We start from the raw sequence: 113,934 nt of genomic DNA, 5'->3' as shown, positions 1-113,934 counted from the left end.
GAGCCGGCGCGGGACTGGTGTCGCGCGCTCAGCCCTGGCGCGCCTTGATCCGTGTCAGAAAGCGCGCGAGGTCGTCGGTGTGATGGCCGATATGGGGCGCATCGACCGGTGTGGGCGCGACATGGACGGTGCGCATCCCCATCGCGTGGGGCGCGGCGAGATTGCGCGGATCGTCCTCGAACATCGCGGCCTGACGGGGGCGGATGCCGGCTTTGCCGAACACGGTTTCAAAGGCGATGCGCTCGGGCTTCGGGCGGTAATTCGCGTTCTCGACGCCGTAGAGCCCGTCGAACAGCCCCGACAGGCCGCGCGCCTCGAGCACACGCGACGCGTAAGGGGCGGAGCCGTTGGTGAACACGATCTTGCGGCCGGGCAGATCGGCAATGGCGTCATGCAGCGCCGGATCCGGGGTCAGCGCGTCGAAGGAAATGTCATGGACTTCGGCCATGTAGGCCTCGGGGTCGATGTCATTCTCGGCCATCAGCCCGGCGAGGGTCGTGCCGTAAAGCTGCCAGTAGTGGCGGCGCAGCCGGTCGGCTTCGGTGCGGCCGACGCGGAGGGTGCGCATCACGTAATCGGTCATGCGCAGCTCGATCTGATCGAACAGGCGCACGCCCGGTGGGTAGAGCGTGTTGTCGAGGTCGAAGACCCAATCGGTCACATGTGCGAAATCTGGGGCCGGGTCGGCGGGGAAGGACGTGTCGGTCATGGTAACGATCTTACGCCCGGCACGAGGGCGCCACAACTGCCGCCTGCGCCGACATGCCGCGCTTGCCAGTCGGAGGCGGGGCGCCTATCGTCTGGTTTTCCGAGGGTTTTGCAAGGACAAGACATGCAGAAGGACGCCTATTCGATGATCCTCGACGCGATCGACGCGGGGGACTATCGCCCGGGTGACCGGCTGGTCGAATCCGAGCTGGCCGACCGTTTCGGCGTGTCGCGCACACCGATCCGCGAGGCGCTGCAGCGGCTGGAGACGCAAAGCATGTTGGCGCGTGACGGGCGCAGCCTGATCGTTGCCTCGCTCGATCACAACCAGCTGGCCGAGCTTTACGCGGTGCGTGCAGAGCTGGAGGCGCTGGCAGCGGCGCTCGCGGCGAAACATGCCGCGCCCGAGGAAGTGCGCGTCCTGCAGCAGCTGATCGACGAGGATTGGTCTCAGGAAAGCGACCCGGCGGCGCTGGCGCGGTCGAACAAGACGTTCCACCGGCAGATCCATCTGGCGTCGCACAACAGGTTTCTGGTGCAGCAGCTCGATTTGCTGCACCGCTCGATGGCGCTTCTCGCGACGACGTCGCTCGCGGCGAGCGGCCGGCCCGATGCGGCGCTGCGCGAGCATCAGGCGATCGTCGACGGAATCCGCAAGGGCGACCCCGAGGAGGCCTCGCGTGCGTTGCGGGCGCATATCTCGATGGCGTTCGAGACGCGGCTGCGCCTCGATGCGGCGAGCGGGCGCAAGGACCGGCCTTAAGGGGGCGGGGCCTCGGCCGCCGCGGCCGGGGGCAGGGGAGCGTCGAACAGACCGTGCGAGGTCTTGTCCCAGTAGAACGGGCGGGTGATGGTTTCATAAAGCGCCTTCCATCCGGCGAAAGTTCCTAGCGGGAAATACAGGTGCATCGTTGGCGTCCAGCGCAACAGGTGGCGGTGGTTCTCACCGCGCACCGCCCAGGCGGCGACGGCGATATTGAGCACCTCGCTCGCCATGAACAGCGCGGCGAGCACCATTACCCCCCAATGCGGCAACAGCGCCTGAACCGGATGGGGCAGGCCCATCAGCATGATCCAGCAGCTCCACAGCACCGGGGCGAGCAGGTATTGCGAATAGGAGGCCAGCAGCAGCGCCTGCACCGCGATGAACCGCTTCGTGCCGAGGTCGCGCCACAGCCCGACGGGATCGCGCATATGCACCGCCCAGGTCATCGCGAAGCCCTTGAGCCAGCGCGAGCGCTGCTTCACCCAGGGGAGGGGGCGGCAGTTCGCTTCCTCGCCGGTGACGGTGGGGATCAGTTCGGTCCGGTAGCCGCGCCGGGCGAGCCTCAGGCCGAGGTCGGCGTCCTCGGTCACGTTCCAGGCGTCCCAGGCGCCGAGGCGGTCGAGCACCGCGCGGCGGAAGAACAGCGTCGTGCCGCCGAGAGGCACCACCAGCCCGAGCCGCGCCAGTCCCGGCAAAAACACGCGAAACCACACCGCGTATTCGATGGTGAAGCAGCGCGCCAGCCAGTTGCTGCGCGGGTTGTAGAAGTCGAGAACGCCCTGCAGGCAGGCCACTTCGGGCGGTGCGGCGGCGAAGCGGGCGGCGACGACATGCAGCTGATCGGGCTCGGGGCAATCCTCGGCGTCATAGACCCCGACAATCGTGCCGCGGCAGAAATGCAGTGCGTAGTTCATCGCGCGCGGCTTGGTGCGCACCGGCCCGTCGGGCACCACGACGACTCGCATCCAGCGCGGCAGATCGGCGGCGGCAAGGGCCTCGCGGGTCAGGCTGTCGGCCTCCTCGACCACGAGAAGCACATCCAGAAGCTCGCGCGGGTAGGCCAGCGCCCCGAGGCGGGCAACCAGCCGCGCCGCGATATCGGCCTCGCGGTAAAGCGGCACGAGAAGCGAGATCATCGGCAGCCGGATCGGCGTCGCGGGCGTAGGATCGGGCAGGCCGCGGCGGTCGGCGGTGCCCCTCAGCCGGGTGCTCGCCCGCACTTCCGCCCAGGCGGTGCAGCCTTTCAGGACCATTGAGGCGATCAGCGTCAGCATCGTCCAGCCGAAGATCAGCCCGAACACCGACAACGGCGCCAGCACCAGACCGAGCGCGATCGCCGCGAGGGCGATGAGTGCCAGATCCGGTCCACGCAGCCCCCCCGCCCGGTCGTGCCGGCAGCTTTCCGCCGCGGGGACAGAGGCCTCCGCACGGCGGATCAGCGCGGTCTGGCGGCGCGCCAGCAGCGCGGCGTGGATCGCTGCCTCGGGGGCCAGAACCATCCGGCACGGGCCGAACCGCCGTATCAGATCGGGCGCGATGGCGGAGAATGTTTCGGGGCGTGCGGTGGCGATCAGGGTCTCTCCGGCCACGCGCCGCCAGGGCAGAACCCCTTCGCGCAGGCACATCTCTGCCCCCAGCCTGTCGATCAGCCGCGGGTCCGGCGCGTCCCGCGACAGATTGACGACGCAGGACGACCATTGCACCGCCAGCGCCGCCAGCAGGTCCGCCTCGCTCACCCAGCCGTGGGTCAGCAGGATATCGCCAAGGCGCACCTCCTCGCGCCCGCGCAGGGCGACCGCGCGCAGCAGATCGCCAGAGCTCACTGCCTTCGCATCGAGCAAAAGCTTGCCGAGCGGCACCCGCGCCGGACTCGAGGTCACCACCGCCCCTGCCGTTTGCGGAACGCTCCGCAATCGTGTCGCCTGTCGCACTGCTTCGCCCTCCCGCTGTGCAGCCCGGTTGCTGACAGGGTGCGGGCGGAGGATTAACATATGTTTAACGCACCACGGAAAACGGCGCCCCGGATCCGGGGCGCCGTTTGAAATCGCATGACTTTACGGTGTGTTAGCCGCGGCGGGCGCGGATCGCCTCGGCGAAACGGTCGAACAGGTAATAGCTGTCCTGCGGGCCCGGGCTCGCCTCGGGGTGATACTGCACCGAGAACACCGGGCGCCCCTCGATGGCGATACCGCAGTTCGAGCCGTCGAACAGCGAGACATGGGTTTCCTTCACGCCGGCGGGCAGGGTCTGGGCATCGACGGTGAAGCCGTGGTTCATCGAGGTGATCTCGACCTTGCCGGTGGTCAGATCCTTCACCGGGTGGTTCGCACCGTGATGGCCGTGGTTCATCTTGATGGTCTTCGCACCGAGCGCCAGCGCCAGCATCTGATGGCCGAGGCAGATGCCGAACACCGGCAGATCCTTTGCCAGCACGCCCTGGATCATCGGCACGGCATAGGTGCCGGTCGCGGCCGGATCGCCCGGGCCGTTCGACAGGAACACGCCCTCGGGGTTCAGCGCCAGAACGTCCTCGGCCGTGGCGGTCGCGGGCAGCACAGTCACTTCGCACCCTGCCGAGGCGAGGCAGCGCAGGATGTTGCGCTTCGCGCCGTAGTCGATGGCGACGACCTTCAGGCCGGGGCCTTCGCGGCGGCTGTAGCCCTCGGGCCAGGCCCACCGCTTCTCGTCCCACTTGTAGCTCTGGGCGCAGGTGACGTCCTTCGCGAGGTCGAGCCCGACGAGGCCCTTCCACTCGCGCGCCTGCTTCACCAGCGCCTCGACGTCGAAGTTGCCTTCGGGGTCATGGGCGATGGCGACATGGGGGGCGCCCTGCTGGCGGATGGCGCGCGTCAGCCGGCGCGTATCGACGCCGCCGACGCCGATCCGGCCATGTTTCGCGAGCCAGCCCGTCAGATCGTCGCGGGCGCGCCAGCTCGAGGGTTCCGTCGGGTCCCATTTGACGACGAGGCCGGCGGCCACCGGATCGGCGGTCTCCTCGTCCTCGGGGTTGGTGCCGACATTGCCGACATGGGGGAAGGTGAAGGTCACGACCTGGCCGGCATAGCTCGGATCGGTCATGATCTCCTGGTATCCGGTCATGGCGGTGTTGAACACCAGTTCGGCCACCGTCGTTCCGGTCGCGCCGAAGCCTCGTCCGTAGAACAACTGCCCGTCAGCAAGCGCAATGAGCGCGGTAGGCTTTTCCGATGACTGGTTGATTGCAGGCATGGCGCGACTCCCAGGGCAAAATCTGCTGGAAACTATGCAGGTCGAAGAGCCGGGTCAACCCCTTGCGTCAAAAGTTCTTACTTAATGAAATCAATAGGTTGGCATTGTTGTTTGTGAAAGCACTTCGCGCTATGGTGGTGCGTCCGGGCAAAGCCCCGCTGAAATTCGGAGTTACACCATGCAGATGCGTGAACGCCTTTCGCTTGCCCTGAAAGAGGCGATGAAGGCCAAGGACCGCGACCGGCTGTCGACGCTGCGGCTGATCAATGCCGCCATCAAGGACCGCGAGATCGCGCTTCGTGCCGAGGCCGATCCGATTGATCTGGGCGATGGCGAGATCCTCGCCATCCTCGGCAAGATGGTCAAGCAGCGTCAGGAATCGGCGCGCGCCTATGAAGAGGGCGGGCGCCTTGAGCTGGCCGAGAAGGAACTGGCCGAAATCAAGGTGATCGAGGAATTCCTCCCGCGTCAGCTGACCGGCGAGGAGGTCTCTGCGGCGATCGAGGCCGCTGTCGCCGAAACCGGTGCCGCCTCGATCCGGGACATGGGCAAGGTGATGGCGGTGCTCAAGACCCGTTATACCGGCCAGATGGATTTCGGCGCCGTCGGCCCGATCGTCAAGTCGAAGCTGGTCTGAGGTTCCGGGCGTGCTCGATGTCCGGCTCAAGGGGATCGGGGCGCGGCTGAGAGACCGGGCGCACCTCGCCTGGGGCGACGCGCTGGTCTGTGCGCTGGCGGTGGCGATTGCGTGGATGCTGGCGCGCGGACTGGCCGGGCACAGCCAGCCGATGTTCGCGGTGGTGGCCTCTGTGGTGTGCCTCGCGCCCGGGTTGCCGAACCACGGCAGGCAGGCGCTGGCGATGCTGTCGGGGGTGCTGACCGGCATCGCGATCGGTGAGGCGAGCCTGTTGATCCCGCTCGGCGACGATCCGGCGCTGAGCGTGCTCAGGCTGGCGGCGGTGACGTTTCTCGCGATCCTCGTCGCTTCGCTGTGGGGGCAGGGCGCGGTTGCCGCGATCCAGTCCGGGGTCTCGGCGCTGATGGTGCTGACCATGGGCGCGGTGACGGCGGGGCCGGAACGCATCCTTGATGTGCTGATCGGCACCGCGGTCGGGCTGAGTTTCAGTCAGATCCTGCTGACCCCCGATCCGATGAAGACGCTGGAGGGCTCGGCGCGCAAGTTTCTGGCCGAGCTCGGGCAGGGGATGCTGATCGCCGAGCGCGCGGTGCGCGAGCGCGATCCGAACCGCGCCCGGATCGCGGCGCGCCGTCTTGGCGCGGCGCGCGGGCGGCTGGTGGCCCTCGATGGCGGGATCAGTCTTGCGCGCGACAATGCGCGCTGGTCGCTGCGTGGGCTCAGTGCGGGGCCCGAGGTCTTGGCCGTTGCCGACCGTTACGACCGGCACGCGGCGCGGATCTATGCACAGGCGCTGATCCTCGGCGACGAACTTTACCATGCGCTGCGTGACGAGGCCCGGATTGGCCCGCCCGAGGGGCTGGCAGATCTGTTGCACCGGGTGGCGGCGGGGCTTGGCCGGCCCGGCGCCGGGGCCCAGCCTGCGGCGGAGGCCGCCCGGCTTCTGGCCGCCGTGCCCGCCGATGCACCGCACTGGCGCGCGGTGGTGGTGCAGGCGCTCGACCTTTCCGCGGGCGGGCAGGTGCTGCTGGCCTTGCCAGAACAGGGCGGAACCGGGCAGGGCGGGGTGCCACCGGCCGCGATGCGCTGAGGTCCCCGCGCCGCCCTTCGATCCTCGGGCATGAAAAAGGGCGGCCCCTAAGGGCCGCCCTGTGGCATCTTTGCGGGCGCCGCGATTACTTCGGCAGCTCGGCCTTGATGCCCTCGACATAGAAGTTCATGCCGGCGATCACGCCATCGTCCGGGGTCTCGCCGTCCTTGAGCCAGACCGAGCCGTCCTGCTTGTTCAGCGGGCCGGTGAACGGGTGGTAGCCCTTGGCGATCTTGTCCTTCAGCTCCAGCGCGCCGGCCTTCACGTCATCGGGCACCGCCGAGGTGATCTCGCCGATCTCCACCATGCCCGAGGCGATGCCGCCCCAGGTCGCGTCCGAGGCCCATTTGCCCTCGACCGCATCGGTGAAGCGCTTGGTGTAATAGGGCGTCCAGTTGTCGATGGTCGAGCCGATCCGCGGCTTCGGCGCGAAGGCCGACATGTCCGACGCCTGACCGAAGGTGTAGACGTTGCCCGCTTCCTGCGCCTTCGCCTGCGGCGCGGTCGAGTCGGTGTGCTGCATGATGACGTCGCAGCCCTCGGCGATCAGCGCGGCGGCGGCATCGGCCTCCTTCGCCGGGTCGAACCAGGTGTAGGCCCAGACCACCTTGATCTCGACATCCGGGTTGACCTTGCGCGCGGCGACGAAGGCCGAGTTGATGCCCTGCACGCATTCCGGGATCGGGAACGAGCCGATATAGCCGATCTTGTTCGACTTGGTCATCTTGCCGGCCAGATAGCCCTGGATCGCGCGGCCTTCGTAGAAACGCGCGTCATAGGTGCCGAGGTTGTCGGCGCGCTTGTAGCCGGTGGCGTGCTCGAACTTCACCTTGGGGAATTTCTTGGCGACGTTGACGACGGCATCCATGTAGCCGAACGAGGTCGCGAAGATCAGCTGGTTGCCCTGCAGCGCCAGCTGGGTCAGCGCGCGTTCGGCGTCGGGGCCTTCGGGGACGCTTTCCATGTAGGTGGTCTTGACCTTGCCGCCGAGCGCCTTCTCGGCGGCCTGACGGGCCTGATCGTGCTGGAACGACCAGCCCATGTCGCCGACCGGGCCGACATAGATGAAGCCGACCTTCATCGGCTCGGCGGCGCGGAGCGGCAGGCCGGCGGTGGCGGCGACGGCGGTCGCGGCGGTGGTGGTCAGAAAGGATCTGCGGTTCATCGGAAGCTCCCTTGGATGGAAACGGTTGAAAGGCACCGGGGCGGTCTTGCCCCGGCGCGGGATTGCGCCTCAGTTCGAGGCATGGAACGACCGGCCGAGCGCGGCGGGGGCCGCCTGCGCGCCGTGCCGGTGCAAGGCCGACAGCACCACCAGCACCACGATGGTCAGCACATAGGGTGCCATCGTCAGCAGATGCACCGGGATCGCGTAGCCCGCCGCCTGAAGCTGCAGTTGCAGCGCGGTGATGCCGCCGAACAGATAGGCGCCGATCAGCACCCGCCCGGCGCGCCAGCTTGCGAAGACGACGATGGCAAGCGCGATCCAGCCGGCGCCGGCGGTCATCCCCTCGGTCCATTGCGGCACGCGGATCAGGCTGAGATAGGCCCCGCCCAGCCCCGCCAGCGCCCCGCCGAAGGCCAGCGCGGCGAAGCGCACCGCGATCACCCGATAGCCGAGCGCATGGGCCGCGTCGTGGTTTTCGCCCACAGCGCGCAGGATCAGCCCGGCACGGCTGTATTTCAGCATGCCCCAGACCGCCGCGACCAGCGCGAGCGACAGATAAACCACCCAGTCATGCGAGAACAGGATCCGGCCGAGCATGGGAATATCGCTCAGCGGGCCGAACGGCACCTTGCCGGTGGGCGGCGGGCGCACGCCCTCGAAGGGCTTGCCCACAAGCGCCGAGAGGCCGAGCCCGAACAGCGTCAGCGCAAGGCCGGTCGCGGTCTGGTTCGACAGGAACACCTGCGTGAGAAGCGCGAAGAGCGCGGCCATCGCGGCGCCCGCCAGCGCGCCGCCCGCGAATCCCAGAACCGGGCTGCCGGTGGTCACCGCGGCGGCGAAGCCCGCGACGGCGCCGACGATCATCATCCCCTCGACGCCGAGGTTCAGCACGCCCGACTTCTCCGCCACCAGTTCGCCCGTCGCCGCCAGCAGAACCGGCGTCGAGGCCACCATCAGCATCGAGATCAGCGTGACGACATCAATACCGCCGACGATCATGCGCGAGCCCCCCCGAGGCGGACACGGTAATTGGTAAGCAGGTCGAACCCCAGAAGAAAGAACAGCAGCATCCCCTGGAATACCTGAATCGCGGCGGACGGCAGGTTCAGCATCATCTGCGCCATGTCGCCGCCGATGTAGGTCAGCGCCATGAGCAGCCCGGCAAGCAGGATGCCCACCGGATGCAGCCGGCCGAGGAAGGCGACGATGATCGCGGTGAAGCCATAGCCCGCGTTGAACCCGTCGGTGATCTGCCCAGAGGGGCCCGAAACCTCGAACATCCCGGCAAGCCCCGCCAGCGCCCCCGACAGGCCGAGGCAGAACACCACCAGCCGCGCGGGCACGACGCCCGCGAAGCGTGCGGCCCGCGGCGCCTCGCCGGCGACGCGAATTCGGAACCCCATGATATGGCGCTGCATCAGAACGTAGATCGCTATGACCGCGACCAGCGCCGCCAGCACCCCCCAATGTGCCCCGGTGCCGGGGATCAGCTCTTCATTGAAGGCCGAGGGGTATTGTTGCAGGTTGCGCGAGCCGGGGAATCCCATGCCCTGCGGGTTCTTCATCGGCCCGAAGGCCATGTAGGCCAGCAGGTTCTGCGCCACATAGACCAGCATCAGCGACACGAGAATCTCGTTGGTGCCGAACCACACCTTCAGCAGCGCCGGGATCATCCCCCAGAGGAAACCGCCGATCGCCCCCGCGATCACCATCGCCGGGAACAGCCAGGGACTTTCCGCCGGATAGACGGCGAGCGCCAGGCCCGCGCCGCAGATCGCGCCCATGATATACTGGCCTTCGGCGCCGATGTTCCAGATCCCGGCCCTGAACCCCACCGCGAGGCCCGAGGCGATCAGGATCAGCGGCCCCGCCTTCACCAGAAGCTGGCCGCGGAAGTAATCGGCATTGTCGCCGAACAGCGGTTCCCAGAAGATCGTGCGGATCGCCTCGACGGGCGGCTTTCCGAGCAGCGCGAACAGCAGCCCGCCCGCGATCATCGTTGCCACCACCGCAAGGATCGGCGTCGTCCAGGACCAGAATTTCGACGGCGTCGGGCGCCGGATCAGCCGGATCATGCGAGTGCCTCCGGCTGAATCTCGATCTGCGCCTCGGTCATGCCCTGCGCGCCGCCCAGCATCAGCCCGATCTCGTCGAGGCTCAGCCCCTCGACCGGGCGCGGTGCGCTGAGCCGCCCTTCGTAGAGCGCGCAGAAATTGTCAGCGATTTCCATCAGTTCGTCGAGGTCTTGCGAGATCACGATGACCCCCGCGCCGCGCGCGGCCAGGTCGATGAGCGCCTGCCGGATCGAGGCGGCGGCGGCCGCATCCACCCCCCAGGTCGGCTGGTTGACGATCAGCACGTCGGGCGCTTGCAGCACCTCGCGGCCGATCACGTATTTCTGCAGGTTCCCACCCGAGAGCGCGCGCGCCGCCACATGGGGCCCGGGCGTGCGCACGTCAAAGGCGCGGATGATCTCCTCGGCGAAGGCGCGGGCCGCGCCCATGTCGATGAAACCTTTCTTCGTCAGCGGCTTGCGGATCGTTCCGGTGAGGAGGGTGTTCTCGGTCAGGCTCATCGCCGGCACCGCGGCATGGCCGAGGCGTTCCTCGGGCGCCGACAGAAGCCCGCGCGCGCGCCGCTCGTTCGGGCCCAGATGCGAGGCTTCCTCGCCCTTCAGGATCACCGTCTCGTCGGCCGAGGGCACCTCGCCCGACAGCGTGGCGAGCAGCTCTTCCTGACCGTTGCCGGCGACGCCCCCGATGCCGAGGATCTCGCCCGCGCGCAGCGTCAGATCGACATGTTTCAGCGCCGGTCCGAATTGCGACATCGGCGGCAGCGACAGATCCTTGACCACCAGAACCGGCGCGCCCGGGGTGCGCCCGCCGCGGCGGGTCTCGGCGAAGGTGCCGCCGACCATCATTTCGGCCAGTTCGCGCGCGGTCTTGTCGCGCGGGATGCACGAGCCCACGACCTTGCCGCCGCGCAGGATCGTCGCGCCATCGCACAGCGCGCGGATCTCCTCGAGCTTGTGGCTGATGTAAAGGATCGCCGTCCCCTCGGAGGACAGCTTGCGCAGGGTGCGAAACAGGATCTCGACCTCCTGCGGCGTCAGCACCGAGGTGGGCTCGTCCATGATCAGAAGTTTCGGGTCCTGCAACAGGCAGCGCACGATCTCGACGCGCTGACGCTCGCCCGCCGACAGATCGCCGACCAGGCGGTCTGGATCGAGCGGCAGCCCGTAGGCATGGGAAATCTCGCGGATCCGCGCCGCCAGATCGCGCATCGGCGGCGGGTTCTCCATGCCGAGGGCGACGTTCTCGGCGACGTTCAGCGCCTCGAACAACGAGAAGTGCTGAAACACCATCGCCACGCCCGTGGCGCGCGCGGCGCGCGGTTCGGCGGGCGTGTAGGGTGCGCCGCGGAATTCCATCGTGCCGGCATCGGGCTTCACCAGCCCGTAGATCATCTTGACGAGGGTCGACTTGCCCGCGCCATTCTCGCCAAGCAGCGCATGGACCTCGCCCGGCGCGACCGAGAACCCCACGCCGTCATTGGCGACCACACCCGGATAGGCCTTGGTCAGCCCGTCGATTTTCAGCAAAGTTCCCGTCACGCAGTGCGTCCTTCCCCTGTCGTGGCCGTCCCGGCGCTGGTCTCGCACAGCTCTCTCAGTAGACCGGCAGCGACGGAAATCGCAATGGCCTGCGGTGCTTTTCCAAGCGTCGGATCGCCTATCGGACAGGCAATGCGTGAAATCAGGGCGTCGGAATGACCCAAAGCCCCGAGGCGCGATCGGAATCGTGCCCATTTCGTGGCCGATCCGATCAATCCGCAGGCGGCGAATCCATGATTCAGAAGCCGGTGACACAGCTCGAAATCGAGCGCATGGGAGAAGGTGACGATCAGATGGCGCGCGTCCGGGGGCGCGAGCGTCACCAGATCGGCGGGGTTTTCGGCGATCAGCGTTTCGACATTTTCGGCGACGGTCTCGGGGAAGCGGTCCTCTCCGGTATCGGCCCAGCTCAGCCGCAGACCGGGCAGCGGGGCTAGGACCGAGACCAGCGCCCGCCCGACATGGCCCGCGCCCCAGATCCACAGGGGCAGCGGCGGGGGGGCGACGGCCTCGATCAGCCAGCCCTCGATCAGCAGCTTCGGCGCCTCGCCGCGGTCGCGGGCGCGCCCGAGCGCGCGACGCACGGCAAGCGGCATCTCGGTATGGGCCGCACCGAACGGTCGGGCGTGCCAGCGGCCTTCCGGGGCGACCGGGGCGGTGACGGGCTCATAGGCCAGAACCACCGCGCCGCCGCAGCATTGCCCGAGGTCGGGGCCGAGCGCCATGCGCCCGAGTTCCGGCCGGATCACCGCGCGGGCGCGCGCGATGGCATCGAATTCGAGGCGGCCGCCGCCGATGGTGCCCTCGCTTCGCCCGTCGGGCCAGACCAGCATCTCGGCCCCCGGTTCGCGCGGCGTCGATCCCTTCACCTCGGCCACCACGACCCGCACGAAGGGGCCGCGGGCGAGGGCGCGATTGAGGCGGTCGGGATCGAAGCTCATGCGCCCACCCCTTCCGGCTCGGTGCCACGGGCACGGGCGACGGCGGCGAGGACCGCCTCGGCCGTCGCGGGCGCGCGCAGCGCGGGCCAGTGCGGCCCGCAGGCGGCGCAGGCATCGCCAAGTGCCAGAAACGCCGAAATGCCGAGCATGAACGGCGGCTCCCCCACCGCCTTCGAGCGGAAGATCGTCTCTTCGCGGTTCGGCTCGTCCCAGAGTGCGACGTTGAACACCCGCGGCCGGTCCGAGCAGGCCGGGATCTTGTAGGTCGAGGGGGCGTGCGTGCTCAGCCGCCCCTTCGCGTCCCAGACCAGTTCCTCGGTGGTCAGCCAGCCCGCGCCCTGGATATAACCGCCCTCGATCTGGCCGATGTCGATGGCGGGGTTCAGCGAATTGCCGGCGTCGTGCAGGATGTCGGTGCGCAGGATGCGGTTCTCGCCGGTCAGGGTGTCGATCGCCACCTCGGTCACCGCGGCGCCATAGGCGAAGTAATAAAACGGCCGGCCGCGTCCGGCGACCCGGTCCCAGCTGATCTTCGGCGTGGCGTAATGGCCCGTCGCCGACAGCGAGACCCGCGCGCCATGGGCGGCGGTCGCAACCTCGGCGAAGCTGCGGGTGGCGGCGGGGGTGCGCACGGTGCCATCTTCGAACAAGACCTCGGCCACGGTGCAGCCGTCTTTCGCGGCGAGGAAATCGGCGATGCGGTCGCGCACCGTCTCGCAGGCGGCCTTCACCGCCATGCCGTTCATATCCGCGCCCGAGGACGCCGCCGTGGCCGAGGTATTCGGCACTTTCGAGGTATCGGTCGCGGTGATGCGCACCGCGTCCGGGTCGATGCCGAACACCCGCGCCGCCACCTGACAGCATTTGCGGTGCAGGCCCTGTCCCATCTCGGTTCCGCCGTGATTGAGCTGCACCGAGCCGTCTGTGTAGACATGCACGAGCGCGCCCGCCTGATTGAGATGGGTCAGCGTGAAGGAGATGCCGAATTTCACCGGGCTGATCGCGATGCCGCGCTTGAGGGTGCGGCTGTGCGCGTTCCACTCGGCGATGGCGGCCTTGCGGGCGGCGAAATCGCTGCTTTCCTCCAGTGCCGGCATCAGCCGGTCGAGGACGAAATCGCCCACCTCCTGCCCGTAATGGGTGGCGGCGAAGGGCGCCTGCGACGGGTAGAAATTGCGCCGGCGCAGCTCTTCGGCGGGCAGGCCCATGACATGGGCGAGGTGTTCCACTGCATATTCGACGCCCAGCATCCCCTGCGGCCCGCCGAAGCCGCGATAGGCGGTGTTCGACTGGGTATTGGTGCGCAGCCGCCGGCTTTCGATGCGGATCGCGGGGATGCGGTAAGCGTTGTCGGAATGCAGCATCGCGCGGTCGCACACCGGCAGGCTGAGGTCGGGCGACCAGCCGCAGCGCGCCAGATGCACGAACTCGGCCCCGAGGATCCGCCCCCCGGCATCCGCGCCGATGCGGTAGCGGATGCGGAAATCGTGGCGCTTGCCGGTGATGGTCATGTCGTCGTCGCGGTCATAGCGCATCTTGCAGCTGCGCCCGGTCAGTTGCGCCGCGACCGCGCAGGCGATGGCCAGATGGTTGCCCTGCGATTCCTTGCCGCCGAAACCGCCGCCCATGCGCCGCATCTCGACCCGCACGTCATGAAGCGCGAGGCCCGTCGCCTCGGCCACCTTGTGCTGGATCTCGCTCGGGTGTTGGGTGGAGCATTGCACCATCACGCCCTGATCGAGCGGATGGGCGACGGCGGCCTGACCTTCGAGGTAGAAATGTTCCTGCCCGCCGATCTCGCACCAGCCTTCGGCGATATGCGTGGCGGATGCGAGCGCTGCCGCCGCGTCGCCCTCGGACCAGACGACCGGGCCGCCTTCGAACATCGAACCGGCCGCGTCGGCCTCGTCGATGGTCAGAAACGCGGGGAGGGGGGTGAGGCGCATCTTCGCGCGGCGCGCGGCGATGCGGGCGGCGCGGTGCGAGGAGGCGATCACCAGAAACACCGGCTGGCCGACGTAATGCACCTCATCCGTCGCAAGCAGCGGTTCCGGGATCGGCGCGGGCGAGGCATCGTTCGCGAAGGGCAGATCGGCGGCGCAGAGCACCTTCACCACGCCGGGCGACGCGCGCACCGGACCGAGGTCGAGCGCGTCGATCCGCGCATGGGCCTCGGGCGAAAGGCCGAAAGCCAGATGCAGCGTGCCCACGGGCGTCGGGATGTCGTCGGTGTAGCGCGCCTTGCCGGTGACATGCAGCAGTGCGGAGTCATGCGGCAGGGGCAGGCCGGGGGGTGTCAGATCGCTGCTCATGCCTGCACCTCCGGCACCTCGATGGGGGCGATGTCGAGGACCGAGACCGCCTCGCCCGAGCGCTCGCGCAGGTAGCGCAGCGCCATCGCCTGCGCCGCCTGCATCCGGTAGCGGGCCGAGGCGCGCATGTCGCTGAGCGGGCTGAAGTCCTGTTCGAGCACGGGGAGCGCCGCCGCGATGGCCGCTTCGGTGAAGGGCTGGCCAATGAGCGCGGCCTCGAAGCGGCGGGCGCGCGCCGGGATCGCCGCCATGCCGCCGAAGGCGATGCGGGCCTGGGTGACGGTGCCGTCCTCGATGCCGAGGTTGAAACAGCCGCAGACCGCCGAGATGTCCTGATCGAAGCGTTTCGACAGTTTGTAGCACGCAAGGCCCGGGGCCGATTTCGGCAGGTCGAGACTTTCGACGAATTCGCCGGGGCGGCGATCCTGCTTGCGGTAATCGAGAAAGAAATCTTCAAGCGGCATCTGGCGCCGTTCCGCGCCGCGGCGCAGCGTCAGCCGCGCGCCCATCGCGATCAGCGCCGGTGCCCCGTCGCCGATGGGCGAGCCGTTCGCGATATTGCCGCCGATGGTGGCGGAGTGGCGCACCTGCTCGGAAGCGAAACGGCGCAGCAGCGCGGCGAGCGCGGGATGCGAGGCCCCGGCCCAGTCCTTCAGCCGCGCGATGGTGACGCCCGCGCCGATGCGAAAGCCGGTGTCGGTCTCCTCGATCCGCTGCATGTCGGTGCAGCCGCCGAGGAAGACGGGGGTCTCGATCTCGCGCAGTTGCTTCGTCACCCAAAGTGCCACATCGGTCGCGCCGGCGATCAGCGTGGCCTCGGGGTGGGTGAGGTAATAGTCCGCCAGTGCGTCGGCGCTGTCCGGGGCGAAGAGGGGGGCTGTCTGCCCCCCGCCGGCTGCGCCGGCCCCCCCCGAGGATATTTTCGGAAAGCCGAAAGCGGCATCGGCGCGCATCCACTCGGGCACAGGCGCCGGGCGGGCGGTTTCTGCGGCGCGGACGATGGGCGCGTAGCCGGTGCAGCGGCACAGATTGCCCGCGAGCACGTCATCGTCCGCCGTGTCGCCGTTCAGATGCGCGACGGCAAGCGAGACCACGATGCCCGGCGTGCAAAAGCCGCACTGGCTGCCGTGGCAGCCGATCATCGCCTGTTGCACCGGGTGAAGCTCGCCGCCGGGGCCGGAGATCCCCTCGACGGTGCGCAGCGCCTTGCCGGCGATCTGCGGCATCATCAGGATGCAGGCGTTGACGGCGCGGCTGCCCGCCGCGTCGCTCAGCATCACCGTGCAGGCGCCGCAATCTCCCTCGTTGCAGCCTTCCTTGGTGCCGGCGAGCCCCTCGGCGCGCAGCCAGTCGAGAACGCTTTCGGTCGGGCGGTCGATCTGGGCCGTCCGGGTTTCTCCGTTCAGAAGAAACGAAATCTCCATGGGTCTTGTCCGCCGCGATACCGGTTCCCCCGAGAGCCCCGCCCGATGCGGCGTAGGAGGGGGCCCGTTCCGATGAGCAAAGCGAAGCGCCGCGGTCTTGGCAAGGGGGCGCAGGGCGGGATGGCTGATTTTTGGACATCTGCTCAAAAAACCGGCTCTGGGCAGGGGCTTTCGTTCCGGCGCGGGGGCGGGTAGCCTCGCGCCATGGCCGATCCGCGATTCATTCACCTGCGCATTCATTCCGAGTATTCGCTGCTTGAGGGCGCGATACACGGCAAGCAGGTCATCAAGCTCTGCGCCAAGGCGGGGATGCCCGCGGCCGCGCTGACCGACACCAACGTGATGTTCGGCTGTTTCGAATTTTCGAGCTACGGCACCGAGGCGGGGTTGCAGCCCATCGTGGGCGTGCAGCTGTCGCTGACGGTCGAGGAGGGGCGCCCCGGCGAGAAGCCGAAGCAGCCCGCCCCGGTGGTGCTGCTGGCGCAGAACGAGACCGGCTACATGAACCTCATGGCGCTCTCGACCTGCATGTATGTCGACAATCGCGGCATGATCCCGCAGGTCAGCCTTGAGCAGCTTCAGGCCCATTCCGAGGGGCTGATCTGTCTGACGGGCGGTGCCGACGGTCCGGTCGGACGGCTGATCCAGGCGCATCAGATGCCCAAGGCGCAGGCTTATCTGGAGCGTCTGGCCGCGATCTTTCCGGATCGGCTGTATGTCGAGTTGCAGCGCCATCCCGGCGAGGGCGGTCATCTGCCCGAACCCGAGCGCATGACCGAACGCCCGTTCATCGAGATGGCCTATGACATGGCCCTGCCGCTGGTGGCGACGAACGAGGTGTTCTTCGCCACCCCCGACATGTTCGAGGCCCACGATGCCATGCTGTGCATCGCCGAGGGCGCCTATGTCGACCAGCAGGAGCCGCGCCGGCGCGTCACGCCGCAGCATTACTTCAAGTCCGAAGCCGAGATGGTCGCGCTGTTCGCCGATCTGCCGGAGGCGTGCGAGAACACCGTCGAGATCGCGCGGCGCTGCGCCTTCGTGGTCTACAAGCACAAGCCCCTGCTGCCGAAATTCGCCGATGACGAGATGGAGGAGCTGCGCGCCCAGGCATGGGACGGTCTGCGCCGGCGTCTGGCGGTGATCCCGCTCGCCGCGCCGGTCGAGGAATACGAGGCGCGGCTGAAGTTCGAGCTGAGCATCATTGAGCAGATGGGCTTTCCGGGCTACTTCCTGATCGTCGCCGACTTCATCAAATGGGCGAAGGCGCATGACATTCCGGTCGGGCCGGGGCGGGGCTCGGGCGCGGGCTCGCTCGTCGCCTATTCGCTGACCATCACCGACCTCGACCCGATCCGGTTCTCGCTGCTGTTCGAGCGCTTCCTGAACCCCGAACGCGTCAACATGCCCGACTTCGACGTCGACTTCTGCATGGACCGGCGCGAAGAGGTGATCAAATACGTCCAGCACCGTTACGGCGCGGACAAGGTGGGACAGATCTCGGCCTTCGGTGCGCTGCTGTCGAAGGTGGCGGTGCGCGACGTGGGCCGCGTGCTGCAGATGTCCTACGGGCAGGTCGACAAGCTGGCGAAGCTGATCCCGCTCGAAGGCGTCAAACCCGTCAGCATCGAGAAGGCCCTGGCCGACGAACCGCGGCTGCGCGAGGCCGCCAAGGAAGAGGTGGTCGGTCGACTTCTGACCTATGCCCAGAAGATCGAAGGCAATCTGCGCAACGCCTCGACCCACGCCGCGGGCGTGGTGATCGGGGATCGGCCGCTCGATCAGCTGACGCCGCTCTATCAGGATCCGCGCTCGGACTGGCCGGCGACGCAATACAACATGAAATGGGTCGAGAAGACCGGCCTGATCAAATACGACTTCCTCGGCCTGAAGACGCTGACGGTCATCCAGAACGCGGTCAATCTGGTGCTGAAATCGGGCCGGCCGCTGCATGTCGATGCGGCGGGCAACACGCTTTACGAACCCGCCAAGGGCGCCGAGAACGACATCGGCAACATCCCGATCGACGACAAAAAGACCTACGAACTTTACGCCCGCGCCCATACCGTCGCGGTGTTCCAGGTCGAATCGACGGGCATGATGGACGCGCTGCGGCGCATGAAGCCGACCTGCATCGAGGATATCGTCGCCCTCGTCGCGCTGTACCGTCCGGGCCCGATGGAGAACATCCCGGTCTATTGCGAGGTGAAGCACGGGATGCGGCCCCTGGAGTCGCTGCACCCGACCATCGACCCGATCCTGAAAGAGACGCAGGGCATCATCGTCTATCAGGAACAGGTGATGCAGATCGCCCAGGTGATGGCGGGCTATTCGCTCGGCGGGGCGGACCTTCTGCGCCGCGCGATGGGCAAGAAGATCCCCGAGGAAATGGCCAAGGAACGGCCGAAGTTCATCGAGGGCGCGAAGGCCACCCATGGCATCGACGCGAAGAAATCCGGCGAGGTCTTCGACCTTTTGGAGAAATTCGCGAACTACGGCTTCAACAAGTCGCACGCCGCCGCCTATGCCATCGTCTCTTATCAGACCGCCTGGCTGAAGGCGAACCACCCGGTCGAGTTCATGGCCGGCGTGATGAACTGCGATATGCACCTGACCGACAAGCTCGCCAATTACATGGGCGAGGTGCGCCGGGCGCTGCATATCGAGGTGGTGCCGCCTTGCGTGAACCGCTCGCTCGCGACCTTCGACGTGGTGGATCAGCAGCTGGTCTATGCGCTCGGCGCGCTGAAGAACGTCGGCCCCGAGGCGATGAACATCATCGTCGAGGCTCGCGGCGGAGCGTGGAAGGAAGGCCGGCCGTTCACCGATCTGTTCGACTTCGCCCGCCGCGTCGACATGAAGCGGATCGGCAAGCGACCTCTGGAGATGATGGCGCGGGCCGGCGCCTTCGATCAGCTCGATCCGAACCGCAAGCGGGTGTTCGACAGCCTCGAGGGGCTGATCGCCTGGTCCGCCGCGGTGATCGAGCAGCGCAGCTCCGCCCAGGTTTCGCTCTTCGGTGACGGCGGCGACGATCTGCCGCCGCCGCGGCTGGCCGATACCGACGACTGGCTGCCCGCCGAGCGTCTGGCCGAAGAGCACAAGGCCATCGGTTTCTACCTCTCGGGCCATCCGCTCGACGATTACCTGCCGGCGCTGAGACGCAAGAAGGTGCTGACCTATGCCGAGCTGTGCGACAAGGCCCAGAACGGTCCGTTCATCGGCAAGATCGCCGGTCAGGTCGCCGCCCGGCAAGAGCGCAAATCGGCCAAGGGCAACCGCTTCGCCTTCGTCTCGATGTCGGATCCGACGGGGCCGTTCGAGGTGACGGTGTTCTCCGATACGCTGGAGGCGACGCGGCAGTTCCTCGAACCCGGCCTCGGGGTCATCCTGACGGTCAAGGTCGATGTCGAGGGCGAGACGGTCAAGATGCTGGCCCAGGGCGCGCAGCCGATTGACTCGGTGGTCTCCGATGCGGATGGCAGCACGGGGCTCCTGATCCATGTCGAGGTGCCCGAGGCCGTCAGCTCGGTCGCCGCTCTGCTCGCGCGCATCCGCGACGAGGGGCGGGTGAAGGCGCAGGGCCCGGTCGTGTTCTCGATCGACGATCCGGCATCGGGTAACCGCTACCGGGTGCGTGCCGGCGCTGAATTTCCGATCAATCCGCAGGTCAAAGGGGCGATCCGCTCGTTGCGTGGCGTCGCGCTGGTCGAGGAAATCTGACGCGGGGCGCGGTTCCCGCCCCGGTAGCGCCGCGCGGGCCGGAAAAGGTGCGAGGCCTTTCCCTTTCATCTTTCCAAAAATATCCCGGGGGTGAGGGCCGAAGGCCCGAGGGGGCAGAGCCCCCTCTTTGCTCTTCGGGACGGTTCTTCTGACACCGCGTGCAAAGGGGGCTCTGCCCCCTCCCGGCTTCGCCGGTTCACCCCCGGGATATTTGGGGCGAATCGAAAGCCAGAGGAATTCTTCCGGGCCGGGGGCAGAGCTTTCTGCCTCAGCCCTCGATCACATCGCCATTGTCGGGGCCATTGTCGGGAGTGCCCTTCGCGGGCTTGCTCGCGGCTTTCTTTGCCGTGGTTTTCGGTGCGGTCGCTTTTTTCGCGGCGGGTTTCTTCGTGGCAGCTTTCTTTGCCGGAGGCTTCTTCGTCGCGGTCTTGGGGGCCGCCGCCTTCTTCGCAGCCGGCTTGCGGGTGCTCTTCTTGCCGGCCTTGGCGGCGATCAGCGGCAGCGCTTCCTCGAGCGTCACTGCCTCCGGGTCCATTTCCTTCGGCAAGGTGGCGTTGATCTTGCCCCATTTGACGTAAGGCCCGTAGCGGCCGGGCATCACCTGCACCGGGCCGCCGTCCGGATGCTCGCCCAGCTCTTTCAGCGGTTTCGCCGCCGCACCGCGACCGGGGCCGCGGGCGAGCTTCTGCGCCAGCACCTCGACCGCGCGGTTCATGCCGATCTCGAACACCTCGTCGACCGAGGCGAGGTTCGCATAGGTGCTGTTGTGCTTCACGTAAGGGCCGAAGCGGCCGATGCTCGTCTCGACCGGGGTGCCGTCCTCGGGGTGCATGCCGATCTGGCGCGGCAGGTTCAAAAGCGCCAGCGCCTTTTCAAGGTCGACCGTTTCGGGCGGCCAGGCCTTCGGGATCGAGGCGCGCGGCGGTTTCGGCATGTCCTCGGTCGGTTCGCCCTTCTGGACATAGGGACCGAAGCGGCCGACACGCAGCGTCACGTCGAGCCCCTCGTCCTGACCGAGCACCTTGCCGTCGAGCGCCGAGGCCTCTTCCCCCTCGGGCGAGGAGATCGGCCGGGTGTAACGGCATTCGGGATAATTGCCGCAGCCGATGAAAGCGCCGCCCGAGCGCGCGGTCTTCAGATGCAGCCGGCCCTGATGGCACACCGGGCAGATCCGCGGGTCCGATCCGTCGGCGCGCGGCGGATAGAGATGCGGCGCCAGAACTTCGTCGATCTTGTCGAGCACGTCGGAGATCCGCAGCTCCGACGTTTCGCCGAGGGCTTCCGAGAACGCGCGCCAGAACCGGGCGAGCACATCCTTGTAATCGCGGCTGCCGGCCGAGATGTCGTCGAGCTGCTCCTCGAGATCGGCGGTGAAATCGTATTCGACGTAGCGGCGGAAGTAGTTGCTGAGGAAGGCGGTGACCAGACGGCCGGTGTCTTCCGGGATCAGCCGGTTCTTGTCTTTCCTCACATAGCCGCGGTCGACGATCGTGGTCAGGATCGAGGCATAGGTCGAGGGCCGGCCGATGCCGAGCTCTTCCATGCGCTTGACCAGCGTCGCCTCGGTGTAGCGCGGCGGCGGCTGGGTGAAATGCTGTTCGGGCTCGATGGTCTTCTTCTGCGCGGGCTCGCCCTGCATCAGCTGCGGCAGGCGCGCGCCATCGTCGTCATCGTCGTCGTCGCGGCCCTGATCGTAGACCTTGAGGAAACCGTCGAAGGTGATGACCTGGCCGGTGGCGCGCAGCTCCACCTGCATGTCCTTCGAGGCGATGTCGACCGTGGTGCGTTCCATCACCGCGCCGGCCATCTGGCTGGCGATGGTGCGCTTCCAGATCAGCTCGTAAAGCCGTGCCTGATCGTCCGACACCTTCAGCCGGTCGGGCGACAGGCTCATATCGGTCGGGCGGATACATTCGTGCGCTTCCTGCGCGTTCTTCGCCTTGTTCTTGTAGATCCGCGGGCTTGCGGGAACGTAACGGTCGCCGAACCGGCTGGCGATTTCCGAGCGGGCGGCGGCGATGGCCTCGGGGGCCATGTCGATGCCGTCGGTCCGCATGTAGGTGATGTAGCCCGCTTCGTAGAGGCGCTGCGCCGCCTGCATCGTCGCCTTGGCGCCCATGCCGTATTTGCGGCTGGCCTCCTGCTGCAGGGTCGAGGTCATGAACGGCGGGTAGGGGTTGCGGGTGGCGGGCTTCGCCTCGACCGATTTCACCGTCAGATCGCGCGAGGTGACGGCCTGCACCGCCATCTCGGCGTCCGTCGCGGTGGCGATGTCGAACTTGTCGAGCTTGCGCCCGCCCAGAACCGTCAGACGGGCGGTGTATTCCTGCCCGCGCGGGCTGACCAGAACGGCGCTGACCGTCCAGTATTCACGGGCGTGGAATGCCTCGATTTCCATCTCGCGCTCGACCACCAGTCGCAGGCAGACCGACTGCACCCGCCCGGCGGAGCGCGCGCCCGGCAGCTTGCGCCATAGCACCGGCGACAGGTTGAAGCCGACGAGATAATCCAGCGCGCGGCGCGCCAGATAGGCATCGACCAGTGCCTCGTCGACCTGACGGGGATGCTTCATCGCCTCGGTGATCGCCGATTTGGTGATCGCGTTGAAGGTGACGCGGCTGACCTTCTTCGATTTGATCTTCGAGGCCAGCGCCTGTTCCAGATGCCACGAGATCGCCTCTCCCTCGCGATCGGGGTCGGTGGCGAGGATCAGTTCGTCATCGCTCGCCAGCGCGTCGGAGATCGCCTTGAGGTGCTTTTTCGAGTCGGGAGAGACCTCCCATTTCATGTCGAAATCGTGGTCGGTATCGACGGAACCGTCCTTGGCGGGCAGGTCGCGGACATGGCCGAAGGAGGCCAGCACCGTGTAATTGCTGCCCAGATACTTGTTGATCGTCTTGGCCTTTGCGGGGGATTCGACAACGACGACGGCCATGACTTCCTCATCCGATACTGCATTCAGCGCCTTGGGGGCGGAAAATGCGGGCGTTGGGGGGAGAATGTCAATGTCGCTCGGCCGGCAGGTGCAAACCGGCACGGAAAAAACCGTGGCAGTTCGGGCCGTCGGACGGGCGAATCGGCTCCCTCATATGCGGCACAGGTATCCGCCGGGGCGCCGGCTGACCAGCCCCTCGATTTCCAGAGGCACCAGAGCGCAGGCGAAACTTGAGGCATCCGTGCCCAGATCGCGCAACAAATCCTCCTCCTGCACGGGCGCGGTGCCAAGGGCCGCCAGGATCCGCCCGGCAAGATCCGGGGCTTGCGCCGGGGGCGGCGCCTCGGGCAGCGGGGGCAGGGGATCGGGGCGCGCATCCAGCCCCAGATGCTCGGCCACGTCGGCCGCATCGCGCACCAGAACCGCGCCGTCGCGCAGGAGCGCGTTGCAGCCCCCCGCGCGCGGATCGAGCGGATGTCCCGGCACCGCCAACACCTCGCGCCCGTAGTCGAGCGCGATCCGCGCCGTGCCGATGCTGCCCGACCGCGTCGCCGCCTCGACGACAAGAACCGCCTGAGCCAGCCCGGCGATGATACGGTTGCGCTGCGGGAAATGCTGGGCGCGCGGCGCGAAACCGGGGGGCAGTTCGGCCAGCCGCAGCCCGGTTTCGGCGATCTGGCGGGCGAGGGCGGCGTTCTCGGCCGGATAGATCACGTCGATGCCGCCGGCCTGCACGGCGATGGTTCCGGTGGTCAGTGCCGCCTCATGCGCCGCGGCGTCGATCCCGCGTGCGAGGCCCGAGACCACGACCAGCCCCGCTTCTCCGAGATCGGCTGCCAGCCGCCGTGCCATGCGCTGGCCGAGCGACGAGGCAGAGCGCGCCCCCACCACCGCGATCGCCGGCCGGTGCAACAACGTCCTGTCGCCAAGTGCCCACAGCACCGGCGGCGCATCGGCAAACTCCGAGAGCGCCTCGGGGTAGTCGGGCCCGCCATGACACAGCAGCCGCCCCCCGGCCCGGTGCCCGGCCGCGAGCTCGGCCCGGGCCACACCTTCGGGGCAGGGGGTGTAATCGCTCATCCCCGCCGCGCGTGCTATCGCGGGCAGCTCCGCCAGCGCCGCGCGACACGATCCGTGCTCGGCCCGCAGCCGGTGAAACGTCGTCGCCCCCACCCGTCGCGAGCGTACGAGCCGCAGCACGTCAAGCGCTTCTTCCTCCTGCCCGCCACGGGGCAAGACGGCAGACAGCATCCCCGGCATCGTTCCCCTCCGTCTCGTTTTTCGCCCTTCCGTCATGGCAGCCGAAGGTTAACAACCCGTTTACAGCTTCCGCTTCGGTCTGTTCCGGGCCCCGGCCCCGGCGGGCTTTCGTGCAACGGTACGGCAGACTCGTGCCGGCCGGGCTTGACCGCAGCTGCGCGAGAACGGCACTTATCAGGATCGGATGTTCGTCCGGGTAAGTTTTCGCTCCGGCATCAGGCCGGATCAGCTGATCGAGGGTCATCGTGTTTGTCCTGCCGTTTTCCCAACGGGTGCCGCTTTCGTTCCGGTCCCCGGTTTCGCTTCGGACGGTGAGTGCCACCGTTCTCGTCTGTGCCCTGCTCGCGGGTTGCGGACAGAAACCGGCCGCAACCGCACCCGCCCCGGTGGTGCCGCCCGAATATCAGGCGCGGCAGGACGGAGAGCACCTCCTGCCCGCGGTCAGCCCGAAATACCTCAACGAACGCAACACGCGTCGCTGGGTCGATTACACCGGTCCCGAGGAACCGGGGACCATCGTCGTCGACCCCTATGCCCGCGTGCTCTATCACGTGATGGAGCCGGGCCGGGCGATGCGTTTCGGTGTCGCCGTGGGCAAGGCGGGCAAGGGGTTCTCGGGCGATGCCGTGATCTCGCGCAAGCAGGAATATCCTTACTGGACCCCCACCGCGAACATGGTGCGCACCGATCCCGATCTTTACGGCCCGCTCGCGGGCGGTCTCGCGGGCGGTCTCGACAACCCGCTCGGGGCGCGCGCGCTCTATCTCTACAAGAACGGCAAGGATACCTATTACCGCATTCACGGCACGATGGATCCGTCCTCGATCGGCAAGGCCACCTCTGCGGGGTGCATCCGGCTGTTCAACCAGGACATCCTCGACGTGTTCGACGAGGCTCCGCTCGGCACGAAGGTGCATGTGCGCTCGCGCGCTGAAAGCCTTGCCATCGAAGGGCCGATGGTCGAGCTTCACACCGGCTATGTCGTCTCGGCTTCCGACACTCAGGCGATCCAGGCCGACGAGGCCGCCTGGCAGGCCGGTCAGATCGTCGATCCGACCCTCGCCGAGGCCCAGCAGCACGCCGCGGCCGTCGCCTCGGCCGAGAATCGCGGGCGCGGCGGCTCGGGCATCGTCGCCCCGCCGGTGATCGTGCAACAGCCCGGTGCGTCGCAACCCATCGTCGCCGATCCCGCCTCGAACCCCTCCTCGGCCTGGAGCGCGGTGCAGTAAGCCCGGAGCTGAAACCGGCAAAAAGGCAAAGGGCGCTCCGGTCCCTTGCCTTTCATCTTTCCGAAAATATCCCGGGGGTGAGGGCCGCAGGCCCGAGGGGGCAGAGCCCCCTCACCGCCCCCTGCAGGGCAGAGCCCTTTCAGGGCTTCCAGTGCACCGCGGTCACGTCATTCGCCGGGGTCGGCGCGTTCAGCCACAGCCCTTCGAGGCGCGCATCCGCCACCCCGGTCTTCGCCAGCTGGAACAGATAGGCGTTGACGTAATCTTTGGCGATCATCTCCTGCGCCTCGCCCTCGATCTCGCTGCGTTCGGCCGGATCGACGGTGCGGTCGAGCTTCGCCATCAGCTCCTGAAACGGCTTGCTGTCATAACCGAAGTAATACTCCGGCCGGGCATAGATGTTGATGTCGGCGGGCTCGGTATGGCTGACGATGGTCAGATCGAAATCGTGGCGCTTGAACACCTGATCGAGCCATTGCGCCCATTCGAGATTGGTGATCTCGGTCCTGATCCCGACGGCGGCGAGTTCCGCCGCGACGATCTCGCCGCCGCGGCGGGCATAGACCGGCGGCGGCAGTGCCAGACGCAGCGTCAGATCCTTCACCCCCGCCTCGGCCAGCAGCGCCTTTGACTTCGCCGGATCGTAGGCCGACAGCGCCGTCAGGTCGCGATAGGCCGGGTTATGCGGCGCGAAATGCGTGCCGATCGGCGTGCCATAGCCGAACATCGCGCCGTCGATCACCTCCTGCCGGTCGATGGCATGGGCGATCGCCTCGCGCACGCGGATGTCGTTCAGCGGCGGGTTGCGGTTGTTCATCGCGAGGATCGTTTCGCCCTCGGTGGTGCCGACCATCACCCTGAACCGCGGATCGGCCTTGAACTGGTCGAGCGTCTCGGGCGCCGGGAAGTTCGGGAAGGCGTCGACATCGCCTGCCATCACCGCCGCGAAGGCCGCTGTCGGGTCCGAGATGAACCTGAACGTCGCGGTCTTCAGCGCGGGCTTCTCGCCCCAGTAGCCGGGATAGGCGCTCAGCGTCACGTGATCGCCCTTCACCCAGTCGGCGAAGGCGAAGGGGCCGGTGCCGACGGGATGGGTGGCCTCGCTCGCCACGCTTTCCGGCGCGACGATCACCGCATCGCCCCAGGCCATCTTGAACGGGAAGGCCCCGTCCGGGGCGTCAAGCGTCACCTTCACCGTCAGCGGATCGACGACATCGACGGCGTTAATGCCGCGAAACAGCGCCTTCTGGGCATTGGCGCTGTCGGCCGCCCGCGCCCGGTCGAGGCTGAATTTCACGTCCGAGGCATCGAAGGCGGTGCCATCCTGAAACGTCACGCCAGAGTGCAGATGAAAGGTGTAGACGGTCCCGTCCGCCGAGACGTCCCAGCTTTTGGCGAGGTCGGGTTCGATCTGCCCCTCCGGACCGAACCGGGTCAGGCCTTCGAATACGTTGGCATAGACCACCTCGTCGATGGCTGCGGCGGCGCCGGCCGTCGGGTCGAGGTTCGGCGGCTCCAGCACCATGCCGAGGGTGATCGAGTCGGGCGGTGCAGCGAGCGCAGGCGCCGCCGAGATCAGCAACAGCGCGAGGGCAGGGAACAGACGAAAGGGCATTCGGGGCCTCCGGACGGGCAACAGGACAATCGGTGCATGATTGTCCGCCGGGAGGGGCGCGATCAAGGGCTTTACATAAAAGCCGCTCCCGGACGTCCCGTTCTTCCGCTGCCCCCCGGGAGCGCATTGCCGCGTTTGCATTGCGGGGGCCGGGGCGCTATGCCTTGCGCGGGTTTGAGGGCGCGAGGGGGCAGGCCAGCCGTGTCCGCCGCCCGCGAGGGGGAGAAGAGGGAAACCACGATGACACAGGTCGTTCGTGCCGCCGCGGCGCTTGCCGACAAGGTTGAGGGCTGGAAACGCTCGGGAATGCGGGTCGGCGTCGTGCCGACGATGGGGGCGCTTCACGACGGGCATCTGAGCCTGCTGCGCACCGCGCGCCGCCACTGCGACCGGGTGATCGTGACGATCTTCGTCAACCCGCTGCAATTCGACCGTGCCGACGATCTGGAGAAATATCCGCGCGACGAAGCCCGCGATCTGGCGCTGCTCGAGGCCGAGCGTGCCGATGTGCTGTTCGCCCCGGGCGTCGGCGACGTCTATCCCGACGGCTTTTCCACCCGTGTCAGCGTCGCCGGCATCTCAGAGGAGCTCGAAGGTGCGTTCCGTCCGGGCCATTTCGACGGCATGACCACGGTGGTGACCAAGATCCTCGGCATGGCTCAGGCCGGCTGGGCGTTCTTCGGCGAGAAGGACTGGCAGCAGTTGCAGATCGTGCGCCGGCTGGTGACCGATCTCAACCTGCCGGTGCGGGTGACGGGCTGTCCGACGGTGCGCGAGCCCGACGGTCTGGCGCTGTCGTCGCGCAACGCCCGCCTCACGCCCGAGGCGCGCCGCATCGCGCCGGCGCTCTATCAGGTGATGCAGCAGACCGCGCAGGGGCTGCGCGCCGGCCGCGATCCCGTGCGCGAGCTCGATGACGCCCGCAGCCGGCTGATCGAGGAAGGCTTCGCCTCCCTCGATTATCTCGAACTGCGCCATGCCGAGACGCTGCGCCCGCTTGCCGATCCGGCCGATCCCGCGCGGCTGCTGGCTGCGGCCTGGCTCGGCGGCGTGCGGCTGATCGACAATATCGCGATCTGAAGCGGGAGCGGGCCTTTGGCCACAGGGCTTTCGCCCCACGCCCGCGCAGGCTATCACTGATGCGAAAGGGGCCGCATCCCCCGCGCGCCCGAAGGAGGTTCCGTGATCGAGGCAATCCCGCTGAGCATTCTCGGCCTGTTCACCCTGACCCTGGTGTTCGGTTTCGTGCGGCTTTACCTGCTGTGGCGCCGGCGCGAGGCGCTGATCGCCGCCTGGCGCAGGGAAACCGGTGCGGCGCCCGACGCGCGCCCGGAAGAGACGCTGATCGAGACCCGCCTTGCGCCTTACCAGCGCCGCCTGACCTTGCGCCTGATCGGGCTGATCTACGGCCTGCCGATCCTTTACGTGGGCGGCATGATCCTTTTCCTGAACCGGGGCTGAGCCGATGCGTTACGTCAAATGGAGCTTCCTGACCCTTCTCGTGCTGCTGGTGGCGGGGTTTTTGCATTACACCTTGCCGCGCCATGACGTGGTGCGCATCGTCGGCACCTATCAGCAGCGCGTCGACCTGAACGGCTGGACGAATATCTTCTGGTCGGGATCGAGCAAGACGCAGCAGGCCTCGCAGGGCACGCGCGACGTGCAGTTCATCCAAGCGGTGCGCCCCGACGGCAAGCCCGTGGTCTACCGCAACGAGGATACCGGCTGGGGCTGGCCGCCCTATTTCAAGTTCGACACCGCGACCTTGCAGACCCGCGCCGACGATCTGAAATCCACCGCCGAGACGCCGAAATGGGTGGTGGTGACGCGCTATGGCTGGCGCAATCAGATCTGGTCGATCTTCCCGAACGCGCTGTCGGTGCGCCCGGTCGACGGCCCCGACGTGACGGTGATCCCCTGGGCGACCATCGTGTTCTTCGTCGTGCTGATCGTGATCGCGCTGTTCCTGCGCACGCTGTGGAAGCTGTTCGAGGCGCGCATCATCGCCCCCTTCGTCGCCCGCTGGCGCCCGAAGGACTGAGCGCCTCCCCGAACGCAAAAACCCCGCCAGTGGCGGGGTTTTTCATCGGTCCGAAGACCAGATCCGCAAAACGCGGATCAGGCGTTCGCGGCGCGGATCTGGTCGGCCTTCGCCTTGTCATAGGTGACGCCCTTGTCGTCGAACAGCTTGTCGAGCTCGCCCGAGAGCGTCATCTCGGTCACGATATCGCAGCCGCCGACGAATTCGCCCTTCACGTAAAGCTGCGGGATGGTCGGCCAGTCGGAGAATTCCTTGATCCCCTGACGCACCATCTCGTCGGCCAGAACGTCGACGTCCTTGTAGTCGACGCCCATGAAGTTCAGCACGCCCGCAACGCGCGCCGAGAAACCGCAGCGCGGCATTTCCTTGGTGCCCTTCATGAAGAGCACGACGTCATTCGCGGCGACGTCTTCCTTGATCTGATCGAGTGCGCTCATCTGCGTCACATCCTCTTTGTGGTCGCGCCGGGCACAGGCGTCCGGGCGCGGAATGTCGTCAACTCCGGCCAGCCGGCTTTCAGGCCGGCGCCTTGGTGGTCAGCGCGAGCGCATGAAGCGGCGCGTTCGGCCCGTCCATCGCGCCCTTGAGCGCGGCGAAGACGGCGCGTTGCTGCTGCACCCGGTTCAGGCCTGCGAAAGAGGCGTCGATCACCTCGGCCGCCCAGTGATTGCCGTCGCCGGCCAGGTCGGTGATGGTGATCCTGGCGTCGGGAAATCCGTCGCGGATCAGGGCTTCGATGTCCTTGGCTTCCATCGGCATGGCGCTCTCCTCGTCTCTGGTCTCAATCTAGGCCGCGGGGCCGGGCGCGACAAGAGGCCGCGGCCGCTTCCGCCGGCCGCCGAACCCGTCTCGCGGCAAGTCCTCGCGGGCCTTGCCCCTTTCGATTCGCCAAAAATATCCCGGGGGTGAAGGGCCGAAGGCCCGAGGGGGCAGAGCCCCCTCACTTAACCTTCTGCGGGGGGCAGAGCCCCCTCTCTTTGTTATCCGGCGGGGCAGAGCTTTCGCTCTCCCCCGTCCGTCTCACTCGCCGATCGCCCTGGCGAAGGCGGTGCGGTAAAGTGCCGACAGCTCCGCCATCGGCGCGCTGTCGCCGCCGAAGCTCACCGTCTTGCCACCGAAGGCACCGACGCGCGCCACGGGCACGCCCGCTGCTGCCGCCGCCGCCTCGAGTGCCGTGGCGCCCGCCGCGTCGCAGGCAACGAGGTAGCGCGCCTGATCCTCGCCGAACAGCGTCGCGATGTCGGCCGCGTCCAGCGTCACGCCCAGACCCGCCGCCTCGGCCATCTCGAAGGCCGCGAGCGCGAGCCCGCCGTCTGCCAGATCGCTCGCCGCCTTCAGCAGCTTGCGGTTGGCGCGCAGGAACTCGCCGTTGCGGCGCTCAGCTGCCAGATCGACCTCGGGCGCATCGCCCGCGACGATGCCGAAGGCCTCCGCCGCCAGCGCCGACTGGCCCATGTGGCCCTCGGTCTCGCCGATCAGCAGCGCGATGTCGCCCGCCTCGGGCAGACCGGCGATCAGATCGTCGACATGCGCGACCAGCCCGACCGCACCGATCGTCGGCGTCGGCAGGATGCCCGAACCGTCGGTCTCGTTGTACAGCGAGACGTTGCCCGACACGATCGGCATGTCGAGCGCGATGCACGCCGCCGAGATGCCTTTGATGCTGCCGACGAACTGACCCATGATCTCGGGCTTCTCGGGGTTGCCGAAGTTCATGTTGTCGGTCGTCGCCAGCGGCAGAGCGCCCGCGGCGGTCAGGTTGCGATAGGCCTCGGCCACCGCCTGCGCGCCGCCGCGATAGGGGTTCGCCTTGACGTAGCGCGGCGTCACGTCCGAGGTGAACGCGAGCGCCTTGTCGGTGCCATGCACCCGGATCACGCCCGCGCCCAGACCCGGACGGCGCACGGTATCGGCCATGACCTGCGTGTCATACTGCTCGAACACCCAGTCCTTCGCGGCATAGTTCGGCGAGCCGATCAGCGCCTTCAGCGCCGCGACGGGCCCGATGGCGGGCAGCGCGGGCATCGGCTCAGGGGCCGGCGTCTCGATCCACGGGCGGTCGTATTCCGGCGCGGAGGAAGACAGCTTAGACAGCGGCAGATCCGCCTTCACCTCGTTGCCGTGCAGGATCAGGAAGCGGTCCTCGGCGATGGTCTCGCCGACCACCGCGAAATCGAGATCCCATTTCTCGAAGATCGCGCGGGCCTCGTCCTGCTTGTCGGGATGCAGAACCATCAGCATACGTTCCTGCGATTCCGACAACATCATCTCGTAGGCGGTCATCGCGGTCTCGCGCTGCGGCACCTGATCGAGAACCAGTTTGATGCCCAGACCGCCCTTGTCGCCCATCTCGACGGCCGAGCAGGTCAGACCCGCCGCGCCCATGTCCTGGATCGAGATCACCGCATCGGTCTGCATCAGCTCGAGGCAGGCCTCCATCAGCTTCTTCTCGGTGAAGGGGTCGCCGACCTGAACGGTGGGACGCTTCTCCTCGATGGTGTCGTCGAATTCGGCCGAGGCCATGGTGGCGCCGCCCACGCCATCGCGGCCGGTCTTCGCGCCGACATAGACCACCGGCATCCCGACGCCCGAGGCCGCGCAATAGAAGATGCGGTCGGTGTCCGCGATGCCCGCGGCGAAGGCGTTGACCAGACAGTTGCCGTCATAGCTCGCATCGAAGCGGACCTCGCCGCCGACGTTCGGCACGCCGAAGCAGTTGCCGTAATGGCCGATGCCGTCGACCACGCCCTTGACCAGCTGCGCGGTCTTCGGGTGCTTCGTGGTGCCGAAGGACAGGCTGTCCATCGCCGCGACCGGGCGCGCGCCCATGGTGAACACGTCGCGCAGGATGCCGCCCACGCCGGTCGCCGCGCCCTGCTTGGGCTCGATATAGCTCGGGTGGTTGTGGCTCTCCATCTTGAAGATCACCGCCTGGCCGTCGCCGATGTCGACGACGCCGGCGTTCTCGCCCGGACCGCAGATGACCTGCGGGCCCTCGGTCGGCAGGGTGCGCAGCCATTTCTTCGACGACTTGTAAGAGCAATGCTCGTTCCACATCGCCGAGAAGATGCCCAGCTCGGTGAAGGTGGGTTCGCGACCGATGATGGTCAGGATGCTCTGGTATTCGTCGGGTTTCAGACCATGCGCGGCAATGACGTCTGGGGTGATCTGCGGCTCGGTCATCGGATCCTCCGGGGCGGTAGGGCGTTTGCCTCCCTTTAGGCCAAAGGGGGCTGCGGGGAAAGGGGGCAGAGCGGGCAAAACCGCGTGCCGTGGCGCGGGTGTCGCGTCGGGCCGGGCGGCCTGTGGGCAGGCCGGCGGCACGGCGCGCTTGACGGCACGCTTGACGGGGCGGGGCGGGGCTGGCAGGGTCTCCATATGACCCTGAACGCCCGCCTCAATCGGACCCAACGAAATCGCCTGACGGCGGTGGCTTCGGTCCGTGGCGCGGCCGGAGGGCAGTCCGGGGTCTGAGCCCCGCTTTCCCTCTCTGTCTTGCCCATCCGAACCCCGCCGGCCCTGCCCGCGGGGTATTTTCATGTCTCATGGAGTTTTCACGATGTTCGATCCGTCTCTTTTCGTCCGCTCTGCCCTGATCGGCATGGCCATCGCCGCCCCCGTGGGGCCGATGAGCGTGCTGTGCATGAAGACAACGCTGACCCGCGGCGCCCGCCACGGCATGGCGATCGGCGCGGGGATCGCGCTCGGCGACGGGATCTATGCCGCGGTCGCGGCGCTCGGTCTGGCGGGGCTGTCGGGGTTCATGCTGGCGCATCAGCAACCGCTGCATCTGGCGGCGGGGCTGTTTTTGCTGTGGCTGGGGCTGAAGGCGCTGATGCGGCGCGATCCGGGGGCGGATGCGCCGGCCGCGCTGGCACCGCGCAACCCGCTGCGCGATCTGGCGGCGGCGGTGCTGCTGACGCTGACCAACCCGCCGACGATCATCATGTTCTCGGCCGTGTTCGCGGCGCTGACACCCGCGGCCGGGTTCCGGCTGGCCGAGGCGCTGTCGACCGTGGCCGGCGTGGTGGCGGGCTCGCTGATCTGGTGGGCGATGGTGGTTGGCGTGACATCCACCCTGCGCGGCGTTCTGGGGCCGCGGCTCCGGCTGTGGATCGACCGTGTATCGGGGCTGGCGCTCGCCGGTCTCGGTCTGGTCGAGGTCGGCCGGGGACTGAAGGGCTGAAAAAACCGTTCGGGCAAAAAAAAGGCCGAGACAAAGCTCGGCCGTAGTCCAACAGGGAGGTAGAAACCGACGAGAGTTTCCTCAGACCGCCGATCTCTGCGCCTGAAATATGAGCAGTTTGGAAACTTGGCAAGGGCTTTTGCCATTCGGTAAAAACATTCCCGCCATGCGTTGCGGGAATGCCACCACGGTCATGTCACTGCGGATCGGGTTCCGCCACCGCTTCGGCGCCGCTCTGGATCTTGCGATAGGCGAGGATCTCTTCCTGGATGAACTCGCGGAAAGCGGTGACCCGGCGCGACTGGCGCAGCTCCTCGGGATAGGCGAGGAACACCGGCACCTCGACCGACTCGATCTCGGGGAGCACACGTTCGACATGCGGACGGTCCGCGATGATGTAATCGGGCAGCACGCCGACGCCGACATGATTGAGCACGCTTTGCAGCACGCCGAAGTAATTGTTCACCGTCAGTTTGGAATGCATGTGCTGGGCGAGCAGCATCTGCACCAGCTCTGCCCCCGCGGCGACCTGCGGCGCATGGGCGTTCTGGCAGATCAGCCGGTGGTTGCGCATATCCTCCAGACGCTCGGGCCGACCGGCCTTGTCGAGATATTCGGTCGTCGCATACAACCGCATCCGGATGTTCAGGAGCCGCTTGCGCACCAGATCGGCCTGGCTCGGCTCTTTCATGCGGATCGCGACATCGGCCTCGCGCATCGGCAGATCGAGCACGCGCTCTTCCAGCATCAGGTCGATCTTCAGATCGGGATAGCGGTCGTAAAGCTTCGCCAGCCGCGGCGCCAGCCACAGGCTGCCGAAACCGACGGTGGCGGTGACGCGCAGCTCGCCCATCACCTCTTCCTCGGAATCGCGGATCCTCGCCGCCGCGGTATCGAGCCGCTTGGCCATCATCGAGGTCGCCTCGAACAACAGCTCGCCCTGTTCGGTCAGGATCAGGCCGCGGGCATGGCGGTGAAACAGCGTCGTGCCGAGCGATTCCTCCAGCGCGCGAATCTGACGAGACACCGCCGATTGCGACAGCCGCAACGCGTCACCCGCATGGGTCAGAGATCCGGCATCCGCCACCGCGTGGAAGATGCGCAACTTGTCCCAATCCATGCCCGGCATATGCGCTCCGATCAAAGCTGTTCTGCGTTTCGGTGAATATAGGAATTTTGCAATGTTCACAAATGGCTTTCGGCGCGGGACGAAGGAGCGTCTCTTTGTCGCGGATTTCGCGATATGTGGAATATATCGTCGCGAATACCGGCATAATTAAAGAAATCTTGCATGATGCGCCGATGAAATCCGCGTGTTTCGCAGAAATTTCGCATTTCCTTCGGCGACGGTGACGCATAGAACGGCCGGAACGCGCCGTAACGGCGCATCGGACAGGGAAGCGGCACATGGCGGTGGGCGTTTTTGACAGCGGGCTCGGCGGGTTGACGGTGCTCGAGGCGGTGGCGAAGCGGCTGCCGCAGGTGGATTTCGTCTATCTGGGCGACAATGCCCATGCGCCTTACGGTGTGCGCTCGGCTGACGACATCTTCGATCTGACCTGCCGCGGCGTCGAACGGCTCTGGGCCGAGGGGTGCGACCTGGTGATCCTGGCGTGCAATACCGCTTCGGCGGCGGCGCTGAAGCGGATGCAGGAGACCTGGATCCCCGCCGACAAGCGCGTCCTCGGGGTGTTCGTGCCGATGATCGAGGCGCTGACCGAACGCAAATGGGGCGACAACACCCCGCCGCGCGAGGTGGCGGTGAAACACGTGGCGCTGTTCGCCACCCCGGCGACCGTCGCGACCCGGGCGTTCCAGCGCGAACTCGCCTTCCGCGCCATCGGCGTCGACGTCGAGGCCCAGCCCTGCGGTGGCGTCGTCGACGCGATCGAGGCGGGCGACGAAACCCTCGCCGAGGCGCTGGTGAAGTCCCATGTCGAGGCGCTGAAGCGCCGGATGCCGCATCCCGAGGCAGCGATCCTCGGCTGCACGCATTACCCGCTGATGCAGGCGGCATTCCAGAAGGCGCTCGGCCCTGAGGTCAAAGTCTACAGCCAGCCTGCTCTGGTGGCTTCGAGCCTTGACGACTATCTGAAGCGCCGGCCGGAGTTTCTGGGAGCAGGCAGCGTGTCGAAGTTCCTGACCACGGGCGACCCGGAATCGGTGTCGGTCCATGCGACGCAGTTCCTGCGCCACGGCGTGCGCTTCGAGGCCGCCTGAACGCGCTTGCCGGACCGGGCAGGGGGCTCTGCCCCCTCTTTGGCTGACGCCAAATTCACCCCCGGGATATTTGTGGAAAGATGAAAGCAAAAGAGCACTCCCGCTTTCGATTCGCCGCAAATATCCCGGGGGTGAGGGCCGCAGGCCCGAGGGGGCAGAGCCCCCTGTCTTCGCATTTTCACAAGTGCAGCGTCTCAGTCAAAGCGGTTCGGACCGGGCGTGCCGCGCTGGCACATGAAGACCAGGAGGGCAAGTCCGTAGACCAGGATCGCGGCGGCGAAAACAGCGACGATCGCCCCGGACTGCCCCTTCACGGCCGAAAGGCCGATCGCTGCGCCACCGATGACGGCGGCGAGCCACCAACCGCCAAGCCACCAGCCGCTGCGGTCGGTATCGTGCAGACGCCGGACGGTGACGGCAACGTTGGGCAGAAATGTCGCCACAGCGAACAGCATGTAGGCAGCGCTGGAATTGTGTGCCAGCCCCTTGTCCAGCAATCCCGCGACGAAGCTTCCGAGAACTATGAACAGATAGAAGTACCAGTATTCCGAACGGCTGGCCCGGCCTCGGAAAGTCGCGTAACGGCGCAGACATTGAGAGATTGCCTCGCCGAAGCCGAGGGCCGGCGCCGGACCCGTTCCTGTGCGGCTGGCATAGGCAACCGCCGGCTGACGAGGCGGGGCGGGCGGTGTTTGCCCGAACGCCAGGTGGCCGCGCGCGGGTTCCCACCCGGTCATCCCCTCGCGCCAGACGAGAGTGTCCGGCCGGATCATTCCGGTGCGGATGAAGGCTGCGATCTCCGTCTCGGGGACGGGCCCCCGACTGTCGCCACCCACCGCATAATACCATTCCGTCATCGAATCCCTGCCCCCCATCAAATACGGCACCGTTCAAACGTCTTGCGCCCGAAGTTATGCTGAGGCATTGCACGAGGGCAAGTCGCGGGAGAAATGCCATGACGCAGAACGTCGCCATCCTCGGGGCCTCGGGCTATACCGGAGCCGAACTCGTCCGTCTCATCGCCACGCATCCCTCGATGCGGATTGTCGCGCTCTCGGGCGACCGAAAGGCCGGAATGCGCATGGGCGAGGTGTTTCCGCATCTGCGCCATCTCGATCTGCCGGTGCTGCAAAAAATCGAGGACATCGACTTCTCGGCCGTCGATCTGGCGTTCTGCGCACTGCCGCACGGCACCTCGCAGCCGGTGATCCGCGATCTGCCGTCGGATCTGAAGATCGTCGATCTCTCGGCCGATTTCCGGCTGCGCGATCCGGCGGAATACGAGAAATGGTATGGCAAGCCGCATGTCGCGCTGGAGCTGCAAAAGCAGGCGGTCTACGGCCTGACCGAGTTCTACCGCGACGAGATCCGCTCGGCGCGGCTGTGCGCGGGCACGGGCTGCAACGCGGCAACCGGGCAATATGCGCTGCGCCCGCTGATCGAGGCGGGGGTGATCGACCTCGACGACATCATCATCGACGTGAAGGCCGGGGTGTCGGGGGCGGGGCGCTCGCTCAAGGAAAACCTGCTTCATGCCGAGCTGTCGGGCGGCACGATGCCCTATTCGGCGGGTGGCAAGCACCGCCATCTGGGCGAGTTCGATCAGGAATTCTCGAAGCTCGCCGGGCGTGACGTGCGGGTGATGTTCACCCCGCATCTGATGCCGTTCAACCGCGGCATCCTTGCGACGGTCTATGTCAAGGGCGATGCGGCCGCGGTGCACGAGGCGCTGGCCGCGCGTTATGCCGACGAGGTGTTCCTCGAGGTTCTGCCCTTCGGTCAGGTGGCCTCGACGCGCTCGATCGCCGGGTCGAACTACGTTCATGTCGGTGTCGTCGCCGACCGGATCGCCGGTCGCGCCACGGTGACGGTCGCGCTCGACAATCTGTGCAAGGGCTCCTCGGGGCAGGCGATGCAGAACGCGAACCTGATGCTCGGGCTCGAGGAAACTGCGGGGCTGATGCTGGCCCCGGTGTTCCCCTGATCGACAGGCCCCGGCGATGCGCCTGAAGAAGGCCCGCCGGGTCCGCCTTCTGCTGTTTGCCGCGCTGTCTCTGGCGCTTGCGACCGGGCTGATGGGCTATGCGCTGCGCGACGGGATCGAGTATTACCGCACCCCGTCGCAGGTGCTGTCCGATATTCCCTCATCCAGTGAAGTCTTCCGCCTCGGCGGTCTGGTCGAGCGCGGCAGCCTTGTCCGGTCGCCGGGCGGCGAGATCCGCTTTCGCGTGACCGATGGCGCGGCCTCGATCCCGGTCCAGTTCTCGGGCATTCCTCCGGATCTGTTCGGCGAGGGGCGCGGCGTTATCGCCAAGGGCCGGATCGCGGCGGGCGAATTCATGGCGAGCGAGATCCTCGCGAAGCATGATGAGACTTACGTTCCGCGCGCACTCGCCGGCTCTGCACCTTCGGGGCAGGGCACCCGCTGAGACGAAGAAAGGGGGCTGTCTGCCCCCTCTTGGCCTGCGGCCAATTCACCCCCGAGGATATTTTTGGAAAGCCGAAAGCAAAAGTGCCGGCCTTTCCCTTTTCGGCTTTCCCTAAATATCCCGGGGGAGGCTGCCGCAGGCAGCCCGGGGGCAGAGCCCCCGGCGACCTCTGGGCCTCAGCTGCGCACGCCGGAGAAGCGCTTCTGCCATTCCTCGCGTTCCTCGTCCGCGATCTTGCGGAACAGGACCTCGGGGGTTTCGAAGGCATGGCCCGCGGGCAGATGGGTCAGTGCGGCACGGATGTCCGTGGGCCAGCTGCGATCCTCGGTCTTCAGCGCGGCGAGGATCAGGCCGGCCGCGTCCGGGATGAACGGTTCCGACAGGATCGCGTAAAGCCGCATCAGGTTGAGCGCGAGGCGGGTTTGCGCCGCGGCCTGCGCCGGGTCGGTCTTGAACACCGTCCAGGGTCCGACGGATTGCAGATATTCGTTGCCGGCCACCCAGATCGCGCGCAGCTCGGTCGCGGCCTTGCGCACTTCCTTAGCTTCCATGAAGCTCTCATAGGCGGCGAGGCGCGTGCTCAGCTCCGCGATCAGCGCGTCCTCGCGCTCGCCCCAGCTGCCGCCCTCGGGCAGCGCTTCGCCGAACTTCGAGCGGCAGAACTTGGTGATGCGCGAGACGAAGTTGCCCAGCACATCGGCCAGATCCTTGTTCACCGAGGTCTGGAAATTCTCCCAGGTGAATTCGCTGTCCGAGCTTTCCGGCGCATGGCTGAGCAGCCACCACCGCCAGTAATCCGCCGGCAGGATCGACAGCGCCTGATCCATGAACACGCCGCGGCCCTGCGAGGTCGAGAACTGGCCACCGTCATAGTTGAGGTAGTTGAACGACTTGATGTAGTCGACCATCTTCCATTGTTCGCCGCCGGCGCGGTTCACGCCGATCAGCGTCGCCGGGAAGGACAGGGTGTGGAACGGCACGTTGTCCTTGCCCATGAACTCGGTATAGGTCACGTCCTCCGCGCCCTTGTCGGTGCGCCACCAGCGCTGCCAGGCGCTGTCGTCGAGCCCGTTCGCATCGGCCCATTCCGCCGTCGCTCCGATATATTCGATGGGTGCATCGAACCAGACGTAGAACACCTTGCCTTCCATGCCGGTCCAGGGCGCGCCCTCGAACTGCGCGGGAACGCCCCAGTAGAGATCGCGGGTGATGCCGCGGTCCTGCAGCCCGTCGCCGTCGTCGAGCCATTTCAGCGCGATCGAGGTGGTCAGCACCGGCCAGTCGGCCTTCGACTTGATCCAGGTGCGGATATCCTCGCGCAGCGTCTTCTGGCGCAGGAACAGATGCTTCGTCTCGCGCAGCTCGAGATTGGTCGAGCCCGACACCGCCGAGCGCGGGTTGATCAGATCGGTCGGGTCGAGCTGCTTGGTGCAGTTCTCGCACTGATCGCCGCGGGCCTTCTCGTAGCCGCAGTTCGGGCAGGTGCCCTCGATGTAGCGGTCGGGCAGGAAGCGGCCGTCGTCGACCGAGTAGAACAGCTTCTCGGATTTCTCCTCGATCAGCCCCTGTTCGCCGAGCACGCGGGCGAAATACTGCGTCAGCACGGTATTGCGATCCGACGACGAGCGGCCGAAGTGATCGAAGGACAGCCGGAAGCCGCGGGCGATCTCGGCCTGGGTCTCGTGCATCTCGCGGCAGTAGTCCTCGACCGGCTTGCCGGCCTTGGCGGCGGCAAGCTCCGCCGGGGTGCCGTGCTCGTCGGTGGCGCAGATGAACATCACCTCATGGCCGCGCGCCCGCATGTAGCGTGCGAACAGATCGGACGGCAGCTGGCTGCCGACGAGGTTGCCCAGATGCTTGATGCCGTTGATGTAGGGGATCGCCGAGGTGATGAGGTGCCGCGCCATGTCCATGCTCCGGTCAGTTTGCGCCGAGGTCTACAGGGCTTTGCCCGACAGGGCCAGAGCCAAGAAATCCGGCGATGGAAAAGGGGCGGCCGGATGTCCCGCCGCCCCCGTTGCCGCCATAAGGCGGGCTCAGTTCTCGCTGGCTTCGGCCGTTTCCGGCGCTTCGTCCTCGACCTCGGCGGTCTTCACCGGCTTCGAGGGGCGGAACGGGCGCAGGATGAAATCGGGCACGTGATCGCCCATGCCGACGACCGCCGGGCCATCGTCACGGTCGCGGCCGCGGCGGCGATCCTCGCGCCGCGGCGCGGGCTTCGGCGCCTCGGGCAGCGGGATCGGCGCCTCGACGGTCTCTTCGATCTCGATCACCGGCATCGCGTCTGCAGCCTTCTCGGCGGGTTTCTCGACCGCCTTGTCGGCGACCTTCGGCTGCGCCTCGCGACGCGGCTTCTCGGCACGCTTCTCGCTGCGCTCGGGGCGGTCCTTGTCGCGACCGCGGCCGCCGCGCGTGCGGCTGCGACGGCCGTCGCGCTCTTCATACTGGCGCGGTTCCTCATGGGCGGCCTCGGAGAGCGCGAAGCCCTCGGGCGCCGCGGCGCGCGGAATGTCCATCTTCACCAGCGCCTGGATCTGCGACAGATATTTCTCGTCCGCGGGGGTCGCGATCGAATAGGCGGTGCCCAGACGACCGGCACGGCCGGTGCGGCCGATGCGGTGAATGTAATCCTCGGCATGGCTCGGCAGGTCGTAGTTGAACACATGGCTGACCTGCGGAATGTCGAGCCCGCGCGCGGCGACGTCCGACGCCACCAGCAGCTGCAGCTTGCCCTCGCGGAACGCATCGAGCGTCGCCATGCGCTGGCGCTGTTCCAGATCGCCGTGGATCGGCGCGGCGTCGAAACCATGCGCCTTCAGCGACTTCGCCACGATATCGACATCGGTCTTGCGGTTGCAGAAGATGATCGCGTTGGTGCAGGCCTCGCCCTCGCCCCTGATGAGGGCGCGCAGGAGTTCGCGCTTGGTCTTCGCGGTCTGATCCTTGCGCGGCGGGGTGATCTCGACCAGCTTCTGGGTGATGGTCTCCGAGGCGGTGGCCTGACGGGTCACCTCGATGCGCACCGGCGACTGCAGGAAGGTATTGGTGATCCGCTCGATCTCGGGCGCCATGGTGGCCGAGAAGAACAGCGTCTGACGGGTGAACGGGGTCAGCTGGAAGATCCGCTCGATATCCGGGATGAAGCCCATGTCGAGCATCCGGTCCGCCTCGTCGACGACCATGATCTGCACGCCGTTCAGCAGCAGCTTGCCGCGCTCGAAATGGTCGAGCAGCCGGCCCGGCGTCGCGATCAGCACATCGACGCCGCGGTCGATCAGCTTTTCCTGCTCGCCGAAGGACACGCCGCCGATCAGCAGCGCCTTGGTCAGCTTGGTATGCTTGGCATAGAGGTCGAAGTTCTCGGCGACCTGCGCCGCCAGTTCGCGCGTCGGCGCCAGCACCAGCGACCGCGGCATCCGTGCCCGCGCCCGGCCATGCGCCAGCCGGGTCAGCATCGGCAGCGTGTAGGAAGCGGTCTTGCCCGTTCCGGTCTGGGCGATGCCCAGCACGTCCTTGCCCTCGATCGCGGGCGGGATCGCGCCGGCCTGGATCGGCGTCGGGGCCTCGTAGCCCGCTTCGACGACGGCCTTCAGGATGTTCGGATCTAGGTTGAGGTCGGTGAACTTGGTCATTTGCGTCCTTGAAAACTGCGCAGCGCTCTGGCCGCGCAAGTGGGGGGACGCAAAAATCCGGGCGTCCCGGGCGAATTGCCGCCGGGTTGCGGCGCGAGTCCCCTACTGCAAAACGGTAAAAAGGTCAACAAAGCTGAGCGAACCAGCGCTGTCCTCCCGCTTCTCCTTTCGGCTTTCCATAAATATCCCGGGGGTGAATTCGCGGCGCCTCCGTCAGGAGGGGCCGCGAAGAGGGGGCAGCGCCCCCCTCGCGCCCGCAGCGCAGCCGCCGCGCGCAGGGATGGCGCAGCCCACCCGAAAGCGGCTTCCGGTTGACGTTCCGGTGCCGCTCTGGCAGGGGTGAGGCAACAGAGGAACGCTGAAAATGAACCTGTTTGCCGATATGCGCGCGGTCGTGCTGACCGCTCTGGATCAGATGGTGGCCGAGGGCGTCCTGCCTTCCGGGCTCGATTATGCCAACGTGACGGTCGAACCGCCGCGCGACGCGGCCCACGGCGACATGGCGACCAATGCCGCGATGGTGCTCGCGAAACCCGCCGGATCGAAGCCGCGCGACATTGCCGATGCGCTCGCCGCCCGGCTGACCGCCGATCCGCGCGTCGCCGCAGCCGAGGTCGCCGGCCCCGGCTTTCTCAACCTGCGCCTCAATGTCTCGGTCTGGGCCGATGTCACCCGCGCCGCGCTGAGCGAAGGGGCGGATTACGGCCGCTCCACCCTCGGCGCGAAGGAACGGGTCAATGTCGAATTCGTCTCGGCCAACCCGACCGGGCCGATGCACGTCGGCCATACCCGCGGCGCGGTGTTCGGCGATGCGCTGGCGGCTCTGCTCGATTTCGCGGGCTACGATGTCACGCGCGAATATTACATCAACGACGGCGGTGCGCAGGTCAACGTGCTCGCTCGTTCGGCGTTTGAACGCTACCGCGAGGCGAACGGCCTCGATCCGGATATCCGCGAGGGGCTCTATCCCGGCGACTATCTGATCCCGGTCGGCGAGGCACTGAAGGCGAAATACGGCGACAGCCTGATCGGCAAGCCGGAATCCGTCTGGCTCGACGAGGTGAAGGACTTCGCCGTCGCCGAGATGCTGAAGATGATCCGCGGCGACCTTGCGGCGCTGAACGTCCACATGGACGTGTTCTATTCCGAGAAGTCGCTCTACGGCACGGGCCAGATCGAGGCCGCGATCAAGCGTCTGTCTGACCTCGGGCTGATCTACCGCGGTGTTCTGGAACCGCCGAAGGGCAAGCTGCCCGAGGACTGGGAAGAGCGCGAACAGCTCCTGTTCCGTTCGACCGCCTATGGCGATGACGTCGACCGCCCGATCCAGAAGTCGGACGGTTCCTGGACCTATTTCGCCCCCGACATCGCCTATCACTGGACCAAGATCGAACGCGGTTTCCACAAGCTGATCGACGTCTTCGGCGCCGATCACGGCGGCTATGTGAAGCGGATGAAGGCCGCGGTCGCGGCGCTGTCGCAGAACTCGGTCGATCTCGACATCAAGCTGATCCAGCTGGTGCGCCTGTTCAAGAACGGCGAGCCCTTCAAGATGTCGAAGCGCGCCGGCACCTTCGTCACCCTGCGCGACGTGGTCGAGCAGGCCGGCGCCGACGTGACCCGTTTCCATCTGCTGACCCGCAAGAACGATGCGGCGCTGGATTTCGACTTTGACAAGGTGCTCGAACAGTCGAAGGACAACCCGGTGTTCTACGTCCAGTATGCTCATGCCCGCGTCGCCTCGGTGCTGCGCAAGGCGCGCGATCTGGGCTTCGACGTGTCGGACGCGGCGCTGATCGGGGCGGATCTGTCGGGCAACACCCATGAGGCAGAGCTGACCCTTGCGCGCAAGATCGCCGAATGGCCGCGCCTCGTCGAGATCGCCGCCCGCGCGAACGAGCCGCATCGCATCGCCTTCTTCCTCTACGAGATCGCCTCGGATCTTCATGCGCTGTGGAACCGTGGCAACGACGAGACGCAGCTGCGTTTCGTGCAGGAAGGCGACGCCGCCGCCTCGCAGGCGAAAATCGCGCTCGCCCGGGCCTGTGCCGTTGTCATTTCCACGGGTCTTGGTATTCTCGGCGTCACCCCTGCCGAAGAGATGCGCTGAAGCGCGCCGCGGCCGGGTGAGGCACAGGCAGTAACCCTCCGGTCGCGCCCTCGCGCGCTGCCGGACCGCGCGAGGGCGGGCATGGCGAGTTTCTATGACAACCGCGACGAGGGCGGCCCTGACGACGCGCCCGCGCCGCGTCCGCCGCGCGAGGCGGTTTCCGCTTTCGTATCGAAATGGCTGCGCAATGCCGGTGCGATCACCTCGGTCGTGCTGATTCTGGGCGTCGTGGTCTGGAGTTATCGCCTGGCAGAGCGTGACATGGCCGGTCTGCCGGTGCTGCGCGCGACCGACGGTCCGGCGCGGATCGCGCCCGACGATCCGGGCGGTGACATGGCGCAGCATGTCGGCCTCGCGGTGAACGAGGTCGCGGGCGGCAAGATCGCCACGGAAGCGCCGTCGCGCGTGTATCTGGCCCAGCCCCCCGAGGAACTGACCGAGGACGACACGGCGATGCTCGGTGTCAAGAGTATCCCCCAGGTGCAGCGGCCGCAGCCCGTGCTTCTCGAAGAGGCGAGCCCGGCGAATGAGCCCACCGCGAATGTGCCGCAGTCGACGGCGATTGCGCTCGACGACGATCCGGCCTCCGATGCCGAGCCTGCCGCTGCGCCGCCGGCCCGTCCGGGCGAGCCCGTCGCCGTGGTCAGCAAGCCCGATCAACCCTATCAGATCTCGGCCAATGCGCCGGACGACCGGATCCCGGCTTCGGTCCCGGGGGTGAAATCCTCGCCCCGTCCGGGGGCGCGTCCCGTCGATGTGGTGCCGCCGGCCCCTGCCGCCGCCGCGTCGGCAGCCAGGCCCTCCGACAAGCCCACCGACAAGCCTGCCGCGGAACCGCCGGCTCCGGCGAAACCCGCGCCGGTCGTCGAACTCGATCCCGCGAAGGTCGCTGCGGGCACGCGGGTGGTGCAGCTCGGTGCCTTCGACAACGCCGAGGATGCCCGCACCGAATGGGACCGGCTGACGAAGAAATTCGCCCCGCAGATGCAGGGCAAGCAGCGGCTGATTCAGCCCACGACCACCGGCGATCGCACTTACTACCGGCTGCGCGCTGCGGGCTATGCCGACCTCGACGAGGCGCGCCGGTTCTGCGCCGCGCTGGTCGCGGGCAAGGCGAACTGCATTCCGACCCTGGTGCAATGACGGATGGCTTACGCGACGATCCTCGGCTGTGCCGGCCTGACGCTCTCGGCTGACGAACGCGCTCTCTTCCGCGCGGCCGATCCCTGGGGTTTCATCCTCTTCGCGCGCAATGTCGATACGCCCGATCAGCTGCGGCGCCTGACGGACGCGCTGCGCGAGACGGTCGGCCGCGAGGCCGCGATCCTCGTCGATCAGGAGGGCGGCCGGGTGCAGCGCCTGCGCCCGCCCTACTGGCGCGACTGGCCGGCGCCGCTCGATCAGGCGGAAACCGCGCGCGATCCGGTGCGCAGTTTCCGGCTGCGCGCGCGGCTGATGGCCGACGAGCTGCGCGCCGTCGGCATCGACGCGAATTGCGCGCCCTGCTGCGATCTGGCGACGCCCGAAACCCATCCGTTCCTGCGCAACCGCTGCATGGGCAGCGACGTGGCCAGCGTTGTCGCGAATGCCCGCGCCACGGCCGAAGGGTTCCTCGCTGGCGGCGTGCTGCCGATCGTCAAGCACATGCCGGGCCACGGCCGGGCGGTGTCGGACAGCCACAAGGAAACCCCCGAGGTCGCCACCCCCGCGGCCGAGCTGCGCGCGACCGATTTCGCGGTGTTCCGCGCGCTCGCGGACCTGCCCCTCGGCATGACCAGCCATGTCCGCTACACCGCCTTCGACGAGGCGCCGGCGACGCAATCGCCGCGCATGATCGGCCTGATCCGCGACGAGATCGGCTTCGACGGTCTGCTGATGAGCGACGATATCGACATGCAGGCGCTGTCCGGCACCCCGGCGGAACGCGCCGCGCTCAGCATCAATGCCGGCTGCGATCTGGTCCTGCATTGCAACGGCGACATCCCGGCGATGGAGGCGAGCACCTCTGCCGCCGGCCCGCTGACCGCGGCGGCCGAGGCGCGCTCGGCCCGTGCCCTCGCGTTCCGCCATGCCCCCGATGCGGTTGACATCGCAGCCCTCAGCGCCGAACTTGATGCCCTGTTGACGGGCGGCAAGGTGCATGGCTGACGAAACCCACCTGTTCGAAGCGACGAGCGTGTCCGAGCGGCTGGCCGCCGAGGCGCTGATCGTCGATGTCGACGGGTTCGAAGGGCCGCTCGACCTGCTGCTGACGCTCGCACGCACCCAGAAGGTCGATCTGCGCAAGATCTCGGTGCTGCATCTGGCCGAGCAATATCTGGTCTTCGTCGAGCGCGCCAAGGCGCTCAGGATCGAGCTCGCCGCCGATTATCTGGTGATGGCGGCCTGGCTCGCCTTCCTGAAATCGCGCCTGCTGCTGCCCCCCGACCCCGAAGCCGAGGGCCCCTCGGCCGAGGATCTGGCGGCGCATCTGGCATTTCAGCTCGAACGTCTGCAGGCGATGCGCGAGGCCGCGGCCAGCCTGATGGCGCGCGATCAGCTCGGTCGCGAGTTCTTCGCGCGCGGCGAGCCGCAGGGCATCGCCCGCGTGCGCCGCACCGAATGGCGGGCGACGCTGCTCGATCTGATGCAGGCCTATGCCCGCATCCGCACCCGCGACGAGTTCCGCCCCTATGCGTTCGACCGCAAGGATGTCTATACGCTTGAACAGGCGCTCGACCGGCTGCGCACGATGATCGGCTTCTCGGGCGAGTGGAACGAGCTTTCGGCCTATCTGCCCGAGGACTGGACCGCCGATCCCGCGCGCTGGCGTTCGGCCACGGCGGCGACCTTCCTCGCCTCGCTCGAACTCGCCAAGCAGGGTCAGATCGAGATCCGCCAGCGCGAGAATTTCGCCCCCATCGCGATCCGCGCCCGAACCGAACCGAGGGACCGATGACCGACGATGCCCCGCTTTTCCCGGTGCCGCCTCTGGCGGAGCAGGAACGCATGGTCGAGGCGATGCTCTTCGCCTCCGCAGCCCCCCTCAGCCTGCGCGATATGGAGCGCCGGATGCCGCGCGGCTGCGATCCGGCCGAGGCATTGATGCTGTTGCGCCGCCGCTACGAGGGCAGGGGGGTGCATGTCACCCGCGTGGGCGATGCCTGGGCGATCCGCACCGCGCCCGACCTCGGCCATCTGATGAGCCATGAGACGCTCGAGCAGAAGAAGCTGTCGCGCGCCGCGGTGGAAACCCTGGCGATCATCGCCTATCATCAACCGGTCACCCGCGCCGAGATCGAGGAAATCCGCGGCGTCGCGGTGTCGCGCGGCACCATAGACCAGCTGCTGGAACTCGAATGGATCCGGCTCGGGCGGCGGCGGATGACGCCGGGGCGGCCGGTGACCTTCGTGGTGACGGAGGGCTTCCTCGACCACTTCGGGCTCGAGACCGCGCGCGATCTGCCGGGGCTGCGGGAACTGCGCGCGGCGGGGCTGCTCGATTCGAAACCGCTTCCCGGAACCCCGGGCCCCGAGGATGAAGAGGACGAGGAAGACGATATCCCCGTCGGCCAGAGCGAACTGTTCGAGGACTGACCCCCTCCGGAAAGGAGACAGCGATGAACCTCAATCAGATCATCAACCTGCTGATGAGACTGTTCGGCCGGCGCCTGCTGAACGGCGCCATATTCCGGGGAATCGAGCTCGCTGCCCGCAAGGGCAAGCCGGCCGAACAGATGACCGAAGCCGAGCGCAGGGCCGCCGGCACCATGAGGCAGGCGGTCAAACGGGTTCAGGACGCGATGCGCATCACCCGCCGGTTCTGATCCGCCGGTTCAGGGGGCTCATTCGCCATGGCGAGGGCCTGTCACCGTCCTCGCATGCCAGGCGCGCGCCGGCGATGACAGACAAGGCGCATCCTTGCGCTTTCGATTCGCCGCAAATATCCCGGGGGTGAGGGCCGAAGGCCCGAGGGGGCAGAGCCCCCTTTCTTTTACGTCTTGGCGGGGCAGAGCCCCCTTTTTCGCACGGCCCCCGGCCGCGCTCACTCGGTGCGGAAATTCTTGGCGAGTTTCAGCCCCTGGCCCTGATAGTTCGACGCGATCCCCGCGCCATAAAGCCGATCGGGCCGCGCGGCCATCCGCTCGTACAGCAGCCGCCCGACCACCTGACCGTGTTCCAGCACGAAGGGCGCCTCGTGGCAGCGCACTTCCAGCACGCCGCGAGACCCCGCGCCCCCCGCCGTCCCATGGCCGAAGCCCGGATCGAAGAAGCCCGCGTAATGCACCCGGAACTCGCCCACCATGGCGATATAGGGCGCCATCTCGGCGGCGTAATCCGGAGGGATCGTCACCGCCTCGCGCGAGACGAGAATATAGAACGCGCCGGGATCGAGGATGATCCGCCCCTCGCGGGTGCGCAGCTCCTCCCAGAAATCGCGCGCCCGGTAATGGCCGATCTTCTCGAGGTCGATCACTCCGGTATGCGGTTTGGCACGGTAACCCACCAGATCGCCCGCCGCCGGATTCAGATCGACCGAGAAGCCAAGCCCGTCGTCGATCAGTGCTTCGCCCGACACAAGGGGCTCGCGCGCGTTCAGCGCGCTCAGCTCGGCATCGCTCAGCACCGCATCGCCGCGCCGGAACCGGATCTGATTGAGCCGCATCCCCGGCCGCACCAGAACCGAGAAACTGCGCGGGCAGATCTCGGCGTAAAGCGGGCCGGTGTAGCCCGCGGGCACATGGTCGAACTCGGTGCCGCCGTCGATGATCACGCGGGTCAGCAGATCGAGGCGCCCGGTGGAGCTTTTGGCATTGGCGACGGCGCTGACGTCCTCGGGCAGCGCGAGCGATTCCATCAGCGGCACCAGATAGACGCAGCCCTTTTCCAGAACCGCGCCGCCCTTCAGATCCATCCGGTGCATCCCGAAATCGTCGAGCTTGTCAGCCACCCGCGTCGCCTTGCCGGCAAGGAACGAGGCCCGCACCCGATAGGCCACGTCGCCAAGCCGCAGATCGAGGCTCGCGGGCTGGATCTGCGCTTCGCCGACCGGGACCGGGGCCAGGATCTCGCCGCGGGCGATCATCGCGCGCAGGGCAGAATCGGGGAGGATGCCGGGCGTCATGCTGTGCCTTTCCCGAAGGGGTGACGTCGAAGGGGCCGAAATACCAGAACGCCCACCCGCAAGGGGTGGGCGTTTCTCGTGTTGGTCGGGCCGGAGAGATTCGAACTCTCGACCTTCCGCCCCCCAGACGGACGCGCTAACCAGACTGCGCCACGGCCCGACGAGGGGCATATAGAGGCATCCGGGGGCCGGGTGCAAGCGTCAAAACGCACTTTTTCCGGGCGCCGTTTCGGGACCGGTTTCCACCCCCGCATCAGAGGCTTCCGCAAGCCGCCGGGCCAGCGCGACGAGGCGAACCCGCACCATGCCGAGGGTCGCGCGGTCCTCGCCGCTCAGCCCCGTTCCACTCAGCCGGCGCAGCGCCCGGGCGGTGGCAAACCCCTCGGCCGGGGCGGGCAGAGGGGAACGGTCGGGCACGATTTCCGTGCCTTCCGTCATTTCCCCGATTTCCCCGGCGATCTCCACGACCTCGGTGCGCAGAAGGTCCGTGCCGTTTCCGTCATCCGGACCTGTCCGTGCGACGCTCGTGCGCTCCGAATAGATCAGAACCTTGCGCCAGCCCGTCGCACCGGTTTCCGGGGGCGCAGAGGCTGCGGCACCGTCGTCGCTGCCAGAGGCAGCCTGCGCGCCATCGGCCGTCACGGCATCCGTCCCATCGGCGCGGGAGGGCTCTTCCGGCGTCAGAGGCGCTTCCGCGCGGACCGTCTCCGGAGACGCAACCCGCCCGTGCGGCCCGCTTTGCGGCTCCGATCCGGGGCCGTCAACGGCAGGGCCAAGCCCTTGCACCCCCTCCGCCAGTGCCGCTGCCGGGGCATCGGTGTCCGTGCCGGCATCGCTCTGCGGTGGGGGGCGGAGGGCAGAGGCCTCCGATCCGTGCCCGGCTTCGGACAGGGGTGTCGGGCGCTCCGCAGGCGCAACCGCCGCCGGGGCGGGGGGCTCGTCCTCCGGCGCGGCGAACAGCCGGCTGGTGTCGGCAAAGCCCATCACATGGCTGACGCCCTTGTCCTTCAGCAGCTTCTGCACATCGCGGATCGACAGGCCTTCGCCATGCAGAAGATGCTTCAGCCCGCCCAGAAGCGCCACGTCGGCCGGGCGGAAATAGCGCCTCCCGCCCGCCCGTTTCACCGGCCGCAGCTGCGAGAAGCGCGTCTCCCAGAACCGGATCACATGAGCAGGGGTTTCCAGAAGCTCTGCGACCTCGGAAATGGTGCGGAAGGCATCGGCGGATTTTGTCATCGGCGGCCTCCTGTCCGGGCCGTCGCGATCAGTTCGCGTTGCCGTCGGCGACGCGGTCCTTCATCAGATGCGAGGGGCGGAACGACAGCACGCGGCGCGGGCTGATCGGAACCTCTTCGCCGGTCTTCGGATTGCGGCCCATGCGCGAGTTCTTCTCGCGCACCGAGAAGGTGCCGAAGGACGAGATCTTCACCGTCTCGCCGGCCACCAGCGCATCCGAGATGTGCTGCAGCACGCTCTCGACCAGCTTGGCCGATTCGTTGCGGGACAGGCCAACCTCGCGGAACACGGCCTCGCTCAGGTCCATGCGGGTCAGGGTCTTGTCGGACATGCCATCCTCCGGGATCGTTTGGGCCACGATGTGCGCATTGGTTCCTCGAGTCAATATCGGCAGCGGGGGCGGATCGTCAGCAAAGGGGCTGACGGGCCCCGGCGACCGTTACCAGCGCAGGACGACCGATCCCCAGGCCAGACCGCCGCCGATCGCCTCGGTCACCAGCAGGTCGCCTTCCTTGATCTGGCCGCGTTCGGCCCCGATCGACAGCGCCAGCGGAATCGAGGCGGCCGAGGTATTGCCGTGATCCTGCACCGTCAGCACGACGCGTTCGAGCGGCAGCTGCATCCGTTCCGCGGTGGCGGTGATGATGCGCAGATTGGCCTGATGCGGCACCAGCCAGTCGACATCCGAGCCGCTCAGCCCGACCTTTTCGAGCGCGGTATGCGCGGTCTCGGCAAGCTTGGTCACCGCGTGCTTGAACACGGCATTGCCCTGCATCCGCAGATGGCCAGCCTGACCGTTGGTCGAGACCCCTCCGTCGACATACAGAAGTTCGCGGTAGCGGCCGTCGGAATGCAGATCGGTCGACAGCACGCCGCGGTCGTCGGTGGTGCCGGTGCCGGTCGCCGCTTCCAGAATCAGCGCGCCGGCGCCGTCGCCGAACAGCACGCAGGTGCCGCGGTCGGTCCAGTCCATGATGCGCGAGAAGGTCTCGGCGCCGATCACCAGAACGCATTTGGCCTGGCCCGAGACGATCAGCCCGTTCGCGTTCGCCAGGGCATAGACAAAGCCCGCGCAGACCGCCTGAATGTCATAGGCGAAGCCCTGACGCATGTTCAGACCGGCCTGAACCATCGTCGCGACCGAGGGGAAGGTGTAGTCGGGCGTCGAGGTGGCGACGACGATGGCGTCGATCTGATCGACACTCATTCCGGCGTTTTCCAGCGCCTGTTCGGCCGCCTTGATCGCCAGCTGCGAGGTGGTCTCGCCCTCGGCGGCGAAATGACGCCGCTCGATGCCGGTGCGCGACCGGATCCATTCGTCCGAAGTGTCGAGGGTCGCCTCGAATTCCTTGTTCTCGACGACGCGCGACGGCAGGTAATGGCCGACGCCCCGAACCACGGATCTGATGTTCATTTTGCGGACTCGTTGCTGGCCTCTTCCGAGGGGGCATCCTGCCCTGCCGGAGCGGCGGAGGCAACCCGGGCCGCCATCCGCTCCAGGAAACCGGAACGGGCAAGACGTGCCGCGAGGTCGATTGCGGCGGCGATGCCGGTGGCATCCGCTCCGCCGTGCGATTTTACCACGGTGCCATTGAGCCCGAGGAAGACCCCGCCGTTCGCACGGCGCGGGTCGATCTTGTCTTTCAGCCGCTTCAGCGCCGACATCGCCAGAAGCGCGCCGAGCTTCGCGAGCCAGGTCGAGGTCAGCGCCTCCTTCATCAGCCGCGACGCCATCTTCGCGGTGCCCTCGCCGGTCTTCAGCGCGACATTGCCGGTGAAACCGTCGGTGACGATGACGTCGACGCGCTCGGCCGGCAGGTCGTTGCCCTCGACGAAGCCGACGAAAGCGAACCCGCCACGGGCCTGGGCACCGGTCATCAGCTCATGGGCGAGGCGAAGTTCCGCAGTGCCCTTGTGCTCTTCGGTGCCGACGTTCAACAGGCCGACGCGCGGCGTTTCTAGGCCGAGAGCGTAATGCGCATAGGCCGCACCCATGATGCCATAGGTCAGCAGATCGTGGGCGTCGGCGCGCACATCGGCGCCCATGTCGAGCATGACGTTCCAGCCGCCCGGATTGAACGACGGCCACAGCGAGGCGATCGCCGGCCGGTTGACGCCCGGCAGCTTGCGCAGCCGCAGCATCGACACCGCCATCAGCGCGCCGGTGTTGCCGCAGGAAACGGCGACCGCCGCTTCCCGGTTGCGCACCGCATCGACCGCCGACCACATCGAGGTGTCGGAGCCATGCCGCATCACCTGCGACGGCTTGTCGTTCATGGTGACGACGGCCTCGGCGTGGCGCAGGCTGCAAATGTCCGAAAGACCGCGTGCGGCGATCAGCGGGGCCACTTCGGCCTGACGGCCATGCACCAGAAAGCGCAGGGCCGGATTGGCCGCATGGGCCAGCGCGATGCCGTCGAGCACAGCAGCAGGGCCGCGGTCGCCGCCCATCGCGTCGATAGAGATGAGATTCGTATCGGTCATAGAGACGACAGCGGCGCCGGACGGATCCGGCGCCCTGGCCACCCGGGGGTGGCCCTGCAATCGTGCAGCGTCCGCCGGATCCTGGGCCTGCATCTGCTCCTGTTCAGGTGGCATCACGAAGAGGCGTCAGGCGGCGAGCGATTTACGCAGCGTCGTCGTCGATGTCGGTCTCGGCGGTCTGGGCGACCACTTCGCGGCCGTCATAGTGACCGCAGGCGCCGCAAACGTGGTGCGGGCGCTTCAGTTCGCCGCAGTTCGGGCATTCTGCCGGGTTACCGGCGACAAGGGCATCATGCGCACGGCGCATGTTGCGACGGGAGCGCGTAACTCGGTTTTGCGGGACAGCCATTGTGTCAACCTCGGTGTTCGGGGGCCCGGAGCCCGTTGAGGGGCCGGGAGGCCCTGATTCTTCTGGATCTCGTCACGGCTGCCAGGATGGCTGACCGGGTGCGAACCCAACCTGTGAATGAGGCCGGGAACATACTGTGTTTCCGGCTCGTTGCAAGTGCTTTCTCGCGCCGGTTTCGTGCGTGGTGGCACGAAGGACGCGAAATGCCCGCTTGTTCTGCGCGCAGCCGCGCGGTGAGGGCCTAGTCTTCGGTCTTGCGGCCGAGCAGCTTGCCCAGATCGGCGAAGGGGCGGCGGGTGTCGTCCGCGGTCGGGCCTTCCCCGTTCGCGGCGGGCAGCTCGGCGCCTTCGGCCCGGGGATAAAGCGGCAGCGCCAGCTCCAGCGTTTCCAGCGCGACGGCCGCGAGGTCGATCACCGGCGGCAGGCGTTCGAGGCTGTCGTCCTCGGGGATCTCGACCTCGGTGCCCTCGGGTTCGGGCAGGTCGGCGACGTAGCGGCGCACGACGGGTTCGGTGAGGGCGGTGGTGACCGGTGCAAGGGTGACGACGCAGGCCTGCACGACCACCGCCCCGAACTCGGCCTCGAGCTTCCAGTCGGTGCGCCCGAGGGGGGTCATCGTGCCTTTCAGGTGCAGGCTGTCGAGCGCCTCGATCCCGGCCCAGGCGGCGATGCGCGCGCGGGTCTCCGCATCGGGGGAGATGTCGAAGCGCGTCGGCTTGCGGCTTGCGAGCTCTGCGGGGCGCAGCGTGCTCGACCAGGGCAGGGGGGCGGTGGGGCCCGCATCGGAGCGGGGATCGGAATTGTTCATCGGTGGGCCTCGGGGAAAGGACGGGACGGCGGGCGGAGCGGGCGGCGAATGGCCGGTGCGGTGGAACCGGCCCCCGCATCGCGCTTGAGGGCCGCTGCCGCATGTTGTAATCGGGATAAAAGGCCGCGGGCCGCGAGGCAAGAGGGGGATGCGAGTGAAGTCCGGAACCATGACGCGGCAGGGCGCGAAGGCGCTGGTGCTGGTGGCGGCAATCGCGCTGGCAGGCTGTCAGCCGCTTTACGAGAATCATGGTTACGTGCCCCCCGCGGACCAGCTGGCCGGCGTGCAGGTCGGCAAGACCACGCGTGACGAGCTGGATGGCATGATCGGCCGGCCGTCGTCGAGCGGCGTTCTCGCCGGCTCGGGGTGGTATTACGTGCAGTCGCGCTGGCGCACGTATGGCGCTTTCGCTCCGAAGGAGGTCGACCGGCAGGTTGTCGCGATCAGCTTCGACGGCAAGGGCGTGGTGTCGGACGTGGCACGCTACGGGCTCGATCACGGCGAGGTGGTCACCTTGTCGCGGCGCGTGACCGAATCGAACATCAAGGGCATCGGCATCGTGCGTCAGCTGATGGGCAGCTTCGGCCGGATCTCTCCGGATCAGGCGCTCGGACATAACGATAAGTAAGCCGGGGACAAGCAAGCCGGGCGGGCGCTCTCGCCCGCCGCGTTCCTCGCGGGTCGCGGCGGGGCTTCCTCGGCGGGCGCAGATCGGCTAGCCTGACTTCGGGCCAGACGGCAGGAGTGCGCGACGGATGCAACCGCTTTCCACGGGCCGCTACAGGGTGCGCCTTGCTCAGTCGGAGCGCGATCTCGCTGCGGCGCAGGCGCTGCGCGGACGGGTATTCCGCACCGGTGCCGCCACGGACCGCGACGATTTCGATGCGATCTGCCGGCACGTTCTGGTCGAGGACGGGCAGGATCGTCTGATGTGCTGTTTCCGGCTGCTGCCGCTGCCGGGTGGTGCCGCGATCGGCACCAGCTATTCCGCCCAGTTCTACGATCTTGCCGCGCTGAGCGCTTTCGCTGCGCCGATGATCGAGGTCGGCCGGTTCTGCCTGGCGCCCGGCTGTCACGATCCGGATGTGCTGCGGCTGGCGTGGGGGGCGCTTGCCTCCGAGGTGGCGGCACAGGATGCGGGAATGCTGTTCGGCTGCTCGTCGTTTCACGGACTGGACTGGCGCGCCTATGCCGATTGCTTCGCGGCGCTGGCCGGCCGGCATCTAGCGCCGGAGCGGTGGCGGCCGCAGGCGAAGGCACCGCAGCTGGTGCACTATGCTCAGGCGCTCGCAGGACAGATACCCGATCTGCGCCGGGCCCAGCTGACCATGCCGCCCTTGCTGCGCAGTTATCTGGCGATGGGCGGCTGGGTCAGCGATCACGCCGTGGTCGATGAGGATCTGGGCACGCTTCATGTGTTCACCGGGCTGGAGATTGCGGCGATTCCGCCGGCGCGCGCGCGGGTGCTGCGGATGGGAGCGGTTCCTGTATCGGGCGCGGGTTCCGCGGGTGCTGGCCCCATTGACGTTTGCGGGGCGCGCCTGTAGCCCGCTGGACATGGCACGCGCACCCCTTTTGCAACTCTCCGGCATTTCCCTGACCTTCGGCGGCGATCCGCTGTTCGAGGGTCTCGATCTCGTTGTCCAGCAGGGCGACCGGGTGGCCCTCGTCGGGCGCAACGGCTCCGGCAAATCGACGCTGATGAAGATCATGGCCGGGATGATCGAGCCCGACCGCGGGGCGCGCGTGGTGCCGGCGGGCACGACCGTCGGCTACATGGAACAGGAGCCCGATCTGTCGGGCTTCGCCACGCTCGGCGATTTCGCGGCCTCGGGCCTGTCCGAGGAAGATCATTACAAGGTCGATGTGGTGGCCGAGGGGCTGAAGTTCCGCCCCGACACCCCGGTCGAAACCGCCTCGGGCGGCGAGCGGCGGCGCGCGGCGCTGGCGAAGCTCTTGGCCGAGGCGCCCGATCTGATGCTGCTCGACGAGCCGACGAACCATCTGGATATCGAGGCCATCGCCTGGCTTGAGGATACCCTGCACGACACCCGCAACGCCTTCGTGGTGATCTCGCATGACCGGGCGTTTTTGCGCAATCTGACGCGGGCGACGCTGTGGGTGGACCGCGGCCAGGTCCGCCGGCAGGAGCGCGGCTTCGAGGCGTTCGAGGACTGGCGCGAACAGACCTGGGCCGAGGAAGACGAGGCCCGCCACAAGCTCGACCGCAAGATCAAGGCCGAGGCGCGTTGGGCGGTCGAGGGGATCTCGGCGCGGCGCAAGCGCAACATGGGCCGGGTCCGCGCGTTGCAGGATCTGCGCGCCGAACGCGCCGGGCAGATCCGCCGTCAGGGTGTGGCGGCGATGGAGATGGACGCCGGTCCGCAGTCCGGCCGCCGGGTGATCGAGGCGAAGGGCCTGACCAAGCGGTTCGGCGCCAAGACCATCGTCGAGAATTTCAACCTGCGGGTGATGCGCGGCGACCGGGTGGCCTTCGTCGGGCCGAACGGCGTGGGCAAGACGACGCTTCTGAAGATGCTGACCGGCGAGATTGCGCCCGACGCGGGCGAGGTGAAGCTCGGCACCAATCTGGAGATGGCGGTGTTCGATCAGGCGCGCGCCACGCTGGATTTCAACATGACGCTGTGGGACGGGCTGGTGAACGACCCGTCGATGAAGGTCATGGGGCAGGCCGATCAGGTGATGGTGCGGGGGCAACCGCGCCATGTGGTGGGCTATCTGAAGGACTTCCTGTTCGACGAATCGCAGGCCCGTGCGCCGATCGGTGCGCTGTCGGGCGGCGAACGCGCGCGGCTGCTGCTTGCGAAGATCATGGCGAAGCCCTCGAACCTGCTGATCCTCGACGAACCGACCAACGATCTGGATGTCGAGACGCTCGATCTGTTGCAAGACATTCTGGGCGAGTATGACGGCACCGTGCTGCTGGTCAGCCATGACCGCGATTTCATCGACCGGGTGGCAAGCACCACCATCGCGATGGAAGGCGACGGGCGCGCCACGGTCTATGCCGGCGGCTGGAGCGATTATCAGGCGCAGAAGGCGCTTGCCGCCCCCGTGGCGGCCGCTGCTGCGGCGAAGCCGGCGGCCAGGGCCGCCCCGGCCGAGGCGAAGCCCGCCCCTGAACCCGCCCGCAAATCCGGCCTCAGCTTCACCGAGAAGCACCGGCTGGAGGCGCTTCCGGGCATCATCGAGAAGCTCGAATTCGAGATCGGCAAGCTGAGCGAGCTGCTCGGCGATCCCGAACTGTTCACCCGCGAGCCGGTGAAATTCGCCAAGGCCACCCAGATGCTGAGCGAGCGCCAGACCGCCCTTGCAGCGGCCGAGGAAGAGTGGCTCGACCTCGAGGAGCGGGCGGGCGCCTGAGCGGTCCGGTTCCGCTTCGCCCCGCCTTTGCACGCAGGGCGAACGGACGCTTCGCGCCCTATATTCCGCTTGACTCCGGGGGGCTCCTCGCCGATACACCGCGAGCCCGGCGGAGGACTGCCTTTCGCGGGGGAATCTTTATCAACTCCGCCCCGGATCCGGGGCGCGCTGCCCGAAGGCGGGAAACCGTTAAACCCGGAACGCCTGTTTCGACAGGCCGGAAGGTGCCGCAGGGCGCGGCTGTATCGAAGGAAAGACCCATGTTCGCGGTCCTCAAGACTGGCGGCAAGCAATACAAGGTTCAGGCGGGCGACGTGCTCCGCGTGGAACTGATCGCTGCCGTTGCTGGTGAAAAAGTCCAGTTCAACGAAATTCTGATGGTCGGTGGCGAAACCCTGACCGTTGGCGCCCCGACGGTTGCGGGCGCGGCGGTCGTGGCGGAAGTCATGGACGTCATCAAGGCCGACAAGGTCATCACCTACCACAAGCGCCGCCGCAAGCATTCGTCGCAGCGCACCCGTGGCCACCGTCAGAAGCTGACGCTGGTTCGCGTGACTGAGGTTCTCGCCTCGGGCGCCGAAGCCTCGGGCGTGAAGGAAGCCGTCGGAACCGCTGCCGCGCGCGTCACCGCGCACGAAGCGAAGTAAGAGGAGACCGGAACAATGGCTCACAAAAAAGCAGGCGGTTCGTCCCGCAACGGCCGCGACTCCGCTGGCCGTCGCCTTGGCGTCAAGCTCTACGGTGGCGAAGCGGCCCGTCCGGGCAACATCATCGTGCGTCAGCGCGGCACCCAGTGGTGGCCGGCCGCGGGCGTCATGATGGGCAAGGATCACACCATTTTCGCCGTCGTCGATGGCAAGGTGACCTTCCACAAAGGCCTCAAAGGCCGCACCTTCATCTCGGTCCTCCCTGTTGCGGAGGCGGCCGAGTAAGCCGACCCGTTACACGGTATCGTATCAGGGGGATCGGCTGTCAGGCCGGTCCCCTTTTTTCTTGCGCAAACGCTGCGGGCGGGCGCGAGGGGGCCGGGAACGAACAGGATTTTCGGTGCTTTGCGGGGGAATTTCGCCTTCCGGCCCGTCGTCTTTAGGATGTCATCAACGGGTGTCATCCAGACTGCGGATCCGGGCGCAGACCCCGCGCCGGTGCCGGCGTTTCGAGGAGGAACGCAGATGTATCAGGAACCCATCACCGCCCAGCCCGTCATCGAGACGGAACGTTTCACCCTGCGCCCGCTGCGCAAGTCGGACGCCGGTCTGATCGCCATGTACACCGCTGACCGTCGCGTCGCCGAGGGCACCCGCGCGATCCCGCATCCGCTGCCTCCGGGCGCGACCGAGGGCTATGTCGCCCGCGCCATGGCCGACAACCGGGCGGAGGATGTCTGGGCGATCGACGGTTCGGCCCGGGGACTGGCCGAGGTGCTGGGCGTGGTCTCTCTGACCCGGATCGAGGACGATCAGTCCGAGGTCGGGTTCTGGGTTGGTGCAGGGTTCTGGAACACCGGCTTCGCGTCCGAGGCGGTGAATGGCATCGTCTCGGCGAATCCGCATCGCTCGCGCACCCTGTTCGCCGAGGTGTTTCAGGACAATCCGGGCTCTGCCCGGGTGCTGACCAATGCGGGCTTCGCTTATCTGGGCGATTCTGAAAGCTGGTCGGTGGCGCGCAATGCGCGGGTGCCGACCTGGACCTATCTGCGCAACATGGGCTGAGGGGCGGGGCTGTCCGGGCTTCGGACCGGCTTCGGGGAGGGCCAACCCTCCCCGATCCCCACCCGCCGGGAGGGCGACCCCTCCCGGACCACCCATCCCGCGCTTGATCTGTGGCGCGGTGCAGCGTATGCCGGCGCCTTGCAAACCAAGGACTCCGACGATGAAATTCCTCGATCTCGCCAAGGTCTACATCCGCTCCGGCGCCGGTGGCGGCGGCTGTGTCTCGTTCCGCCGCGAGAAGTTCATCGAGTTCGGCGGACCTGACGGCGGCGACGGCGGCAAGGGCGGCTCGGTCTGGGCCGAGGCGGTCGAGGGGCTGAACACCCTCATCGACTTCCGCTATCAGCAGCACTTCTTCGCCCAGAACGGCCAGCACGGCATGGGCAGCCAGCGCACCGGCGCGGATGGCGACGACATCGTGCTGAAAGTGCCCGTCGGCACCGAGATCATCGACGAGGATGAGGAAACCATCGTCGCCGATCTGACCAAACCGGGCGACCGGGTGCTGCTTGCCAAGGGCGGCAACGGCGGCTGGGGCAACCTGCAGTTCAAATCGGCGACGAACCGCGCCCCCTCGCGCGCCAATTCCGGGCAGCCGGGGGTCGAGCGCACGCTGTGGCTGCGGCTGAAGCTGATCGCCGATGCCGGGCTTCTGGGCCTGCCGAATGCCGGCAAGTCGACCTTCCTCGCCGCGGTGTCGAACGCCCGGCCGAAGATCGCGGATTATCCGTTCACCACGCTGGTGCCGAACCTCGGCGTCGTCGGGGTCGATGGCAAGGAATTCGTCATCGCCGATATTCCCGGTCTGATCGAGGGTGCCTCTGAGGGCAGGGGGCTGGGTGATCAGTTCCTCAGCCATGTCGAGCGCTGTTCGGTGCTGCTGCATCTGGTCGATGGCACCTCCTCGACCATCACCAAGGATTACCGCACCATCATCGGCGAGCTGGAGGCCTATTCGCCCGAACTCGCCGCGAAGCCGCGGATCACCGTGCTGAACAAGATCGACGCACTCGATCCGAAGACCCTGTCGGGGCGGAAACGCTCGCTCGAGAAGGCCTGCGGCCAGCCGGTCATGCTGATGTCGGGCGTCTCGAAGAAGGGCGTGACCGATGTGCTGCGCGCGCTTTGGGCCGAGATCAGCGGCGGCGAGGACGAAGGCGAGAAGGCGACGGCATGGCATCCCTGAGCGAGGGTTCCGCGCGTCCTGACATCCGGCCGGATATCAGGACGGCGCGGCGGCTGGTGATCAAGATCGGCTCGGCGCTGCTGGTCGGGCCGGAGGGTCTGCGCGAGGACTGGGTGCGCGCGCTCGCCCGCGACGTGGCCGAGGCGCGTCGCGCTGGAACGGATGTGGTGATCGTGTCCTCGGGTTCGATCGCGCTCGGGCGGCGGGTGCTCGGTCTGCCGGCGGGCGCCTTGCCGCTGGAGCAGAGCCAGGCAGCGGCGGCAGTCGGCCAGATCCGTCTGGCGCGCGCCTATGAAGAGGTGCTCGATCCGCTCGGCGTGACCACGGCGCAGGTTCTGGTGACGCTGGAGGACACGGACGACCGGCGCCGCTATCTGAATTCGCGTGCGACGCTCTCGACGCTTCTGGGCCTCGGCGTGGTGCCCATCGTGAACGAGAACGACACCGTCGCGACGGACGAGATCCGCTTCGGCGACAACGACCGGCTGGCCGCGCAGATCGCGGTAACGGTGGGCGCCGATCAGCTGGTGCTGCTGTCGGATGTCGACGGGTTTTATTCCGCGAATCCGAAGGAAGATCCTTCGGCAGTGCGCTTCGAGACGGTCGAACACATCACCCCCGAGATCGAGGCGATGGCCGGCGATCCGATTTCCGGCCTGTCGAAGGGCGGGATGAAGACCAAGCTGCTCGCGGCGAAGACCGCTGTGGCGGGCGGTTGCGCCATGGCGATCATGGAGGGCTTCGTGTCCCGTCCGCTGAGCGCGCTGGCCGAGGGTGCGAACTGCACCTGGTTCCTGCCTGAGGGTGACCCTCAGGCGGCGCGCAAACGCTGGATCGCTGCGATGAAGCCGCGCGGCGAGCTTCGCATCGACGCCGGCGCGATCGAGGCACTCGAACACGGCAAGTCTTTGCTGCCCGCCGGCGTGACCCGCATCGTCGGCCATTTCGGCCGGGGCGAGCCGGTGAGCATCATCGGCCCCGATGGCGCCTCGCATGGCAAGGGGCTGGTGCGCTACACCGCCGAGGAAGCGCGCAAGATCGCCGGGCACCGCTCGCGCGAGATCGAGGAGATCCTCGGTTATCCGGGGCGCGCGGCGCTGGTGCACCGCGACGACATGGTCATCGACTGAGATCGCTGTCGCAAGGAGGGGGCCAGCCCCCTCTTTTGCGCTGACGCGCAAAATTCACCCCTGGGATATTTATGGAAAGCCGAAAGACGAAGCGCTCTGCTTTTCGGCTTTCCATAAATATCCCGGGGGAGTCCGGCGCAGCCGGACGGGGGCAGAGCCCCCGCCTTGTTTCCGTCAGGCTTCCGAGGCTTCGGTTTCGAGCTTCTCGGCCTTTTCTTCGACCAGGCGCACGATCTCGTCGATCATCTGTTCGTTCGACATCTTGTGGCTCGCCTTGCCGGCCATGTAGATCATGCCCGCGCCATTGCCGCCGCCGGTGAAGCCGATATCGGTCATCAGCGCTTCGCCCGGGCCGTTCACCACGCAGCCGATGATCGACAGGCTCATCGGCGTCTTGATGTGTTCGAGGCGCTTTTCCAGGATCTCCACCGTCTTGATGACGTTGAAACCCTGACGCGCGCAGGACGGGCAGGAGATGATCTGCACGCCGCGGGTGCGCAGGCCGAGCGATTTCAGGATCTCGTAGCCGACCTTGACCTCTTCGACGGGATCGGCCGACAGGCTGACGCGGATCGTGTCGCCGATGCCCATCCACAGCAGATTGCCCAGACCGATGGCCGATTTCACCGTGCCGGTGAGCATCCCGCCCGCCTCGGTGATGCCCAGATGGATCGGGGCGTCCGTCGCTTCGGCGAGCGCCTGATAGGCTGCCGCGGCGAGGAACACGTCCGAGGCCTTGCAGCTGATCTTGTACTCGTGGAAGTCGTTGTCCTCGAGGATGCGGATATGGTCGAGACCGGATTCCACCATCGCCTCGGGGCAGGGCTCGCCGTATTTCTCAAGGAGGTGCTTCTCGAGCGAACCGGCGTTGACGCCGATGCGGATCGAGCAGCCGTGGTCCTTCGCGGCCTTGATGACCTCGCGCACGCGGCTGGCGTCGCCGATGTTGCCGGGGTTGATGCGCAGGCAGGCGGCGCCGGCCTCTGCGGCCTCGATGGCGCGCTTGTAGTGGAAATGGATGTCGGCGACGATCGGCACCGGGCTTTCGCGGCAGATCTCCTTCAGGGCGCGGGTGGCGTCCTCGTCGGGGGCCGAGACGCGCACGATGTCGGCGCCGACTTCGGCCGCACGGATCACCTGATCGAGCGTGCCCTTCACGTCCGAGGTGAGCGTATTCGTCATCGTCTGCACCGAGATCGGCGCATCGCCGCCCACCGGCACGTTGCCCACCATGATCTGGCGCGACTTGCGGCGTTCGATCGAACGCCAGGGACGAACGGGATTGAGCGACATGGCCTAGCCTCCGGTTATGCCGGTTTCAAATAGGACAGCCGCTGCCCGAGGGCAACGGCTGCGCGATTTTCGTGATCCGGCTGTCATGGTCCCGGGGGCAGGGGGTCAGTCCCCGGACGCCCCGTTTGCCGGCTGCGTCACGGCACTGGCATCGGCGACCGCGACCATCTTCGCCAGATCGCCATCGGCCGAGACATTTGCAACGGCAAATTTCTCGTTGATCGATTCGGGCGAGAGCACGATGTTCTTGGCCACCTCGCCGCGTTTGCCGACCGGGCCATGCGCCACGCCGTTGACCGCGAAATAGACCGCGCCCGATTCGCCGGTTCGCAGGACCGGCGGCTCGGCCATCTTCGGCACGGTGTAACGCTCGCCCGCGTCCATCACCTTTTCCAGAAGCGTGCTGCCATCGGCCGACTTGATCCGAACCCAGGACGGCCGCACCGCCAGAATTTCGAGTTCCGGCGCGGCAGCGGTGCCGCTGGTGCGCAGGACCGGCGCGGCGGTGCCGTCGGCGGGTGTCGCGGCGGCAAGCTGCGTCGTTCCGGCCGGGGCAGGGGCCGCCGGATCCGGCGACTGACCGGCCAGAAGCCCGGTCTGCGCCGGGTCGATCGAGGCGATCGGGCTGTCGCGCGACACCATCACCGGCGCGTCGAGGCTTTGCGGGCGATAGATCCGCCCGGCGGTATCGACGCTCGGGGTGTCGGGGAGGGTATCGGCCGCCGCGGTCTGCACGGTTTCATGCGCGGGAACGGCAACCGGGTCCAGATCTGCACTGACGCCCGGGGCCTGATCGACCGGCGACAGCTGAACGCGCTGCACTTCTTTCAGCACGGACCAGCCGGCGTAACCGATACCGCCGACCAGCGCCGCCAGAACCAGAACCGAACCCACGGCGCGCAGCTCGATCTTAGACCAGAACCCTTCCGGACGCGGAATGAACGGCGTGGTGGGATTGGTGAGCGCGTTGCCCATGTTGGTCGCACCGGCCTGGGCCGGAGCCCCGGTGACGGTGGCTCGCGGGGTGCGCGCCGCCGGAACCAGCCCGGCATGAGCGCTGTGATAGCCTGTTTCGATACAGAACCGCTCGAACGCCCAGTCCGGATCGAGGCCGAGGTAGCGCGCATAGGAGCGCACATAGCCCGGCAGGAACGACTGGGTGTCAAAAGCCGCCAGATCGCCGCTTTCGATGGCCGCGATGTAGGCAGCCTTGATGCGCAGCTCGCGCTGCACATCGAGCAGGGATTTCGAGAGCGTGGCGCGCTCGCCGCGCATCATGTCGCCCAGTTTGAGCTCGAAATCGTCGAAGCCTTTCAGCTTGTCCTCTTCCATCGCCGAAGGAGACCCCTTCCGCCCGATCATTTGCCTGTCCTGCCTTCGAGAAATGCGAGGTTGTCGATTCGGTCGCGGCGCACCGCGATCCTTGGGCGTTACGTATCACAAGCCAGAGAGCGGTGCACTCGCTGAAAATGGCTCAGGCGCTTTTCTCGGCACGATTCAGCGCGCAGCGCGACCACAGGCTGTCGATGGCTTTCACCAGCCTGTCGATCTCTGCCGCGTCATGCACGGGCGAAGGGGTGAAGCGCAGACGCTCCGTCCCGCGCGGCACGGTCGGGTAGTTGACGGGCTGGACATAGATCGAGAACTCCTCGAGCAGCCGGTCCGACAGCAACTTGGTGTGCACCGGGTTGCCGATCATCAGCGGCACGATATGGGTGCCGTTGTCGACGAAGGGCAGGCCGAGCGCCTTGAACCTGGTCTTCAGGATCGCCGCATGGGACTGCTGCGCGGCGCGCAGTTTCACGCCTTCCGGCCCCTTCAGATAGCGGATCGAGGCCGCGGCACCGGCCGCCACCGCCGGCGGCAGCGAGGTGGTGAAGATGAAACCCGGCGCATAGGAGCGCAGCGCATCCACCATCTTCGCCGAGGCCGCGACATAGCCGCCGAACACGCCGAAGGCCTTGCCGAGCGTGCCGTTGATCATGTCGATGCGGCCCGTCTCGCCAAGCTTCTCCGACACGCCGCCGCCATGGGCGCCATACATGCCGACCGCATGGACTTCGTCGAGATAGGTCAGCGCGTTGAATTCCTGGGCCAGATCGCAGATCGCGCTGATCTTGCCGAAATCGCCGTCCATCGAATAGACCGACTCGAAGGCGATCAGCTTCGGCGTCTCGGGCGCGTCGGCAGCCAGCAGTTCGCGCAGATGCGCGATGTCGTTGTGCCGGAAGATCCGCTTCTCGCCCGGCAGGCGGCGGATCCCCTCGATCATCGAATTGTGGTTCAGCTCGTCCGAATAGATGATGAGCCCGGGGAACAGCCGGCGCAGCGTGCTCAGCGAGGTGTCATTCGCCACATAGGCCGAGGAGAACACCAGCGCCGCTTCCTTGCGGTGCAGGCTCGCGAGTTCGCTTTCCAGCGCGTGGTGATAGACCGTGTGGCCCGAGATGTTGCGCGTGCCGCCCGAACCGGCACCCACCGTGTCCAGCGCCTCGTTCATCGCCGCCAGCACGACCGGGTTCTGCCCCATGCCGAGATAATCGTTGCCGCACCAGACGGTGATTTCCTTCTTCGACCCGTCGGGGCAGGCCCAGATCGCCTTGGGGAACTGGCCGCGCTCGCGCTCGATCTCGATGAAGGTTCGATAACGCCCCTCCTCGTGCAGCTTGTCCAGAGCCTGATCGAGAGCGTTTTCGTAATTCATTTCCATTGTCCTAGCTGTCCGCGGGTGTGCACGCCGTCGCGAGGAAGGCCTTAGCGGCCCATAACACGGTGGCCATTGATAAAGATCAAATGACGGGAGGGGGAGTGAAAAAATGTCCCGCGCCTGTTTATTTGATCGCGGCCCGGGGCCGGCCCCCGGGGCTGGGGGCGCGGTCTCTGGACAGTGCGCGCCCGGGTGCTAGTCTGCGCCGCAAAAAGGAGATGCCGATGTCCATCGAAGCCGTCCTCAACCGGATCGACGAGAACCTGCCCGCCGCGACAGAGCGCCTGATGACGCTGCTGCGCATTCCGTCCATCTCGACCGACCCCGCCTACAAGGCCGATTGCGAGAAAGCTGCCGACTGGCTGGTGGCCGAGCTGACCGATCTGGGCTTCAAGGCCGAGAAACGCCCCGCTCCGGGCCATCCCTTCGTGGTTGCGCGCCATGAAGGGCCCGGCCCGAACCTGCTGTTCTACGGCCATTACGACGTGCAGCCGGTCGACCCGCTGACCCTGTGGGACCGCCCGCCCTTCGAACCCGCGATCGAGCAGACCGCGAATGGCGAGGTGATCCGCGGTCGCGGCTCGTCGGACGACAAGGGCCAGCTGATGACCTTCCTCGAGGCCTGCCGCGCCTGGAAAGAGGTCAACGGCACGCTGCCGGGCAATCTGACGATCTTCTTCGAGGGCGAGGAAGAGTCGGGTTCGCCCTCGCTCATCCCGTTCATGCACGCCAATCACGACGAGCTCGCCTGCGATCTGGCGCTGATCTGCGACACCTCGATGGTCTCGCCCGGCGTGCCCTCGATCGCGGGCCAGCTGCGCGGGATGCTGAAGGAAGAATTTACCCTGCACGGGCCGCGCATCGACCTGCATTCAGGCCATTACGGCGGGCCGGCGCTGAACCCGCTGCGCGAGCTGTCGAAGATCATCGCGAGCTTCCACGACGACACCGGCCGCGTCGCCATCGAGGGGTTCTACGACGGCGTCCACGAGGTGACGGCCGAGCAGAAGCGCCAATGGGCGAATTGCGGCTTCGACGAGAAGGCCTATCTCGGCCATGCCGGGATGACGGTCGCGCATGGCGAACAGGGCTACAGCGCGCTCGAACAGCAATGGGCGCGCCCGACGCTGGAGATCAACGGGCTGTGGGGTGGCTATCAGGGCACCGGCTCGAAGACGGTGATCCCGGCCGAGGCGCATGTGAAGATCACCTGCCGGCTGGTCGGAGACATGGATCCTGCCGATCTGCGCCGCAAGCTGCGCGCCCATGTCGAGGCACGCCTTCCGGTCGATGCGCGCGTCAGCTGGGACACCGATCTCGACGGCGCGCCGGCCGCGGTGATGGATACCTCGCGCCCGGAATACGAGGCGGCGCGTCAGGCGCTCAGCGACGAATGGAACCGCGAGGCGGTGATCGTCGGCATGGGCGGCTCGATCCCGATCGCCTATTACTTCAAGTCGATCCTCGGGATGGACGCGCTGCTCGTGGGCTATGCCAATGACGACGACGCGATCCACAGCCCGAACGAGAAATATGACGTGAAGAGCTTCCACAAGGGCGCGCGCTCCTGGGCGCGCATCCTCGACCGCATCGCCGGCTGAGCCGCACTGCTGCGAAAAAAACTGAAAGGCGGAGAGGGTCCCCTCTCCGCCTTTTTCATGTCGTATCGCGCGGAGGGCAGGGCGGTCCATCGCGGGGACAGCTCACACCCGCATCGCTTCTCCGGGCGACAGCGCCCGCTCGTGACAAGCGGATCGCCTCCATCCCCCGAGACCCTCACGCCCGGCCTCCGGGTGCGGCGCCCTTCCATTCATCTTTCCGAAAATATCCCGGGGGAGGCCGGCCGTCAGGCCGGACGGGGGCAGAGCCCCCTCTTGCTTTCCCCACCCGAAACCGATCGCTCAGCCGCGCGCGGCCGAGACGATCTGCTGCATCTGCGCCATCGGCGCATAGCCGCGCAGCATCCCGTTGCCGATCACGAAGCCCGGCGTGCCCGAGACGTTCAGCGTCTGCGCCAGATCCATGTTGGCCTGCAGCACCGCCGTCACCTCGGGCCCCCCCATCCGCTTCGTGATGGCATCGGCGTCGAGGCCCTGCGCCTTCGCCAGCGCCTTCAGGCTGTCGGGCGTGATATCGCCGCGCTGCGTCATCAGCGCCTCGTGCACCTTGGCATAGGCCGCATCGCCTGCCAGCTGCCGCACCGCGACCGCGAACCGCGCGCCAAGCTCCGACTGCGGCCCGAGGATCGGGAATTCCTTCACCACATAGCGGATCTTGCCGTCGCTCTTCAGCAGCTGGGCGACGTCCGGATAGGCCTTCTTGCAGTAGCCGCAGCGGTAATCCATGAATTCGACCATGGTCACGTCGCCATCCGGGTTGCCGCCCACCCAGTCGTCGGGCGAGCGGAAGATCGCATCGGCATTCTGCGCGATCAGAGCGGCGTCGGTCTGGGCGGCCTGCGCCTGCTGACGCGCCTCGAGCGAGTTGATCGCATCGACCAGCACCTCGGGATGCTGCATCAGATAATCGCGCACGGCGGCACCGAAGGCAGCCTTCTCGCTGTCGGTCATGTTCGACAGATCGAGTGCCGGCGCGGCAACGGGGGCAAGCAGCGCGCCCGAAAGCGCAAGGGCGGCAAGAACGGAACGCTTCATCGCGGGGAAATTCCTTTGCGGATCGCGCCGTTGCGGCGCGCGAGAGAGGGCATGGTGTCGCGCCGATGGCGCTGAAAGCGGCGGCTCGCGCCTGCGACGGGGCGGGGCGCGGGCGTCCGCACCACACTGGCCAATCGCGCGCCCGAGCGCAAGCGGCGCCGGCAGCAGCGCGGCCCAAACCCGCATCGGGCCGCCACGTCCGGCATTGACCCGCGGCGCCGTCGCCCCTATCGCCGGGGGCAACAAGGCGAAACGGAGGTTCCCATGCGCTTGTCGTCCCGTGGTCAGGTCGATCCCTTCATCGTGATGGACGTCATGGAGGCCGCGCGCGCCGCCGAGGAAGCCGGCCGCCGGATCATCCACATGGAGGTGGGCCAGCCCTCGACCCCCGCCCCGGCGCTGGCGCGGGCGGCGCTCGAACGCTCGCTCGACGATCCGCTGGGCTACACCGTCGGCCTCGGCCTGCCGGAGCTGCGCCGCGGCATCGCGGGGCTTTACAAACGCTGGTATGGCGTCGAACTCGATCCCGAGCGGGTGGTGGTCACGGCCGGTTCCTCGGGCGCTTTCGTGCTCGCCTTCTCGGCGCTGTTCGACGCGGGCGACAAGGTGGCCCTCGGCGAGCCGGGCTATCCGAGCTATCGGCAGATCCTGCGCGCCATGTCGGTCACCCCGGTCGCCATGCCGACGAGCGCCGAAAACCGCTTCCAGCCGGTGCCGTCCGATATTCCGGACGGCGTGCAGGGCATGATCGTCGCCTCGCCGGGCAATCCCTCGGGCACCATGCTCGGGCGCGAAGACCTCGGTGCGCTGATCCGGGCGGCTGCCGAGCGCGACATCTCCTTCGTCTCGGACGAGATCTATCACGGGTTGCAATACGGCGCCCCCGCGGTCTCGGCGCTGGAAATCTCGGACGATGTTTACGTCATTAACTCGTTCTCGAAGTATTTCTCGATGACCGGCTGGCGGATCGGCTGGATGGTGGTGCCCGAGGCCCATGTCCGCACCGTCGAGCGGCTGGCACAGAACCTGTTCATCTGCCCGACGCATGCCAGCCAGGTCGCGGCGCTGGCCGCCCTCGACGCCACCGAGGAATGCGAGGCCAACCGCGCCGTCTATACCGAGAACCGCCGCCTGATGCTCGAAGGTCTGCCGGCCGCGGGCTTCACCAAGATCGCGCCGCCCGACGGGGCGTTCTACGTCTATGCCGATGTCTCGGATCTGACCTCGGACAGCGGCGCCTTCGCGCGCGAGATCCTCGACAAGGCCGGGGTGGCGGTGACGCCGGGTCTCGATTTCGATCCGGTGCGCGGCGGGACGACGCTGCGCTTCTCCTATGCCGCCTCGACCCCCGAGATCGCCGAGGCGATTGAGCGGCTGAAGGCCTTCATGGCGGCGCGCTGATCCGGAACAGGGCAGGGGGCGGCCCGACGCCTCCCCCGCCGAAACGCTTTCGCCGTGCAAGGCGGTTTTGCCGGCGGCAAGCCTGCGCTATCATCGCCCGAACACCCGCCTTTGGCGGGGCAGGCGCCGGGAACCACCCGGCCGGGACAGAGCGGAGCAGGCATGAACCTTCTGAGCAGAACGATCGCCCGGCTGTGGCTGGCGCTGACCCTTGCCCTCGCGGTCCTGGGCGCTGCGGGGCCGGCGGCCGCGGACTCGCAACTCTCTGCACTCGCCCGCATCGACCCGGGCTCGAGCGCGATTCTCGCGAATTCCGAGGGCACGCGCATCACCCTCGGCCTCAGCCAGCCGGTGCCGTTCCGCGCCTATATGCTCGACGATCCGCGCCGTCTGGTGGTCGATTTCCGCGAGGTCGATTTCTCCGGTCTCACGCCCGAGGCGATGCTGGCCACGCAGGGGCAGGGGACGATGATCCGCGATTTGCGCTGGGGCCGGTTCCGGCCCGGCTGGTCGCGCATGGTGGCAGAGCTGTCGGCGCCCGCCGCGATCCTGACTGCGGTCGAGGATACCGGCGACGACCCTCATGTCGAAATCCGTCTGGTGCGCTCCACGCCCGCGGCCTTTGCCGCGAAGGCGGGGGCGCCGTCCTCGGCGCTGTGGGATCTGCCCCAGCCCGCCCAGACCGCCGCGCCGCACCGCCGTCAGGACGGGGGGGAGCCGCTGCGCGTCGTGCTCGACCCGGGCCACGGCGGCATCGACCCGGGCGCCGAGATCGACGGGTTGCAGGAAAAGGTGCTGACCCTGACCTTCGCGCGCGAGCTGAAGGAACAGATGACCCGCGCCGGCATGTCGGTCACCATGACCCGCACCGAGGACGTGTTCGTCCCGCTCGAAGACCGCATCACCATCGCGCGCAACGCCGGCGCCGATCTGTTCATCGCCCTTCATGCCGATATCCTGTCCGAGGGGCAGGCGAGCGGCGCGACGATCTATCAGCTGGATGAAAAGTCCGAGGACGAGGCCTCGCGCAAGCTCGCCGAGCGTCACGACCGTGACGATCTGCTCGCAGGCGTGGATCTTGCCGGCCATGACGATGGCGTCGCGGGCGTGCTGATGGATCTCGCGCGCACCGAGACGCAGCCGCGCTCGGTCCGGCTCGCTCAGGTGCTGGCCGGTGCGATCCGCGGTGCCAACCTGCCGATGCACCGCCATCCGGTGCAGAAGGCGGATTTCTCGGTGCTGAAGGCACCCGATATTCCCTCGGTTCTGGTCGAGCTCGGCTTCCTGTCCTCGCCCGACGATCGGCGCCGGCTGCTCGATGACGGCTGGCGACGGCAGATGGCGGGGGCGATCACGCAAGGCGTGCTGAACTGGGCCAAGGCCGACGCGGCCGAGGCCCGGCTGTTGCGCAGATAGCTGCCGTCGCCCGGGCCGTTTCGTGCCGGTCTGACGCCGAGTTGCTTTGACCGCGCCGCCTGTGCAGGGTATAGGGCGAAAATCCCGGCCAGCGTCTGCCGGGCCGGCCCGGGCCTGTGCGGCGGGCCTGCGCATTGGGGGTGACGTTTGATCCGTTTTCTGTTCTCGACGATCGGGGGGCTGTTCTCCTGGATCGTGACCGGGGTGGTTTTCGCCGGGCTCATCGCGGGCTGCGTGTTCTGGATCTATTCGCGCGATCTGCCGAGCTACGAGATGCTCGAGCAATACACGCCGAAGACGATCTCGCGCGTCTATTCCGGCGAGGGCCGGCTGATCGACGAATTCGCCGATGAGCGCCGCATCTTCGTGCCCATCGACGCCGTGCCGCCGATCGTGAAACAGGCTTTCGTTTCGGCCGAGGACCAGAATTTCTATTCCCACAAGGGTTACGATCTGCAGGGCATCGCTTCGGCGCTGCTGACCTGGGGGCGGTCGGGCTTCCACGACCTGCGCGGCGGCTCGACGATCACCCAGCAGGTGACGAAGAACCTGCTGCTCGACGGCTCGCGCTCGATCGAGCGCAAGGTGAAGGAAGTGATCCTTGCCTCGCGCATCGAACATGTGATGTCGAAGGACCAGATCCTCGAGATCTATCTGAACGAGATCTTCCTCGGTGCGAACAGCTATGGCGTGGCCGCCGCGGCGCAGACCTATTTCAACAAGACGCTGGCGCAGCTGACCCCGGGCGAGGCGGCCTATCTGGCGGCGCTGCCGAAGAAACCTTCCGAACTGAACCCGGTGCGCAACTATCAGACCGCGATCGACCGGCGCAATTACGTGCTGCGCCGTCTCTACGAGGACGGCCACATCGACGAGGCCACGCTGAAGGCCGAGCAGGCAGCGCCGCTGAAGACGGTGCAGAACGGCGACTTCCAGCCGTTCCGCGCCACGCTGCCGCCGCGCGATTACTTCACCGACGAGATCCGCCGCCAGCTGTCGCGCAGCTTCGGCCAGGCCGAGTTCTTCGGCGGCGGCCTGACGATCCGGGCGACCATCGACCCGGACATGCAGTCGGTCGCGGCGAAGGCGCTGCAGGACGGGCTGGAGAAATACGACCGCGGCCTAGGTATCTGGCGCGGCACCGGCGCGACGATCCCGGCCGCGAAGCTCGGCACGGAACAGTCCTGGCGCGACGCGCTCGACGACGTGCCGACCGACAAGGCGCCGCGCGACGTGGCGGGCTGGTTCCCGGCGGTGGTGCTGTCGCTCAATGACAAGGCGGCGCAGGTCGGCGTGATGGATCATCCGGGCACCGGCACGGTTCCGGTCGCGGACATGACCTGGGCGCGCAAGGACGGGCGCGGCACGGCACGGGCGCGCAAGCCCTCGGATCTGCTCGCGGTGGGCGATGTGGTCGAGGTCAAGCAGGTGGACGATCACTGGTCGCTGCGTCAGGTGCCGCAGGTCGAGGGCTCGTTCATGGCGATGGACGTGAACACCGGCCGCGTCATCGCGATGCAGGGCGGGTTCAGCTACCAGTCCTCGGTGTTCAACCGTGCAACCCAGGCCTGGCGCCAGCCCGGCTCGAACTTCAAGCCCTTCGTCTATGCCGCCGCGCTCGACAGCGGTTACACCCCGGAAACCGTCGTCGTCGACGCGCCGATCGAGGTGAACACGCCGCAGGGCCTGTGGCGGCCGAAGAACTCGGAGAACAAGTATTACGGCCCCGTGCCGCTGCGCATCGGTCTCGAACAGTCGCGCAACCTGATGACGGTGCGCGTGGCGCAGGACATCGGCATGGATACCGTGGCGAAATACGCCGAGCGGTTCGGCGTCTACGACCCGATGCAGCCCTATCTGGCAAACGCCCTCGGTTCGCAGGAAACGACGATGTTCAACCTCGTCGCGGCCTATGCGATGTTCGCCAACGGCGGTCAGCGGGTAGAGCCGACGCTGGTCGACCGGGTTCAGGACCGCTGGGGCCGCACGATCTACCGTCACGATCAGCGCGATTGCGAGGATTGCAAGCAGCAGAACATCGCCAAGGGCCTCGGCCCGCGCGTGGTGGCCGAGCGCGAGCAGGTCATCGACCCGATCACCGCCTATCAGGTGGTCTCGCTGATGCAGGGCGTGATGCAGCGCGGCACCGGGCACGGGATTTCGCTGCCGGTGCCGGTGGCGGGCAAGACCGGCACGACGAACGACGCCAAGGACGTGTGGTTCACCGGCTATACCTCGAACCTCGTGGCGAGCTGCCACATCGGCTATGACCAGCCCAAGACGCTCGGCCGCTCGGCTTATGGCGCGACGCTGTGCGGGCCGGTGTTCCAGCAGTTCATGACCCAGGCGGTCAAGGTCTATGGCGGCAGTGCCTTCAAGGTGCCGCCGGGGGGCTACTGGGCGAAGTTCGACCGCTACTCGGGCACGCGTCTGTCCGACGATGCCTCGGGCGACAACGTGCAGGCCGAATATCTGCGCCCGGGTCAGGAGCGTCACAACGACGGCGAGATCGTCGATGGCGGCTTCGCGATGGGGCAGAACCTGCCGCTGTTCCAGCAGGGCGAGACGGATCAGGGCGACGCCGAGGTCACCACCTCCACCGGCGAGACCAAGGTGATCCCGAAGAAGGCCGATTACGGCACGCTCAGCTCGGGCGGGCTTTACTGAGGACTGAGGACCGGGGGGGGGAGGGGCGATGGCGCCGGGCTTGCCCGCGCCGCCCCGAGCCTGTATCACGCGGCCCTGAAGACATTGAAGGTTGGGAAAGACATGCGCGCCGAAACGCAGAACATCGTGGACGCGATCCGCAAGACGCTGAAGCTGCTGGGGCAGCGCATGGACTGGGAGACGGCGCCGCATCGCCTTGAGGAGTTCAACGCGCTGATCGAGGACGGCGATCTGTGGTCGGATCCGGCGCGCGCGCAGAAGCTGATGCGCGACCGTCAGGTGCTGCTCGATCAGGTCGAGACCTATCGTCTGATCGACCGCGAGCTGACCGACAACGTGGATCTGATCGAGCTTGGCGAGGCGGAGAACGACCCCGACCTGATCGCCGAGGCCGAGAAGAGCCTCAAGGAGCTGAAGGTCACCGCCGATCAGAAGGAGCTGGAAGCGCTTCTCGACGGCGAGGCGGACGGCAACGACACCTTCCTCGAGGTCAACTCGGGTGCGGGCGGCACGGAAAGCTGTGACTGGGCCTCGATGCTGGCGCGGATGTATGTCCGCTGGGCCGAGAAGAAGGGCTACAAGGTCGAACTGCAATCCGAGACCCCCGGTGACGAGGCGGGCATCAAGTCGGTGTCCTACAAGATCTCGGGCAAGAACGCCTATGGCTGGCTGAAGTCGGAATCGGGCGTGCATCGTCTGGTGCGGATCTCGCCTTACGACTCGGCGGCGCGGCGGCATACCTCTTTCAGCTCGGTCTGGGTCTATCCGGTGGTCGACGACAACATCGACATCACGATCAACCCGAACGACATCCGCATCGACACCTATCGTTCGACCGGCGCCGGCGGGCAACACGTCAACACCACCGACTCGGCGGTGCGGATCACCCACTTCCCGACCGGCATCGTGACGACCTCCTCGATGAAGTCGCAGCACCAGAACCGCGAGGCGGCGATGAACGCGCTGAAGGCGCGGCTCTATCAGCTGGAACTCGACAAGCGCAACGCGGCGATCACCGCGCAGCATGACGCCAAGGGAGAGGCCGCCTGGGGCAACCAGATCCGGTCCTACGTGTTGCAGCCCTACCAGATGGTGAAGGATCTGCGAACCGGCTACGAAACATCGGACACGCAGGGCGTGCTCGATGGCGACCTTGACGGGTTCATGGCGGCGACGCTGGCCCTTGGCGCGGCCGGCAAGAGCCGCACCGACGCGCAGGCGGACTGAGGCGATGGCGGCGCGGGTCTATATCACCGGCGCCGCGGGTTCGGGGACCTCGTTTCTGGGGCAGGCTCTGGCCGAAAAGCTCGGCGTGCCGCATCTCGACACCGACGATTTCTTCTGGTCGCCGAGCGATCCCCCCTATACCGAGCAACGCCCCCTTGAGGAGCGTCTGGCGCTGATCGCGGCCGAGCAGCTGGCCCAGGGGCCTCAGGGCGGCTGGGTGCTGTCGGGTGCGGCCGATGGCTGGGGGGACGTGGTGATCGACGGCGCGCAGCTGATCGTCTTTCTGAGAACGCCGACGCCGGTGCGTCTGGCCCGTATCCGCCGCCGCGAAGGGGCCAAGTTCGGCGACAGGATCAAGCCGGACGGCGACATGTATGCCAATCACAAGGAATTCCTGAACTGGGCGGCGTCCTACGACGATCCGTATTTCCGTGGCCGCAGTCTGCAGCGGCACCTCGACTGGCTGAGCGGCCGGGCCGAGCCGGTGCTGGAGCTTGCCGGCACTCAGCCGCTTGAAAAGCTGCTGGCCGCCTGTCTGGACGCGCTCGGGCCGCAGTAAGGCCGGGGCGCGGTCATGCCGGGGTGGAACGGTCTTCCCGCCACGGCTGCTTTCCGGCCTGCAGGGCCGCAGCAGGATCGCCGCATTTTCGGAGGGAAAAGGTGAGAGGCTGGACAGCGACCCAAGCGGGGCTCGTTGCGGCTGCTTCCTTCCGGACCTGACCGGGTTGGCGAGGCGCTCGCCCGCGCCAACCTCTCGCTGGCCGATATAGAGAGCGCGCCGGACGATTGCAAGGCGGGATTGGTGGGGGGGCCGGGGATCGGCTTACAGTGTCATGCGCAGTTTCAGAAAGCCCTGCGCGGTCAGCCCGATCTCCTCGAGGCGTGCGCCCTCGGCTTCATGCAGCCGGCCGCGCGCCGCGGGGGCGGTGTCGAAGGTGACGGTGGCGCCGGGCAGGGGGGTGAAGCGCCAGTTGTGCCGCGCGCGCGGCCGGAACCCGCCGTGGGCCTCGGCGTGCTGCAGCACCAGATCGCGCAGGTTCGCCTCGTCGCCGAACAGGATGGGCGACGCCGCGACGCGGGGGAAGCCCCCGGCGCCCGAGCTGCGATAGGTGTTGGTCGCGACGATGAAACGCTGTCCGGGCGTGACTGGCTGGCCGGCATGGCACAGCGCCCGGATACGCCGCGCCCCCGGATCGGCGAGACATCCGCCCGGGGTGAAACGGGCCGGCTGAGTCAGGTCGATTTCGTAGCTGAGCCCCGAGATGGTGTCGAAATTGTAGCACGGGAACGCCGGGTTCATCAGCGTGGCATCCGTTGCGCCGGGTGCGATGCGCAGAAATGCCCCCGCTGCGTGTTCGAGCCAGTCGGCGAGTTCCTCTCCGGTCACGCACAGCGCGCTTGCGAGGTTCGGATAGCCATAGAGGTCGATCACGTCGCGCATGGTGACGGGGCCGGCCGGAATGTCGACGTAATGGCGTGGCCCGCCCCTGCCGCCGGCCTTGCTGGGGGCGACGGCGGAGAGCAGCGGCAGCTCGCCTTCGGCGGTGCCGGCGAGGCGGGCGCGGATGAACCCGGCCTGCACATCGGCCACCACATCGAGCGCTGCGCAGGGCGCGACGGTGGCAAAGAAGCTGGTCAGCGGCCGGTCGGTGCGACCGATGACCCGCGACAGCCGGTCGATCATCTCGTTATGCGCAGGGGTCGCGAGCGTGACGACGCGCGGATGCTCGCGCACCACCGAGACGAGGCTTTGCGGCCCGGTCCGGCGCGCCACCGGGCGCAGTCCCGCTTGGCTTTCCGACGGCCGCCAGCGTCCGTCCCCGTCGCGGCGCAACACCAGGTCGATGACACCGAGATGCGATCCCCACCGGCCCGGCAATACCGCCGGGCGGCCGTTCAGCAGCCCGCGTCCGGCGTCGATCCCGCAGGCCAGATCGGCAGGGCTGTCGGGGGCGTTCGGCGTGGGAAAGGGCATGTGGCTGTGCCCGCAGATCAGCGCGTCGATCCCCTCGACCGCGGCCAGCGCGAGGGCGAGGTTCTCGGAGGGCATCGCCCCCTCCGGGCGGAGCGGCTCGATCCCGGTATGGGCGAGCGCGATCACGATGTCGGCGCCGGCCGCACGCAGCTGCGGCACGATGAGTTGCGCTGCCTCGGCCATCCCGCGCGCGCCGAGACGGTCGGCGAGGCGCGGCCGGTCGCCCTCGGTCGCCTCGGGCGGCAGCAATCCGATGATCCCGATGCGCAATCCGTGCCGCTGCCCGTCGCGGGCGCGGAAGCTGCGCTTCAGGATGGTCGATGGCAGAACCGGCCAGCGCAGCACCGGCCATTGCGGTTGCGGCCAGCGCCGTCGCTCTGCCTGCCGCCAGCCGGCTTCCAGCGCGGTCATGTTGCTCAGCAGCAGCGGATGGCGGGCATCGCGCAGCACCCGCACCAGATAGTCGAGCCCGAAGTTGAACTCGTGATTGCCGATCATGCCCGCGTCGTAACCCAGTGCATTCATCGCGGCGATCATCGGGTGGATTTCGGTTTCGCTCAGGCCACGGCTCTGGCCCCAGTAATCGACCAGCGGGGTGCCCTGAAGAAAGTCGCCATTGTCGAACAGCAAGGTGTTCGGATGCTCGGCCCGGGCCTCGGCGATCAGCGAGGCGATCCGCGCCAGCCCGGTATCGGGGGTGGGCAGGCCGGTCGCGTAGTCATGGCCGCGCAGATGGCCGTGCAGGTCGGTCGTGGCGAGGATGCGAAGCTCCAGCGCGTCATCGGAGGTCGGACAGTTCGACGGCTGGCAGGTTGCCGGATTTCCGTGTCGCGGGCCACTGTCCCTGAGTGTCATGGAGCCTCCGAAAACCCGAGAATGCGGGTGCGCTGAGATCCGGACCGGACGCTCTGTCCGCCGCTGCCTCCGGCCCGGGAGCCGACAGCGGACAGTTCGTTAGCCATAATTCTTATCCTTGGCGTCCTACTTGAAAATCAATGCTAAATCTGCGCAGGGGCGGGGGATTGGTTCGTCTGTATGCAGATATGTCACGGCCCCGGATGCGGGGCGCGGCAACGGCCGGTTTCGCGGCCCGCGCTCGCCCGTCGACCGATGTGGGTGCGCTTGCCACACTTCTGCCGCGGAAGCGCTGTTGGTAAAGTCATGGCCGCAGTCCCGCGACGGCGGACCGAATCGAGAAGAAGAGGTTTTGCGATGAAATTTTCCAGCCGGGTCGAGGTCGATGCACCTGCCCCTTCCGTCTTCGCAGAACTCAGCGATTTCGTGGCGATCGACGCGCTTGCGCAGCGGCGGGCCATCTTGGTGCGGCGCACAGATACGCTGGCCGCCCCCGGACCGGGGATGAGCTGGCTGGTCGATTTTCGCTTTCGCGGACGGATGCGGCACATGGACGTGACGCTGACCCGGTTCGAGACGCCCGAGGTCATGGAATATCATGCCCGCACGCCGGGGTTCGAAATCCTGTGCCTGTTGCAACTTGTGGCGCTGGCGCGGGCGCGGACACGGGTGATCGTCACGCTGGAGGTGCGGCCGCGCACGCTGGGGGCGCGGCTGCTGACGCAGTCGGCGCGGCTCGGCCGTTCGGCGCTGGAGCGGCGCTTCGACGAGCGGATCCACAAGCTGGGCGATCGCCTAGACGAGAAACTCAACCGCGACTGAGCCCGGGCCCGGGGCCGTCCCCGGACCGCGGTCCCCGGACGTCAGCCGCCCCCGGCTCAGTCGTTGCGGCGCGGATCTTCGGGATAGACGCCCAGAAGGTCCATGTGCGAGGTGAAAAACTTCAGCTCTTCCAGCGCCAGACGCACGTTCGCGTCCTCGGGGTGGCCCTCGATGTCGGCATAGAACTGCGTCGCGGTGAAATTGCCGTCGACCATGTAGCTTTCGAGCTTGGTCATGTTCACGCCATTCGTCGCGAAGCCGCCGAGGGCCTTGTACAGCGCGGCCGGGATGTTGCGCACCCGGAACACGAAGGTGGTCATCATCTTGCCCGGGCCGCGGCGCGAATAGTCGGGCTCGCGCGCCATGATCAGGAAGCGGGTGGTGTTGTGGGCGTTGTCCTCGATGTCGCGCGCCAGCACTTCGAGGCCATGGATCTGCGCGGCGATCTCGGAGGCGAGGACGCCCTCGTTCGGCGCCTTGCTGATCGCGAGTTCCGCCGCGGCGCCGGCGCTGTCGGCCGCGGCCTGTCCGGCGATGCCATGCTCGCGCAGGAAGCGCGACGATTGCGGCAGCAGCACCAGATGTGCGCGCACCTTGCGGATGTCGGCAAGTTTGCGGCCAGGCACGCTCATCAGTGCGATACGCACCCGCACGAAAGCCTCATCGACGATATGCAGCCCCGAGAACGGCAGCATCCGGTGAATGTCGGCGACCCGGCCATAGGTCGAGTTCTCGACCGGCAGCATGGCGAGGTCGGCGCGGCCCGAGCGCAAGGCCTCGATCACGTCCTCGAAGGTGGGGCAGGGCAGCACCGTCATGTTCGGCCGCGCGTTGTGGCAGGCCTCGTGCGAATAGGCGCCGAGTTCCCCCTGAAAGGCGATCACGCCGGTCTGTGCACGGCTGTCCCCGCCCATGGTCGCCCCAATGCTCTCGGTGGTCATGATTTCCTCCGTCGTTTCGGCCTGCCTATACCGTGCCCGGGCCGGGCGGCAAGCGCTGTCGCGCCTGTCGGAGGGGGGCTTCACGCAGAAGCAACTTGCACCCCGGGGCATTGCGCCCTTAGCTGTGCGCGCATGAAGGAGGCAAGGCATGACAGGAACGCTCTTTTCGGTGACGCGACGCGGCTTCGGCTCGGGGCTGGGGGCGGCGCTGATCGGAACGGCGGTGCCGCTCTTGCGTCCGGCGCGCGCCCAGACCGCCCCCGAAGCCGTCCCGGCCGCTGCCGCGCCCGGGGCTGCCGCCGCATCCGGGACCGTCACCGCGACGGCCATCGCCACGCTGGGGGATCTGAAATACGCTCCGGATTTCGCCGCGCTCGATTACGTCGATCCCGCGGCCCCGAAAGGCGGCGAGATTTCCGAATGGGCGCCGGGCAGCTTCGACAATTACAACCCCTACACGCTGGAGGGGCGGCCGGCCGCGCTGTCTTCGGCGCCGCATGAGACGCTGCTGACCCCGACCTCGGACACCGTGGGCGAGGCTTACGGGCTGTTGTGCGAGAGCCTCGAATACCCGCCCTCGAAGGACTGGGTGATTTTCACCCTGCGTGAGGGGATCCGGTTTTCCGACGGCTCGCCCCTGACGGTCGAGGATGTCGTATTCTCGTTCGAGCAATTGCGCGACAAGGGGCTGAGCTCGTTCCGCGCCGTCGTCGCCCAGCAGATCGAGAGCTGCGAGGCGCTCGATGCGCGGCGGGTGAAGTTCACCTTCGTCGCCGGTTATCCGCGCCGCGACATCATCCAGTCGGCGGGCGGGTTGCCCGTGCTGTCGAAGGCGCAGTTCCTGCGCGACGGGATCGACCTTGCGAAGGCCTCGGACAAGCCGCTGATCGGCTCGGGGCCCTACATGTTCGACAGCGCGCGCGGCGGGCGCACCGTGGTGTGGCGGCGCAACCCCGATTACTGGGGAGCGGATCTGCCGGTCAACCGCGGCCGCGCCAATTTCGACCGCATCCGGATCGAGTATTACGGCGACTATCAGGCCGCGTTCGAGGGCTTCAAGGCCGGCAATTACACCTTCCGCAACGAGGCCTCCTCGCAGGCCTGGGCGACGGGCTACGACTTCCCGGCGCTGAACAAGGGGCAGGTGGTGAAGGCGGAACTGCCGAACGGCAACGTCGCCTCGGGGCAGTGCTTCGCGATCAACATGCGCCGGCCGCAGTTCCAGGACATCCGCGTGCGCGAGGCGCTTGGCCTGATGTTCAATTTCGAATGGGCGAACAAGGCCTTGTTCTACGGTCTTTACGCTCGCATCAACTCGATCTGGGAAAATTCGGAGCTCGCGGCCCAGGGTAAGCCGACGCCCGAGGAGCTGGAGATCCTGACCCCTCTGGCGCATGAGCTGCCCGAGGGCGTGTTGACCGATGAGGCGGTGATGGCGCCGGTGTCGGGCGAGCGCCAGCTCGACCGGGCCAACATGCGGCGGGCGGCGATCTTGCTCGATGCCGCGGGCTGGACCGCCGGCGGCGACGGGCTGCGGCGCAATCCGGAAGGCGAGCTGTTGCGCGTCGAGATCCTGAACGACGATCAGACCTTCGATCGCGTCATCACCCCCTATGTCGAGAACCTGCGCGCGCTTGGCGTCGATGCCCGCATGGCGCGGGTCGACGATGCGCAATACCAGACGCGTCGTGGCAACCATGACTTCGACATGATCACCACGCAGCTTGGACAGGAGCTGATCCCCGGCGCGAACCTGCAGCAGTATTTCGGCACCGGCGGCGTGAAGGATGTGTTCAACGCGATGGGACTGTCGAACCCGGGCATCGACGCGCTGATCCGTCTGGTCGAGGAAGCGCAGACCCATGCCGAGCTGGTGGCGCGGGTGCGTGCGCTCGACCGGGCATTGCGCGCGCTGCGCTTCTGGGTGCCGCAGTGGTACAAGGACAAGTACACCGTCGCCTATTACGACATGTTCGAGCATCCGCCGGCGCTGCCCGCCCATGCGCTCGGAGAGCTGGACTTCTGGTGGGCGAACGCCGACAAGGGTGCGAAGCTGAAGGCCGTGGGCGCTTTCGGCGGCTGAGGCGGTCCGGCCCCGATCAGAGGGGCAGGGCCGGCGGCGCGGTGCGACGACAAGGACAGGGGAGCGCATGGGGGCCTATATCCTGAGGCGGCTGCTTCTGGTGATACCGACCCTGTTCGGGATCATGCTGATCAGCTTCACGCTGACCAATTTCGTGCCCGGCGGCCCGATCGAACAGATCATCGCCCGCGTTCAGGGCGATGCCGACAGTCTGCGCAACATCTCGGGCGGGGGGGACGCCGGCCAGTCGCAGGGCGGGCTCGACGATCCGGGCTATCAGGGGGCGCGGGGCATCTCGCCGCAGCTGCTGCATCAGCTCGAGGTGCAGATGGGCTTTTCGCGCATCGTTTGTGCCGACGGCTTCACCGGCACCCCCGACCTCGGCAATCCTGCCTGCCACGCCGAGAAGATCCCCGCCTGGAAGCGGTTCTTCATCATGCTCGGCCATTACGTGACCTTCGATTTCGGCAAGAGCTTCTATCACCCGCAGACGGTGATGCAGCTGGTGGCCGAGAAGCTGCCGGTGTCGATTTCGCTCGGGTTGTGGTCGACGCTGCTGGCCTATCTGATCTCGATCCCGCTCGGCATCCGCAAGGCGGTGCGCAACGGCACGCCGTTCGACACCTGGACCTCGGCCGCGGTGATCGTGGCCTATGCGATCCCCGGTTTCCTGTTCGCGGTGCTGCTGATGGTGCTGTTCGCCGGCGGGTCTTACTGGAAGATATTCCCGCTGCGCGGGCTGACCTCGGATGACTGGGCGACGATGACCACATGGGGCAAGGCCGTCGATTACCTGTGGCACATCACCTTGCCGACCATCGCGATGACGATCTCGGGGTTCGCCACGATGACGCTGCTGACGAAGAATTCCTTCCTCGACGAGATCAACAAGCAATATGTGATGACCGCCCGCGCCAAGGGGCTGAGCGAGCGCAGGGTGCTGTATGGCCATGTGTTCCGCAACGCCATGCTGATCGTGATCGCGGGCTTTCCGGCGACGTTTCTGGGGGTGTTCTTCGGTTCCTCGATCATCGTCGAGACGATCTTCTCGCTCGACGGGCTGGGGCTTCTGGGCTTTCAGGCGGCGGCCGAGCGGAACTATCCGGTGATCTTCGGCACGCTTTACGTGTTCGGGCTGATTTCGCTGGTGGTGGGGATCCTTTCCGACATCACCTATGTGCTGGTCGATCCCCGGATCGATTTCGAGCGGAGAGAGGGCTGATGCAGCTGTCCCCCCTGACCCGCCGGCGCCTGCGCAATTTCCGCGACAACCGCCGGGCGTTCTGGTCGCTGATCGTCTTCTCGGTGCTGTTCGGGCTGTCGCTGTTTGCCGAGCTGGTGGCGAATGACCGGCCGATCCTCGTCAGCTATCGCGGATCGCTTTACATGCCGGTCTATCGCTTTTACCCGGAAACGACATTCGGTGGCGACTTCCGCACCGAGGCGATCTATCGCGACCCTTCGGTGCAATGCCTGATCGTCACCGGCGGGCGTCAGGAATGCTGGGACACCCCCGACAAGACGATGGAAGAGGCGCGCCAGACCGGCAAGGTCGGCGGCGAGGCGGTGCAGACCGGCTGGTTGCTCTGGCCGCCGATCCCCTACGGCTATCGCACGATCAATGACGTGGGCGCGGTGCCCTCGGCGCCCGATCGCGCGCATTGGCTCGGCACCGACAACACCGGGCGCGACGTGCTGGCGCGGGTGATCTACGGCTTCCGGCTGTCGGTCGGCTTCGCGCTGATCGTCTCGGCGGTGGCCTCGGCCATCGGCATCGCGGCGGGCGCGGTGCAGGGCTATTTCGGCGGTAGGACCGACCTGATCTTGCAACGCCTGCTGGAGATCTGGTCCTCCACACCGTCGCTTTTCGTCATCATGATCCTGTTCGCGATCCTCGGGCGCAGCTTCTGGCTTCTGGTGTTCATCGTGATCCTGTTCGGCTGGCCGGCGCTGACCGGCGTAGTGCGGGCCGAATTCCTGCGGGCGCGGAATTTCGAATATGTCCGCGCGGCGCGCGCGCTCGGGGTCAGTGACCGGGTGATCATGTTCCGCCATATCCTGCCCAACGCCATGGTGGCGACGCTGACCATGCTGCCCTTCGTCATCACCGGGGCGATCTCGACGCTCGCCTCGCTCGACTATCTGGGCTACGGGCTGCCGAGCTCCGCCCCCTCGCTCGGCGAGTTGGCGCTTCAGGGCAAGCAGAACCCGCAGGCGCCCTGGCTCGCCTTCACCGCGTTCTTCACCTTCTCGCTGATGCTGTCGCTTCTGGTGTTCATCTTCGAGGGGGTGCGCGACGCCTTCGATCCGCGCAAGGTGTTCAGATGAGCGACATTCTCCAGATCGAGAACCTGAAGATCGCGTTCCGTTCGGAGGCGGGTCTGACCGAGGCGGTGCATGGCGTCTCCTTCGCCATCGCCGAGGGCGAGACCGTGGCGCTGGTGGGCGAGTCGGGTTCCGGCAAGTCGATCACCGCGCTCTCGACGGTGCGTCTGCTCGGCCCCTCGGCCGAGGTCTCGGGGTCGGTGCGCTACCGCGGGCGCGAGATGGTCGGCGCCTCCGAAGCCGATCTGCGCAAGGTGCGCGGCAATGACATCAGCTTCATCTTCCAGGAGCCGATGACGTCGCTCAACCCGCTCCACACCATCGAGAAGCAGATCGGCGAGAGCCTCGCGCTGCATCAGGGGCTGCGGGGCCCGCAGGCGCGGACGCGCATCGTCGAGCTTCTGGATCAGGTCGGCATCCGCGATCCGGAGAGCCGGTTGCAGGACTATCCGCATCAGCTCTCGGGCGGGCAGCGCCAGCGGGTGATGATCGCGATGGCGCTGGCGAACGGGCCGGAGCTGCTGATCGCGGACGAGCCGACGACGGCCCTCGACGTCACCATTCAGGCTCAGATATTGGAGCTGCTGGCCGGGCTGAAGGCCGAGCGCAACATGAGCCTTCTGTTCATCAGCCACGATCTGGGCGTCGTGCGCCGCATCGCCGACCGGGTCTGCGTGATGAGCAAGGGCGAGATCGTCGAGCAGGGCCCGACCGCCGAGATCTTCGCCAATCCCCGCCATCCCTACACCCGCAAGCTTCTGGCGGCCGAGCCCAAGGGCCACGCCGATCCGGTCGCCCCCGACGCCCCCGAGGTGCTGAGCGCGACCGATCTGAAGGTCTGGTTTCCGATCCGGCGCGGGCTGCTGCGCCGCACCGTCGGCCATGTGAAGGCGGTGAACGGCGCCACGCTTTCCGTGCGCGCGGGCGAGACGCTGGGGATCGTCGGCGAATCCGGTTCGGGCAAGACCACGCTCGCGCTCGGGCTGATGCGGCTGATCCATTCCGAGGGGCCGATCCTGTTCATGGGGCGCGACATCTCGGCCCTGACGGGGGCAGAGCTGCGGCCGCTGCGGAGCGACATGCAGATCGTGTTTCAGGACCCGTTCGGCGCGCTCAGCCCGCGGATGACCATCGCCCAGATCGTCGCCGAGGGGCTTGGTGTGCATGGGGTCGACCCCGGCCGCGACCGCGACGACATGGTGCGCGAGATCATGACCGAGGTCGGCCTCGATCCGGCATGGATGCACCGCTATCCGCATGAATTCTCGGGCGGGCAGCGCCAGCGCATCGCCATCGCGCGGGCGATGATCCTGCGCCCGAAGGTGGTGGTGCTGGACGAGCCGACCTCGGCCCTCGACATGACGGTGCAGGTGCAGATCGTCGAGCTGTTGCGCGCGCTGCAGCATCGCCATGGCCTCGCCTATCTGTTCATCAGCCATGATCTGCGGGTGGTGCGCGCGCTCGCACACAAGGTGATCGTGATGAAGCAGGGCGATGTCGTCGAGACCGGCGAGGCCGAACAGATCTTCGCCGCGCCGCGCACCGATTACACCCGCGCGCTGATCGCCGCCGCCCTCGGCCCGAGGGGCTGAGCCGGCATAGGGGCATGAAAAAGGGGCGGTCGGTGCCGCCCCTCGGTGTTCATGTGCAGCGAGATCAGATCGCCGAGGAATGTTTCGACAGATCGTAGGCGTCGAAATGGCGCGCGATCATCCGGGTCAGCGGCCGTCCCTGCTCGGGGATCTCCAGCCCCTCGGTGGTCAGCGCGACCATCGGGCCGAAATGCTCGGCGCAAGACGACAGCAGCCGGGCGAGTTCCGCGGGATCGGCGCCATAGTCCTGCACCAGTTCCTGCGTCGAGACCCGGAAATCGCACATCAGCGCCTCGATCAGGCGCGCGCGCATCCGGTCCTCGCCCACGAAGGCATGGCCGCGGCTGGTGGAGAACCGCCCTTCGCGGATCGCCGCCGTATAGGCCGAGGTCGCGGGCGCGTTCTGCGCATAGCCTTGCGGGAAGCGCGAGATCGAGCTCGCACCCAGCCCCACCAGAACCTCGGCGGTGTCGTCGGTGTAGCCCTGGAAGTTGCGCCGCATCAGCCCGGCCTTCGCGGCCTTTGCGAGCCCGTCGGTGGGCAGCGCGAAATGGTCGATGCCAAGCTCGTCATAGCCATCGGCGACGAACAGCTTGCGCGCCGTCTCGAACAGCGCGAGGCGCTCTTCGGGGGTGGGCAGCTCGTCCGAGGGGATCATCGTCTGACGCCGCGCCATCCACGGCACATGCGCATAGCCATACAGCGCCACCCGGTCGGGGTTGAGCGACAGCAGCATCTGGACAGACTGGGAAATCTTCTCGCGGGTCTGGCCGGGCAGGCCATAGAGGATATCGGCGTTCAGGCTGGTGATGCCGCGCGCGCGCAGCATCTGGGCCGCGGCGCGGGTGACCTCATAGCTTTGTTCGCGGCCGATCACCTTCTGGATTTCGGGGTCGAAATCCTGCACCCCGATCGAGGCGCGGTTCATCCCCGCCGCTGCCAGCGCATCGGCGCGGGCATCGTCGATCTCGTTCGGGTCGATCTCGACCGAGAATTCTCCATCGGGCGCCATCGGCACCGCATCGCGAATCGCCGCGGCGAGCGTCGCGATCATGTCGGCGTCCATCAGCGTCGGCGTGCCGCCGCCCCAGTGCAGCCGCGACAGAGTGACGCCGCGGGGCAGCTGCGCTTTCAGCAGCGCGACCTCGGCCAGCAGCGTTTGCAGATAGGCGCGCACCGGCTCCTCATTCTGCGTGCCCTGCGTGCGGCAGGCGCAGAACCAGCACAGCCTGCGGCAGAAGGGGACATGCAGATAAAGCGAGATCCGCGCCCCCTCGGGGATCGCCGCGATCCAGCGGGTGAAATCGGCGGCGCCGATTTCGGTGCCGAAATGGGGCGCGGTCGGATAGCTCGTGTAGCGGGGCACACGGGCGTCGAACAGACCGAGTCGGGCGAGTTGCGTAATCTGATCCATGAGATTACTAATAAGGCGCGAGCCTTCGGGTGAAATTGACCCATATCAAGCGAGGTCTCATGGCGCATGACGACGGCATACATGCCGCGGTAACCTGTGGCGACTGCCCGATCCGGCACCGTGCCGTCTGCGCCCGTTGCGAGGGCGACGAGATCGAGGAACTCGAGCAGATCAAGTATTTCCGCAGCTTCGAGGCGGGACAGACGGTGATCTGGGCGGGCGACCGGATGGATTTCGTGGCCTCGCTCATTTCGGGCGTGGCGACGCTGACCCAGACGCTGGAAGACGGGCGCACCCAGATGGTGGGCCTGTTGCTGCCCTCGGATTTCTTCGGCCGGCCCGGCCGCGGCGAGGCGGCCTACAACGTCATTGCCACGACAGACATCGTGATGTGCTGTTTCCGCCGCAAGCCGTTCGAGGAGATGATGGAGCGCACGCCCCATATCGCGCAGCGGCTGTTGCAGATGACGCTCGATGAACTCGATGCGGCGCGGGAATGGATGCTGCTTCTCGGGCGCAAGACCGCGCGCGAGAAGATCGCCTCGCTTCTGTCGATCATCGCGCGGCGCGATGCCTCGGTGAAGCGGCAGGAGGCGAAGGGGCGTATGGCGTTCGAACTGCCGCTGACCCGCGAGGCGATGGCCGATTATCTCGGGCTGACGCTGGAAACGGTGAGCCGGCAGATGTCGCAGCTGAAACGCGAGGGCGTGATCGAGCTGGAAGGCAAGCGCCGCGTTATCATCCCCGATATGGATGTGCTGATGACCGAGGCCGGCGACGACAGCGACGGTGGCTTTCTGGTCTGAGAACTGCCGGGGCAGGGGGCCTCTCGCGGTTTCCCGCCGGGCTGAAACGAAAAAGGGCGCCCTCGGGCGCCCTTCGTGTTTTCGGCCGGTCCGGCCTCAGTGCTTCAGACCTCAGTGGGCCATGACGACCGGGGTATCCGACAGTTCCAGCATGTGCCGGGTCGCGCCGCCAAGGATCGCTTCGCGGAAGCGCGAATGGCCATAGGCACCCATCACCACCAGATCGGCGTTGGTGTCGCGCACATGGCGGTTCAGCACGTCCGAGATCCGCGGCATGGTCTTGGCCAGAACCGAAACCTCGGCCTTCACGCCCTGACGCGCGAGATACTGGCTGAGCTGGCCACCGGGGTCCGACCGCTCCGGCCCGTGGGTCGGCGGGTCGATCACCGTGATGTCGACCAGATCGGCCGCCTTCAGGAACGGCATCGCCTTGCGCACCGCATCGAGCGCCTCGTCCGACTGGTTCCAGGCGACGACGACGCGTTTCGCCGGCACCTCGCCGGTGTAGCCATCGGGCACCAGAAGCACCGGGGCCTGGCCTTCGAACAGCGCCGCTTCCAGCGTCGCCTCAAGCTCCAGCCCGCGGCCTTCGCCATAGGGCCGGCCCGAGATCACCAGATCGGCGAAGCGTGCCCGCATCCCCGTCACCGCACCGATCGCACCGATCTGGGCGACGAGCGCTTCGCTCGACCAGCGGATATCCTCGCCGGCCAGACGTTCGCGCACCGCGGCCTCGATGTCGCGCGCTTCCTGCTGGCTGCGCTCGACCGCTTCCTGTTGCACAAAAGCCGAGGCACCGGCGTAGTAATAGCCGGTCTGGGTGCGATCGACGCCAAGGCACAGGACATCGAGATGCGCATCCTGCCGGCGGGCCAGCTGGATTGCCGTGTCGATCTGTGCCTTGGCCGCGGCCATCTCGGTCACGATCGTCAGCATCGTCTTGTAGGCCATGAAACTTGTCCCCTGCATTAAGCATTCTGGGATACACCTTATCGGCGCTATCCGTCGGGGACTTTGACACGGATCAACCTGCATGCGGGCGGATACGGATTTCGCCCGGGCGGCGCGGCCCCGCCCCCGGAGGGCAGGGCCCGCGCCCGATCAGTGCCCGATGAGCGAGCAGGTGCTGGCGCGCGCGGCCAGTCGCGCACAGGCCAGTTCGGCATCCGAGCGGGTCATGTTCACGAAGGTCGCCTCGAAGGCCGACTTGCGCGCCTGCACGTTGCGCGTGGCCGAGCTGAGCGTGTCGCTCTCGGTCAGCGCGACCTGCAGCATGGCGCGCTCTGCGGCGTATTTCGATGCGAAGCTGCCGATCGAGATGCCCCAGCTGCGCTGTCCCTCGGAGCGCGAGACCATTTCGCGGGTTTTCTCGCGCGAGGGGGCGGGCGGGCTGAGCGAGGCGAGGATCACCGTGTCGTTGTGCGGGCTCTTGCGCTGCGATTCGGGCTTCGGGGCAGCGCCCTGAACCAGAACCGGGGCGCGCGGATCGGCATCGCCCTGCTCGATGGTATCCGGGGGGAAGACCGGTTCGGCCGCCATCGCGACGGTTTCGGGCTGAGGCGCGGCGCTCTGGACGAAGGCGTGCTCGGGCAGGGCGGCGGACTGGGGCGTGGCGGCCGCGGTCGTGCGGCCATCGCGCGGCGCCGGAACCGGGCGGATCAGCGGGCGCACCGAAGCGGGCCCGGCCGTTTGCATGGCGGGCTGTTCGGCGGGCTGGGGGGCTGCCGTGGCAGAGACCGGCACCGGCGAGGGCACGGGGCGCACCGACGGACGGGTCTCGGTCGCGGCGACATAAGCGGCGTCGGGGGCGGCGGGCTGGCCGTCCTCGGGGCGTGCCATGGGGCGCTGACTGTTGGAGGGCGCGACGGCCGCGCCATCTTCCTCGTCGGCATCCTCGGCGCCGTTGACCTCGGGGCCCGCGACATCGCCCGAGGGGCGCAGTGCCACGAGCTGCGGCGTGGCGGAGGCGCCCTTGACGCTGCCCGGCGAGCGCTGGAACCCCATGTCGAGCAGTGCCGCCATCTTGGTGTTGCGCTCGGCCGGCGAGGTCGCGCCGAAGATCGCACCGATCACCCGCTTGTTGCCGCGCTGCGCCGAGGCGACCAGGTTGAACCCTGCCGCGACGGTATAGCCCGTCTTGATCCCGTCGGCGCCGTCATAGGCATCGAGGAACTTGCGGTTGGTGCTGGCCACCTTGGCGATGCCGGCGTCGGCGGTGCGGCGCGAGAACAGCCCGTAATACTGCGGGAAATCGTAGATCAGATGGCGACCGAGGATCGCCATGTCATGCGCGGTGGACAGATGGCCCTCGCGCGTCAGGCCGTTGGCGTTCTTGAAGGTGGTGTTCTTCATCCCCAGACGCTGCGCCATCGCGTTCATCTTCGCGGCGAAACCCGCCTCGTTGCCGCCGATGAAATCGCCCATCGCCGCGGCCGCATCGTTGGCCGATTTGATCGCGGCGCCGCGGATCAGATAGCGCAGCTGGATCTGCTGGCCGGTCCGCAGACCGAGACGCGACGGCGCCTGACCGGCCGCGTTGGCCGAGACCGTCACCATCGTGTCGAGGCTGAGCTTGCCGTGCTCGATCGCGTCAAAGACGATGTAAAGCGTCATCATCTTGGTCAGCGAGGCCGGATACAGCCGGGTGTCGGCGTTTTGCGAATACAGCGTCTCGCCGGTGCGCGCATCCATCACGTAGGCCGCAAAGGGCGCCGCAAGGGACATGGCGGGGAACGCCAACAACAGGATTGCCACAAGCCCGAATCGGACCCGACGCATCAGCGTGGTCACGGTATCTGCCCTCATCTTGCCTCGCGCTCCGGTCATTTTCTGCCGGCGCTTCGACACATAGCCTAGCATGGGATTTTCGATCTGGAAACGGCTGAAATACGGCACTTTTGCCGGTTCGGCCGTTATCGGCGGACCGGCGGTCATCCACGCAGCCCGCTGACCAGTGCGGGCAGCGCTGCGAGGTCGCCGATCCCGGCATAGCGGGGGTTGGCGACGGGCGGCTCGGCCCGTTCGAGCGCCCAGGTGGTTTCATGCGGCACATGGGTGCCGTAACCGCCCGCCGCGAGCATCGGCAGCACGTCCGAAACGAGCGAATTGCCCACCATCATCGCCCGCCCGGCGCCCTCGGCATGGCGGGCAAAGACGCTGCGGTAGGTTTCGGGATGCTTGTGCGGGACGATCTCGATGGCGTCGAACATGTCGCGCAGCCCCGAGGCATCGAGCTTGCGTTCCTGGTCGATCAGATCGCCCTTGGTGACCAGGATCAGCCGGTAGCGGCCGGCGAGCGCGTCGAGCGTGTCGCCCACATGCGGCAGCAGCTCGACCGGGTGCGACAGGATCTCGCGCCCGGCCGCTAGGATTTCCGCGATCACCGGGGCGGGAACGGCGCCCCCGCTGACCTCGATCGCGGTCTCGATCATCGACAGGGCGAAGGATTTCGCGCCGAAGCCATAGTGGCGGATGTTGCGCGCCTCGGTCAGCAAAAGCCGCGCGCCGAGGTCTTCGGCGGGCAGGAAGTCCACCATCAGCTCCTCGAACCGGGTCTGTGCGGCGCGGAAGTAGCGCTCGTTGTGCCACAGCGTGTCGTCGGCATCGAAGCCGATGGCGGACAGGGTGGGGGGAGCTGTGGCGGGCAGGGGCATGAGTCGTCTCCGGGCAGGCAATCGCGGGTGCTGTGCGCCAGCCCGGCAGGGCTGGCAAGTCACGCCTTCGCGCCTGCGCGCGGGCGTGGGCGGGGCGCTTTCAGGACCGGTTCGGGCGGCTGCCTTTCCAAGTCCGCCCCTTCGCCCTATATTGTCCTTTCGTCACAGCATGATTCCCAACTCAGAACCGGACCTTGCCCGCGCCATGACCTGTTTCTTCCCGATTGTTGCGCCCTGCGCTGCCCATGCGGCGTTGTGCGCCTCTGCCGGCGGTGGTGATGGCACGGGCGATGACAACGACATCGGCATCGCGCTGAAGACCCGGCCGCGCACGCAACGCCCGCCGATGTATAAAGTGATGTTGCTCAACGACGATTATACGCCGATGGAATTCGTGGTGCATGTGCTGGAGCGCTTCTTCGGCATGACCCACGAACAGGCGTTCGAGATCATGCTGACGGTGCACAAGAAGGGGCTGGCCGTTGTCGGCGTGTTCTCCTTCGAGGTGGCCGAGACCAAGGTGATGCAGGTGATGGATTTCGCCCGCCGTCACCAGCACCCGCTGCAATGCACGATGGAAAAGGAGTGAGGCCCCGGCCTCGCTGATCGCCCGATGACCCACCCCCGCCTGTCGCTCGTCCTCGACGCGCCCGATGTCTTGCCGCCCGAAGGCCGCATTGCGCTGTTCCGCCCGCTCGCCGACACGGATCTGAGCGATCTGCCGCGCGAGCGGTTGCACGCCATTCAGGGGTTCCGCCCCGATCACGACGCGCTCGCCGCGCGCGGGATCGCCACCTCGGCCCGCGCCGAGGGGCCCTATGCGGCGGCCGTGGTCTTCGTGCCGCGCGCCAAGGCCGAGGCCCGCGCTCTCGTCGCCGAGGCGATGGCGAGCGTCGTCCCCGGCGGTCCGGTCTGGATCGACGGGCTGAAGACCGACGGCATCGATTCCCTGCTGAAAGAGCTGCGCGCCCGCGTGCCGGTGTCCGAGCCGCTCGCCAAGGCGCATGGCAAGATTTTCCGCCTCACGGCCGATCCCGAGGCGCTCGCCGACTGGGCCGGGCGCGAGCAGACCCCGGCCGAGGGCTTCGTGACGCTGCCGGGAACATTTTCGGCCGATGCGATCGACCGGGGCTCGGCGCTCCTCGCCGCCTGCCTGCCCGAGACGCTGCCCGCGCGCGTCGCGGACCTTGGCGCGGGGTGGGGTTGGCTTTCGGCGCAGATTTTGGCGAAGCCGGGGGTCGAGCGCCTCGATCTGGTCGAGGCCGAGGCGGCGGCGCTTGACTGCGCCCGGCGCAACGTCACCGATCCCAGGGCGCGGTTCCACTGGGCCGATGCGCTGCGCTGGTCTTCGGACGAGCGGTATGGCGCGGTGGTGATGAACCCGCCGTTCCACACCGGGCGTGCGGCGGATCCGGCGCTCGGTGCGGCGTTCATCCGCGCAGCGGGCGGGATGCTGTCGCTCTCGGGCACGCTTTGGATGGTGGCGAACCGCCATCTGCCCTATGACGAGGTGTTGCGCGCCGCCTTCCATGAGGTCGAGGAGCTGACGCTGCCGGGCGGGCGCGACGGCGTGTTCCGGCTGATCCGTGCCTCGAAACCCATTGTCGGCGCCGCGGCGCGGGCGGCTGCGGCCCCTGTCGCCACGCGTCCGGCCACGCGTCCGGCTTCCGGGCCGCGCAAACGGCGCTGACCGGCGCTTTCATCCCGGGGCCGGGCATCGGCCCTCAGCGATCAGCCAAGCGAAAGAGGTTCTCATGTCCCTCGCCATCACCGGCAAGACCGCCATCGTCACCGGCGCGGCCTCAAGCCTCGGCCTCGCCATCGCGCGTCATTTCATCGACCGCGGGGCGCTGGTCGTGTGTTCCGACATCGACGAGGAGCGGCTCGAGGCCGAGTTCGGCGATCTCGCCCGCCATGACGGTCCGGTGCGGCTGTTCGCGGCCGATCTGTGCGAGAAACTCTCGATGGCGAACCTGCTCTCGACGGCCATCGACGGCTTCGGTCAGGTCGACATTCTGGTCAATGCGGCGCGGATGTTCGTGCCGGACGATCCGCTCGATCCGGCAAGCGATGCGCTGATGACGATGCTGCGCCACAACCTGATGGCAGGGCTGAAGCTGAGCCAGATGACCGCGCGCCGGATGATCCAGCAAGCCGAGCGCGAGGGCCGTGAGCATGGCGAGCTGGGCGCCATCGTCAATGTCTCCTCGGTCGCGGCGCGGCGTGCTCAGCCGGGGATCCTGTCCTATTCGATCGCCTGCGCGGCGCAGGATCAGGCGACGCGCAGCCTCGCGGTGGCACTTGCGGCGCACAGGATCCGGGTGAACGGGGTGGCGTTCGCCTCGGTGATGTCGGGGTCTTTGCAGGGCGCGCTGAAAGAGAACGAGGGCTGGCGCGACGAGATCGTCGCGGGCACCCCGCTCGGCCGCATCGCGCCGCCGACCGAATTGGTCGAGACGGTGCAATACCTTTCCTCCCCGGCGGCGAGCTTCGTCACCGGGCAGATCGTCACGGTGGACGGCGGGCGCGACCTGCTCGATCCGGTGCGGGTGCCGGCCTACTGAGTGTCCGCCCGCGCCGTCACCTGCGTGCCGTGACGGGCGGTTCCATGACGGGCGCTGCTACGGGCGCCGCGACGGGGGCAGGCGTGCCGTAGGTGGCGTTGCAGGCGGCGATCTGGGCGTTCATCTGCGGTTGCAACGCGGCGATGCGCGCGATCAGGGCATCGCGCTTGCGCGCCTCGGCCGCCGGGTCAATCGGCACGCTGCGCTGTCTGGTGACGGTATCGGTGACCGGGCACATGCGCGGGCGCTGGATGATCTCGCCATGCCGGCCGGGGAAGGTGTCGTAGCCGCACATCTCCCAGTCCATCACCGGAACTTCATAGCTCTGATAGGCATAGCCGCGGGCCAGGTTGCCGTTCACCGCGGTCAGCATGGATTGCAGGTTGCGCACCTCGGCGGTCGCGCCATTGATGCAGCGCTGCTGCGGCGTCGCGCAGGCGGCCAGCGCCACAAGGCTGAGCAGGGGGAAAACGGTCGCGCGGTGCATCGGAGGCCTCCTTGGGTTCGCCTCATCCTGCTGCAGCCCGGCCGGAAAGGCAATTGCCCGCCGCGCGGCCGGGCTTTTCCCGCCGGGCGGCTTTTGATACCCCGGAACCGGGGTCCCGTCCGGGGGCCTGACCCGAAGGAGGTTCCCGATGACAGACCCGTTCGCCCCCCGCAAGACCCGTGCGGCCGAGTGGTTTCGCACGCTGCGCGACCGCATCGTGACCGCCTTCGAAGGGCTCGAGGCCCGGGCCACCGCCGAAGGCGCCGCGCCCATCCGCTTCGAGCTGCGCCCGACCCGGCGCACCGGCCCCGATGGCGAGGATCAGGGCGGCGGTCTGATGTCCGTGCTGCGCGGCGGCCGGGTGTTCGAGAAGGTCGGGGTGAATGTCTCGGCCGTGCACGGAACCCTCTCGCCCGAGGCGAGCCGCGCCATGGCCGAACGTGGCGTGCCCGGCATCGCCGGCGATCCGCGGTTCTGGGCTTCGGGGATCTCGCTCGTCGCGCATATGCGCAACCCCCACGCGCCGGCGGTGCACATGAACACCCGGATGTTCTGGACGCCGGGCGCCTGGTGGTTCGGCGGCGGCACCGATCTCAACCCCTGCATCGAATACCCCGAGGACACCGCTGCCTTCCACGACACCCTGCGCCTCGCCTGCGACGCGCATGATCCGGCGTATTACCCGCGCTTCAGGGACTGGGCGGACCGCTATTTCTACATTCCGCACCGCCACCGCGCCCGCGGCGTCGGCGGCATCTTCTACGACGATCTGAACACCGGCGACTGGGAGGCCGATTTCGCCTTCACCCGCGCCGTGGGCGAGGCGTTCCTCCCCGCCTTCCTGCCCTTGGCCGAGCGCCGCTTCGCCACCCCCGCGACCGAAGCCGACCGCGAGACCCAGCTGATCCACCGTGGCCTCTATGCCGAATACAACCTCGTCTACGACCGTGGCACCAAATTCGGCCTCGCCACCGGCCATGACGCGGAAGCGGTTCTGATGAGCCTCCCCCCCCTCGCGATGTGGCGCTGAGCCCGCCGCGAAAGCGCGCCTTGCCCCTTTCGCTTTGCCGAAAATATCCCGGGGGTGAGGGCCGAAGGCCCGAGGGGGCAGAGCCCCCTTTCTTTCGCTTATGAGTGGGGCAGAGCCCCCTCCCTTGCCCCTTCGCGGAGCAAAGCCCCCGCAGACGGAAATCTGCCGTCCCGCCCCGCCATTTCCTGCACCAATGCAGACAGGGCTTTCCCTTTGCCGCCTTTGCGTCTAGAAGGCCCGCTTCCGCAATTTGAAAGCGCCGGTAAATATGACCCAGTTCGACCACCTTCCCGCAGCCCTGTCCGAGGCGCTGAGCGCGAAGGGATATGCTACCCTCACCCCCGTTCAGGAGGCTGTCGCCCATCCGGAGCTCGCCGGGCGCGATCTTCTGGTCTCGGCACAGACCGGGTCGGGCAAGACGGTGGCCTTCGGTCTGGCGATCGCCGGCGAGCTGATCGGGGACACCGGCCTGTCGCCGTTCCCCGACCTGCCGCGTGCCCTTGTCGTCGCACCGACGCGCGAACTTGCCCAGCAGGTCAGCCGCGAACTCAGCTGGCTTTACGAAAAGGCCGGCGCGGTGATCGCGGGCGCCATCGGCGGCATGGATGCGCGCAACGAACGGCGCGCGCTCGAACGCGGCGCGCATGTCGTCGTCGGTACCCCGGGCCGGATCTGCGACCATATCCGGCGCGGCGCGCTCGACCTTTCGGCGCTGCGTGCCGTCGTGCTCGACGAGGCGGACGAGATGCTCGACATGGGCTTCCGCGAAGACCTCGAATTCATCCTCGAGGCGGCGCCGGCCGACCGTCGCACGCTGATGTTCTCGGCGACCGTTTCGCCCGGCATCGCCAAGCTCGCCGGCACCTTCCAGCGCGACGCCGAGCGGATCTCGACCATCTCGGCCAAGTCGCAGCATTCCGACATCGATTATCACGCGCTGTTCGTCGACCGTTCGGACCGCGAGAACGCGATGGTCAACCTGCTGCGCTTCCACGAGCCCGAACGCGCCATCGTGTTCTGCTCGACCCGCGCCGAGGTCACGCGTCTGACCGGCAAGCTGCTGAACCGCGGCTTCTCGGTCGTGGCGCTCTCGGGCGAGCTGACCCAGGACGAGCGCTCGCGCGCGCTGCAGATGCTGCGCGACGGCCGGGCCCGCGTCTGCGTCGCGACCGATGTCGCCGCGCGCGGCATCGACCTGCCGGGTCTGGAACTCGTCATCCACGCCGATCTGCCGATCAACCGCGAAGCGCTGCTGCACCGTTCGGGCCGCACCGGGCGGGCTGGCTCGAAGGGGATCTCGGCGCTGATCGTGCCGGTGAACTTCCGCGGCCGGGCCGAACGCCTGCTGCGCGAGGCGGGCGTCAACGCCACCTGGGAGCCGGCACCCGGCCCCGAGGACATCATCGCGCGCGACCGCGTGCGCTTGCTCGCCGATCCGGTGCTGACCGCGCCCGCGACCGAGGATGAGGCCGAGGACATCGCCAGCCTCGTCGCCGCCTTCGATCCGCGTCAGCTGGCCGCCGCCGTGGTGCGCAACTTCCGCGCCGCGCGTTCCGCCCCCGAAGAGCTGATCCCCGTCACCCTCGACGGGCCGAAACCGCGCGAGCGGACCGAGTTCGACCGCGCCACCTGGGTGCGTCTGACCATGGGCCACGATCAGTGGGTCGATCCGAAGTGGCTGCTGCCGATGCTGTGCCGCGCGGGCGATCTGACCCGTCGCGACATCGGCGCGATCCGCGTGATGCAGGACCATACCTTCGTGCAGATCCACGCCGATGCGGCCGAGCGGTTCGTCGGCGCGCTGGCGCCCGAGATGGTGCTCGAAGGCAAGTGCGGCGTCGACGTTCTCGATGCGCCGCCCGAGGGGCTCGACCGTCCGGCGCCGAAGCCCGCACGCTGGTCGAAGCCGCGCGAAGGCTTCAGCCCGCGCCACGAGGACGGGCCGAAGAAGCCCCATCGCAAGGGCCCGCCGCGCGAGGAGCGTTCGTTCGAGGGTCGTTCGCATGAAGATCGTCCGTATACCCCGGCCGCACGCGAAGATGGCGGCGCACCGAAGGGGCGCAAGGCCGCTCCCTGGGCGCGCGAAGGCGGTCACGGCGGCAAGCCCGGTCCGAAGCCCGAGGGCAAGTTCGGCAAGCCCCCGGCGAAATTCGGCGGCAAGCCCGCGGGGGCCAAGCCCTCGGCCAAGTTCGGCAAGCCCGCCGGCAAGAAGCCGCGCGACAAGTGAGTCCGCTTCGGCCCGGCCCGCAACCCGCGGGCGGGCCTGAGGGGAACGCCCGGATCAAAAGATCTTTGAAACGACAGATGCCGCCCCTCGGGGCGGCATCTTTCATTTCACTCGTTCTGCCGGCCCGCTCAGCCCTGACGGATCGCCTCGATCATCAGCGCGACGTTGTCGGGATCGGCCTCGGGGGTGATGCCATGGCCGAGGTTGAAGATATGCGCCCCGCCCGAGAAGGCGCGCACGATCCGCCGCGTCTCGGCCACCAGTTCGGAACCGCCCGTCACCATCAGCCGCGGGTCGAGGTTGCCCTGCACGCAGCCGTCGATCTGCACCTCGCGCGCTGCCCAGTCGGCCGGAACCGAGGTATCGAGCGCCACGCAATCCGCCCCGGTGCGGCGCGCGAAGCCCGCGTAGTTCTCGCCCGCCTCGCGCGGGAAGGCGATCACCGGCAGGCCCGGATGACGCTCCTTCAGCGCGGCGATGATGCGGCGCGCCGGCGCGACGGCGAAATCGTCGAAGTCCTGGCCCTTCAGGCTGCCCGCCCAGCTGTCGAACAGCTTGATGACCTCGGCGCCGGCCTCGACCTGGGCGGAAAGATATTCGATCGTCGCCTCGGTGATGCGGGCGATCAGCGCCTCGAAGGTGGCGCGGTCCTCGGCGATCAGCCGGTGCGCCGGGCCCTGATCGGGGGTGCCGCGGCCGGCGATCATGTAGGTCGCGACGGTCCAGGGCGCGCCCGCGAAACCGATCAGCGTGGTCTCGCGCGGCAGTTCGCGCGCGAGGATCTTCACCGTCTCGTAGATCGGGGCGAGGCGGTCGTGGATGTCGTCCTTGCCGCGCAGCGCCGCGACGCCCGCGGGGGTGGTCACCGGGCTCAGCCGCGGGCCCTCTCCGGTTTCGAACCACAGATCGGTGCCAAGCGCTTGCGGCAGCAGCAGAATATCGGCGAACAGGATCGCTGCGTCGAAACCATAGCGGCGGATCGGCTGCAAGGTCACCTCGGCCGCGAGGTCGGGGGTGTAGCACAGCGACAGGAAGTCCCCGGCCTTCGCCCGCGTCGCGCGGTATTCCGGCAGGTAGCGGCCGGCCTGGCGCATCATCCACACCGGCGGCACGGGCTGCACTTCGCCGCGCAGGGCACGCAGGATCGTCTTGTCGGTCATTCGGTGGTCCTCCGGGATTTGTCCCTCAGTCCCGCGCCGGGCGCCGCGTGTCAAGTGCGCCAGCCGGTCGCAGGCCCTTTGCGCCACGCCGGGATTGCGCGACTCCCACGCCGGAGCTATGGCAAATCCATGCAGATGCCAGACCAGACCCACCCGCTGAAAATCGGCACGCGCGGCTCGCCGCTCGCGCTTGCGCAGGCTTACGAGACCCGCGACCGGCTGATGGCCGCGCATGGGCTGGCCGAGGCCGCCTTCGAGGTGGTGGTGATCAAGACCACCGGCGACAAGGTGCTCGACCGCGCGCTGAAGGAGATCGGCGGCAAGGGTCTGTTCACCCGCGAGATCGAGGAGGCGCTGAGTTCCGGCGCCATCGACATCGCGGTGCATTCGATGAAGGACATGCCGACGGTGCAGCCCGGGGGGCTGATCCTCGACTGTCTGTTGCCGCGAGAGGACGTGCGCGATGCGTTCGTGTCGCGCCAGGTGGGCTCGATCCACGAGCTGCCGCAGGGCGCGGTGGTGGGCTCGTCCAGCCTGCGCCGGCGCGCGCAGCTTGCGAACCGGCGCCCGGATCTGAAACTGGTCGAGTTCCGTGGCAATGTGCAGACCCGTCTGGGCAAGCTCGATGATGGGGTCGCCGTCGCGACCTTCCTCGCGATGGCGGGGCTGAACCGGCTTGGCATGGCCGACGTCGCAAGCTCGGCCATCGAGCCCGAGGAGATGTTGCCCGCGCTTGCGCAGGGCGCCATCGGCATCGAGCGGCGCGAGGCGGATGACCGTGTCGCGGCACTCCTCGCCCCGATCCATCACGCGCCGACGGGGATGCGGCTCGCGGCCGAGCGGTCGTTCCTGAAAACCCTCGACGGCTCGTGCGAGACGCCGATCGCCGGCCTCGCGCTGATCGAGGGCGACCGGCTGTGGCTGCGCGGCGAGATCCTGCGTCCCGACGGTTCCGACGCGATCCGCGGCGAGATCCGCGGCGCGCTGTCCGAAGGCGCCGAGATCGGCGACACGCTGGCGCGCCAGCTGATGGCTGAGGCGCCGAAGGACTTTTTCGACTGGCGCTGAGCCTGGCTCCTCGTTTACCGGAGACCCCCATGACCCTGATCGAACAGCTGCGCGCCATCGTCGGCGACGCCAATGTGCTGAGTGGAACCGACACCGCCGGCTGGGGCGAGGAATGGACCGGCTATTACCACTGGAGCCCGCTTGCGGTGGTGCGCCCGGCCTCGACCGAAGAGGTCTCGCGCGTGATGCAGCTTGCCTCGGCCACGGGCACGGCGGTGGTTCCGGTCGGCGGCAATACCAGCCTGAACGGCGGCACCAAGGCCGAGGGCGCGCTGATGCTGTCGCTCGCACGGATGAACCGGGTGCGCGAGGTCAACCCCGCGACCCAGACCGTGACCGCCGAGGCCGGGGTGATCTTGCAGACCCTGCGCGATCTGGCCGATGAAAACGGTCTGGTGTTCCCGCTGACCTTCGGGGCGCAGGGCTCGGCCATGGTGGGCGGATTCCTGTCGACCAATGCCGGCGGCTCGAACGTGCTGCGCTATGGCAACACGCGGATGCTGTGCCTCGGGATCGAGGCGGTTCTGGCCGACGGGCGGGTGATGAACACTCTTTCGGCGCTGCGCAAGGACAACACCGGCTACGATCTGCGCGACCTGCTGATCGGGGCAGAGGGGACGCTCGGCATCATCACCGCGGCGGTGTTCAAGCTGGCGCCGCGCCCGGTGGCCTATGCGACGGCGCTGATGTCGATGCACAGCCTCGGGGCGGCGCTGCGGCTTCTGAACCGCATCCAGGCCGGCACCGGCGGCGCGGTCGAGGCGTTCGAATACATGCCGCACAATTACATGCTGCGTCTGGCCGAGCTGAGGCCGGATCTCGCCTCGCCCATCGCGCCGGGCGAGGTGAACATCTTCGTCGAGGCCGCAACCACCGTTCCGGGCGAGGATCCGACGGAGCGGTTGCAGACCCTGCTTGCCGGGGCGATGGAGGCGGGCGATGTCGCCGATGCGGTCATCGCGACCTCGGAACAGCAGCGCCGCCGGCTGTGGCAGATGCGCGAGGCCGCGGCCGAGATCACCTTCACCGATCCTTTGGTGATCGACACCGATGTCGCCTTGCCGCTCGACCGGCTGCAAACCTTCCTCGACAATATGGCGGCGCGGCTTGGCGGGATCGACCCGAAGGCATGGACGCTGGTGGTAGCGCATCTGGGCGACGGCAATATCCATTACTCGGTCTATCCGGGCGGCCCCGACGAGGCGGTGCGCGCCGCGATCCGCGCCGCCATCGCCGAAGAGGCGGTGATGCTGGGCGGAACCTTCTCGGCCGAGCATGGGGTGGGGCTGTCGAAGCTGCCCGAGATGGCGGCGCACAAGGATCCGGTCGCACTGCAGGTGATGCGTTCGATCAAGCGCGCGCTCGATCCGCAGGGTATCCTGAATCCGGGCAAGGTGCTGCCGGCCGGGGACTGAGCGGGGAGGCCGGTTCCGCTCCCGGGGCGTTACGGCCTGCGGGTGGGCGCCGGTGCGGCCGGTGTCGCGCCATCCCCCGGGCGTTGACCGGGCGTCGCACCGCTGAGCGGTTGCCGCAGCTGATACCTCCTGCCGTGATCGCGCCGCGTGCCCGGCGTGTGATCGTCCGGGGCCGGCTTTCCGGGGATCCGGCTTTGCGGACGGGGCTTTCGTCGAAAGGCCGCCCGGTGCGCGCCGTCCCCCGCCGAAGCCCTCTTGCAAAGCGCCGGTCAGCGGCGCAGAACGGCGGCCTTTTCCGCGCGTCCTTTCCGCTTGTTCCTCCGGTTGCCCCATGTCCCCCCTCGCCGCGATTCGCCCGATCCTGCAAAGCCCGCCGCTGATCCTCGCCGCGGTTCTGATGACGCTCTATGGCGCCTACGGGGCCTCGATGCTGCCCTATGTCTCGGCGATCGGGGTGAACGGGTTCGGGGTGCCGCACGGGGTGTTCTCGGTCATGCTGATCGTGGCGGCGATGGTGTCGGTGACGGCCTCGGTCAGCCTCGGGATCCATGCCGACCGAACGGCGCGCCGGCGCGGCGTGGCGCTGGTGACGACGGGGGTGATGACGGCGGGGGCGGGCGTGATGACCTTCGCGCCCTCGGCCCCGGCTTTCGTGCTGGTGCACGGGCTGATCCTGCCCTTGTCGAACGCGCTCTTCGGCCATCTCTTCGCCTTCGCGCGGCTGGCGGTGTCGCGCCTGCCCGACCCGGCCGAGCGGCTGGCGGTGCAGACGGTGCTGCGCGCGCTGTATGCGCTGCCCTGGGTGATGGTGCTGCCGGTCTGGGCGGTGGCAATTGCCGCGGGAACGCCCCTCGACACGATCTATCCGGTCTGCTTCGGGCTGGCGGCGGCGATGCTGGCGATGAGCGCGCTGTGGTGGCCGCGCGACGGGCACACGCCGTGGGAAGATGTGCCCTCGGGGATCGGCATCCGGCAATCGCTGCGCGAGATCGGCGATTTCGGCGTGGTGGCGCGGGTGATGGCGCTTGGCGGCATCAGCTCTGCCGCGACGTTGTATCTGGTGCTGCTCGGCCTCGTCTTCGCCGAGGCGCCGGGGCGCGGCGACAGCGCGACGGCGCTCTATTCCGGCATGGTCGCGGGGCTTGAGGTGATCTTCATGCTCGCCCTGACGCGGATCGTGGGGCGGGTGTCGCAGGTGCGGCTGATCCTGACCGGGACGGCGCTTTACTGCGTGCATCTGGCGGGGATGCCGTTTCTGGCGCCCTATGGGCTGGTCTGGCTGCTGCCTGTCGCAGCGGCGGCGGGCGGCGCGATCATCTTCACCCAGCCGATGGCCTATATGCAGGAGCTGCTGGGCAACCGGCCGGGGGCGGGAGCGTCGCTGTTCGCGCTGATGAAGCTGTTCAGCGAGGGGCTGTCGGCTGCGGTCTTCGCGCTGTGCACCGGGATCGCGGGCTATGGTCTGGCAGCGGTGACGGGGGCGACGGTGGCCATCGGATCGGCGCTGGCGCTGGTCTTCATGGACCGCCGGCCGAGGTGAGCCTCACTTCACCTCTGTCAGCAGTTTTTCGATCTGCGGGCCGAGCGCCTCGACCACCAGTTTCACGCCGGCCGCCGAGGGGTGGATATTGTCGGCCTGCATCAGCCCGCGCGCGGCGCGTTCCTCGGGACTGAGCGCGGCGAGGGGGGCCAGCAGATCGGGCACCAGAACCGCACCGTGGGCCGCGGCCATCTCGGGCCAGATCGCATTGAAGGCGCGCTGATAATCCGGGCCGTAATTGCCAGGCGCGGAGAGACCGGCAAGCAGCACCGGCAGGCCGCGGCGGTTCACCTCGCTCAGCATGGCGTCGATATTCGCGCGCGTCTGCGCCGGCGGCAGCGCGCGCAGCATGTCGTTGCCGCCGAGCGCGATCATCACCGCCTGCACATCGGGCGTCAGCGACCAGCCGATCCGCGCCCGCCCGCCGGCGGTCGTGTCGCCCGACACCCCGGCGTTGACGATCTTCACCGCGTGGCCATGCGCCTGCAACCAGGCCTGAAGCTGCGGGACCAGGCCCTCGCCCTGCGGCAGGCCATAACCCTGCGTCAGGCTGTCGCCGACGGCAAGCAGCGTGACGGGCGCCTGTTCCGCCCGCAGGGGGGCAACCGCCAGCAGAACCGCCGCGAGGGCCGAGAAAATCACCCTCCGCCGCTTGTCCGAAACGAGGCTGGGGCCATATCCCTTTGACAGAACGTTGGAAATGCGGGGTCTCATGGCGGATACGGTCCTTTCTGTCGCGGATGCGCGGCTGGTACTCGATGGCGGTGCCGGCCCGGTCGAGATCCTGCGCGGCATCACGCTGAACATCAACCGTTCCGAGAGCGTCGGGCTGGTCGGGCCGTCGGGGTCGGGAAAATCCTCGCTCTTGATGCTGATGGGCGGGCTCGAACGGGCCAGCGACGGCCGGGTGACGGCCTTGGGCGAAGACCTCGGCGCGCTGTCCGAGGATGCGCTTGCCCGCTTTCGGCGCGGCGCGATGGGGATCGTGTTCCAGTCCTTCCATCTGGTGCCGACGATGACCGCGCGCGAGAATGTCGCCCTGCCGCTGGAGATCGCCGGCGCCCCCGACGCCTGGGAGCGGGCGGGGGCCGAGCTTGAGACCGTCGGTCTTGGCCATCGCGCCGGGCATTACCCGGCCGAGATGTCGGGCGGCGAGCAGCAGCGCACCGCGCTCGCCCGTGCGCTGGTGACGCGGCCGGCGATCTTGCTGGCGGACGAGCCGACCGGGAACCTCGATCAGGCGAACGGGGCGGCGGTCATGGATCTGATGTTCCGGCTGCGCACGGAATACGGCACGACGCTGATTCTGGTGACCCATGCGCCAGAGCTGGCGGCGCGCTGCGACCGCGTGGTGCGGATCGAGGACGGCCGGATCGCCGCGGATGAGGATCGGGCATGAGCCTCGCTCTGCGGATCGCGCTGCGCGAGATGCGGGCGGGCCTGCGTGGCGGCCTGCGCGGGTTTCGGGTGTTTTTGCTGTGCCTGATGCTGGGCGTCGCCGCCATCGCCGCCGTCGGTCTGGTGCGCGAGGCGATCCGGCAGGGGCTGGCCGAGCAGGGGGCGACGCTGCTCGGCGGCGATGCGCAATACGGCTTCACCTATCGGCGCGCGACGGATGCGGAACGCGGCTGGATCGCGTCCCATGCCGCGCGGGTGTCCGAAACCATCACCATGCGCTCGATGATCGGGGTGGGGGACGCCTTCACGCTCACCCAGATCAAGGCGGTGGATGCGGCCTATCCGTTGAACGGCCGGCTGGTTCTGGATCCGCCGGACGCCGTGCTGGATGAGAAGAAGGGCGTGCCCGGCGCCTTCGTCGACGGGGTTCTGGCGGACCGCCTCGGTCTGGTGCCCGGCGCGCGGTTCACGCTTGGCGGCAAGACGTTCGAGATGCGGGCGCGGCTGTTGTCCGAACCCGACAGCACCGGGCGCGACACGTTGTTCGGGCCGCGCACGCTGGTGTCGCTTTCGGCGCTCGAGGGCACGCCGATGCTGGCGCCGGGGTCGCTGTTCGACAGTGCCTACAGGGTGCAGTTGCGCCCCGGCGACGATCTGGTCACGCTGAAACGGCAGGCCGCGGCGCAGTTCCACGGCACCGGGATGAACTGGACCGACAGCCGCCGGCCCTCTCCGGGGACGGAGCGGTTCACCGATCAGCTGAGCGCCTTTCTGGTGCTGGTGGGGCTGGCGGGGCTTGCGGTCGGGGGCAGCGGGATGTCTTCGGCGACGAGTGCGTGGATTTCCTCGAAGGCCGAGACCATCGCGACGCTGCGCGCACTCGGCGCCTCGGCAGGGCTGGTGCGGCGGGTGTTCGCGGTTCAGCTCGGTGTTCTGACGGTGCTGGGCATCGCGCTCGGGCTGCTGTTGGGGGCGGGACTGGTGATGGCGGCGGCGCCGCAGATCGCCGGGGCGCTGCCGTTTCCCGTGGCGGTCGGGCTGAGTGTGCGGCCGCTGGCCTCGGCGGCGTTGTTCGGGGCGCTGACGGTGGTTCTGTTCACGCTCTGGCCGCTCGGGCGGATGACGCGGATCGGGGCGGCGCGGCTGTATCGGCCGGGGCGGGCCGGAGGCTGGCCGGGCTGGGGGGCGGTGGTTTCGTCGGCCGTCGTGTTGATCGTTCTCGCCGGTGCGGCCTGCGCCGAGACCGGGCGCACCGGACTGAGCCTTGCGGTGCTGGGCGGTGTCGCGGCGGCACTCGTCCTGCTGGCACTGATGGGGCGGGGGATCGGCGCGCTGGCGCGGCGGTTGCGGCCTCTGGGACGCGGCCGGCCGGTGCTGCACCTTGCGCTTGCGGCGCTTGGCGGTCCGGGAGGCGAGGGACGGGCGGTGATGATCTCGCTCGGCCTCGGGCTGACGGTTCTGTCCTCCATCGGCCAGATCGAGGCCGGCCTGCGCAGCGCCATCCGCAACGATTTGCCCGCTGTCGCGCCGGCGTTCTTCCTCATCGACATCCTGCCCGACGACCGTGCGGCGCTGCTCGACCGCCTCGCCGCGCTTCCCGGCGTCACCCGGACCGAGACCGCGCCGATGCTGCGCGGCGTGATCGACCGGATCAACGGCCGGCCCGCGCGCGAGGTCGGTGGCGATCACTGGGTGCTGCGCGGTGACCGTGGCGTGACCTTCGCCGAGACCCCGCGCGAGAAGCTGACCGCCGGCAGCTGGTGGCCAGCGGGCTACGACGGCCCACCTCAGGCGAGCTTCGCCGCAAAAGAGGGGGCAGAGCTTGGCCTGAAGCTCGGCGACCGTATCGGGGTCAATATCCTCGGGCGCGAGATCGAGGCGACGATCACCTCGTTTCGCGATGTGGATTTCTCGACGGCGGGGATCGGTTTCGTGCTGACACTCGACCCCGCGGCGCTGGCGGGCGCGCCGCACACCGAGATCGCCACGGTCTACGCAACGCCTGCGGCCGAAGCCCCGGTGTTGCGCCTGATCGGACACGATTTCCCGAACGTGACCGCCATCGGGGTGCGCGGTGCGCTCGAGCGGGTGGGGGAGGCGCTGGCCTCGGTCTCGAAGGCGGTGCTGCTGGCCGCCTCGGTTACGCTGGCGGTGGGCTTCGTCGTGCTGATCGGTGCGGCGGCCGGCGGCGAAGGCGCGCGGGCGCGCGAGGCGGCGGTGTTGCGCAGCCTTGGCGCGACGCGGGCGACCGTGCTGGCCAGTTTTGCGCTGCGTGCGGCGCTGGCGGGCGCCGTGGCCGGCATCGTCGCCGTGGCTGGCGGTGTGTTGGCCGGCTGGGCGGTGATGGATCGGGTTATGAACCTGCCCTACAGCATCGCCTGGGGGCCTGCGTTCGCGATTGTCGTCGCCGGTGTCGGGGCTGTGGTTCTGGCCCAGATCGCCTTTGCGCTGCGTCCGCTCGGGCTGCGGCCGGCGCGCGTGCTGCGCGAGGCAGAGTAATCGTGTCCGGAACAGGAGACTGAAGCGAAAACCGGCGGGCCCTTGCACAGAGCCCGCCGGTTTTCGCTTCTGGCCTCAGAGACCGGGATCCTGTCGGGATCAGTCGCGGGCGGGAAGCTGGCCCAGAACGCCGCGCTTCTTCGCCTCGTAATAGTAGCCGTTGGCATACCAGCCGATGGCCTTCGATTCGCTGCCATCGGCCACCAGCCAGGCGCCGCGCAGATATTTGATGGCGTATTTCAGGTTGGTCTCGGCATCCAGAAGCTGCTGCGGGCTGCCCGAGAAACCCATCGTGTTCGCGGTGCGCGGGTCGATTTGCATCAGGCCCATGTAGCGACCGTTCTTCGCGACCGGATTGTAACCGCTTTCGCGCTGCACCACCTTGTGCACAAGGGTGCGGGGAACCTGATAGTGATCGGCATATTTGTTGATCAGCGTGCGCACCTGATGGCTTTCGCCGGGAAACAGGGGCATCTTGTCGGGCATCGACTTCGATGAGGCGCGGGGGTCGGCACCGCAGGCAGCCAGCATGAGACATGCCGCGACCACGAGGGGAAGACTGCGTCTGAACGTCATCGGGATGGTTTCTCCGTCCGCTGTTTCGGTTGGTTGACTGTCCGTCGATAGATGATTGCATAGGGGCAACGGCGCGTTTCGCAAAGCGCACGATTCCCCGGTCGGCGGGATTTCGCCGAAAATGCCGGTGCTGCGGTCGGGAAAATACCCGCTCCGCTCACCGGAAGATGGAGGCCATATGCCTGATATAACACGAGAATCTCCGGTCGATCTGTTCGTGATCGGCGGCGGCGTGAATGGCTGCGGGATCGCGCGCGATGCAGTCGGTCGCGGGCTGTCAGTGCTGCTGTGCGAGCAGGCGGACCTGGCGCAGGCGACGTCCTCGGCCTCGACCAAGCTGTTTCACGGCGGGTTGCGCTACCTCGAATACCTGGAGATTCGGCTGGTGCGCGAGGCGCTCCATGAGCGCGAGGTCCTGCTGCGCGCGATGCCGCATATCAGCCGGCCGATGCGTTTCGTGCTGCCGATCGACCCGAAGATGCGCTTTCCGACCGACACGCCGGTCGGGCGGATGCTGCCCTGGCTGCACGGCCGCCGGCCGGCGGCGCTGATCCGGGCGGGGCTGTTTCTCTACGATCATCTCGGCGGATCGAAGCTGCTGCCGGGGACGGCCTCGCTCGATCTCGGGCGCGATCCGGCGGGGGCGCCGCTGCGCAAGGATCTGCGGCGCGCCTATGAATATTCCGACTGCCGGGTCGACGATGCCCGGCTGGTGGTGCTGAACGCGCGCGACGCGGCGGCGCGTGGTGCGACGATCCGCACCCGCACCCGCGTCACCGAGGCCCATCGCGAGGGCGACCTGTGGCGCATCGAGACCGGGGCCGGCACCGCCTACGCCCGCGCGCTGGTCAACGCCGCCGGCCCCTGGGTCGGCGCGGTGATCCATGACACGATCCATGTCCCCTCGACCGAGGGGGTGCGTCTGGTGCGCGGCTCTCACATCGTGGTGCCGCGGCTCTACGATCACGACCGGGCCTATTTCTTCCAGGGGGCGGACGGGCGGATCTGTTTCGCCATCCCCTACGAGGACGATTTCACCCTGATCGGCACCACCGACGCCGATTACCGCGGCGACCCGGCCGAGGTCTGCTGCACCGCGGACGAGACCCGCTACCTGTGCGATTTCGTCTCGGGCTATTTCGCCCGTTCGGTGCGCCCCGAGGACGTGGTCTGGAGCTATTCGGGCGTGCGCCCGCTCTATGACGATGGGGCAAGTTCCGCGACCGCGGCGACGCGCGATTACGTGCTGCGGCTCGATGAGCGCGGCGCGCCGCTTCTCAACGTGTTCGGCGGCAAGATCACCACCTATCGCCGGCTGGCGGAATCGGCGCTGCATCTGCTTTCTGCCCGCTTCCCGCAGATGGGCGCGCCCTGGACGGCCGGGGTGACGCTGCCGGGCGGCGATTTCGCGGTCGACGCGTTCGAGGCCGAGATCGCCGCGCTTTCCCGCGACTACCCCTTCCTCACCCCTCTCTGGGCGCGCCGGCTGATCCGTCTTTACGGCACCGAGGCGCGGATCTGGCTCGGCACCGCCCGCAGCGCTTCCGACCTCGGGCGCGATTTCGGCGCGACGCTGACCGAGGCCGAGGTCCGCTGGCAGGTCGAAAACGAATGGGCGTGCCGGGCCGATGACGTGCTGTGGCGGCGCAGCAAGCTCGGCCTGAGGATGACCGCGGAGGGGCAGGCGGCGCTTGAAACCTTCCTGACCGAAATCGCGCCGTCCTGACCGAAGACCGTCAAGGGCGCGCTTTCCCCTTTTCGGCTTTCCACAAATATCCCGGGGGTGAATTTGCCTGAAAGGCAAAGAGGGGGCAGCGCCCCCTCTCTTCTTGCCGTCACTTCACCCGGCGCAGCCGCAGCGCGTTGCTCACCACGAAGACCGAAGAAAACGCCATCGCCCCGGCGGCCAGCATCGGCGACAGGCCGGGGCCGCCGAACGGGCGCAGCACGCCCATCGCCACCGGGATCAGCGCTGCATTGTAGGCGAAGGCCCAGAACAGATTCTCGCGGATGTTGCGCATCACCGCGCGCGAGATCCTCAGCGCGCGCACCGCGCCCTCGGGATCGGCACCCATCAGAACGACCTCGGCCGCCTCGATCGCCACATCGGTGCCCGATCCGATGGCGAGACCGACATCCGCCGCCGCCAGCGCCGGCGCGTCGTTGATGCCGTCGCCGACGAAGGCGACGGCGCCGGCGGATTTCAGGGCCGCGACCGCCTCGACCTTGCCCTCGGGCAGAACGCCGGCGATGACCTTCCCGATGCCGAGACCGCGCGCGACCGCCTCGGCCGTGGTCTGCGTATCGCCCGAGATCATCGCGACCTCGGCGCCGAGCGCGCGGATCGCCTTCACCGTTTCGGCGGCACCGGGCTTCACCGGATCGGCGATGGCCATCAGCGCCACGAGCGCGCCCGAGCGGGCGAGATAGACCGGCGTGCGGCCCTCGCGGGCCTCGGCCTCGGCCGCGGCGCGCAGGGCCGAGATGTCGATCCCCGCCTCTTCCATCGCGCGGGCATTGCCCAGAACGACGGGCGCGCCCCCCACCTCGGCGTGCAGCCCGCGCCCGGCTTCGGCGCGCACGCGGCGCGCGGGCAGGGGGGCGATGCCCTTCGCCTCGGCCGCGCGCACGATCGCGCGGGCAAGGGGGTGTTCCGAGCGCGCCTCGGCCCCCGCGGCAAGGGCAAGCGCCTCGGCCTCGGTCGCGCCGGGCACCGGGATGAGCGTCACCAGTTCCGGCCGCCCCTCGGTCAGGGTGCCGGTCTTGTCGAAGGCGATGGTGCGCACCTCGGCCAGCCGCTGCAACGCGTCGCCGCGACGGAACAACAGGCCGAGTTCGGCCGCGCGCCCGGTGCCGACGAGGATCGACACCGGCGTCGCCAGCCCCATCGCGCAGGGGCAGGCGATGATCATCACCGAGATCGCCGCGATCAGCGCCGGGGTGAAGCCTTGCCCGGCCAGCAGCCACAGCCCGAAGGTCAGCACCGACAGCGCCATGACGGTCGGCACGAAGATCCGCGTCACCTTGTCGACCAGCGCCTGAACCGGCAGCTTCTGGCCCTGCGCCTCCTCGACCAGCCCGATGATCCGGGCGAGAACCGTATCCCCGCCGGTCGCGGTGACGCGAAACGCCAGCGCCGCCGCGCCGTTCACCGTGCCGCCGGTGATCGCCGCGCCGGGCGCCTTCGCGGCGGGCAGGGGCTCGCCGGTCAGCATGGATTCGTCGACATGGCCCTCGCCCTCGATCACCACGCCGTCGACGGCGATCCGCTCGCCGGGCGCCAGCTCGACCACATCGCCGGGCGCGAGTTCGGCGACCGGCAGCTCCACCGCCGTTTCGCCGCGCCGCACCCGTGCGGTGGCGGGGCGCAGCGCCACGAGGCGCGAGATCGCCTCGCCGGCCCGGCCCTTGGCGCGCGCCTCCAGCCAGCGGCCGACGAGGATCAGCGTGACGATCACCGCTGCGGCCTCGAAATAGACCTCGCGGTCGGCCTCGGGCAGCAGCCCGGGGGCGAGGGTGACCACGGTGGAATACAGAAACGCCGCGAGCGCGCCGAGGGCGACGAGCGAGTTCATCTCGGGCTTGCCGCGCAGCAGGGCCGGGATGCCGATGGTCAGGAACATCCGCCCGGGGAAGGCCAGAACCAGCGCGGTCAGCACGAATTCGATGCCCCAGACGGTGCGCTCGCCCAGACTGTGCATCATCCAGTGATGGAAGGCCGGCACCATATGCCCGCCCATCGCCAGCACGAAGACCGGCAGGGTGAGGGCGACCGACAGCACCACGTTGCGGCGCAGCCGGTGCGCCTCCTCGGCCTGACGTTCGGCAAGCGGCGGTGGCGGTGCGTCGGCCGAGGCGACACTCGCGCCATAGCCCGTGGCCTCGACCGCCTTCACCAGCTCGGACGGTGCGACGCTGCCCTGCGCATAATGCACATCGGCGCTGCCCGTCGCGAGGTTGACCGTCGCGTCCAGAACCCCCGGCGTCGCGAGAAGCGCATCCTCGACATGGCTGACGCAGCTCGCGCAGCTCATCCCCGTCACATCGAGGCGCAGATGTGCTGCGCTGACCGGATAGCCGGCATCGGCCAGCGCCTTTGCCAGAGCGGCGGGAGTTGCGGGAGCGGTGAAACTGACCTGCGCCGAATGTGCCATCAGATTCGCGCTCGCCTCGCTGACACCCGGTTGGGCGAGGAGGGTGCGCTCGACCGTTCCGGTGCAGGATCCGCAGTGCATTCCGTCGACGATGAAGCGTGCCTGTGTCATGAATCCCGTCCTTTTTTCTCTGACATGGCCGGTCTTGCGGCCAAGTCAAGTCCGCCGGTTCGCCCCGCCCGGGCCGCGCGGTCGTCATCGGGGCTCTATACACATTCATTCAGTTGAATTATTTCCCCGGCTTCTCTAGATTCGCTGCCAGACAAGATGTCCTTTCGGAGATGATCATGACAATCGACCGTGCCGTCCTGGCAATTGCGGGAACGATGGTGCTGCTGAGCATCGTTCTCACCTTGTGGATCTCGCAGTGGTTCCTGCTGCTGACCGCGTTCGTCGGGCTGAACCTGCTGCAATCGGCCTTCACCGGCTTCTGTCCGGCGGCGATCTTGCTGTCGAAGTTCGGCGTCAAGGCCGGCTGCGCCTTCCGCTGAGGCTTCTCGCCACGGATCCGACCGCGATCCGATTCGTGGCTTCGTGGCGTGCCTTCGCATCGCGGGGGGCGACCGTGCGGCCACAGCATCGCTCTTTCCGTTCCCGCGCGGTTGAGGCAACGCTTCGGCTTTGTTAGCCTGAGTCGCGACATAACCGGAGATTGTGATGTATCGTCGTCTGTTTTTCGCCATGATCGGCGGGGTGCCCTTGCTGGGCCTTCCTGCCGTCGCGCAATCCGAGACTGACGCCGCGGCCGTGACGCCCGGGGCGTCGGTTCCGGCTGCGACCGAGGCCGCGCCCGCGGCTGTTCCGGCTGCCGTGGCGGCGCCGGGGACGGCCGTCCCCGAGGCGGCGAAGCCCGAGACCGCCGCGTTGCCCGCAGCCGGGGCTGCCGCGGCAGAGCCTGCTGAGGTGAAACCGGCCGAAGCGGTGCCCACCGAGGCGAAGCCGGCCGAAGCGAAGCCTGCGCTTACCCGTGCCTCGGCTCCGGCGAAGCCCGCCACCCGTCCGATCGAGGATCCGGCGCCGCGCAGCTCCTGGCCGATCGCGCAGCGCTATTACCCGACCGAGGTCAGCGTGCGTCCCGACCTCGAGGTCGGTTCGATCATCATCGTTTCGGACAAGTTCTTCCTGTATCACATCATCGCGCCGGGCAAGGCGATGCGCTACGGTGTGGCCGTCGGCCGCGACGAGCTGAAGTTCCGCGGCACTGCGGTGGTGGCGCGCAAGGTGCGCTGGCCCACCTGGACGCCGACGCCCGACATGATCAAGCGCAACCCCAACGCCTACGAGAAATACAAGGAAGGGATGCCCGGCGGGCTGACCAACCCGCTCGGGGCGCGGGCGATGTATCTGTATCAGGACGGCAAGGACACCGCGATTCGCATCCATGGCACGACCGAGCCGTCCTCGATCGGTCATGCGGTGTCGAACGGGTGCCTGCGCATGGTGAATGATCATGTGATCGCGCTGTTCGACCAGGTGCCGGTGGGCACCAGGGTGACGGTCTACTGAGGCCGTTGCGGTCCGGTTCCGGAGGCTGAATCCGGGACGGGCCGACAATCTCGCGATGCCGGCGGATTCGGCTCTTGACGCCCCCCGCCGCATCGCATACTCAGCGCCCACAGAGTGGCTAGGTAGCTCAGCTGGTTAGAGCACGTGACTCATAATCACGGGGTCGGGGGTTCGAGTCCCCCCCTCGCCACCATTAAAATCCAATAACTTACGCGTTGTCGGTCGGTCCTGAAACAGGGCCGTTTACAGATCCGTTTACAGGATCGGGCCCGAGAAACGCGCTGTTCCAGCTTCGAAATCGCCGCTTCCCCCAGCCGCCGGTCGCGCTCCAGATAATGGGCGTCGAGGATCGCTTCCGCGTCCTTCAGCGAGTGCCCGGTGATGCTGACGATCTCGGGCACCGAGCATCCCGCCAGCGCCAGATTGACCACCGCGGTGCCGCGCGTGTCGTGGAAGGTCAGCCCGCCGATCCGCACGGCCCCCGCCTTCACCGCCGCCGCCTTCGCCTCGGCGAAGGACGACTTGAAACCGTCGCTGGTCCATGGCGTGCCGCGGCTGCTCAGGCAGATGACCTCGGCCGGGCGCGCCATCGCGTCGAGGCGGATCCGCAGGCTGTGGGTGAGCGGCACGGTCAGCCGCTTGCCGGTCTTGCTCTGGCGCAGCCGAATCGAGGCGCCGTCATATTGCGCCCAGGTCATGTGCAGCACGTCGGATTGCCGCGGGCCGGTCTTGATGGCGATCGCGAAGGGCAGGGCGACATGAACGCGCGCCGCGCGCATGAAGGCCGCGATGTCCATGCCGGCTGCCTGCGCACCCTTCACGGCGCGCGTCACGTCGGACTGGCGAAAAGCGGTCTTGCCCATCATTTCCCCTCTGTCTGTTTCATCTCGTCCTCTTCGATGGGCCCCTTCCGCCGCAGCGCGTGCAGGGGGTGTTTCCGTTTTCCCATTGGGGGTGCCAGTGGATCAGCCCGCGTCCGCCGCAGGTCGGGCACCGGGCGGTCATGCGGCCCTCCGCAATTGCCACTGAAGCCAGGCGTAGTCATCGGCGACGGGATTGGTTGATCCCCGCGTGTGCGGGGAACGGACTGGCCCAGATGCCCCGACGTGCGGCGCGGGCGGTTGATCCCCGCGTGTGCGGGGAACGGCGCGAGGCCCGCGGCCCGGTCGGCCTCGTCGTCGGTTGATCCCCGCGTGTGCGGGGAACGGTTCGCATGTGCCTCGACGAATTCCGGGAACCGCGGTTGATCCCCGCGTGTGCGGGGAACGGCAAACGGCAGCGGCCAATCAGGCGATGATGGCCGGTTGATCCCCGCGTGAGCGGGGAACGGACCTGAAGATCCGCGATGCTCGACCGCTGCGCCGGTTGATCCCCGCGTGTGCGGGGAACGGAAGTATGACGGCATGGACACCGGATATTGCGCCGGTTGATCCCCGCGTGTGCGGGGAACGGGTTCTGATCTGGCGGCGCGGAGCAGGCACCTGCGGTTGATCCCCGCGTGTGCGGGGAACGGTAGGCGTAGCGGTTCCCGGTGGCATTGGTCCACGGTTGATCCCCGCGTGTGCGGGGAACGGAATGCCCGGATGCCGCCCGTCTTGATCTTCGCCGGTTGATCCCCGCGTGTGCGGGGAACGGTTGTCGCTGACGGCCTTGTCGGCCTCGGTGTTCGGTTGATCCCCGCGTGTGCGGGGAACGGGTTTCCTCATAATACTTCTTGTCGTGTTCATACGGTTGATCCCCGCGTGTGCGGGGAACGGCTCTGGGAGAAGTGCAAGAGCTACCTTGACAGCGGTTGATCCCCGCGTGTGCGGGGAACGGA

The 113,934-nt window shown here is 67.7% G+C and carries 94 protein-coding genes, 2 tRNA genes, 1 other RNA gene and 1 CRISPR repeat array; of the genes, 52 read left to right on the top strand and 45 right to left on the bottom strand.

What is annotated here, in order from left to right:
* Positions 1–28: 28 nt before the first annotated feature.
* Complete coding sequence (locus tag CG50_RS00480) at positions 29–709, bottom strand: pyrimidine 5'-nucleotidase (RefSeq protein WP_051909281.1); 681 nt, start codon at positions 707–709, stop codon at positions 29–31.
* Positions 710–832: 123 nt separating this feature from the next.
* Between CG50_RS00480 and CG50_RS00475 the strand changes: the two genes are divergently transcribed.
* Complete coding sequence (locus tag CG50_RS00475; protein WP_036633906.1) at positions 833–1,471, top strand: GntR family transcriptional regulator; 639 nt, start codon at positions 833–835, stop codon at positions 1,469–1,471.
* Here the strand turns inward: CG50_RS00475 and CG50_RS00470 are convergent.
* Positions 1,468–3,354 (bottom strand): glycosyltransferase, encoded by a 1,887-nt coding sequence (locus CG50_RS00470; protein WP_051909342.1) that lies wholly within the window; start codon positions 3,352–3,354, stop codon positions 1,468–1,470. The two genes, CG50_RS00475 and CG50_RS00470, sit on opposite strands and share 4 nt — an antisense overlap.
* Positions 3,355–3,538: 184 nt before the next feature.
* Positions 3,539–4,702, bottom strand: a complete 1,164-nt coding sequence (gene carA / locus CG50_RS00465) for a glutamine-hydrolyzing carbamoyl-phosphate synthase small subunit (RefSeq protein WP_036633904.1) — start codon at positions 4,700–4,702, stop codon at positions 3,539–3,541.
* Between the two features lie 178 nt (positions 4,703–4,880).
* On the opposite strand from carA, the gene CG50_RS00460 reads away from it, so the two are divergent.
* The gene (locus CG50_RS00460; protein WP_036633901.1) at positions 4,881–5,339 is read left to right on the top strand and encodes a GatB/YqeY domain-containing protein; all 459 of its coding nucleotides are present in this window, start codon (positions 4,881–4,883) and stop codon (positions 5,337–5,339) included.
* Between the two features lie 10 nt (positions 5,340–5,349).
* A complete protein-coding gene (locus CG50_RS00455) occupies positions 5,350–6,429 on the top strand; it encodes an FUSC family protein (RefSeq protein ID WP_051909278.1) in 1,080 nt (359 codons plus the stop codon).
* Positions 6,430–6,514: 85 nt separating this feature from the next.
* Here CG50_RS00455 and CG50_RS00450 read toward each other — a convergent pair whose 3' ends face one another.
* The 7 genes from CG50_RS00450 to xdhA all read right to left on the bottom strand — a co-directional run bounded on the left by CG50_RS00450 (position 6,515) and on the right by xdhA (position 15,887).
* Positions 6,515–7,594, bottom strand: a complete 1,080-nt coding sequence (locus CG50_RS00450; RefSeq protein ID WP_036633900.1) for a BMP family ABC transporter substrate-binding protein — start codon at positions 7,592–7,594, stop codon at positions 6,515–6,517.
* 69 nt (positions 7,595–7,663) lie between these two features.
* On the bottom strand, positions 7,664–8,596 hold the full coding sequence (locus CG50_RS00445) for an ABC transporter permease (RefSeq protein ID WP_152559388.1): 933 nt from the start codon (positions 8,594–8,596) through the stop codon (positions 7,664–7,666).
* Complete coding sequence (locus CG50_RS00440) at positions 8,593–9,672, bottom strand: ABC transporter permease (protein ID WP_036633898.1); 1,080 nt, start codon at positions 9,670–9,672, stop codon at positions 8,593–8,595. The genes CG50_RS00445 and CG50_RS00440 overlap by 4 nt, the downstream gene beginning before the upstream one ends.
* Positions 9,669–11,210, bottom strand: a complete 1,542-nt coding sequence (locus CG50_RS00435; protein WP_036633897.1) for an ABC transporter ATP-binding protein — start codon at positions 11,208–11,210, stop codon at positions 9,669–9,671. The genes CG50_RS00440 and CG50_RS00435 overlap by 4 nt, the downstream gene beginning before the upstream one ends.
* A complete protein-coding gene (gene xdhC, locus CG50_RS00430) occupies positions 11,207–12,151 on the bottom strand; it encodes a xanthine dehydrogenase accessory protein XdhC (RefSeq protein ID WP_036633895.1) in 945 nt (314 codons plus the stop codon). Before xdhC ends, CG50_RS00435 begins: the two co-directional genes overlap by 4 nt.
* Positions 12,148–14,463: a xanthine dehydrogenase molybdopterin binding subunit gene (gene xdhB / locus CG50_RS00425; protein WP_036633894.1), complete on the bottom strand. Its 2,316-nt coding sequence runs from the start codon at positions 14,461–14,463 to the stop codon at positions 12,148–12,150. The genes xdhC and xdhB overlap by 4 nt, the downstream gene beginning before the upstream one ends.
* Positions 14,460–15,887 carry a xanthine dehydrogenase small subunit gene (xdhA, locus tag CG50_RS00420; RefSeq protein WP_036633892.1) on the bottom strand — a complete coding sequence of 476 codons (1,428 nt, stop codon included), beginning with the start codon at positions 15,885–15,887 and terminating at the stop codon, positions 14,460–14,462. The genes xdhB and xdhA overlap by 4 nt, the downstream gene beginning before the upstream one ends.
* Before the next feature lie 204 nt (positions 15,888–16,091).
* Between xdhA and dnaE the strand changes: the two genes are divergently transcribed.
* Positions 16,092–19,610: a DNA polymerase III subunit alpha gene (dnaE, locus tag CG50_RS00415; RefSeq protein WP_036633891.1), complete on the top strand. Its 3,519-nt coding sequence runs from the start codon at positions 16,092–16,094 to the stop codon at positions 19,608–19,610.
* 268 nt (positions 19,611–19,878) lie between these two features.
* Here dnaE and topA read toward each other — a convergent pair whose 3' ends face one another.
* Together topA and dprA are read right to left on the bottom strand one after the other, a co-directional pair.
* Positions 19,879–22,545: a type I DNA topoisomerase gene (topA, locus tag CG50_RS00410; RefSeq protein WP_051909277.1), complete on the bottom strand. Its 2,667-nt coding sequence runs from the start codon at positions 22,543–22,545 to the stop codon at positions 19,879–19,881.
* Positions 22,546–22,695: 150 nt separating this feature from the next.
* Positions 22,696–23,805 carry a DNA-processing protein DprA gene (dprA, locus tag CG50_RS00405; protein ID WP_338048241.1) on the bottom strand — a complete coding sequence of 370 codons (1,110 nt, stop codon included), beginning with the start codon at positions 23,803–23,805 and terminating at the stop codon, positions 22,696–22,698.
* A 311-nt stretch (positions 23,806–24,116) separates the two neighbouring features.
* Here dprA and CG50_RS00400 point away from each other — a divergent pair, with 311 nt between their 5' ends.
* The gene (locus CG50_RS00400) at positions 24,117–25,034 is read left to right on the top strand and encodes a L,D-transpeptidase (protein WP_081880229.1); all 918 of its coding nucleotides are present in this window, start codon (positions 24,117–24,119) and stop codon (positions 25,032–25,034) included.
* A 139-nt stretch (positions 25,035–25,173) separates the two neighbouring features.
* Here the strand turns inward: CG50_RS00400 and CG50_RS00395 are convergent, their stop codons facing one another.
* Positions 25,174–26,649 carry an ABC transporter substrate-binding protein gene (locus CG50_RS00395; RefSeq protein ID WP_036633889.1) on the bottom strand — a complete coding sequence of 492 codons (1,476 nt, stop codon included), beginning with the start codon at positions 26,647–26,649 and terminating at the stop codon, positions 25,174–25,176.
* Positions 26,650–26,889: 240 nt separating this feature from the next.
* On the opposite strand from CG50_RS00395, the gene panC reads away from it, so the two are divergent.
* The 3 genes from panC to CG50_RS00380 all read left to right on the top strand — a co-directional run bounded on the left by panC (position 26,890) and on the right by CG50_RS00380 (position 28,690).
* On the top strand, positions 26,890–27,729 hold the full coding sequence (gene panC, locus CG50_RS00390; RefSeq protein ID WP_036633886.1) for a pantoate--beta-alanine ligase: 840 nt from the start codon (positions 26,890–26,892) through the stop codon (positions 27,727–27,729).
* 102 nt (positions 27,730–27,831) lie between these two features.
* Entirely contained in the window at positions 27,832–28,110 is a 279-nt protein-coding gene (locus tag CG50_RS00385) for a hypothetical protein (protein ID WP_036633883.1), read from the top strand.
* Between the two features lie 4 nt (positions 28,111–28,114).
* Positions 28,115–28,690: a DUF1523 family protein gene (locus tag CG50_RS00380; RefSeq protein ID WP_051909275.1), complete on the top strand. Its 576-nt coding sequence runs from the start codon at positions 28,115–28,117 to the stop codon at positions 28,688–28,690.
* A 77-nt stretch (positions 28,691–28,767) separates the two neighbouring features.
* On the opposite strand, the gene grxD is transcribed toward CG50_RS00380, so the two are convergent.
* From grxD to purL, 3 genes are all read right to left on the bottom strand, one after another.
* Entirely contained in the window at positions 28,768–29,127 is a 360-nt protein-coding gene (gene grxD / locus CG50_RS00375) for a Grx4 family monothiol glutaredoxin (RefSeq protein ID WP_036633881.1), read from the bottom strand.
* Between the two features lie 79 nt (positions 29,128–29,206).
* On the bottom strand, positions 29,207–29,449 hold the full coding sequence (locus CG50_RS00370) for a BolA/IbaG family iron-sulfur metabolism protein (RefSeq protein WP_036633879.1): 243 nt from the start codon (positions 29,447–29,449) through the stop codon (positions 29,207–29,209).
* Between the two features lie 261 nt (positions 29,450–29,710).
* Positions 29,711–31,873: a phosphoribosylformylglycinamidine synthase subunit PurL gene (gene purL / locus CG50_RS00365; protein WP_036633877.1), complete on the bottom strand. Its 2,163-nt coding sequence runs from the start codon at positions 31,871–31,873 to the stop codon at positions 29,711–29,713.
* A gap of 376 nt (positions 31,874–32,249) precedes the next feature.
* Here purL and CG50_RS00360 point away from each other — a divergent pair, with 376 nt between their 5' ends.
* Positions 32,250–32,876, top strand: coding sequence for a LysE family translocator (locus CG50_RS00360; RefSeq protein WP_036633875.1), 627 nt, complete (start codon positions 32,250–32,252; stop codon positions 32,874–32,876).
* Between the two features lie 196 nt (positions 32,877–33,072).
* Here CG50_RS00360 and CG50_RS00355 read toward each other — a convergent pair whose 3' ends face one another.
* Positions 33,073–33,996 carry a LysR family transcriptional regulator gene (locus CG50_RS00355; protein ID WP_036633872.1) on the bottom strand — a complete coding sequence of 308 codons (924 nt, stop codon included), beginning with the start codon at positions 33,994–33,996 and terminating at the stop codon, positions 33,073–33,075.
* 287 nt (positions 33,997–34,283) lie between these two features.
* On the opposite strand from CG50_RS00355, the gene CG50_RS00350 reads away from it, so the two are divergent.
* Positions 34,284–35,096, top strand: coding sequence for a glutamate racemase (locus CG50_RS00350; RefSeq protein ID WP_036633869.1), 813 nt, complete (start codon positions 34,284–34,286; stop codon positions 35,094–35,096).
* 194 nt (positions 35,097–35,290) lie between these two features.
* Here the strand turns inward: CG50_RS00350 and CG50_RS16120 are convergent, their stop codons facing one another.
* A complete protein-coding gene (locus tag CG50_RS16120) occupies positions 35,291–35,953 on the bottom strand; it encodes a DUF805 domain-containing protein (protein ID WP_161785372.1) in 663 nt (220 codons plus the stop codon).
* Positions 35,954–36,051: 98 nt separating this feature from the next.
* Between CG50_RS16120 and argC the strand changes: the two genes are divergently transcribed.
* Both argC and ccmE read left to right on the top strand, forming a co-directional pair.
* Entirely contained in the window at positions 36,052–37,080 is a 1,029-nt protein-coding gene (gene argC, locus CG50_RS00340; protein WP_036633868.1) for an N-acetyl-gamma-glutamyl-phosphate reductase, read from the top strand.
* Positions 37,081–37,096: 16 nt separating this feature from the next.
* Positions 37,097–37,525 (top strand): cytochrome c maturation protein CcmE, encoded by a 429-nt coding sequence (gene ccmE / locus CG50_RS00335; protein ID WP_036633865.1) that lies wholly within the window; start codon positions 37,097–37,099, stop codon positions 37,523–37,525.
* A gap of 176 nt (positions 37,526–37,701) precedes the next feature.
* Here ccmE and metG read toward each other — a convergent pair whose 3' ends face one another.
* Entirely contained in the window at positions 37,702–39,432 is a 1,731-nt protein-coding gene (gene metG, locus CG50_RS00330) for a methionine--tRNA ligase (protein WP_036634282.1), read from the bottom strand.
* 129 nt (positions 39,433–39,561) lie between these two features.
* Positions 39,562–41,157 carry a DEAD/DEAH box helicase gene (locus CG50_RS00325; RefSeq protein ID WP_036633862.1) on the bottom strand — a complete coding sequence of 532 codons (1,596 nt, stop codon included), beginning with the start codon at positions 41,155–41,157 and terminating at the stop codon, positions 39,562–39,564.
* A 364-nt stretch (positions 41,158–41,521) separates the two neighbouring features.
* Here CG50_RS00325 and argS point away from each other — a divergent pair, with 364 nt between their 5' ends.
* From argS to CG50_RS00295, 6 genes are all read left to right on the top strand, one after another.
* Positions 41,522–43,267: an arginine--tRNA ligase gene (gene argS / locus CG50_RS00320; protein WP_036633860.1), complete on the top strand. Its 1,746-nt coding sequence runs from the start codon at positions 41,522–41,524 to the stop codon at positions 43,265–43,267.
* A gap of 81 nt (positions 43,268–43,348) precedes the next feature.
* Positions 43,349–44,410, top strand: a complete 1,062-nt coding sequence (locus CG50_RS00315) for an SPOR domain-containing protein (RefSeq protein WP_036633858.1) — start codon at positions 43,349–43,351, stop codon at positions 44,408–44,410.
* 3 nt (positions 44,411–44,413) lie between these two features.
* The gene (locus CG50_RS00310) at positions 44,414–45,415 is read left to right on the top strand and encodes a glycoside hydrolase family 3 N-terminal domain-containing protein (protein WP_036633856.1); all 1,002 of its coding nucleotides are present in this window, start codon (positions 44,414–44,416) and stop codon (positions 45,413–45,415) included.
* Positions 45,408–46,205: a segregation and condensation protein A gene (locus tag CG50_RS00305; RefSeq protein WP_036633853.1), complete on the top strand. Its 798-nt coding sequence runs from the start codon at positions 45,408–45,410 to the stop codon at positions 46,203–46,205. Before CG50_RS00310 ends, CG50_RS00305 begins: the two co-directional genes overlap by 8 nt.
* Positions 46,202–46,843, top strand: coding sequence for an SMC-Scp complex subunit ScpB (gene scpB / locus CG50_RS00300; RefSeq protein WP_036633851.1), 642 nt, complete (start codon positions 46,202–46,204; stop codon positions 46,841–46,843). Before CG50_RS00305 ends, scpB begins: the two co-directional genes overlap by 4 nt.
* A 23-nt stretch (positions 46,844–46,866) precedes the next feature.
* Positions 46,867–47,073 carry a hypothetical protein gene (locus CG50_RS00295; protein WP_036633849.1) on the top strand — a complete coding sequence of 69 codons (207 nt, stop codon included), beginning with the start codon at positions 46,867–46,869 and terminating at the stop codon, positions 47,071–47,073.
* A gap of 218 nt (positions 47,074–47,291) precedes the next feature.
* Here CG50_RS00295 and CG50_RS00290 read toward each other — a convergent pair whose 3' ends face one another.
* The 8 genes from CG50_RS00290 to CG50_RS00255 form a co-directional block, all read right to left on the bottom strand.
* Entirely contained in the window at positions 47,292–48,371 is a 1,080-nt protein-coding gene (locus CG50_RS00290; protein ID WP_036633848.1) for a 2'-deoxycytidine 5'-triphosphate deaminase, read from the bottom strand.
* Positions 48,372–48,453: 82 nt separating this feature from the next.
* Positions 48,454–48,531 (bottom strand) — tRNA-Pro (locus CG50_RS00285).
* Between the two features lie 41 nt (positions 48,532–48,572).
* Positions 48,573–49,607, bottom strand: coding sequence for a MerR family transcriptional regulator (locus tag CG50_RS16770; protein WP_152559386.1), 1,035 nt, complete (start codon positions 49,605–49,607; stop codon positions 48,573–48,575).
* A 28-nt stretch (positions 49,608–49,635) separates the two neighbouring features.
* Positions 49,636–49,938 (bottom strand): integration host factor subunit alpha, encoded by a 303-nt coding sequence (gene ihfA, locus CG50_RS00275; RefSeq protein ID WP_036633846.1) that lies wholly within the window; start codon positions 49,936–49,938, stop codon positions 49,636–49,638.
* Between the two features lie 108 nt (positions 49,939–50,046).
* Entirely contained in the window at positions 50,047–51,021 is a 975-nt protein-coding gene (locus CG50_RS00270; protein ID WP_036633843.1) for a beta-ketoacyl-ACP synthase III, read from the bottom strand.
* Positions 51,018–52,091, bottom strand: a complete 1,074-nt coding sequence (gene plsX, locus CG50_RS00265; protein WP_036633841.1) for a phosphate acyltransferase PlsX — start codon at positions 52,089–52,091, stop codon at positions 51,018–51,020. Before plsX ends, CG50_RS00270 begins: the two co-directional genes overlap by 4 nt.
* Positions 52,092–52,233: 142 nt before the next feature.
* Positions 52,234–52,440 (bottom strand): 50S ribosomal protein L32, encoded by a 207-nt coding sequence (gene rpmF / locus CG50_RS00260; RefSeq protein WP_036633840.1) that lies wholly within the window; start codon positions 52,438–52,440, stop codon positions 52,234–52,236.
* A gap of 241 nt (positions 52,441–52,681) precedes the next feature.
* Positions 52,682–53,248 (bottom strand): YceD family protein, encoded by a 567-nt coding sequence (locus CG50_RS00255; RefSeq protein ID WP_051909271.1) that lies wholly within the window; start codon positions 53,246–53,248, stop codon positions 52,682–52,684.
* A gap of 148 nt (positions 53,249–53,396) precedes the next feature.
* Between CG50_RS00255 and CG50_RS00250 the strand changes: the two genes are divergently transcribed.
* The 8 genes from CG50_RS00250 to proB all read left to right on the top strand — a co-directional run bounded on the left by CG50_RS00250 (position 53,397) and on the right by proB (position 60,660).
* Positions 53,397–53,876 carry an outer membrane protein assembly factor BamE gene (locus tag CG50_RS00250; RefSeq protein ID WP_051909269.1) on the top strand — a complete coding sequence of 160 codons (480 nt, stop codon included), beginning with the start codon at positions 53,397–53,399 and terminating at the stop codon, positions 53,874–53,876.
* 127 nt (positions 53,877–54,003) lie between these two features.
* On the top strand, positions 54,004–54,795 hold the full coding sequence (locus CG50_RS00245) for a GNAT family N-acetyltransferase (protein WP_051909267.1): 792 nt from the start codon (positions 54,004–54,006) through the stop codon (positions 54,793–54,795).
* 10 nt (positions 54,796–54,805) lie between these two features.
* Positions 54,806–56,632 carry an ABC-F family ATP-binding cassette domain-containing protein gene (locus tag CG50_RS00240; RefSeq protein WP_036633837.1) on the top strand — a complete coding sequence of 609 codons (1,827 nt, stop codon included), beginning with the start codon at positions 54,806–54,808 and terminating at the stop codon, positions 56,630–56,632.
* A 260-nt stretch (positions 56,633–56,892) separates the two neighbouring features.
* Complete coding sequence (rplU, locus tag CG50_RS00235; RefSeq protein ID WP_036633833.1) at positions 56,893–57,279, top strand: 50S ribosomal protein L21; 387 nt, start codon at positions 56,893–56,895, stop codon at positions 57,277–57,279.
* Positions 57,280–57,294: 15 nt separating this feature from the next.
* Positions 57,295–57,564, top strand: a complete 270-nt coding sequence (rpmA, locus tag CG50_RS00230) for a 50S ribosomal protein L27 (protein WP_036633830.1) — start codon at positions 57,295–57,297, stop codon at positions 57,562–57,564.
* A 240-nt stretch (positions 57,565–57,804) separates the two neighbouring features.
* On the top strand, positions 57,805–58,344 hold the full coding sequence (locus tag CG50_RS00225; RefSeq protein ID WP_036633828.1) for a GNAT family N-acetyltransferase: 540 nt from the start codon (positions 57,805–57,807) through the stop codon (positions 58,342–58,344).
* A gap of 160 nt (positions 58,345–58,504) precedes the next feature.
* Positions 58,505–59,530 carry a GTPase ObgE gene (gene obgE, locus CG50_RS00220; RefSeq protein WP_051909266.1) on the top strand — a complete coding sequence of 342 codons (1,026 nt, stop codon included), beginning with the start codon at positions 58,505–58,507 and terminating at the stop codon, positions 59,528–59,530.
* On the top strand, positions 59,518–60,660 hold the full coding sequence (gene proB, locus CG50_RS00215) for a glutamate 5-kinase (protein WP_051909264.1): 1,143 nt from the start codon (positions 59,518–59,520) through the stop codon (positions 60,658–60,660). Before obgE ends, proB begins: the two co-directional genes overlap by 13 nt.
* A gap of 174 nt (positions 60,661–60,834) precedes the next feature.
* Here proB and ispG read toward each other — a convergent pair whose 3' ends face one another.
* From ispG to hemA, 3 genes are all read right to left on the bottom strand, one after another.
* Entirely contained in the window at positions 60,835–61,953 is a 1,119-nt protein-coding gene (gene ispG / locus CG50_RS00210) for a flavodoxin-dependent (E)-4-hydroxy-3-methylbut-2-enyl-diphosphate synthase (protein ID WP_036633825.1), read from the bottom strand.
* 105 nt (positions 61,954–62,058) lie between these two features.
* A complete protein-coding gene (locus tag CG50_RS00205) occupies positions 62,059–63,315 on the bottom strand; it encodes a helix-turn-helix domain-containing protein (protein ID WP_036633822.1) in 1,257 nt (418 codons plus the stop codon).
* A gap of 112 nt (positions 63,316–63,427) precedes the next feature.
* Positions 63,428–64,657, bottom strand: a complete 1,230-nt coding sequence (gene hemA, locus CG50_RS00200; protein ID WP_036634265.1) for a 5-aminolevulinate synthase — start codon at positions 64,655–64,657, stop codon at positions 63,428–63,430.
* 227 nt (positions 64,658–64,884) lie between these two features.
* Here hemA and CG50_RS00195 point away from each other — a divergent pair, with 227 nt between their 5' ends.
* Positions 64,885–66,261: a M20/M25/M40 family metallo-hydrolase gene (locus tag CG50_RS00195; protein WP_036633820.1), complete on the top strand. Its 1,377-nt coding sequence runs from the start codon at positions 64,885–64,887 to the stop codon at positions 66,259–66,261.
* 300 nt (positions 66,262–66,561) lie between these two features.
* Here CG50_RS00195 and CG50_RS00190 read toward each other — a convergent pair whose 3' ends face one another.
* A complete protein-coding gene (locus CG50_RS00190) occupies positions 66,562–67,314 on the bottom strand; it encodes a DsbA family protein (RefSeq protein WP_036633818.1) in 753 nt (250 codons plus the stop codon).
* A 264-nt stretch (positions 67,315–67,578) separates the two neighbouring features.
* On the opposite strand from CG50_RS00190, the gene CG50_RS00185 reads away from it, so the two are divergent.
* The 5 genes from CG50_RS00185 (at position 67,579) to CG50_RS00165 (ending at position 74,584) form a co-directional block, all read left to right on the top strand.
* Positions 67,579–68,715, top strand: coding sequence for a pyridoxal phosphate-dependent aminotransferase (locus tag CG50_RS00185; RefSeq protein WP_036633816.1), 1,137 nt, complete (start codon positions 67,579–67,581; stop codon positions 68,713–68,715).
* 162 nt (positions 68,716–68,877) lie between these two features.
* On the top strand, positions 68,878–70,131 hold the full coding sequence (locus CG50_RS00180) for an N-acetylmuramoyl-L-alanine amidase (RefSeq protein ID WP_036633813.1): 1,254 nt from the start codon (positions 68,878–68,880) through the stop codon (positions 70,129–70,131).
* Positions 70,132–70,278: 147 nt separating this feature from the next.
* Positions 70,279–72,798: a penicillin-binding protein 1A gene (locus CG50_RS00175; protein ID WP_036633812.1), complete on the top strand. Its 2,520-nt coding sequence runs from the start codon at positions 70,279–70,281 to the stop codon at positions 72,796–72,798.
* 102 nt (positions 72,799–72,900) lie between these two features.
* Entirely contained in the window at positions 72,901–74,025 is a 1,125-nt protein-coding gene (gene prfB, locus CG50_RS00170; RefSeq protein WP_036633810.1) for a peptide chain release factor 2, read from the top strand.
* Between the two features lie 4 nt (positions 74,026–74,029).
* Positions 74,030–74,584, top strand: a complete 555-nt coding sequence (locus tag CG50_RS00165; protein ID WP_036633809.1) for a P-loop NTPase family protein — start codon at positions 74,030–74,032, stop codon at positions 74,582–74,584.
* A gap of 100 nt (positions 74,585–74,684) precedes the next feature.
* Here CG50_RS00165 and ffs read toward each other — a convergent pair.
* Positions 74,685–74,781, bottom strand: an RNA gene (ffs, locus tag CG50_RS16415) — signal recognition particle sRNA small type.
* A gap of 67 nt (positions 74,782–74,848) precedes the next feature.
* Positions 74,849–76,855: a bifunctional 2',3'-cyclic-nucleotide 2'-phosphodiesterase/3'-nucleotidase gene (locus CG50_RS00160; protein WP_051909262.1), complete on the bottom strand. Its 2,007-nt coding sequence runs from the start codon at positions 76,853–76,855 to the stop codon at positions 74,849–74,851.
* A gap of 357 nt (positions 76,856–77,212) precedes the next feature.
* Here CG50_RS00160 and CG50_RS00155 point away from each other — a divergent pair, with 357 nt between their 5' ends.
* The gene (locus CG50_RS00155; protein WP_036633808.1) at positions 77,213–77,677 is read left to right on the top strand and encodes an SRPBCC family protein; all 465 of its coding nucleotides are present in this window, start codon (positions 77,213–77,215) and stop codon (positions 77,675–77,677) included.
* A 56-nt stretch (positions 77,678–77,733) separates the two neighbouring features.
* Here CG50_RS00155 and CG50_RS00150 read toward each other — a convergent pair whose 3' ends face one another.
* Positions 77,734–78,618: a prephenate dehydratase gene (locus CG50_RS00150; RefSeq protein ID WP_245615531.1), complete on the bottom strand. Its 885-nt coding sequence runs from the start codon at positions 78,616–78,618 to the stop codon at positions 77,734–77,736.
* Positions 78,619–78,766: 148 nt separating this feature from the next.
* Between CG50_RS00150 and CG50_RS00145 the strand changes: the two genes are divergently transcribed.
* From CG50_RS00145 to CG50_RS00130, 4 genes are all read left to right on the top strand, one after another.
* Positions 78,767–80,701 (top strand): extracellular solute-binding protein, encoded by a 1,935-nt coding sequence (locus CG50_RS00145; RefSeq protein ID WP_081880213.1) that lies wholly within the window; start codon positions 78,767–78,769, stop codon positions 80,699–80,701.
* A gap of 67 nt (positions 80,702–80,768) precedes the next feature.
* A complete protein-coding gene (locus CG50_RS00140) occupies positions 80,769–81,923 on the top strand; it encodes a microcin C ABC transporter permease YejB (protein WP_036633806.1) in 1,155 nt (384 codons plus the stop codon).
* A complete protein-coding gene (locus CG50_RS00135) occupies positions 81,923–83,029 on the top strand; it encodes an ABC transporter permease (RefSeq protein WP_036633804.1) in 1,107 nt (368 codons plus the stop codon). Before CG50_RS00140 ends, CG50_RS00135 begins: the two co-directional genes overlap by 1 nt.
* Entirely contained in the window at positions 83,026–84,618 is a 1,593-nt protein-coding gene (locus CG50_RS00130; protein WP_036633803.1) for an ABC transporter ATP-binding protein, read from the top strand. The genes CG50_RS00135 and CG50_RS00130 overlap by 4 nt, the downstream gene beginning before the upstream one ends.
* Before the next feature lie 64 nt (positions 84,619–84,682).
* On the opposite strand, the gene hemN is transcribed toward CG50_RS00130, so the two are convergent.
* A complete protein-coding gene (gene hemN, locus CG50_RS00125; RefSeq protein ID WP_036633802.1) occupies positions 84,683–86,032 on the bottom strand; it encodes an oxygen-independent coproporphyrinogen III oxidase in 1,350 nt (449 codons plus the stop codon).
* A 59-nt stretch (positions 86,033–86,091) separates the two neighbouring features.
* On the opposite strand from hemN, the gene fnrL reads away from it, so the two are divergent.
* A complete protein-coding gene (gene fnrL / locus CG50_RS00120; RefSeq protein WP_036633800.1) occupies positions 86,092–86,838 on the top strand; it encodes a transcriptional regulator FnrL in 747 nt (248 codons plus the stop codon).
* A 111-nt stretch (positions 86,839–86,949) separates the two neighbouring features.
* Here fnrL and CG50_RS00115 read toward each other — a convergent pair whose 3' ends face one another.
* The 3 genes from CG50_RS00115 to CG50_RS00105 form a co-directional block, all read right to left on the bottom strand.
* Positions 86,950–87,789, bottom strand: coding sequence for a universal stress protein (locus CG50_RS00115; RefSeq protein ID WP_036633798.1), 840 nt, complete (start codon positions 87,787–87,789; stop codon positions 86,950–86,952).
* A 150-nt stretch (positions 87,790–87,939) separates the two neighbouring features.
* Positions 87,940–89,643, bottom strand: a complete 1,704-nt coding sequence (locus CG50_RS00110) for a D-alanyl-D-alanine carboxypeptidase family protein (RefSeq protein ID WP_245615530.1) — start codon at positions 89,641–89,643, stop codon at positions 87,940–87,942.
* A gap of 125 nt (positions 89,644–89,768) precedes the next feature.
* Complete coding sequence (locus tag CG50_RS00105; protein ID WP_036633797.1) at positions 89,769–90,491, bottom strand: HAD family hydrolase; 723 nt, start codon at positions 90,489–90,491, stop codon at positions 89,769–89,771.
* A gap of 205 nt (positions 90,492–90,696) precedes the next feature.
* Here CG50_RS00105 and clpS point away from each other — a divergent pair, with 205 nt between their 5' ends.
* The 3 genes from clpS to CG50_RS00090 all read left to right on the top strand — a co-directional run bounded on the left by clpS (position 90,697) and on the right by CG50_RS00090 (position 93,055).
* Entirely contained in the window at positions 90,697–91,080 is a 384-nt protein-coding gene (gene clpS, locus CG50_RS00100) for an ATP-dependent Clp protease adapter ClpS (RefSeq protein WP_081880212.1), read from the top strand.
* Between the two features lie 24 nt (positions 91,081–91,104).
* Positions 91,105–92,181: a class I SAM-dependent methyltransferase gene (locus CG50_RS00095; protein WP_081880211.1), complete on the top strand. Its 1,077-nt coding sequence runs from the start codon at positions 91,105–91,107 to the stop codon at positions 92,179–92,181.
* Positions 92,182–92,245: 64 nt separating this feature from the next.
* Positions 92,246–93,055 (top strand): SDR family NAD(P)-dependent oxidoreductase, encoded by an 810-nt coding sequence (locus CG50_RS00090; RefSeq protein WP_036633796.1) that lies wholly within the window; start codon positions 92,246–92,248, stop codon positions 93,053–93,055.
* Positions 93,056–93,071: 16 nt separating this feature from the next.
* Here the strand turns inward: CG50_RS00090 and CG50_RS00085 are convergent, their stop codons facing one another.
* Positions 93,072–93,542 (bottom strand): hypothetical protein, encoded by a 471-nt coding sequence (locus tag CG50_RS00085; RefSeq protein WP_051909260.1) that lies wholly within the window; start codon positions 93,540–93,542, stop codon positions 93,072–93,074.
* A gap of 148 nt (positions 93,543–93,690) precedes the next feature.
* On the opposite strand from CG50_RS00085, the gene hemF reads away from it, so the two are divergent.
* Together hemF and CG50_RS00075 are read left to right on the top strand one after the other, a co-directional pair.
* Positions 93,691–94,572 (top strand): oxygen-dependent coproporphyrinogen oxidase, encoded by an 882-nt coding sequence (gene hemF, locus CG50_RS00080; RefSeq protein ID WP_036633795.1) that lies wholly within the window; start codon positions 93,691–93,693, stop codon positions 94,570–94,572.
* A gap of 268 nt (positions 94,573–94,840) precedes the next feature.
* On the top strand, positions 94,841–96,799 hold the full coding sequence (locus CG50_RS00075; RefSeq protein ID WP_036633794.1) for a DEAD/DEAH box helicase: 1,959 nt from the start codon (positions 94,841–94,843) through the stop codon (positions 96,797–96,799).
* 128 nt (positions 96,800–96,927) lie between these two features.
* Here CG50_RS00075 and hemE read toward each other — a convergent pair whose 3' ends face one another.
* The gene (gene hemE / locus CG50_RS00070; RefSeq protein ID WP_036633792.1) at positions 96,928–97,959 is read right to left on the bottom strand and encodes a uroporphyrinogen decarboxylase; all 1,032 of its coding nucleotides are present in this window, start codon (positions 97,957–97,959) and stop codon (positions 96,928–96,930) included.
* A 135-nt stretch (positions 97,960–98,094) separates the two neighbouring features.
* Here hemE and hemC point away from each other — a divergent pair, with 135 nt between their 5' ends.
* From hemC to CG50_RS00055, 3 genes are all read left to right on the top strand, one after another.
* On the top strand, positions 98,095–99,027 hold the full coding sequence (hemC, locus tag CG50_RS00065; protein WP_036634250.1) for a hydroxymethylbilane synthase: 933 nt from the start codon (positions 98,095–98,097) through the stop codon (positions 99,025–99,027).
* A gap of 29 nt (positions 99,028–99,056) precedes the next feature.
* Positions 99,057–100,442 carry an FAD-binding oxidoreductase gene (locus tag CG50_RS00060; protein WP_036633790.1) on the top strand — a complete coding sequence of 462 codons (1,386 nt, stop codon included), beginning with the start codon at positions 99,057–99,059 and terminating at the stop codon, positions 100,440–100,442.
* 331 nt (positions 100,443–100,773) lie between these two features.
* The gene (locus CG50_RS00055; protein ID WP_036633789.1) at positions 100,774–101,982 is read left to right on the top strand and encodes an MFS transporter; all 1,209 of its coding nucleotides are present in this window, start codon (positions 100,774–100,776) and stop codon (positions 101,980–101,982) included.
* Between the two features lie 3 nt (positions 101,983–101,985).
* Here CG50_RS00055 and CG50_RS00050 read toward each other — a convergent pair whose 3' ends face one another.
* Positions 101,986–102,624 carry an arylesterase gene (locus CG50_RS00050; protein ID WP_245615529.1) on the bottom strand — a complete coding sequence of 213 codons (639 nt, stop codon included), beginning with the start codon at positions 102,622–102,624 and terminating at the stop codon, positions 101,986–101,988.
* A gap of 70 nt (positions 102,625–102,694) precedes the next feature.
* On the opposite strand from CG50_RS00050, the gene CG50_RS00045 reads away from it, so the two are divergent.
* Entirely contained in the window at positions 102,695–103,381 is a 687-nt protein-coding gene (locus CG50_RS00045; protein ID WP_036634248.1) for an ABC transporter ATP-binding protein, read from the top strand.
* Positions 103,378–105,879 (top strand): ABC transporter permease, encoded by a 2,502-nt coding sequence (locus CG50_RS00040; protein ID WP_036633787.1) that lies wholly within the window; start codon positions 103,378–103,380, stop codon positions 105,877–105,879. Before CG50_RS00045 ends, CG50_RS00040 begins: the two co-directional genes overlap by 4 nt.
* Positions 105,880–105,978: 99 nt before the next feature.
* Here the strand turns inward: CG50_RS00040 and CG50_RS00035 are convergent, their stop codons facing one another.
* A complete protein-coding gene (locus CG50_RS00035) occupies positions 105,979–106,455 on the bottom strand; it encodes a transglycosylase SLT domain-containing protein (RefSeq protein WP_036633785.1) in 477 nt (158 codons plus the stop codon).
* Positions 106,456–106,633: 178 nt separating this feature from the next.
* On the opposite strand from CG50_RS00035, the gene glpD reads away from it, so the two are divergent.
* A complete protein-coding gene (gene glpD, locus CG50_RS00030; protein ID WP_036633783.1) occupies positions 106,634–108,181 on the top strand; it encodes a glycerol-3-phosphate dehydrogenase in 1,548 nt (515 codons plus the stop codon).
* Between the two features lie 109 nt (positions 108,182–108,290).
* Here glpD and CG50_RS00025 read toward each other — a convergent pair whose 3' ends face one another.
* A complete protein-coding gene (locus CG50_RS00025; RefSeq protein ID WP_036633781.1) occupies positions 108,291–110,720 on the bottom strand; it encodes a heavy metal translocating P-type ATPase in 2,430 nt (809 codons plus the stop codon).
* Between the two features lie 176 nt (positions 110,721–110,896).
* Between CG50_RS00025 and CG50_RS00020 the strand changes: the two genes are divergently transcribed.
* The 3 genes from CG50_RS00020 to CG50_RS00010 all read left to right on the top strand — a co-directional run bounded on the left by CG50_RS00020 (position 110,897) and on the right by CG50_RS00010 (position 112,308).
* Positions 110,897–111,100, top strand: coding sequence for a YgaP family membrane protein (locus CG50_RS00020; RefSeq protein ID WP_036634247.1), 204 nt, complete (start codon positions 110,897–110,899; stop codon positions 111,098–111,100).
* A gap of 166 nt (positions 111,101–111,266) precedes the next feature.
* Positions 111,267–112,115, top strand: coding sequence for a L,D-transpeptidase (locus tag CG50_RS17510; protein WP_338048237.1), 849 nt, complete (start codon positions 111,267–111,269; stop codon positions 112,113–112,115).
* Positions 112,116–112,231: 116 nt separating this feature from the next.
* A tRNA-Met gene (locus CG50_RS00010) sits at positions 112,232–112,308 on the top strand.
* Here CG50_RS00010 and CG50_RS16410 read toward each other — a convergent pair.
* A complete protein-coding gene (locus CG50_RS16410; RefSeq protein ID WP_245615527.1) occupies positions 112,271–112,978 on the bottom strand; it encodes a tyrosine-type recombinase/integrase in 708 nt (235 codons plus the stop codon). The two genes, CG50_RS00010 and CG50_RS16410, sit on opposite strands and share 38 nt — an antisense overlap.
* Positions 112,979–113,172: 194 nt before the next feature.
* A CRISPR array of direct repeats spans positions 113,173–113,933; the repeat unit is 29 nt; unit sequence CGGTTGATCCCCGCGTGTGCGGGGAACGG.
* Position 113,934: the final 1 nt, after the last annotated feature.

This window comes from Paenirhodobacter enshiensis (assembly GCF_000740785.1).
GTDB lineage: Bacteria > Pseudomonadota > Alphaproteobacteria > Rhodobacterales > Rhodobacteraceae > Rhodobacter > Rhodobacter enshiensis.
The sequence above is the reverse complement of the archived record's forward strand: the minus strand, read 5'-3'. Positions and strand labels throughout refer to the sequence as shown.

Excerpts from the sequence above, each read along its gene's own strand:
- CG50_RS00355 (WP_036633872.1), bottom strand. The coding sequence starts at position 33,996 with ATGGATTGGGACAAGTTGCGCATCTTCCACGCGGTGGCGGATGCCGGA.
- CG50_RS00165 (WP_036633809.1), top strand. The coding sequence starts at position 74,030 with ATGGCGGCGCGGGTCTATATCACCGGCGCCGCGGGTTCGGGGACCTCG.
- plsX (WP_036633841.1), bottom strand. The coding sequence starts at position 52,091 with ATGACCGATACGAATCTCATCTCTATCGACGCGATGGGCGGCGACCGC.
- hemF (WP_036633795.1), top strand. The coding sequence starts at position 93,691 with ATGACAGACCCGTTCGCCCCCCGCAAGACCCGTGCGGCCGAGTGGTTT.
- obgE (WP_051909266.1), top strand. The coding sequence starts at position 58,505 with ATGAAATTCCTCGATCTCGCCAAGGTCTACATCCGCTCCGGCGCCGGT.
- CG50_RS00325 (WP_036633862.1), bottom strand. The coding sequence starts at position 41,157 with ATGACCAAGTTCACCGACCTCAACCTAGATCCGAACATCCTGAAGGCC.
- hemA (WP_036634265.1), bottom strand. The coding sequence starts at position 64,657 with ATGAATTACGAAAACGCTCTCGATCAGGCTCTGGACAAGCTGCACGAG.
- CG50_RS00020 (WP_036634247.1), top strand. The coding sequence starts at position 110,897 with ATGACAATCGACCGTGCCGTCCTGGCAATTGCGGGAACGATGGTGCTG.
- CG50_RS00140 (WP_036633806.1), top strand. The coding sequence starts at position 80,769 with ATGGGGGCCTATATCCTGAGGCGGCTGCTTCTGGTGATACCGACCCTG.
- CG50_RS00090 (WP_036633796.1), top strand. The coding sequence starts at position 92,246 with ATGTCCCTCGCCATCACCGGCAAGACCGCCATCGTCACCGGCGCGGCC.
- fnrL (WP_036633800.1), top strand. The coding sequence starts at position 86,092 with ATGGCGCATGACGACGGCATACATGCCGCGGTAACCTGTGGCGACTGC.
- CG50_RS00350 (WP_036633869.1), top strand. The coding sequence starts at position 34,284 with ATGGCGGTGGGCGTTTTTGACAGCGGGCTCGGCGGGTTGACGGTGCTC.
- CG50_RS16770 (WP_152559386.1), bottom strand. The coding sequence starts at position 49,607 with ATGACAAAATCCGCCGATGCCTTCCGCACCATTTCCGAGGTCGCAGAG.
- panC (WP_036633886.1), top strand. The coding sequence starts at position 26,890 with ATGACACAGGTCGTTCGTGCCGCCGCGGCGCTTGCCGACAAGGTTGAG.
- CG50_RS00245 (WP_051909267.1), top strand. The coding sequence starts at position 54,004 with ATGCAACCGCTTTCCACGGGCCGCTACAGGGTGCGCCTTGCTCAGTCG.
- CG50_RS00225 (WP_036633828.1), top strand. The coding sequence starts at position 57,805 with ATGTATCAGGAACCCATCACCGCCCAGCCCGTCATCGAGACGGAACGT.
- CG50_RS00055 (WP_036633789.1), top strand. The coding sequence starts at position 100,774 with ATGTCCCCCCTCGCCGCGATTCGCCCGATCCTGCAAAGCCCGCCGCTG.
- xdhC (WP_036633895.1), bottom strand. The coding sequence starts at position 12,151 with ATGAGCTTCGATCCCGACCGCCTCAATCGCGCCCTCGCCCGCGGCCCC.
- CG50_RS00075 (WP_036633794.1), top strand. The coding sequence starts at position 94,841 with ATGACCCAGTTCGACCACCTTCCCGCAGCCCTGTCCGAGGCGCTGAGC.
- glpD (WP_036633783.1), top strand. The coding sequence starts at position 106,634 with ATGCCTGATATAACACGAGAATCTCCGGTCGATCTGTTCGTGATCGGC.
- rpmA (WP_036633830.1), top strand. The coding sequence starts at position 57,295 with ATGGCTCACAAAAAAGCAGGCGGTTCGTCCCGCAACGGCCGCGACTCC.
- CG50_RS00185 (WP_036633816.1), top strand. The coding sequence starts at position 67,579 with ATGCGCTTGTCGTCCCGTGGTCAGGTCGATCCCTTCATCGTGATGGAC.
- purL (WP_036633877.1), bottom strand. The coding sequence starts at position 31,873 with ATGACCGAGCCGCAGATCACCCCAGACGTCATTGCCGCGCATGGTCTG.
- CG50_RS00105 (WP_036633797.1), bottom strand. The coding sequence starts at position 90,491 with ATGCCCCTGCCCGCCACAGCTCCCCCCACCCTGTCCGCCATCGGCTTC.
- CG50_RS16120 (WP_161785372.1), bottom strand. The coding sequence starts at position 35,953 with ATGACGGAATGGTATTATGCGGTGGGTGGCGACAGTCGGGGGCCCGTC.
- scpB (WP_036633851.1), top strand. The coding sequence starts at position 46,202 with ATGACCGACGATGCCCCGCTTTTCCCGGTGCCGCCTCTGGCGGAGCAG.
- CG50_RS00205 (WP_036633822.1), bottom strand. The coding sequence starts at position 63,315 with ATGATCGGGCGGAAGGGGTCTCCTTCGGCGATGGAAGAGGACAAGCTG.
- CG50_RS00045 (WP_036634248.1), top strand. The coding sequence starts at position 102,695 with ATGGCGGATACGGTCCTTTCTGTCGCGGATGCGCGGCTGGTACTCGAT.
- grxD (WP_036633881.1), bottom strand. The coding sequence starts at position 29,127 with ATGAGCGCACTCGATCAGATCAAGGAAGACGTCGCCGCGAATGACGTC.
- CG50_RS00190 (WP_036633818.1), bottom strand. The coding sequence starts at position 67,314 with ATGAAGCGTTCCGTTCTTGCCGCCCTTGCGCTTTCGGGCGCGCTGCTT.
- CG50_RS00135 (WP_036633804.1), top strand. The coding sequence starts at position 81,923 with ATGCAGCTGTCCCCCCTGACCCGCCGGCGCCTGCGCAATTTCCGCGAC.
- CG50_RS00270 (WP_036633843.1), bottom strand. The coding sequence starts at position 51,021 with ATGAACATCAGATCCGTGGTTCGGGGCGTCGGCCATTACCTGCCGTCG.
- xdhA (WP_036633892.1), bottom strand. The coding sequence starts at position 15,887 with ATGGAGATTTCGTTTCTTCTGAACGGAGAAACCCGGACGGCCCAGATC.
- metG (WP_036634282.1), bottom strand. The coding sequence starts at position 39,432 with ATGGCGCGGCACCTCATCACCTCGGCGATCCCCTACATCAACGGCATC.
- CG50_RS00445 (WP_152559388.1), bottom strand. The coding sequence starts at position 8,596 with ATGATCGTCGGCGGTATTGATGTCGTCACGCTGATCTCGATGCTGATG.
- argS (WP_036633860.1), top strand. The coding sequence starts at position 41,522 with ATGAACCTGTTTGCCGATATGCGCGCGGTCGTGCTGACCGCTCTGGAT.
- CG50_RS17510 (WP_338048237.1), top strand. The coding sequence starts at position 111,267 with ATGTATCGTCGTCTGTTTTTCGCCATGATCGGCGGGGTGCCCTTGCTG.
- hemN (WP_036633802.1), bottom strand. The coding sequence starts at position 86,032 with ATGGATCAGATTACGCAACTCGCCCGACTCGGTCTGTTCGACGCCCGT.
- proB (WP_051909264.1), top strand. The coding sequence starts at position 59,518 with ATGGCATCCCTGAGCGAGGGTTCCGCGCGTCCTGACATCCGGCCGGAT.
- CG50_RS00310 (WP_036633856.1), top strand. The coding sequence starts at position 44,414 with ATGGCTTACGCGACGATCCTCGGCTGTGCCGGCCTGACGCTCTCGGCT.
- CG50_RS00480 (WP_051909281.1), bottom strand. The coding sequence starts at position 709 with ATGACCGACACGTCCTTCCCCGCCGACCCGGCCCCAGATTTCGCACAT.
- argC (WP_036633868.1), top strand. The coding sequence starts at position 36,052 with ATGACGCAGAACGTCGCCATCCTCGGGGCCTCGGGCTATACCGGAGCC.
- CG50_RS00095 (WP_081880211.1), top strand. The coding sequence starts at position 91,105 with ATGACCCACCCCCGCCTGTCGCTCGTCCTCGACGCGCCCGATGTCTTG.
- hemE (WP_036633792.1), bottom strand. The coding sequence starts at position 97,959 with ATGACCGACAAGACGATCCTGCGTGCCCTGCGCGGCGAAGTGCAGCCC.
- CG50_RS00395 (WP_036633889.1), bottom strand. The coding sequence starts at position 26,649 with ATGCCCTTTCGTCTGTTCCCTGCCCTCGCGCTGTTGCTGATCTCGGCG.
- dprA (WP_338048241.1), bottom strand. The coding sequence starts at position 23,805 with ATGCCGGGGATGCTGTCTGCCGTCTTGCCCCGTGGCGGGCAGGAGGAA.
- CG50_RS00040 (WP_036633787.1), top strand. The coding sequence starts at position 103,378 with ATGAGCCTCGCTCTGCGGATCGCGCTGCGCGAGATGCGGGCGGGCCTG.
- CG50_RS00115 (WP_036633798.1), bottom strand. The coding sequence starts at position 87,789 with ATGGCCTACAAGACGATGCTGACGATCGTGACCGAGATGGCCGCGGCC.
- CG50_RS00110 (WP_245615530.1), bottom strand. The coding sequence starts at position 89,643 with ATGAGGGCAGATACCGTGACCACGCTGATGCGTCGGGTCCGATTCGGG.
- ispG (WP_036633825.1), bottom strand. The coding sequence starts at position 61,953 with ATGTCGCTCAATCCCGTTCGTCCCTGGCGTTCGATCGAACGCCGCAAG.
- prfB (WP_036633810.1), top strand. The coding sequence starts at position 72,901 with ATGCGCGCCGAAACGCAGAACATCGTGGACGCGATCCGCAAGACGCTG.
- CG50_RS00360 (WP_036633875.1), top strand. The coding sequence starts at position 32,250 with ATGTTCGATCCGTCTCTTTTCGTCCGCTCTGCCCTGATCGGCATGGCC.
- xdhB (WP_036633894.1), bottom strand. The coding sequence starts at position 14,463 with ATGAGCAGCGATCTGACACCCCCCGGCCTGCCCCTGCCGCATGACTCC.
- CG50_RS00290 (WP_036633848.1), bottom strand. The coding sequence starts at position 48,371 with ATGACGCCCGGCATCCTCCCCGATTCTGCCCTGCGCGCGATGATCGCC.
- CG50_RS00195 (WP_036633820.1), top strand. The coding sequence starts at position 64,885 with ATGTCCATCGAAGCCGTCCTCAACCGGATCGACGAGAACCTGCCCGCC.
- rpmF (WP_036633840.1), bottom strand. The coding sequence starts at position 52,440 with ATGGCTGTCCCGCAAAACCGAGTTACGCGCTCCCGTCGCAACATGCGC.
- CG50_RS00380 (WP_051909275.1), top strand. The coding sequence starts at position 28,115 with ATGCGTTACGTCAAATGGAGCTTCCTGACCCTTCTCGTGCTGCTGGTG.
- CG50_RS00180 (WP_036633813.1), top strand. The coding sequence starts at position 68,878 with ATGAACCTTCTGAGCAGAACGATCGCCCGGCTGTGGCTGGCGCTGACC.
- CG50_RS00035 (WP_036633785.1), bottom strand. The coding sequence starts at position 106,455 with ATGACGTTCAGACGCAGTCTTCCCCTCGTGGTCGCGGCATGTCTCATG.
- CG50_RS00155 (WP_036633808.1), top strand. The coding sequence starts at position 77,213 with ATGAAATTTTCCAGCCGGGTCGAGGTCGATGCACCTGCCCCTTCCGTC.
- CG50_RS00460 (WP_036633901.1), top strand. The coding sequence starts at position 4,881 with ATGCAGATGCGTGAACGCCTTTCGCTTGCCCTGAAAGAGGCGATGAAG.
- clpS (WP_081880212.1), top strand. The coding sequence starts at position 90,697 with ATGACCTGTTTCTTCCCGATTGTTGCGCCCTGCGCTGCCCATGCGGCG.
- hemC (WP_036634250.1), top strand. The coding sequence starts at position 98,095 with ATGCCAGACCAGACCCACCCGCTGAAAATCGGCACGCGCGGCTCGCCG.
- CG50_RS00305 (WP_036633853.1), top strand. The coding sequence starts at position 45,408 with ATGGCTGACGAAACCCACCTGTTCGAAGCGACGAGCGTGTCCGAGCGG.
- CG50_RS00255 (WP_051909271.1), bottom strand. The coding sequence starts at position 53,248 with ATGAACAATTCCGATCCCCGCTCCGATGCGGGCCCCACCGCCCCCCTG.
- CG50_RS00315 (WP_036633858.1), top strand. The coding sequence starts at position 43,349 with ATGGCGAGTTTCTATGACAACCGCGACGAGGGCGGCCCTGACGACGCG.
- carA (WP_036633904.1), bottom strand. The coding sequence starts at position 4,702 with ATGCCTGCAATCAACCAGTCATCGGAAAAGCCTACCGCGCTCATTGCG.
- CG50_RS00145 (WP_081880213.1), top strand. The coding sequence starts at position 78,767 with ATGACAGGAACGCTCTTTTCGGTGACGCGACGCGGCTTCGGCTCGGGG.
- CG50_RS00130 (WP_036633803.1), top strand. The coding sequence starts at position 83,026 with ATGAGCGACATTCTCCAGATCGAGAACCTGAAGATCGCGTTCCGTTCG.
- dnaE (WP_036633891.1), top strand. The coding sequence starts at position 16,092 with ATGGCCGATCCGCGATTCATTCACCTGCGCATTCATTCCGAGTATTCG.
- CG50_RS00295 (WP_036633849.1), top strand. The coding sequence starts at position 46,867 with ATGAACCTCAATCAGATCATCAACCTGCTGATGAGACTGTTCGGCCGG.
- CG50_RS00025 (WP_036633781.1), bottom strand. The coding sequence starts at position 110,720 with ATGACACAGGCACGCTTCATCGTCGACGGAATGCACTGCGGATCCTGC.
- CG50_RS00085 (WP_051909260.1), bottom strand. The coding sequence starts at position 93,542 with ATGCACCGCGCGACCGTTTTCCCCCTGCTCAGCCTTGTGGCGCTGGCC.
- ccmE (WP_036633865.1), top strand. The coding sequence starts at position 37,097 with ATGCGCCTGAAGAAGGCCCGCCGGGTCCGCCTTCTGCTGTTTGCCGCG.
- CG50_RS00475 (WP_036633906.1), top strand. The coding sequence starts at position 833 with ATGCAGAAGGACGCCTATTCGATGATCCTCGACGCGATCGACGCGGGG.
- CG50_RS00150 (WP_245615531.1), bottom strand. The coding sequence starts at position 78,618 with ATGACCACCGAGAGCATTGGGGCGACCATGGGCGGGGACAGCCGTGCA.
- ihfA (WP_036633846.1), bottom strand. The coding sequence starts at position 49,938 with ATGTCCGACAAGACCCTGACCCGCATGGACCTGAGCGAGGCCGTGTTC.
- CG50_RS00370 (WP_036633879.1), bottom strand. The coding sequence starts at position 29,449 with ATGCCGATGGAAGCCAAGGACATCGAAGCCCTGATCCGCGACGGATTT.
- CG50_RS00160 (WP_051909262.1), bottom strand. The coding sequence starts at position 76,855 with ATGACACTCAGGGACAGTGGCCCGCGACACGGAAATCCGGCAACCTGC.
- CG50_RS00240 (WP_036633837.1), top strand. The coding sequence starts at position 54,806 with ATGGCACGCGCACCCCTTTTGCAACTCTCCGGCATTTCCCTGACCTTC.
- rplU (WP_036633833.1), top strand. The coding sequence starts at position 56,893 with ATGTTCGCGGTCCTCAAGACTGGCGGCAAGCAATACAAGGTTCAGGCG.
- CG50_RS16410 (WP_245615527.1), bottom strand. The coding sequence starts at position 112,978 with ATGGGCAAGACCGCTTTTCGCCAGTCCGACGTGACGCGCGCCGTGAAG.
- CG50_RS00250 (WP_051909269.1), top strand. The coding sequence starts at position 53,397 with ATGCGAGTGAAGTCCGGAACCATGACGCGGCAGGGCGCGAAGGCGCTG.
- CG50_RS00450 (WP_036633900.1), bottom strand. The coding sequence starts at position 7,594 with ATGAACCGCAGATCCTTTCTGACCACCACCGCCGCGACCGCCGTCGCC.
- topA (WP_051909277.1), bottom strand. The coding sequence starts at position 22,545 with ATGGCCGTCGTCGTTGTCGAATCCCCCGCAAAGGCCAAGACGATCAAC.
- CG50_RS00440 (WP_036633898.1), bottom strand. The coding sequence starts at position 9,672 with ATGATCCGGCTGATCCGGCGCCCGACGCCGTCGAAATTCTGGTCCTGG.
- CG50_RS00060 (WP_036633790.1), top strand. The coding sequence starts at position 99,057 with ATGACCCTGATCGAACAGCTGCGCGCCATCGTCGGCGACGCCAATGTG.